Below are 102,286 nucleotides of genomic sequence, written 5' to 3'. Positions count from 1 at the left end.
AAGGCAAAAAAGGAAAAGATGGAAATAAAGTTACTCTAATTAAAATATACAAAGCCAGTTATGTAAAAAATGATTGGACCAATATAATAGAATTACCCTTTAATAGTGACAACTACAGTACGGCTCATCCCGCTCTTAGCGCCGATGAAAAAACGTTGTATTTTGTATCGAATATGCCAGGCTCATTGGGAGAATCGGATATTTTTAAGGTGAGTATCAATAGCGACGGCAGTTATGGCACCCCCGTGAATTTGGGCAAAACCATAAATACACCCGGCAAGGAAACCTTCCCGTTTGTTACCGATGACAATGAAATTTATTTTGCCTCGGATACCCATTCTGGTCTTGGGGGACTCGATATATTTGTGGCTCAAATCAAGGAAGATGGTACTTTTGGTCAAGTCCAAAACGTAGGTGCCGATGTCAATTCCCAAAAAGATGATTTTGCTTACTTAATAGACACCAAAAGTCGAATTGGCTTTTTTTCCTCCAATAGAGAGAACGGAAAAGGATATGACGATATCTATCAATTCTTAGAAACCAGACCCATAAAATGTAAATACGAATTAAACGGTACCACAACGGACTTATTAACCGCTGAAATACTTTCCAAATCTAAAGTCTCGCTATACGATGACCAGCACAAATTACTCAAAACAACGGAATCCGATGATAAAGGGTATTATTCTTTCGATATAGAAGGCGAAAAAACATATAGTGTGAGAGCCGAAAAAGAAGAGTATACCACAACCGAAAAAACCATTGCAATTGCAGAGAAAGACTGTAAAACCCAACTGAATCTGACTTTTGAAAAAGCATTATGCAAAGTGGCTGTTGGAGATGACTTGGGGAAATGTTTTGGAATCAAATGGATCTATTTTGAATTTGACAAATCAACTATTAAACCAGAAGCGGCATTGGATTTGGCTAAAATACTGGATGTTATGGGGGAATACCCCAACATGAAAATTGACATCCGATCCCATACCGACAGTAGAGGTACCTCTAAATACAATGAAGGATTATCCGATAGAAGAGCTAAATCAACCAGAGAATGGTTAATTCAAAACGGTATCAACCCAAACCGATTGTCCAGCAAAGGATATGGTGAAAATCAATTATACAATAATTGTTCCGATGGCGTAAAATGTACCGAAGATGAACATCAACAAAACAGACGTAGCGAGTTTATTATTACCGCTTTATAAATTAAAACAACTCTTAGATTCCAAAAAGGCTACCCTTATCAGGTAGCCTTTTTGAAATCTATTCAATTGTAATAAAATCTATATTTTCACGAAAATGTTTGTGTAATATTTTTTGCCAGTTGCAGAATTCTCTCTAATTGCAATACCAAAATGAGTATAATTACCCTCTATGTTTTCTCTGTGTCCTTCGCTATTCAACCAAGCATCAAAGACCCCTTTTGCACTATTGTAATTATAAGCTATATTTTCGCTTACATTTTTAGCGCCTAACACTTTCATTATGTTTTCTGAACGGGCTATAAAATCATTATGGTTTACCACATTATTAGCAATCATATAATGATTATGCTCTTCAGATTTGTATGAAATATGGTTTATCTTTTCTAAGGCATTTAAACCAAGACTAACTCTATGATTATTAATCAAAGCCATCGTTTCTAACTCTAAAGGGCTGTATTGATAATCTAAAACAATTGATGGTTGTGATTCTGAAGTTGAACTACTGTCTTCTGTTGAACAAGAATACATAGAACTTAAAATAAAGGCAAAAAAAGCCAAGCGAAAAAATTTTGAATTCATAATAATTATAGTAGTTTAAGCTTAAAGTAGATTGTGGGGCAAACTTCTTTAAAGTTGATGGTTAGGTTAATATTTTACGGTTTTATTATTTTTCAAATAAATACCTTTTATGTTAAACTACCAAACAAAATCGACAAACTACATCATTAAAATTTAAAGATTAATAATTTTCCTAGAATATTATCTATAATATGATGATTGACATTGCTAAGAAAGAATATCCAATCAACATAATAAAAAAAATAGACATCAAAACAATCAACCATTTTAAATAAAAACAATAACAATGAGAACTTATAAAAAAAAGCAACAGCCATTTGTCTACTACTGTCTAAAAATTTTACTTTCTTTTTTATTAACCCAGTCTTATTTTCAAGGATTAGGCGTCTGTCTAGTAAAAACTATATTTTTACGAAAATGTTTGTATAATACTTTCTGCCATTTACAGGATTCTCTCTCACTGCGATACCAAAATGAGTAAAATCACCTTCTATGTTTTCTCTGTGTCCTTCACTTTTCAACCAAGCATCAAAAGCTCCTTTTGCAGTACTGTAATTATAGGCAATATTCTCACTTACTTTTTTAGCTCCTAAAGCTTTAATTATGTTTTCGGAACGGGAGACAAAATCATCATGATTAACCACATTATTAGCAATCATATAATGGTCATGTTCTTCAGATTTGAACGAGACATGGTTTATTTTTTCTAAAGCATTTAAACCAAGACTAACTCTGTAATCGTTAATCAAAGCCATGGTTTCTAATTCTAAAGGACTGTATTCATAGTTTAAAACAACTGGCAATTGTGATTCTGGGGTCGGATCACTGTCTTCGGGAGAACATGAAGCCATAAAACTCAAAATAACGACAAAAAATGTCAACGGAAGTAGTTTCGAATTCATAATAATGTAGTTTAAGTTTAAAGTAGATTGTGGGGCAAACTTCTTTAAGATTAATATTTAGATTAACAACTTAATTCTATATCAAAGTAATGCTTTTTAAGTTAAACAGACAAAAAAAACCGACGAAATGCATAAATAATAAAAACTATAAAGTACTTATCTTACTTTTTTTAACTTTAAAACAACAATTCAAAAAGAAATACAATTGATGATTATAGAAAGAGGTTATTTTTTCGAAATGCTTAGAACTGAGTATTTACTAATTCAGCAAAAACACAGCTGCGATATATCCCATATTATTCCAAATTGCATACTGATTTTCAACCAAATACAACACCAAAAACAAACTAAAACAGAACCATATAAGCACAAAAAAAGCAGTAGTAAACTTTTGTTTACTACTGCTTTTTTAATTGTACTATTCATTTACATCATTCCAGTACCAATCACTCGGAACGAGGCATCAGATCATATATTCTAATAATCCTCATAAAACTTATGCAATCAGTTTATGGAGCTAAACGATTTATCTTCCAAGAATAATCTTCTTGAAAAGTATATCGAATGCGATCATGCAAGCGGTTGGGTCTTCCTTGCCAAAATTCTACTTCTAAGGGGGTTACTAAAAAACCTCCCCAATGTTTGGGTCTTAAAATTTCTTTCCCCTCATACTCTTTCTCTAATTGTTTCAAATTTTCTTCCAGATAATCACGGGAAGGTACAATCTCACTTTGATTGGAGACTATTGCACCTAATTTACTCCCATCTGGTCTTGATTCAAAATAACCATCCGAAATGTTCTCGGGTATTTTCTCGGCTATTCCTTTTATAATCACTTGACGCTCTAAACTATCCCAAAAAAAAGAAAGACAAACTTTCGGATTATTAGCTATAGCCCTACCCTTTTCCGAATTATAATTGGTATAAAAGACAAACCCTTCTTCATTAAATTTTTTCAACAATACCACTCTTGATTTCGGGAAACCATCCAAACCAATTGTAGAGACGGTCATTGCATTGACTTCTCCAGCACCATCAAAATCTTCTACCTCATGAAACCATCTATTAAAAAGATTTATCGGATCTTCTGGAATAGAGGATTCTAACAATTCACTTTTTTCATACGACTTTCTGTAATCACTTAGATCATGCATTTTTATATCTTTTTAATATTCTAATAAATTACTAAAATTCAAAAACTTTGCCATCATCAGTCAGTAAAACTGCTGCAAAAATTGTTTGGGCTTCTTCTTTAAATAAATCAATAGTAGCATATCTGGTAGAATAATGTCCTAGTAATAATTGCTTTACATTGGCTTTTAAAGCTATTTTAGCGGCCTCTTTGGCTGTAGAATGCATTGTTTTTCCTGCCAAAGCTTCTTCTGAATCTAAAAATGTAGATTCATGATATAATACATCTACCTCTTTTATAATAGGAATTATTGACTCATAATATTTGGTATCCGAACAAAAAGCATAACTCATTGGTGCAATGGGATCAAAAGTCAATTTTGCGTTTTCAATAACCCTACCGTCTTCTAAATTAATATCTTTCCCTTTTTTTATATTTTGATAATAACATTTATCAATTTCAAAATTTTGGACGGCTTTGAAGTCTAATAGCCTATCTCCAGTTTTTTCTTGAAACAAAAAACCATTTGTATACACTCGATGTTTTAGTGGAATTGTTTTGACGATTACTTTTTCATCTTCAAAGATTGTTTCACTTTCGTTAGACTCTAATTCGTGAAACAACAATTTATAATTGGTCCAGGAATTCGACAATCTCAATTGCATTTCAATTATTTCTTTTATTCCTTTTGGACCAAAAACATGTAGATCGGTAATGCGTCCTAATAAGGCAAATGTTGAGATTAAACCAATTAATCCAAAAAAATGATCACCATGTAAATGGGAAATAAAGATATGGTTGATTTTTGAGAATTTCAATTTGTTTTTTCGCAACTGTACTTGAGTCCCTTCCCCGCAGTCTATTAAAAAAAGTCTGTTTTTAATATCTAAAACCTGTGAAGTAGGATTTGTAAAAGATCGTGGAGTTGCGGCATAACAGCCAAGAATGGTTAGTTTCATTTTTTAGTATTCTATAGCAGTATTCAGCGCAATGTACAGTTCCAAATAATTGTTTTGAAAAGACTTCCCTTCAGGGGCTGGGGGCTAAAACCCTAAATCTCTTTCAATTTCATCCATTTCGATCATATCATGTGCTTCTAGTTGAGTTGGCACAACAACAATAGATTTGGGAACTTTGTTATAATCTATATCTTCAGCAACTAAAACCAATGATTTTTTTTCTTTTTTATGCTTTTTGGCTAAATCAGAAAAAATGGTAATTGATTTTACATCAACTGATTTGTCATGGGAAATGTCCAAAATAAGATTATGCTTCTTAAAACTATTGTATTGATTATTTATTTTCTCTAAAAACGCTACAATATTTCCTTCGGTATCTTTAATTATAATAGTATGTCCTTTTGTAGTAACTTTCATTATATGAGTTTATTGAATTTTTGAAGCCAAAAGATAGATTACTGCCATTCTAATGGCAACACCGTTTTCTACTTGATTTAAAATTACAGATTGTTGTGAATCTGCTACATCACTTGTTATTTCAACACCGCGATTTATAGGTCCTGGATGCATTATAACGATCTCTTTGTCGAGCGAATCAAGCAAGGCTTTATCTACCCCATACTGTTGTGCATATTCTCTGGTAGATGGAAAAAAATTTACATCCATTCTTTCATTTTGAACGCGTAACATATTAGCTACATCACACCATTCTAAGGCTTTGCGTAGGTTTGGCTCTACTGTTACTCCAAGTGATTCTATATATCTAGGTATAAGCGTTTTTGGACCACAAACCTTAACTTCTGCACCTTGCATCTGCAAAGCGTATATATTGGATAACGCAACTCTTGAATGTAAAATATCTCCAACAATAACTACTTTTTTACCGGCTACATCACCCAATTTTTCTCTAATAGAATAACTGTCTAATAACGCTTGAGTAGGATGTTCATGAGCTCCGTCTCCTGCATTTACAATACTGGCCTTTACATTTTTAGACAAAAAATAAGCAGCTCCAGGGTTTGCATGTCGCATGACAACCATATCTACTTTCATAGAAAGGATGTTATTAACGGTATCAATAAGTGTTTCTCCCTTTTTTACCGATGATTGGGCCGCCGAAAAACTTATCACATCTGCCGATAACCTTTTTTGAGCCAATTCAAATGATAATTTTGTTCTGGTACTATTTTCAAAAAAAATATTAGCAATAGTAATATCTCTCAATGAAGGTACTTTCTTTATCGGTCTATTAATGACTTCTTTAAAATGATCGGCAGTTTCAAAAATTAGGTCAATATCTTTTTTGTTAATGTATTTAATCCCTAATAAATGATTTACACTTAGTTCGCTCATCTTTTTTGCTGTTTGTTATTTATTGTTTCATGTTGTTTAGAAATTATAGATTTCGAGTCAAAAAAGTCTAATTTGTTTCTAAATAAACTCCGTCCTCGCCATCTTGTTCTACCCAACAAACTTTTACTTTCTCACCATTGATTGCGTCTACCTGACGACCTCTATAATCGGGCTGTATGGGTAAATCGCGACTAAAACGGCGATCAATTAATGTTAATAATTCAATCCCAGAAGGTCTTCCAAAGGATTGAATCGCTGTCAATGCCGCACGAATACTACGCCCAGTATATAATACATCATCTATAAAAATGACTTTTTTATTTTCAACTAAAAAATCGATTTGGGTTTTGTTGGCTTCTAAAGACTTGTTCGCTCTTCGAAAATCATCTCTAAAGAAAGTGATGTCCAAATACCCTAAAGCAATGTTTGGAATTTGATACTCATTTTCTAATATTTCTTTCAATCGTTTTGCTAAAAAAGTACCTCTAGGTTGAATCCCTATTAAAATTGTATCTGAAAAATCAAGATGTTTTTCAATCAACTGACAGGCCAAGCGGTTCAAAATAATATTGACTTCTTTAGAATTAAGCAAAACTTTTTGATTCATATGTTGGTTTTTATTGTTTTTTAAAGGCCATATGTAATTCGCATATCAACATTGGTGCTTGCGACCAATTTTAGGTAATGCTCATTTCATATTTTAAGGATTTTCTTTGGTTAAGCAAATATACAAATTCCGATTTAGGATTTATTAAATAGAAGCCGAGAAATATTTCTTTTATTTACAAAGGGAAGAAAAACAATTTATTTTAAAACTGAACCGTTCACTATTACTTAATCTAATATGACTATCCGTAACTAATACCAGGGCAATGACAAGGCTAACGCCTAAAAAAAATAGCCACAGATTCACAGATTAAAATTAGATTATTAACAACTAAATATACACAGATTCCTTATAAAGACTATAAATCAGTGCCGTTTCTAAAAGGTATCAAATTAAAAAAAATCAGTGAATCTGTGGCAAAAAAAATACTTGGTATGTTTTGCGGCAGTCATATTAATCTAATGCACAAAAAACTCCCGCTATATCGAACAACGGGAGTTTTTTTTATAACATAGACAAAATCAAAAATCTGAAATCGTTAATCTGAAATCAAAATTATATTGTATACATTTTTGTTCTTAATTCCTGAACTTTTTCATCATCCAGATAATCATCAAAAGTCATGTAACGGTCAATTGCACCATTTGGCGTCAATTCTATTACTCTGTTACCAACCGTTTGAGCAAATTCATGATCATGAGTGGTAAAAATAACAGAACCTTTGTAATTTTTCAATGAATTATTGAATGCTGTAATCGATTCCAAATCCAAGTGATTTGTAGGTTCATCCAACATTAAAACATTGGCTCTTTCCATCATCATTCGAGACAACATACAACGTACTTTCTCTCCTCCTGATAATACATTACAGGTTTTTAAGGCCTCTTCACCAGAGAAAATCATTTTACCCAAAAAGCTACGAATGTTTACTTCATCTCTTTCTTCTTCGGTTTTTACCCATTGGCGCAACCAATCTACAAGAGAATAATCATTTTCAAAAAACGAATGATTATCTCCCGGTAAATACGCTTGATTGGTAGTAACCCCCCAATCGTAAGTACCAGAATCTGCTTTTTGATTCCCGTTTAAGATTTCATAAAAAGCAGTAGTAGCACGCGAATCTTTAGAGAAAAGAACAATTTTGTCGCCCTTCGCCATATTCAAATCTACTCCTTTAAACAATAATTCTCCATCTACAGAAGCGCTTAAATCCTGAACGTTTAAGATTTGATCTCCTGCTTCACGCTCTTGATCAAAAATAATCGCTGGATAACGACGACTCGATGGCTTAATTTCTGATATATTCAATTTAGAAATCATTTTTTTACGAGAAGTAGCTTGTTTTGATTTGGCAACATTCGCAGAAAAACGACGGATAAATTCTTCTAATTCTTGTTTCTTTTCTTCAGCCTTTTTGTTTTGTTGAGCACGTTGTTTAGCCGCTAATTGACTTGACTCATACCAAAACGTATAATTCCCTGAATAATGGTTTATTTTACTAAAATCAATATCAGAAATATGTGTACAAACTGAATCCAAAAAGTGTCTGTCGTGAGAAACTACAATTACGGTATTCTCATAATTTGCCAAGAAATTTTCTAACCAAGCAATCGTTTCAAAATCTAGATCATTAGTAGGCTCATCCATAATAAGTAAATCTGGATTTCCAAAAAGGGCTTGTGCCAAAAGCACACGAACTTTTATTTTACCTTCCAAATCACCCATTAAAGTATAATGGTTGTCTTCTGTAATTCCAAGATTAGATAACATGGATGCTGCATCTGAATCAGCATTCCATCCATTCATTTCTTCAAACTGAACTTGCAACTCCCCTATTCTATCGGCATTTTTATCATTATAATCAAGATAAAGCGCGTCCATCTCTTTTTTGACAGCATATAAGACTTTATTCCCCATCATAACGGTTTCAAGAACCGTATGTTCGTCAAACATATTGTGGTTTTGATTTAAAACCGACATACGTTTTCCAGGTTCCAAATGAATATGTCCCGAAGTCGGGTCCATATCACCTGCTATTATTTTAAGAAAAGTTGATTTTCCAGCACCATTGGCTCCAATAACTCCATAAATATTTCCGTGTGTGAAGGTAGTATTTACTTCGTCGAACAAGATTCGTTTGCCAAACTGAACTGATAAATTATTGACTGTTAACATGAAGATCTCTTTATTAAAATTTTGTGCAAAAGTATAAAAAATAGTGGAATTTACGAGTCATAATTACACTTAATATATAACTAGCATTATACCTATTAATTTCAAAAAAAAACCTGGTAACGAATTACCAGGTAAAAAAATTTAACTTAAATAAAAATATTATTAAAATACAAATAACCAAACTCAATCCTAACAATAACTATTTTCATCTTTATTTTTTTTACTAAGCTTGAACTAACTTTTTCAAACTATTATATACCGCTAATTCAACATCGGCATGTTCTTTTGTATTACACTTCTCTAGTAAATCATTTAGTATAGAAGGATCTACGTTTTGCTTCTTATCAATTTTCAACAATAGTAATTCAGACAAATCATTTAATTTCTTAGATAGAGGCAAAAGTGGTTGAATAAGTGGTGCATTATTACTTAATTGAATTAGATCCACATTCATCTTAATCCATTTACTTAGATAATTTGTCACTACAATTTGATTTTCAACAGATTTGTTATTTAAATAATTAATCACTGCTAAATCAAATCCTAAAGCATCTGTGGCGTCCGGAGTACAAGCATCTGCAAATAATGTTAGCGGCGAATACATTTGATATTCAGTTCCTCCTTTATTCCTTGAATATTTTTTGATAGGCTCACAAATATTGGATAAATCTTCTAAAGCGACATTCTTTTGATTATTGCTAATATTTCTTAGCAAAGCTTCTTTACTTTTTATGTGAGTCAAACCAAGTTCTTCTAATCTAAAAGAGATCGTTTTTAATCTTTTACGCAAACTATTGATATCCGTTACCGATTTATCGGACCATAATCTTTCCGCTATTGCAGCGGTTCTTGGCCATATTCTAGAATCTAAAGTGCTCGGTGTAACTAATTCTGACCACATAGTGGCTTCGCCACCCAAAATTCTGGCTTTTTCTTCGTCGGTGAGCGTTACATTACTCGGCATTGGATCCACAGTATAATGATCTTCAACACCAAAAACCAAATCAATGTAATATCCGTTAGACAAAACCGTTTTATATCCCCCTTTTACAGCATCTACAAGTGATTTTCCTGCAGGAACACCTTCATTAACACCTTTCCAGGAATGAATAATGGCATCTTTAGACATATTTTTGGTCATAATTTCTTCCCATCCCATCAATTCTTTATTGTGCTTTTTGAGCATCGGAATCAATTGCATCGTAAAATAAGTCTGCAATTCATGGTTGTTCGCTAGATTATGCTTCTTTTTGAACTCTTGTATTTTAGGATTAGAATCCCAATCTTTCCCTTCGTTTTCATCTCCACCTATGTGAAAATACTTCCCTGGAAAAAGCGGACAGACTTCATCAAAAAACTCGTTTAGTAACTGGTATGTTTTAGGGTTTGAAGGATCTAATGTTGGCGAAAAGATACCAGCATTTCTTTCAACACTATACGTTTCTATTTGAGCAGATTGCTTCCCGTTTTCGATAGTGTTAGAATTCATTGTTACAACCTTACTCCCAATTTCTGGATAAGCCGTAAGTATTGCAGATCCGTGACCGGGAACATCTATTTCGGGAACTACCAAAATTCCTCTGTCATCAGCATATTTTACTATACTTTTAATCTCTTCTTGAGTATAATAATTCCCATCCGAAGCCATCTGAATTAATTTCGGGTGTTTTTTCATTTCAATTCTCCACCCTTGATCATCTACTAAATGCCAGTGAAAAACATTCATTTTTACTGCTGCCATTCCATCAATATTTCTCTTTACAACATCTACCGGCATAAAATGTCTTGAAACATCCATCATCAGACCTCTCCAAGTAAATCTTGGAAAATCTGAAATTATTACATTCGGAAAATAATAGGAATTATTGTTGTTTTGCAATAATTGCAACAATGTTTCTAAAGCATGTAAGGCTCCTAAATCTGTAGTAGCGTTAATCGTTATTTTATTTCCGACAATCTTAAGCAAATAACTTTCGTCTTCATATAATTCAATTTTCCCACTTCGAACACAATTTATTTGCAATTGAGCAGTAGGAACTTCGTTGGTATTTGTTATAAAACCTTGATCGAAAAACAGTCCTGTTCTACCATCCAATCTTCTCAAAAAATTAGTAGCACCATTAAATATTCTAGAATTTGGCGCACCAGTAATATTCACTTTAAAACTTTTAGTTAAAGTAAAAGTACCTTCTGTCAAGATTAAATTTTGAGGCCATGGCATAACATCCAGTTGCTCTTTTTTAATTTGAGCAGAAGCGATAAAAGAGGCAAATAAAAAGATTATTAGGTATTTCATTTTTTGTTATTACAGTTTATTGACAATCGAATTAGGTGGGATTAAAAAAAGTACGAACCAAAATCAAAAAATGATTTTAATGAATTTGGTCCGATACTTTCAAAACAAACTCAACTTAATTTTTAATATTCAAAACGTTTAAAAGCTTCGATAGCCTCATATTCGGCTAGCCCTAAATCATCGTATAATTTTGCGGTATTTTTGTTACGATCTTCGGCACGAACCCAAAATTCTCTGGCATCATTTCCTTGAAACATTACTCTGTCTTTTTGAGATTGGTGACATAAAATGGCTTGTCGTTTCGTCATAACTTCATCTGGGCTTAACGGAACAGCCATATCTATTTCATGGATATCCCATTCGTGCCAAGCACCTCTGTATAACCACAACCAACAATCATCCATATATGGCTCTGATTTTAATTCTCCCATTGCCGCAAAAATAGCATTCAAACACACTTCATGTGTCCCGTGTGGGTCAGCAAGATCTCCAGCAGCGAAGACTTGATGTGGTTTTATTGTAGCAATAATATCTTTTACAATAGCGATATCTGCAGGTCCCAAAGGATTTTTTTGTACCACTCCTGTTTCGTAAAACGGTAAATCTAAAAAATGAACATTTTCGTCTTTCAATCCAATATACCTAACTCCGGCATAAGATTCTCTTCTTCTAATTAAGCCTTTCAATTTACGCACCTCCAAAGAGTCCATTTGACCTTGAGTCTTAGCATTTATGGTATCAATAACCGATTGGAAATTAATTCCGGATTTGTTTTCTCCCACAAAATCATTACACACTTCGGCAAACTTTAAGGCTTCATCGTCAGTAACGGCAATATTTCCTGAAGTTTGATACACTACATGTACATCATGACCTTGCTTAATTAATTTGGCAAAAGTTCCTCCCATAGAAATTACATCATCATCTGGGTGTGGGCTAAAAAGAATAACTCTTTTCTTTGCTGGAGTTGAACGTTCCGGTCTATTAGAATCATCCGTGTTTGGTTTCCCTCCTGGCCATCCGGTAATAGTATGTTGTAAGACATTAAACATATTGATATTCAAGTCATACGAAGAACTTCCGGCTGCCAATAAATCTGACATACCGTTGTTGTTATAATCTCTATCCGTTAATTTAAGAATGGATTGTTTTGTTTTTTGGCACAACCAAACAATCGCTTTGCTTTTTAATTCTTGAGTCCAAATACACTCCCCTACTAACCAAGGTGTTTCTAATCTTGTTAATTCTGAGGCAGCACCTTCATCTAATATAAAAGTGGTATTATTATGATTTTGTAAAAAAGTTGCTGGAACCTCAGAACTAATATCTCCTTGGATTGTTCTTTTAATTATAGATGCCTTGTTTTGCCCCCAAGCCATCAATACAATTCTTTTGGATCTAAGGATTGTTGAAACTCCCATCGTAATCGCTCTTTTAGGAACGTTCCCGATACCATTAAAATCTCCGGAAGCATCAACTTTTGTAATATGATCTAATGTAATAATGCGGGTTCCCGAGTTGATATGCGAACCAGGCTCATTGAATCCTACGTGACCTGTACGTCCAATTCCTAACAATTGAAAATCAAGTCCTCCAGCACTTTTAATTTTTATTTCATAATCAACACAAAATTGATTCAAATCTTCGATAGCAATAGTACCATCAGGAATATTTACATTTTCAGGATTGATATCTACATGATTAAAAAGGTGTTGGTGCATAAAGTAATGGTAACTTTGATTACTTTCCTTTGGCATAGGATAATACTCATCTAAGTTGAAAGTCACCACATTTGCAAAACTCAAGCCTTCTTCTTTGTGCATGCGAACCAATTCTTGATACACTTTTATGGGAGAAGAACCAGTTGCCAGTCCTAGTACACACGGTTTATTTCTCTCTTGTTTCGAACGAATTAAATCTGCAATTTCATGAGCCACAACAACTGAAGCTTCTATTGAATTTTTAAAAATGACGTTGTGTATTTTTTCGAAACGGGTTTCTTCAAACTGCCCTGCCGTCTTAAAGCTTATGTCTTTTTTTAAAATTGACGAAGTAATCATAACGTGTAAGTTTTATTATTAATTTTTTATTTTAGTCTGTCTATTATTTTCTTTGAAAGGATAAATGAACTTTATTAATTATCAAATTCATTTTGGTAATTCAATAAAACATTTTAATAATTTATTATAATTTTTATATTAATTAAATTCTCTATTATAAAGCATCAAACCCTTATTTTTAGAAGAATTTCTATTAATACATTTCAAAAGTATACCTATTATCATTCTTATAAAAATAAAAAAAACCAACAGCAATAGTTCTTATACAAACAGCATTATTTAATCAATAATGTGTATTTTCAAGTCAGTAAAAAGGATATCAAATAGCAATTAATTTTAATGCAATCCTTAAAATTAGCCCTATTCGTTATAGTTTTTTACAAAAAACAAGTAATAACCTTATCACTTATTATATTCAAAAAACAATTCTTTTTCTGTTAGCAACGGTATTAAAAATGGTATAAGTAACTTGCATTACTTATACCATTAATTTTAACTAATTCAATTAATCTATAGGACTAGAAGTTACCTGCAGTAGTATCCCACCATAATCTAGTTCCTCCATTGTCAGGCCCACCTAATTTAGCAACCCCTGTTGCAACACCACCAGGGTTACCATCTTTTTCAGACTGTACAAAATTTATTCTACGAGGTCCAAACTCAGTAGTGATTTTTCCACCACTAGTATTGTGTAACGCTCTGAATAATTTAGGATATCCTGTTCTTCTGTATTCAGACCAAGCTTCTTGACCTTCTGGGAAGTTAGCAATCCATTTTTGAGTAATGATTTTTTGAAGAGCTACTTCATTAGAAGCTGCACCATCCCATGCAATAGTCACTTTGTTTACTGCTGCTGCATTATTAGCGGCATCTTTAACATCAACAAAATCTCTTGCCATTTTTACATTATCAGTTATGTAAGAAGCTGCACCAGAAGCACCATGTTGTCCAAATGAAATTGTAATACCTACTTCATATAAACCTTGAGCAGTTCCTCCCATATTCCATCCTCTTAAAGCTCCTTCAGCTCTTAAGAAAAATACTTCAGCAGTAGTCATTAACACTTTTTCATTTGATCCAACAATTGAACCAATTTCAGACATACCAGTACGATCAGATTTAGCAATCATATTAATACCTGTACGAACTCCTCTGTATTGACCAGCAAAATCAGCTGATTCTTTAAAATATTTAGCAAGTCTTGGGTCAGTATACCCATTCATGATAGATTCCATATCTGCAGACATTCTAATATCACCCCATGCAGAAGAGATCGTTAAAATTGGATCAATGTAATTAGGAATAATAACTTTAGCGATATCTGCATTAGTTGTCATTACACCAAATTTATGATTAACCGCTTTTTCAGCTTCTGTTTTAGCCAAAGCCGGTTTAATCTTAACAACTCTCATTGCTAAACGTAAACGCAATGAATTTGCATATTTAACCCATTGTTTGTAATCACCGGCATACCCACTCATGTCTATACTTCCAAAAGTTGATTTTTCACCCGCATCTACTCTTTTAGTTAATTCTGCAACAGCGAAATCAAGTTCAGAAAACATTTTAGTATATACTGCTTCCTGTGAATCATAAGGAATTGTAGTATTTGTAGTTCCAAATTCAGAATATACAATTGGTCCAAATACATCAGTTACCCTATGCATTCCTTCTACTTTTAAGATCAAAGAAACAGCATAAAATTGATCGTATTTTCCTTTGGTTCTTTGCTCAATTTTAAGTGAATTTGCCATTACATCCGTATAAGGCAAGCTCCAGATAAAACCATTCCAACCATCAACATAGTTATAATTTGAGTTGTCTCCTGCAGCCCCTTTAAAAGGAGTTGGGGTAGCCATATAACCTGACCATATATCCGCATTTAGATTTTGTTGCAATTGGTATTTCCAATGCGTAGTATTAAAAATTCCTGTAAAAACAGTACTGAAAGGAACTTTTACATGATTAAAATCTTGCTCAAGTTCTTGAGCAGTAATCCCAGTTGGATTCGTGTTAATTTCGTTGAAATCACTTGTACAACTTACTGCGGCAAGCAATGTAGCACATATAGCAGTTGTTTTTATTTTATTTAGTATCATGATGATATAAGATTAGAAAGTTACATTTAAATTAAGACCGATACTTTTTGTAGAAGGCGCTGCGTAAATATCAATACCTTGTAAACCATTACCTGTACTCAAAGAAATATTTGGATCAAACGGTGCATCTTTGTAGAAGAAGAATAAATTTCTACCTACTAAAGATAAACTAGCTGCTTTGAAAATTTTGCTGTTTTTAATATCAAATGTGTATCCTAAAGCTAATTCTCTCAAACTTACGTTGGTCGCATCATATACATATTCCCCAGTAGCACCTTCTCTACCTCCAACTTGGTTATAGTAGCGCTCTGTATCGTATTTCCCTGCAAAAGCTTGTCCCGCTTTTGTTGTACCAGGAGCATAAACTGCATTAATATCTACACCACCAGCATCTCTAACATTCCCAGTTACTTGAGAAACTCCATATTTATCATTCAAGGCTTCAGTCATACTCATTACATCTCCACCAAAACGTCCGTCAATTGTAAAGTTTAAGAAATAGTTACCATATTTGAATGAGTTAGTCAAACCTAACATATAATCTGGATTTGCATTTCCAACTTCTTCAAAATCAGTTTTTTGAATAGAACCATCTTCATTCAACAATATTCTACCTTGAGCATCTTTCTTAAGGTTAATCCCTTCGATAACTCCAAATGGACGACCATTGATTAATGAATATCTATAACTGTTTACACCTGGTTGAGTCAAAATAACTGTACCTCCTAATTCTTCCGGTAATCCAGAAACTTCATTGTTGTTTTTAGAGTAGTTTACAGTAGCATCCCATTTGAACTTGTCATTATTAATAATTTTAGCATTCAATAATACCTCAAAACCATTATTAGAAATTACACCACCATTGTAAGCATAATTTTGGTATCCTTCTGCATTTGTAGATGGAGCAGGAATTGTAAGCAATTGATCTTTAGTCTCATTATTATAATACGTCAATTCTATACCAAATCTATTGTTAACAAATCTCCACTCAGTACCTAACTCATAAGAAGATTGACTTTCTGGTTTCAAAGTAGTACCTGGTCTTGGACCAACAGTTGGATTGATGTTGTTTGGATTTGCCGCAGTATAAGCAGAAGTTGGAGAAGTGTAAAACGCAGGAACGTCATTACCCACTTGAGCATAAGAAGCACGAACTTTAGCAAATGAAATTGATTCTGGCATTTTAAAAGATTCAGAAATAAGCCAAGTTGTACCTACAGAAGGGTAAAAGAAAGACATATTACCTGTATTAGCCAATGTAGAAGACCAGTCATTACGTCCTGTAATGTCTAAATACAACATGTTTTTGTAACCAAAAGTTGCAGCAGCAAAAACTGATTGTTGCTCTCTCTTGAATCCGTAATTTTGAAAATTACCTGTATTAGAGTTAAAATTATGAAGAGTAAACCAGTTTGTAATACCTAAACCAGAAGGATCTGAGTCTAAAACCGTTTCATCATTAATAGAGCTTTTTGTAAAACTGGTACCTACGTTTGCAAAAAAGGTAAGATTATCATTGATTTTAGTGTTAATTGTAGCAATTAAATCACCATAATTTTGAGTACTTACGTTATTAATGTTAATATATCTACCATTTGGATGAGATAAAGTACCTTGAGTAGTTGCATAAATTTCTTTATCAAATTCAGCAGTAATTCTATCATAATTGTATCTTGATCCAACAGAAAGCCAATTATTTACTTTGTAGTTCAATCCAACAGAACCATTCATATATTGATTAGAATCTTTAGATTGATTACGGTACAATCCCCAGTATGGATTTTGTAAGATATCTTCATTAGTCATCCAGTTTTGAGCCATTAAATTTCTAGCAGGATCAAATACTTCGAAATTATTTTTATAATATTCAAAATCATTTCCTCTTGGCATCAAATAAAGACCTGTAAGCGGGTTAAAATACAAACCACTAGTTGGTCTGTTTGTTACATCTTGAGAAGTATAATTTGCATTAGCATTAACAGTCAATTTATCCCCAAAAAATTTACCCATTTGTCTAAGGCTAAAGTTGTTTTTACTCAAACTGTTTGTTGGTAAAACACCGTTAGCTGTAGTATTGGCATAAGATACATTAGTAGCAGAATTTGCAGAACCAGTAGAGAAACCAAAAGAAGATATTTGAGTTATACCTGTATCAAAAAAGTCTCTAGTATGATCTGGAGTACTTTGAGCAGCTCCCCATGATTCTTTTGCACCTGCTTTAGCAATGTATGAAGTTTGAAATTTAGGCAAATAAGCAGCTGTTTCAACTGTTGTATTAGAAGAAGCTCTGAATGAAGAAACACCTTCTTTTGCTTTTTTAGAAGTCAATAAGATAACCCCTCTTGCACCTTGACTACCATATAAAGCAGTTGCAGAAGCACCTTTAAGCACTGTCATCCCTTCAAAATCATCTGGATTTAATAATCCGATAACATCTCCACCATCACGGTTACCACCTTGAGTAGAACCAAATGCATCATTTGGCTGAATAGAAGAAACATTCAACATTGGTACACCATCAACAACATATAGAGGATTATTGTTTGTAGTAGATGAATTTCCACGAATAGTAACTTTTGTAGAACCTCCAGTACCACCAGCACTTTTAGTCACGGCAACTCCTGCAATTTTACCTGAAATTGTATTCATAAGATTCGCATCTTTAGCTCTAACCAACTCTTCTCCTTTTAATTCTTGTGCAGAATAAGTCAAAGATTTTTTAGATTTTTTTACACCTAATGAAGTAACCACTACTTCCGTTAAAGCTGTAGAACCCGCTTCGGCCAATTGTACATTAACTGTACTTGATTCTCCTACTGTTACACTTTTAGTTTCATATCCTAAATAAGAAATTACCAAAGTTTCACCAGCTTTTGCTTCAATAGTAAAAGAACCATCAAAATTTGTTGATGCACCGTCTTTCGTCCCTTTCACATTAACATTTGCGGCCGGTAGTGGAGTGCCTTTTGCATCTGAAACAACCCCCTTGATTGTTTTTACCTGTGCAAGAGAAACTTGCGCAGTAAAAATAACCATTACGATTAGAAAAATTTTTTTCATTTTTAAATTATTTTTGTTAGTTATGATGTAAATTTATATGGAAGGTGATTTTCAAAAAAATAAATTAAACCAACAACATTGTTTTTTAAACAAACGACAGATATTTAACAACAATGCGTTTTACGAAAACGTTTTCTAAAGTCCATTACGGGATTTTTAATGCTTTTTATATGATATAATTCTATTTTTATTGACAAATTGATTAATGTTGCACTAAATAATACAAATGCTTACCGTTTTTTAGATTTTCAATTGTATTATAATAATCTAAAAGTCCAAAAATGAAAAAATTAAATCTTGACATTAAAGCACAATATCATTTATGGTTTTGGGTAATCTATTTTTTTCTCAACTTTTTGCGCTGGGGAGCCTATTTTAACGATTATGAATATTCCTTAAAGTCAAACATCATCGAATTCTGTTTGCACATTCCTTTAGTATATTTCAATATATATATACTTGTACCAAAATATGTTCTTCAAAATAAATATTACAAGTACACTTTGGTATTATTTTTGAGTCTGATAATTGTATATGTTTTAAAAACAGGATTAACCTACTTTATTATATCAAAGGACATTTGGCCAGAAGCCAATCGAGATTACCACCCCTTCGATATCAATCACATTGTAGCCGTTTGTATTGGAGAATTGTATGTTTTGGCAATTGCCACTTCAATTTATTTCATGTTAACCTGGCTTAAAGAAAGAGAACGAAACAGGACTATAATGGTCAATCAAAATAAAATTAAATTAAAATATTTAAAAAATCAGATTCAGCCTCATTTTTTTTTTAACACCTTAAATAACCTATATGCATTATCATTAGAATCATCTGATAAAGTTCCAGATGTAATTATAAAACTTTCTAATTTGATGGAATATGTCTTATATGACATAGAAGGCTACAAATTTGTGCCATTGATAAAAGAAATAGATTACATTCAAAATTACATTGAAATTGAAAAACTGCGTTTTGAGAATGTAGAAGTACGGATGAATCTTGAATCAAATATAGATTCAATCAAAGTTCCGCCTTTATTATTTATTTCATTAATAGAAAATGCATTTAAACATGGAGGAGTAAACAATGATAAACTCAAAATAAAAATAAATATTAGAGTTACAAAGACTATGCTTGAATTTGAAATATTAAATAATTTTGTAATTTCACAAAATATAAAAAACAAAAAAGGAATTGGGTTAACCAATACCAAAAAAAGATTGAAACTAATTTTTAAGAATAATTTTACCATCACACAAAAAGTGAAATTTAATTTTTATATAATCACATTACAAATACCACTGTACAATGAAGATTAAATGTGTATTGATAGACGACGAACCATTAGCTATAAAAGTATTACTTAATTATTTTGATAATTTTTCAGAATTTGAGGTAATTGGTACATTTAACAATTCATTAGAAGGGCTTGAATTTATAAATACCAATAGTGTTGATGTTGTTTTTTTAGACATCAATATGCCTATGATGACCGGATTTGAACTAATAAGTCTTCTCGAAAAAAAGACCCGTATCATTATAACCACTGCTTTCAGGGAATTTGCTGCAGAAAGTTATGATCTAGAAGTACTTGATTATTTGGTAAAACCTATTCCTTTACCAAGATTCATTAAATCCATTCATAAAATTGAAGCCGATTTTAATTTAAAAAATAATATTAAGGTCGATAACCATCGCATAGAACCCCATATTTTTATTAAAGTCGATAAAAAAATGGTCAAAATAAATATTGATGAAATTCTTTTTATAGAAGGAATGAAAGAATATATTAAAGTGGCAACTACTGATAAAACGTATATTACGCACAAATCATTAACATCCTTGACCGAAGAAATGCCTGCAGATCGATTTATGCGAATTCATAAATCATTCACTATAGCATTAAACAAGGTAAAATCAATTGAAGGGAATCGAATACATATAAACTCTTATACTATTCCTATTGGACGAAATTACAGCAAGGAAGTGAAAATTAGAATATTAGAATAAAAAATCATTTTTTTATTTCCTTGTTTTTTTTAAGAAATTAAAAGCCGAACAAAAACAACCACAACACACTGATAAACTGAGTTTTATATTTACAAACTCACTCTACACCTTAAAAAAAACCTTCTGAGAATTTGATATTTTATTTCTAACTGAATAATACCCGAATATCGAAATGTCAGAAGACTTTTTTTTGGCTGAAACTATAAATTCAAATTCATTTGTGTTTTACTTTTTTACACCATTAAGAATGCAACTATTATTTTTTGAGCCTCTCCTATAAATAAATGCAAATTCAATTTCAGACTTTTCTTTAACCACAAAGAAATTAAAGATTATTTAAGCTCAAAGCTTAATGAATTCTAATGGCTATTATTTTGACTTTAAAATTTCATTCATTTAATTCTATGCAAGTCACTAATTTTAAGATTCTATTTGAAAATAGATAAACTTAGTTTTTTTTAAATCTAAGTAACACGAATTACTTTTTAGACAATAGTACATCCTTTTTCATTCTGACAATCATTAATAATGAATTTTAACGGTCTATTTTTCCCAAAAAAAATCACTTTGTTGAAGAATTTATGTCGTTTATATAAAAGTAAAAAAAATTATCCCCTTTAATTTTTTTTAGAAATTCCTAACAAATATATTTACACTCTTGCAGCATCAAAAAAACAAATTATTAACTAAAAAATTAAATTTTAAATTATGAGTTCAGAAAATTCACAGACCAAATGGGGTCAATTTATCCCTTTAGCCATCGTATTCTTCTTTTGGGGATTTGTAGCTGCAAGTAATGACATTTTAATTCCCGTATTCAAAAAAGCCTTTGATTTATCACAAGGTGAAAGCCAATTAGTGTCATTAGCATTCTATATTGCTTATACCGTTGGTTCCATAATCTATATGCTTGTTTCAGTTTTAATCAAAGAAGATCTAGTTAATAAAATAGGTTATAAAAACGGGTTGTCATTAGGATTAGGTATTTCTGCTCTTGGAACTTTATTGTTCTATCCTGCGGCAAACACTCATTCGTTTCCTTTAATGCTAACTGGTTTATTCATTGTCGCTTTAGGTTTTTCATTGCAACAAACAGTGGCAAACCCTTTAGCAATAGCATTAGGGCCTATTTCTACAGGTTCACAACGTCTTACCATGGCAGGCGGAATTAACAATCTAGGAACTACTATTGGCCCCTTAATTGTAAGTTTTGCTATTTTTGGAACCAATGCCAATGGTACTACAAGCATGAGTATCGAAAGTGTTAAAATTCCTTACTTAATACTTGGATTAGCATTTTTGATAGTAGCGATATTATTAAAATTTTCTTCTCTTCCAGACAAACCAAAATTAATTGATGAAATGGAAAACGAAGGAAAACCAACAAAAAAAACAGCTTTACATTACTCCCAATTGGTTTTAGGGATGATTGCCATTTTCTTATATGTTGGAGTTGAAGTTTCTACAGCAAGTAATTTACCTGCTTATATGGAAACAAAATTAGGATTTAGTCTGCAAGATATTGCTCCTTACATCTCTTTATATTGGGCGAGTTTGATGATTGGTCGTTGGACAGGTGCAGTTGAAGCATTTACAAACGACATGAGTTTACAAAAAATACTTCGTTTTTTAGCCCCTTATTTGGCGTTTGGAGTTTTCTTAGCCGTAAATGCAATAGCGAAACACGATTTAACTCCTTTCTACGTATATGGATTAGTCATTTTAATATTAATTGCTGCCGATATCGCCAGTAAGGGAAATCCAGCCAGAATGTTGCTTATATTTTCTACTCTAGGAATTATAGCCTTACTAATAGGAATGACAACAAGCGGAATGGTTAGTGTTTATGCCATTACAAGTGTTGGTTTATTTTGCAGTACACTTTGGCCATGTATCTTTACTTTAGCTGTTAGCGGTTTAGGGAAACACACTAGTCAAGGAAGTAGCTTCTTAATCATGATGATTATGGGTGGTGGTGTTGTTAGTTGGTTTCAAGGCTTTGTTTCAGAAAGTATCGGTATCCAAAATAGTTATATTGTAGGTGTTCTTTGTTTTGCTTATTTAGTTTTTTATGCATGGAAAGTAAGCGGAATATTAAAAAGTCATGGAATCGATTTTGACAAGAAAATTGCTGGAGGACACTAAGAAGTATTCAGTTTTCAGATTGCAGTATTCAGTAAAACGAGTACAAATAAAAATCCCATTTTACAAATTAGTAAAATGGGATTTTATTTTATTCAAAAGTAGACTAATCACTGATTACTATCCCGCAAGTTTCGGAACTGAAAACTGTAAACTGAAAACTTTTTTCTTACTTGTTTCCTTTCTCGAAATCAGCAACAAACTGAGCCAATCCGATATCTGTCAATGGGTGTTTCAATAAACCATAAATAGCAGATAATGGTCCTGTCATAACATCTGCACCAATTTTTGCACAGTTTACAATATGCATAGTATGACGAACAGAAGCTGCAAGAATTTGAGTTTCGTAACCATAGTTATCATATACTAGACGTATTTCTTCAATAAGTGCTAAACCATCAGTAGAAACATCATCCAAACGACCAATAAATGGAGAAACATAAGTAGCTCCAGCTTTAGCAGCCAATAAAGCTTGCCCAACAGAAAAAACTAAAGTTACATTTGTTTTAATATCTTTATCAGAAAAATATTTAGCAGCCATTACTCCTTCTTTAGTCATTGGCAATTTAACTACGATTTGCTCGTGTAAATCAGCCAATTCCTCACCTTCTTTAATCATTCCATCGTAATCTAGTGCGTTTACTTCGGCACTTACATCACCATCAACCAAATTACAGATATCAACATAATGTTTCAAGATGTTGTTTTTTCCAGTAATTCCTTCTTTAGCCATCAAAGTTGGATTAGTCGTAACTCCGTCTAAAACGCCTAATGCTTGTGCTTCTTTAATTTGAGCTAAATTAGCTGTGTCAATAAAAAATTTCATAATATATTTATATTTAATTGTGTGTTCGAAAAATTAGGTGCAAAATTACGAAATCAATATCAATAACAATTGCAATTTCAATTACAATATCAAAAATCAATTCAAAAAAATCGAATAATCAAATTACTCTTCTAGTATCTTTCATCTATCCGTCTATTATCTATCCGTCTAACCTTACAACTTATAATGATTCATAAGCATTTTTTCATATACTTTATCTGGAAGCACTCTTTTTAATACAATAGAAAACTTTTGCATAAAAGCACCAACTTTATAATGTATTTTCGGATTTGGATTTTGAATTACCGCATAAACTGCTTCTGCCATTTCGTTTGGATTACTACCACTATCTACGTGCTCATCCATGGTTTTTAGGTTATTCCCGTAAGGCACCTCATAAGCTGAACCTTTAATTACTGGAGCATGAAAACGCCCTGCAGCAATATTTGTTGCAAAATCACCTGGAGCAATATTGGCAATTCGTATTCCAAAAGACTTAACCTCCATTCTCAATGCTTCGGTAATTAACTCTAAAGCTCCTTTGGACGCCGAATAAATACTGCGATATGGTAAGCCCATATATCCCGCAATTGAGGTTACATTAATGATCAAACCCGAATGTTGTTCACGCATTTGTGGCAATGCTGCCTTCATTACTTCAATTGGACCAAAAAAATTGGTTTCAAAATTATTTTTAATTTCATTCATCGGAATTTCTTCCAAAGGACCAGTAATACCAACACCAGCATTGTTAATTACTACATCTAGTCTTCCCGAAATTGCTATCACTTTGGCAACAGCCAAATGAATTGAATCTACATTCCTAACATCTAAAGCTATTAAAGGAAAAACCGAATTAAGAATACGTTCCGGATTTCTACTCGTACCATACACCACAAATCCTTTATGATGCAAAAATTCCCCAATAGATTTCCCAATTCCCGAAGATCCTCCTGTAATTAATACTACTTTATTCATTGTTTGGTGTTGTGATTAATAGATGTATTTATAAGCCAATGTACTTTATTTTAGACCGTTTACCAAGTCGAGTACAATCTATACCTAATTAAGAAAGGTCCGAAAATAAAAAAATCCTCCCGAAGGAAGACTACTTTTGTATAATTTAAAAAAAAATGGCAAGCGACCTACATCGCACCGCTCAACCACGTACCCTTGCTATGTTCCCATCCTGGGGGAGTCTGCAGGAGCTGGTCGTGTAGGACTTGCCGGTGCAAATATACAATCTTTTTATATCTTTGCAAGAGCTTTGCACCTTAAAATTATCGTTGTATATTGGCTTTTTAAAATATTAAAACTATGAAAAATTATAACTTCCTATTTATCATTTTATTAGGAATCACTTTAGTAAATTGTGAAGCAACAAAAAAAGGTGAAAATTCTATATTTACCTTCGATAATTCTAATTTTAAGTCACAATACCTGCCCGAAGACGTCCTTTCTTTGGGTGTTTTGAACCCAAATTCTAAAACAATTGACAGTATTATCTATTATGTAAACGATAAAAAAGTAGGTTCGACAAAAGGTTTAGAGCAACTTAAATTTGAATTGAAAGAACAAAAACTGGGCTACCAATACCTAAAAGCTTTAGTTTATTTTGGCGGAGAAAACTCAGAAGCAACGGCAAGAGTCGAATTAGTTTCGAATGTGCAACCCAAATTATTAAAATATAAAATTGTAAATACTTTTCCGCACGACACAAATTCTTTTACAGAAGGATTAGAATTCTATAAAGACACTTTATATGAAAGTACCGGACAAAAAGGGAGTTCTTATTTTAGAAAATACGATTATAAAACAGGTAAGATTTACAAACAAATTGATTTGGATTCCAAGTACTTTGGAGAAGGAATCACCTTTATAAATGGCAAACTATACCAATTGACCTGGGAAGAAAAAACAGGCTTTATATATAATGCTAAAACTTTGAAACTAGAAAAATCATTTACTTATGACAAAGATATTGAAGGTTGGGGAATGACCAATGATGGTACCTACATTTATCAAACAGACGGAACAGAGAAGATTTGGAAAGTAGATCCCAAAACCCTAAAAATGATTGACAATATCAATGTGTATTCCGGAAGTTCGAAAATTAAGGCTGTAAATGAACTGGAATGGATTAATGGTAAAATCTATACTAATGTTTTCCAAAAAGATGCCATTGCAGTGGTAAACCCAAATAACGGAGCTGTGGAAGGAATTTTGGACATGTCTGGTTTGCGTAAATTCCTAAAAGTAACCCCAGAAGATGTATTAAACGGAATTGCTTACAACCCAAAGACAAAAACCATATTTATTACTGGTAAAAATTGGGATAAAATGTTTGAAATAACTGTTTCTGAATAAATAAAAAATAAAATCGCCATGATTCAAATAACATAAATACATGAAGAATGGCGATACCATGTTCCTATAAAAAACAAATATTAGCTTCGCATGACAACACTAATCGTTAACATAAAAGAACTACTACAAGTTAGAGAAGCTTCTGTTTTAAAAGTTTCAGGCGCCGAGATGGCAGTACTACCAACACTAAAAAACGCCTATTTATTGATCAAAGATGATTTGATTGCTGGTTTTGGGTCTATGGATGATTTGCCTAAAATTGCTGTAGATACAACTATCGATGCCACCGGAAAAATAGTTTTGCCTTCTTGGTGCGACAGTCATACTCACATCGTTTATGCAGGCAATCGCGAGCAAGAGTTTGTGGATCGCATTAACGGAATGACCTATGAAGAAATAGCCAATCGTGGTGGTGGGATCTTAAATTCAGCCAAAAAACTCAACGAAACCTCGGAAGAAGAAATCTACAATCAATCTAAAGCGCGTCTCGAAGAAGTAATGTATTTAGGTACTGGAGCCGTCGAAATTAAGTCGGGCTATGGTCTAACAATTGATGGAGAACTCAAAATGCTTCGTGTTATCCAGCAATTATCAAAAAACTACCCTATCACCATAAAAGCAACTTTTCTGGGAGCACACGCCTTTCCACTTGCTTTCAAAGACAATAAAAAAGGATACATTGATTGTATTATCAACGAAATGCTTCCCGAAATTGCCAAAAATAAATTAGCCGATTTTATAGATGTATTTTGTGAAACAGGGTATTTCACTGTTGAAGAGACAGAGCAAATTATGGAAGCGGGGATTCAATTTGGCTTAAAACCAAAAATTCACGTCAATCAATTCAATTCTATTGGCGGAATTCAAGCAGGAGTAAAATACAATGCGCTTTCGGTAGACCATCTCGAAATAATGAAACCGGAAGATATTGAAGCCTTAAAAAACACAGAAACCATGCCAGTGGCTTTACCATCCTGTTCTTATTTTTTGAGTATTCCCTACACTCCAGCTCGAGAGATGATTGCTGCAGGTCTTCCTTTGGCACTTGCAACCGATTACAATCCAGGTTCTACTCCATCCGGGAATATGAATTTTGTCGTGGCTACCGCTTGCATCAAAATGAAAATGACTCCTGAAGAAGCCATAAATGCAGCAACTATAAACGGTGCTTATGCAATGGGTATTTCTAGTACCCATGGAAGTATTACAATAGGAAAAAAAGCAAACCTAATCATTACAAAATCGATTCCCTCTTATTATCAATTGCCTTATGCATTTGGCAGTAATTTAATTGACAGTGTAATGTTAGATGGGAAAATATATTAAAAAAACACAGTAACTAATCAGTCAGTATTAACAAAAGGCAACACGAGTTAATGTCCGAGTATAAATAGGTTCAAATAATGTTTTTACAATAAAGAATTAAACAATTAGTGCTAATTAGTGAAATTCGTGTTTTATTTCATTAAAAAATCAATTTCATATTATAGGTTCTGAATAGTTCAAAAAAACTTAATCATTTGAATTAAAGCAAAAAAAAGCGATACTCAATTGAATATCGCTCTTTTTTTATTATAGTAGCTTACTATTTCAAAGAGAAATTTGTTGAAGACACCAATTGATCTTTATCAAACACATTTACGGTATACATTCCTTTTGCAAAGTCTTTACCCGCTAAATCCTGAGAAACTTGAACTGTTTTGTTTTCATATTTCACACTGGAAATAAAACTGTACATTAATTCCTTAGACCCAAAAGTAATCGTTTTAGCATCGCCCAAAACATTATTTTTACTATCAATCACTTGTACGTAATAATCTTTATCACCAGATTTTGCTATGGAATTTTCAGCAATGGTAAAGCTTATTTTAAGAACATTAGCTCTACTTGCTTTATCTGTTGCAATTTCTTTTCCTGAGCTTTTTAATTTATAAGCAGCAGTTTGCAAGTTTAAAACAGATAATTTAGATCCTTTTTCAACTGTTTTAGCTAGATCTTCATTTTGTCCCACTAACACTTCATTGAATTTTTTGGATTCTCCCAAAACAACAACCGTACTGTCACGTTGAATGGTCAAAGTTGTATTTTGTTTTTTCAGACCTTCATTTTCAGCCATCAAAACTTTCATATTCCCTTGAAGAGTTTGTATTTTATTTTTAAATTTAGATACATCTCCACTTGATTTTTTAAGTTCTTCCATCAAACTTACCACTTTATCTCTTTCCTGAATTAATTCCTCAGACATCGATGTGTTTTCTGCAATTGCTGCGTCATATGTAGCCTTTAAGTCTTGTAAATCTTTCATTACAGACTCTTTTTCAGAACTGGTTTTTGTCATTTCAGTATGTACCGATTCGACTTCCGAAGACATTTTAAAAATATAAACTAAACTTCCTACTAATAAAATAGCTAAAACAGCTATAACAGCTTTTAGACTTGAATTGCTTTTTTGATTTTCCATGTTAAAATATTATTGTTTAAACAAATTTAATAATATATATAACGCAAGTATGTACAATTATATTATTTTTGGGAAATATATTTTTATGGAAAAACTTATCACATTCAGTATTAACGATCTAGCCAAAATCACAAACCACAGAAGTGGGGAAATAAAATTTGGCGAAAAAATGCTTACAATCCCTAAGGATACAGATCCTGTAACCTTCATGAAATCAAGCGACGCTAAATTTGTTTTGTTTGGTATTCCTGAAGACATTGGGGTAAGAGCCAATTTTGGGAGACCAGGAGCGGCATCTGCATGGGAAAGTGCTATAAAAAGCATCGCTAATATTCAGCACAATCGTTTTTCTAAAGGCAATCAAATTATCGTTTTAGGTCAACTAGACGTTAGTCAGGAAATGAAAGAAGTCGAAAATCTAGATTTTAATGACGTAGATGATCGTTCGAAATTAAGTCAATTGGTTGTCAAAATTGATAAAGAAGTCTCCCATATTATATGTAAAATTGTTCAATCCGGAAAAATCCCTATCGTAATAGGTGGAGGTCACAATAATGCCTACGGAAATATCAAAGGATCTGCACTAGCCAAAGGAAAAGCCATAAACGCCATAAATTTTGATGCCCATTCTGATTTTAGGATTCTTGAAGGTCGTCACAGTGGAAATGGTTTCTCGTATGCTTATGAAGAAGGTTTTTTGAAAAAATATTTCATTTTCGGATTACATGAAAATTACACTTCCAAAAGTGTTCTGGATATTATAAAGAAAATTGAAGACCGAGTTCGATACAACACTTACGATAGTGTAAACATCAGAAAAGAAAAAGATTTTAACCAAGAAATGGTTAATGCTTTGGAATTTATTAAAAATGATAGTTACGGAATAGAAATTGATTTGGATGCCATACCAAATATTGCCAGTAGTGCCATGACTTTAAGTGGTTTTTCTATTGAAGAACTTCGTCAATTTGTTTCTTATTTTGCAAAAAACAAAAATGCAACCTATCTGCATATTTGTGAGGGAGCACCCGATTTGGGCGAAGAAAAAAACAACCATTTGATTGGAAAACTTATAGGTTATTTAGTAACCGATTTCATGAAAGCAAACCAACAAATTATTTAACAGTTTAAACGCTTAATCGGTTAAAAAAACAACCGATTAAGCAAATCGATAAATAACACTATCTTTGCAAACTTATCTATGTACATAATACAAGATATTTAATACCCAAAATTTATGTTATTCGAAGATTTATCACTCTCAAAAAGTATACAAAGAGCCGTATATGAAGAAGGCTACACCACTGCAACTCCTATTCAAGAGCAATCTATTCCACTAGTATTAGCCGGAAAAGATTTAATAGGTTGTGCACAAACCGGAACAGGAAAAACGGCAGCTTTTGCTATTCCAATCATACATCAATTACACCGAATAGTCGGTTCAACAAAAAAAGCAAAGGTAATTCGTGCGCTCGTAGTAACCCCAACCAGAGAATTAGCAGTTCAAATTGGACAAAGTTTTGACACTTATGGAAAATACACTAATTTGACACAACTGACTCTTTTTGGAGGAGTTTCTCAAAATCCACAAGTAGATGCACTTAAAAATGGTGTTGATATCCTAATTGCGACACCAGGAAGACTTCTTGACTTGCACAAACAAGGATTTATTGATTTAGACCATTTGCATACTTTAGTTCTTGATGAAGCTGATCAAATGCTTGATATGGGATTTGTAAATGATGTAAAAAAAATCGTAAAGCTTACCCCGAAAAACAGACAAACGCTTTTCTTTTCTGCTACTATGCCAATTGCTATTAGAGAATTGGCCGAAATGTTCCTTACAGATCCAGAAACAGTAACCGTTTCTCCTGTATCATCAACCGCAGAAAATGTGGAACAACGTGTCTATTTTGTTGATAAAACCGAAAAAAGAAACTTGCTATATCATTTGATCAAAAATGATAATCTATCTAACGTACTTGTTTTTTCAAGAACAAAGCACGGAGCAGATAATGTGGTAAAAGCATTGAGGAAAAATAATATCGCAGCCGAAGCCATACACGGTGACAAATCACAAAATGCGAGACAACGAGTACTAGACGCTTTTAAGAACAAAGAAATTGGTGTACTGGTAGCTACAGATATTGCTGCTAGAGGGATTGATATTGACCAATTGCCTTTTGTGATCAATTTTGATTTACCAAATATCCCTGAAACTTATGTTCATAGAATAGGTAGAACTGGTCGTGCAGGAAATGGCGGAATTGCAATTTCATTTTGTAGCAAAGATGAACACGATTATTGGAAAGACATTCAAAAATTAATAAAAGTAAATGTTCAAACCATAAGTGATCATCCTTATCCATGGCACTCAGGAAGCCCAGGAGCAGCCCCAGCCGCTCAAAAAAACTCAAACAGAAGCGGTGGAGCTCATAAATCAAGAAAATCCGATGCCTCAAAACAAAACAAAAAACGTTGGTATTAAGTCATTTTTTGTTTCATTTAAAATGTAAAAAAAACACTTTTTAAACTTGAGTTAAAAAGTGTTTTTTTTATCAACTAAAAAAGCGTCGTTATCAGACCATGCTTTTTGTTTTCTGTATAAGTCGGTTTATAATTTTAAATAATTGTACCGGATCAAAAGGCTTTACAATAATATCGTTCATTCCTGCAGCAATTGCTTCATCAGTAATTTCATTTTTTTCAAAAGCGGTTAATGCAATTATAGGCGTTTCGATACCGTTTTGTCTAATTCTTCTTGAAGTTTCAAAACCATTTATCAATGGCATATTTATATCCATCAAAATAATATCAAATTCTTCTATATCTAAAATCGCTAAAGCTGCATACCCATCATCTACAACGCTACAGGAATAATTATTCCTTTCCAGTATCTTTTTTGTAATGACTTGGTTTATATGATTATCTTCAACAACGAGTACATTGAATACCTGACCAGAAGTTAGATCTATCTGGATATCGTTGATAATTTCGATTGTTTTAACCAAATCGTATTCAAAATCAATCGCGAAGATAAAAGTAGCCCCTTTACCCAGTTCGCTTTCTACAGCAATATCACTTCCAAACAATTCTAATAACCTTTTAACAATAGATAATCCAAGACCTGTACCTTGATAATCTATTTCTTTTCTACCAACTTGAACAAATTTATCAAAAATTTTATCCTTGTCAGCTGAAGAAATACCTATGCCGTTATCTTTTATTCTAAATTCAAGAGTATGTATATTACCCTGTACTTTTACTTGTTTTGCTATAATCTGAACCTCTCCATTTTTTGTGAATTTCAATGCATTACTGACTAAATTCATGAGAATTTGAGCAAACCTTAATTTATCACCAATTAAGCTATCTGGAATTAAGGGATCAATGTCTATAACTATTTTATTATTATGTTTTTGAGCAAAAAAAGAAAGTGAATTTTTGATCATGTTTATTTCATCTGAAATACTGAAAGTTAAATTATCCAAAACAATTTTATTCTCCTCTATTTTATTAATTTGAAGAATGTCATTTACTAATGACAGTAAATACCTAGCCGAAAATTTTAAGGAATTTAAATGGGGACTTGAAGCAAGCTCTTTATGTTCTTCAAGAAGTAGATCAGTAATTCCCACCACTCCATATAAAGGAGTTCTAAGTTCATGGCTTATAGTTGATACAAATTGTGTTTTAAGAAGAGATAACTCTTCGGCTTTTTTATTTGAAATAATCAACTCCTCATTGGCATTCATTAAATCTAAATTTGACTTTATTCTGTATTTATTATTTTTAATTAAAGAATTAAGAAAAAGCAACAATACGAACAACACAATAATAAAAAGCAATACTATTATTCTCGATTTTTTTAAACTTTTATATTGTACATCTTTTTCGTGTTCTATTTTATCTATGGTTCTTTTGTATTCATCCAATTCAAAATTAATCCCTTCTACATTCGCTTTTTCTAATTTTTCTTCGGCATAAATTTCTTCATTTAGTTTAGTGTAATGATCTAGATTTTCATAAGCTCTTTTATATTCTTTCTGTTTTAGTAAAAACTTAGAATATTCCAAATGTGAAAAAGACAAATCTGACTTATTCTTTTGGTCTAACCCTAACTTAATCGCCTCTTCAAAAGAACCTTCAGCCTTGTCTTTTTCATTTTTATAGCTATAATACATGCCATTGAGCATTTTAAGGACTACAACGATAGAACTATCCGAATGTTTATCATGATACTTATTTAAAAATTCTAAATTATTCTCGCCCTCTTCAAAACGACCAACATCAAAATAAGCCCATGTGATATTTAGATTAGTTAATACCATCTGAGAAGAATCGGAAATTTTTTCACTGTACTCTAATGCCTTTTTATAAAATTTAATTCCTTTTTCGTATTTCTTTTTTTCAAAGCAATACATATTGCCCAAATTATTATTTATTCGTTGCTTTATTTTGTCATTATTAGTAAAATTAGCTACGATCAAGGCTTTGTTATAATAAAATATAGCTTTATCAAATTCCGCTAATGCGTTATAATTTGCCGCAATATTATTATAATTTTCAGAAGTGAGTTCGTTATTTTTTATTGATATTGCTTTACGCAATGCAATTCTTGAAATCAATAAAGATTTTTCAAAATTTCCGGACTCGCGTAATTTTGTTGCGCTATGAATTAATTTATCAATCTCTTTTTTAGTTGACAATTGGGTTTGTCCTATTAAAGTATAACCTAAGAAATTAAGCAATAAAGCAATCAGTATGACTATTCTTGTGAAGGGCATAAATAGCGAATGTTTTTTCAAATATACACTTAAAAATAAAAATTAAAAGCTTTTATTTTAAGTATTTTACAGAAAATACATTGGTAATTTATGAAAAAAGGAATTTATGCATAAAAAAAACAGTTACTCTAAAATAGCGTAACTGTTTTTTTTAAATCTTTTTAAACTTATTTTTTTATTCAACGACTAAATTTTCTTTTTCATCTTCCCATTTTCCAACTACCGAAGTCGCTAATGCATTCCCCAAAACATTTGTTGCGCTTCTAAACATATCACAAAAATGGTCAATTGGCAAAATCAATGCTATTCCTTCAATCGGTATATCAAACATACCACAGGTAGCGGCAACAACTACCAAACTTGCTCTAGGTACTCCCGCTATACCTTTACTGGTAAGCATTAAAACAAAAAGCATCGTAAACTGGGTTGGATAATCTAAATGTATCCCATAAGCTTGAGCAATAAAAATACCTGCAAAAGTCATGTACATCATACTTCCGTCCAGATTGAATGAATACCCCAATGGCAACATAAAAGAAACAATCTTATCTTTTACTCCAAAACGCTCTAACTCTTCTGTAAGTTTTGGAAAAACTGCCTCAGAGCTGGTCGTTCCAAAAGCAATAATCAATGGACTCACGATATGTTGCAATAATGTTTTCATTCTTTTGCCCAGAAAAAGATATCCTACAAGAATCAATATTACCCAAAGCGTACTGATTCCCACTAAAAATGAACCAAAGAATTTAAAATATGTTATTGCCAGTTCTTGGAAATCCCTTACCGCAAATACACCTGCAATAGCTCCAAACACACCGATTGGCGCAAATTTCATTACAAAATTCACCATTTTTAAAACGATATGGGATGTTTTATCTAAAAAACTAATTACTGGTTTCACATGATCTCCTATTGATGCAGCCGCTAAACCGAAGAATATAGAAAAGATAACAATCTGCAAAATTTCATTAGTAGCCATCGCTTCAAAAATACTCTTTGGCACAATGTGCTCTATAAAATTTTCAAAAGATAAACTTTGAGTTTTGGCTGTTACATCCGTTGCAGTCGCTAAATCAACATTTGATAAATTTAATCCAACTCCTGGTTCCAATAAATTTACATAAAACATTCCGATCAATAACGAAATGAAAGAAGCCGTAAAAAACCAACCTAAAGCTTTCCCTCCAATTCTACCAACCGCTTTTATATCTCCTAATTTTGCAATTCCAACTACCAAAGTGGTAAATACTAACGGAGAAATAATCATTTGAACTAATCGAATGAAAATAGTCGCTAACATTTTTATTTTGGCGCTAAATTCTAAAGCTCCTTCTGCCGAAACAGTATTGTGAATAGTTACACCTAAAACTGCTCCTAAGAGCATGGCAATTAAAATCTGACCTGTAAGGCCTTTAAAAAATGATGGTTTTGTGTTTGTGGTCGTAGTTGCGGTCATTAAATTAATTTAAAGATTAAATCTCAATATTTAGCTCGTCAAAATATTGTGTATGGGGTTCAACTATAGATACGTTTTGTTTAAAAGATAAAAATCAGCTAAAACAATAGCTGCCATAGCTTCAACAATTGGAACTGCACGAGGTACAACGCATGGATCATGGCGCCCCTTTCCAGTCATTTCAGTAATATTTCCTTTATTGTCTAATGATTCTTGCTTTTGCATAATGGTAGCTACTGGTTTGAAAGCCACTCGGAAATAGATATCCATTCCGTTGCTTATTCCTCCTTGTATCCCTCCTGAAAGATTGGTTCGTGTGGTTCCATCAGGATTGTATAAATCATTATGCTCACTTCCTTTCATTTTAGAACCACAAAATCCGCTTCCAAATTCAAAGCCTTTCACGGCATTGATCGATAACATTGCTTTTCCTAATTCCGCATGTAGTTTATCAAACACCGGTTCTCCCAAACCAATTGGTACATTTTGAATCACACAAGTAACGGTACCTCCCACCGTATCTCCTTGCTTACGGATTTCACGAATGTACTCTTCCATAATCACTGCCGATGCTGAATCTGGGCAACGAACAGGATTGCTCTCTGTTTTTGAAAAGTCTAGTTCTTGGTATGGTTTTTCTAAAAATATTGGTCCAACCGAAGAAACATAGGCATTTATTTTAATTTCCGGTAACATTTGCTTTGCAATAGCACCCGCCACAACTCTGCTGGCTGTTTCACGTGCAGAACTTCTTCCGCCTCCACGATAATCGCGCACACCGTATTTTTTTTCATACACATAATCGGCATGACTTGGTCTGTAATTATCTTTTATATGGGAATAATCGTCTGACTTTTGATTGGTGTTTGGAATGATAAAACCTATTGGTGTTCCTGTCGTTTTACCTTCAAAAATTCCAGATAAAAATTGAACGTCATCTGGTTCTTTTCTTTGGGTTACTATCGCAGACTGACCTGGCTTTCTTCTGGACATTTCAAATTGAATGGCATCCAAATCCAGTTGAATTCCAGAGGGACAACCATCAATGATTCCGCCTAATGCTTCGCCATGTGATTCTCCAAAAGTGGTTACTCTATATAGTGTTCCGTAGTTATTTCCTGCCATTGCTTTTAATTTTAGGCAAATGTAAGTTTTAAGGAGTAAACAAAAAACAATAAATTAGTAATATTTTACAATTTTTATCAATCTATTGGCTTTTTAAAAGACAAGATAATCAATGGTTTTAATTTTATCATTCTATCAACATTGCAGAAAAATTAAAACAATATAAGTCACCTAAGCCCATTTAAGCATGATCCTAATAAAAATCAAATCTGTTATTCTTTACTTATGCATACTTAATGTTTATTCTCAAATGATAACTATTTAGTAGATACTATCCCGATAGCTATCGAAACTAAGACATAAAGTAAAAGCAAAGTAGGATATTTTAATAGGCTTTAAAATTATTGAAGTAAAAACATCAGGACAAATATTCGAGTTTTATCTGATAAAAATCTGAATATCAATCGTTTTATTTTCTTATATTTACATTAAAACATACTCTGGCAATACTACATTTCATTAACTAACAAATATTCTCCGATATGAAAAAGATTAGCTTCAGTTTATTTCTGTTAATAGGATTAATATTTTCAATTCAAGCTCAAGAAAGTATTTCAAAGAACGCAATTGGAATACGATTTGGAAATCATTATGGTTTAGAAGTAGAGATAACCTACCAAAGGATGTTATCCCCAAAAAACCGTCTTGAAATGAATGGCGGTTGGAGCAGTAATGACAATACCGAAGCCTTTAAACTAATTGGAATTTATCAATGGTATTGGAATCTTGAAAAGGGATTATATTGGTATACAGGAGGTGGTGGTGGATTTGGCACTTGGAATACAGATGATAATTATAATAATGAATATGCAGATGACGCCGGTATTTTTATTGTCGTTACTGGAGATATTGGAATTGAATATCATTTTAAAGATGTCCCTATTCAGCTCTCTATTGATGGAAGACCCGGATATGTTTTTAATAATTACGAAAAAAATGATTTTGGTTTTAATGCAGGTTTAGGAGTACGATACAAATTCTAAAAAAAATTCCATCTCGCTACTTACGTTTGAGATGGATTTTTTATATGCTTATTATTTCATTTTTTTCGGAAGTAACTCCCCCGGTTTATCTGTATTTATTAATGGCTTTTAGATACAAATCTTCATATAAAGGCAGAATGTTTTTAATATCGAAATTTTCGGCTACATGTAAAGCATTTCTTTTAAATTCATTCAAAACATTGTCATCTTTTAGTATTTTAAGCGCATTTTTAGCCATTTCATTAACCTCTCCCACATCACTCAAATAACCAGATACTCCGTCAAAATTTACTTCAGGTAATCCCCCCGAATTACTTGATATCACGGGAACTCCGCATGCCATTGCTTCAAGTGCTGCCAATCCAAAACTCTCGGTTTCAGATGGCAATAAAAATAAATCGGTAAGACATAAGATTCGGTCTATTTCATTACTGTTTCCAAAAAATATCACTTTATCTTGAATACCAAATTTTCTACACATTTTTTCGGCCTTTTCTTTTTCAGGTCCATCCCCTACCATCATTAATTTGGCTGGAATCTCTTTTTGAATTTTATAAAATATCTTAATAACATCCGGAATTCTTTTTACTTTTCTAAAATTACTGATATGCGTAATTATCCTTTCATCTTCATTTGCCATCACTGAACGAGGACAAGGAATTGTAGCATCCATTTGAATTTTATTTAATTCAATAAAATTTGGAATTACCTGAATCTCATTTTTTATGTTGAATAACTTCAACGTATCGTCTTTCAAACTTTGGGAAACCGAAGTCACATAATCTGATTTATTGATACTAAAAGTCACCGCTGGTTTATAAAAAGGATGGTTCCCAACTAATGTGATATCGGTTCCGTGAAGTGTTGTTACCATCGGAATATCAATTCCTTCATCTTTCAGCATTTGTTTAGCCATATAGCCCGCATAAGCATGAGGAATGGCATAATGAACATGCAACAATTCAATCTTATATAATTTCACCATATCAACCAACTTACTGGACAATGCCAACTCATACGGTTGAAAATGAAAAAGTGGGTACTCTGGAACAATTACTTCGTGATAATGTACATTGGGATTTAATAATGCCAATCGTACAGGCTGACTGTAAGTAATGAAATGAATTTCGTGACCTCGTCTAGCCAATTCTAGACCCAATTCTGTAGCAACTACGCCACTTCCACCAAATGTTGGATAACAAACTATTGCTATTTTCATGTATATTTTTTAAGTGAAACGAAATTAAGGAGATTCGATGTAGATTATTATAAAAAAAAAGTTAAAATTTAACTATTCTAACTTCATTCTCTGAATCCGAACTGCATTCAAAATAGCCAATAGAGCAACTCCTACATCCGCAAAAACCGCTTCCCACATGGTTGCCAAACCTCCCGCGCCAAGAATTAGAACAGCAGCTTTCACTACAATTGCCATGGTTATATTTTGCCAAACTATTTTTTTAGTTTGTTTTCCAATGTTAATTGCCGTGTAAATCTTTGTAGGCTGATCGTTTTGAATGACAATATCCGCCGTTTCAATAGTCGCATCACTACCTAAACCCCCCATTGCAATTCCGGCATCGGCAAGTGCAATCACTGGCGCATCATTTACTCCATCACCAACAAATGCAACTTTTAGATTTTGTGCTTTTAATGCTTCTACTTGTTCTGCTTTATTTTCGGGTAACAAATCACCATAAGCTAGATCGATACTTAACTCTTTTGCAACAGCATCAACAACCGCTTGTTTATCGCCCGAAAGCATTATGGTTTTGACATTTATTTTATGCAAACTTTGAATGGCTGCTTTTGCGTCTTCTTTAATGGCATCGGCGATTAAAAAATATCCTGCATATTTTTGATTGATTGCAATAACGATACTAGTAAATGGCGTATTGTCAATTTCTGCATCATAACTGATATTGAATATCTTCATTAGTTTTACATTTCCTGCCAAGATTTCGTTTCCATCTACTTTTCCTTTTAGTCCGTGTCCTGCAATTTCTTCTAATTCAGTAACTTTCATTGAATTATCAATCCCTTTTGCGTATTCAACAATCGCAGTCCCAACAGGATGAGTAGATTTCGATTCTAATGCCGATGTGTATCTTATTAAATCTTCTTCTGAAACACCAACAGCCACCATTTTCTGAACCTTAAAAACACCTTTAGTCAGCGTTCCTGTTTTGTCCATGACAACAACTTGAATGGCTGCCATTATATCCAGAAAATTAGATCCTTTGACCAGAATTCCGTTTTTACTCGCAGCTCCAATTCCACCAAAATACCCCAGTGGAATAGAAATCACTAAAGCACAAGGGCAAGAAATCACCAAGAAAACCAATGCCCGATACAACCAATGGCTAAAGACATAATCGGCAACAAAAAACATTGGTAGCAAACAAATTGCCACAGCCAGATAAACTACAATTGGCGTATATAATTTAGCAAATTTTCGAATAAACAATTCCGTTGGCGCTTTTTTGGCAGTTGCCTCTTGTACCATTTCTAAGATCTTAGAAAGTTTACTATCGGTATAAGCGGTTGTAACTTCGACTTCTGCAACTGTATTTAGGTTGATCATACCCGCTAAAACTACATCGTTTTTTTTCTTACTATCTGGTTTACTTTCACCTGTTAAAGCGGCTGTATTAAAAGTGGCCCTTTCAGAAATTAATTTTCCATCTAAAGCTAGTTTTTCACCCGGTTTTAATTGAATGATTGCTCCAATGGCAATTTCGGATGCCTTTTTCAAAACCGTTTTATTTCCTTTCAAAACAGTAGCTGAATCGGGTCTTTGATCCAATAACAGTTTTATGTTTGACTTCGCTCTTTGAACTGCCAATGATTGGAATACTTCTCCTACTGCATAAAATAACATTACTGCTACTCCTTCAGGAAATTCACCAATGGCAAATGCTCCAATGGTTGCAATACCCATTAATAAAAATTCTGAAAATATTTCTCCTTTGCGAATGCTTTCAAAAGCTTCTTTTAGAACTGGAAAACCAACAGGAATATACGCTACACCATACCAAACGATACGTACCCAACCCACAAACCACGTTTGGGGAAAATAATAATCCATCAAGATAGCAATAAGCAATAGACAAAAGGCTAATATTGCGGGCAAGAACATTTGAAGTATCGTTTGATTTACATCTGAATGATTGTGGTCGTGATCGTCATGATCCGAATGATTTTCAGCTTTATGATTGCTATTTCCCTCTACTACGCAACACGGTTCTTTACTACCTTTATTATATGTGTGCTGATGTGCCATGTTCTTTGCTATTTAAGAATTAGCTTTTAGTATTGACTTTATATCCGATGGAATTTCCATTGATTGCAATGGAGGTACATTTGCACCACCAGTATTACCAACTGGAATATGACCAACAAATGATTTTATTCCACCAACAAGCAATCTTGGAATTTGTCCTATAATTTCCTTCTGGCTTTTGATTATAAATCCGAATTGCAGCATTTTCCAATGCACGAATGAATGCTCGAAAGGATATTTTTGTCCTATAATGTGTGCCCTTTCCAAATGATACCAGCAATTTTGAAAGTCACTACTGAGTAAACTCAAATCGGCAGCAGCAATTTCTCTATTATAAAATGGCATCAATACTTTGGGCATTGTAGTATACACTTTCATAATTTCAAACCTTACAACAATTATCTAATTTCTCATATCCTGTAGGATCTGCTTTCACTTCATCTGCATCATAACCCAATTTTGAAATAGCCTCTTTTATAGTTTGCAAATCAGTCTTCTTAGGATTATAATATACTGTAAATGTCATTGCTTTATCATCTAGCTCATACATTCTTACTCCTTTAATTTTTAACATTTCTGTTTTAAATTTTAGTCCACAAGTTTCACATTCCTTGCAATGATCACAATTCAAAACGGTTTTTATAACTGCTTTTCCTTTCATCATTTTTTCTTGCGCGAATGATGAAGTGATTGAAAACAGAATAACTATTAAAGTTACTGCCAATTTAGAATTGAATTTTAGATTTTTCATTTTGAAATAATGTTTATTGTTATTTTTAACTATTTAAATTAATGACCGTGTCCATCATTAATATTTGTTTTTTACATTTCTGCCACAAATTATTGATTAATCAACTGATATTCACCTATTAAATTAATGCTTACTTCTATGTCTTGATCGGATTTATTTTTAAAGTACCAACCGTGTTTTCCTTCGTAAGGTGCTATAAATGAACCCGCCATGTTATTCGAATTTGCTACGGTATAACTTTCAAAATAATCAGTATTGTTGTTTGCATTTTTGACATCACCGTGCAAATCGACGAAAAGTACCCCGTTATTGGTTTTCCATGAATATTTTACTTGTCCGTATTTTAAAAGAGCTATTTTATACTCTAATCCTTTACCGGCAGGAACCATAATTTTTATGCTGTCTTTTCTGCTCTCATATTGCTTTATGGGAGCAGGATTATTGGCTTCAACAGGCTTTTCTACCTCAGGACTGGAACCAACATTATTTAGTGTTAATTCTTTAAAAATTGATATTGCTACTTCTTTTTTGGCCAATTTTTGTTCGACTTCATCATCGTTTTGATGTAATCGAGAAAAGCCTAGTATTTTGCCTAAACCAGTATAATCTTTTCCATATTCAGCTGGCAAAACAGCAACTATTGCTAGAACGAATGAGGTAACTAACGCAATAATAGTTGCTTTAACTATTTGTGAAGAAGTTAGATTGGGTTGTGAATTATTATTTGACATTATTATTTATTTAAGAGTTAAAGTATCCTGTGAATTGAAAAGCCATTAGAACAAAACCTCCAATCATTAGCAAAATATTGGTAACGACTGAAAAGCGTGAAAAAGAATTGTACTTACGCCAAACACTTATCAAAATAAGTACAGCCAAAAGTGCCAAAAACTGCCCTATTTCTACACCGATATTAAAACCGATTAAGTTGGTAAACAAACTTTCTTTATCAAAATTAAATTCTTGCAATTTAGTTGCTAAACCCAAGCCATGAAACAAACCAAAAATAAGGACTGCCATTTTAGTATTGGGTTGGAAATTGAATATTTTTTGAAACCCTCCCAAATTGTCAAACCCTTTATATACAATTGACAAGGCAATTATAGCATCAATTAAATAAGCATTTATTTGAAGATTTAGTAATACACCCAAAAGTAGCGTTATACTATGTCCTATAGTAAAAAAGCTTACATAAATCAATATTTCTTTTGGTTTGTAGAGAAAGAAAATTACCCCAACTAAAAACAACAAATGATCATATCCTGTAATCATGTGTTTGGCACCAACATATAAGAATGGCAAAAATGCAGAACCATTATTATCCATCAAAAAAACTTTTGTATTGTCATCAACACCGTGCGCAAACAAGTTTGTGCAACTCAATAAGGTAAAGATAAAAGCCAAAAAGTAGGGTATTATATTTTTATATAGCATCTATAGTATGTTTTTTAAATGTTTATTAATTGCTGGATACAATTATTTTGCACAATTACATCCAACAGAATTATTTCTAAATAATTATTATTCTAATGTTCGTGTGTTCCACCACCTTTCATTGCAGAAAGCAGATAAAAAGCTCCTTTTACAACTATTTTGGCATTAGCAGGAACTGCTTCAACAAACTTCACTTCTGTGTAACCCAAATCAGTTGTTCCAGGCATTACTTCTATGGCTTTAAAGTGAACTTCGTTATGCTCTTTTGAAGTTTCGGTATGTTTTTCTTCTTTTTCAATATGTGCCAGATCTTGTATAAAGATAAAATATTTATCACCATTTCTAACAATCGCATCTTTTGGCAAAGCAGGAACAGTGGCGTTTGTTATATTAATATTGGCGGAAACATACATTCCTGAAATTAAATCTTTGGCATCGTTTGCATTAATTTTGGCGTGAACCGCTACGGTCTTACTTTCGTTTGAGAATGATTTATTGATACCAAATATTTTTCCTTTAATGGATTTATTACCTTGGTTTGTCAAAATGAAATCTATGGTTTGCCCTATGGAAATGGAACCCAAATCTTTTTCATACACATTCAAATCCAAGTGCATTTGGCTGTTATCCACTACTTCAAAAAGGATTGTTCCTGTTTCGGCAAATGCTCCTTTTGCAATACTGATTTTTCCAACATATCCTGAAATAGGAGAAACTATTGGTACTAAACTAGAACCATTTGTAGTCATATTCAAGGCTTGCAATTTATTTTTTGCCGCTTGAGCTCTAGCTTTTTCAACAGCTAGTTTTGATTTTACTTCCTGAAACGTTTTTCTCGGATTTACATTTTCGTCGCTCAATGTTTTTTGACGGTTGAATTCTAATTGCAAGAATTCTATATTTGCAATAGCCGAATTATAATCCTCCTGCATTTCTACAACTTCCAAGTTTTGAATCGTTGCCAATACTTTTCCTTTGTTTACAAAAGTACCTTCCAAGACCAAAATATCTTTAACAGTTCCGCCAATTAAGGTTGAAATATTTGCCATATTCTGTGGAGGAACTGTAGTGTAACCGTTGGCCTTTATCACTAAATTTAAGTTTCGGTTTTCTACAGAACCAAATTCTATTCCAACCGTTTTAAATTGTGAACCAGTTAATGCTACTTCATTTTCTGATTTTTCTTCCTCGTGGAGTTCTTCTGTTTTCTTTTCTCCACAAGAAGTTAGAAAAAAGAGAATAGAGAATAGAATAAAGAAACTAAAAAACGAAGCCAGATTATAATTTAATTTTAAAAATATATTTTTCATTTTAATTAATTTTAGTTGTTTGAAATGGATGGGAATTGCAATTGAATTGCACTTTGATTGTACGCATTCGTAGCTTCAGCACTTTGTTTTTTAATATCAATGGCCTGATTCAGAAAACTAATGTAAGCCCAGTAACTCATATCCCCATTGGCATAACTTTTTTGGGCGGTTGTGATAATTTGCTCAGCATAGTGCAATCCATCTTTTTGATAATAGTCTAATGCTTTTTGCTGCTTATCAAAATCGTTTTTTAATTCTTGCATTTGCAACTTTAGCGTTAACTTATTTTTGTCTAACTCCAATTCCGACTGCGAGATACTTATTGCGGATGCTTGTGCTCTAGCTGTATTTACACCACCAAGCAATGGAATTTGTAAACCAGCCGTAAATCCCTGATAATAAAATTTAGTGTCAATACTTTGGGCAAAATATCCTAAACCTAACTTTGGTGTTCGCATTGCTTTAAAAGTATTTGCCTCTTTTTGATAGACTGAAATTTGTTGCTGGTAATAATCTGTTACTAAACTTTCAACTTTTGATTTACTTCCAGCTGTTACCATTGAAAACTGCATTGGAGTTGTGCTGTCAGGTATAATATTCTCTTCGGTTTGAACAAAAAACTGTAACTGCTTTTGGTAAATTGCCAAATCAAATTCTAATTGTACTTTTATCATTTCGATTTCCTTAACCTTTGCTTTAGCACTGATTACCTCAATATTACCACTTTCGCCGGTATTGAAACGGAGTTCCGCATTTTTTAAGAATTTGGTATAAATAGCATCCAATTCATTGTTCAATTTCTGAATGGAAACACCATATAAATATTGATAGTAAGCGATGGTTACTGCCTTTTCTATTGCATATTCTGATAATGCTTTTCGTTTTTCGGACAACCGAATCAACTCTTCCTGAAGCTGACGATTGGCTTTGGTAATTTTACCAACCGGAAAATATTGCTGCACCGAAATATTGTGGTCATAATCGACACTATTAAATTGTCCTCCCTGATACTGCACTTGCAAAGGATCTGCCTGAAAAGCCGTTTTTTTGAGAGCGGTTTGCTTTTCAATTTCCTTGTCCGCAATTTTTAAATTGATATTATTGGATTTAGCCATTTCTATTGCTTTTTGCAACGAAACTGATTTTCCGTTTTGAGCGAAAGAAAAGCTACTGATCAATAGGATAAAAATTAACCGCAAAGTTCGCAAAGATTTCTTCGCAAGGTTTGCATGACTTATGATTCTGAAGCTATATTTTATATAATTCATTTTATATTTTTTTTTTGCGCAATTAGCGTTATTTTTCTATGCGCTCTTTGCGGTTAAACCCTTTTTCGAATAATAAATAAAGTATTGGTAGGACAATCAACGTTAGTAATGTTGCTGACAATAATCCACCAATAACTACTGTTGCTAGTGGCTTTTGTACTTCGGCACCACCACTTGTTGATAAAGCCATAGGCATAAAACCTAACGAAGCCACAGCTGCGGTCATTAAAACTGGTCGAAGTCGTATCCTTGTTCCTTTTAAAACACGTTGCAGCGGATCCATTATTCCATCCTCTTTGAGTTGATTAAAACAGGAAATGAGCACGATTCCATTCAGTACTGCTATTCCAAACAAAGCAATAAAACCAATCCCTGCAGAAATACTGAAAGGCATTCCCCGAAGCCACAGGGCAAAAACGCCACCGATAGCCGATAATGGAATAGCTGTAAAAATTAAAATGGACTGTTTCACGCTTTTGAACGTAAAAAATAATAATACCAATATCAAAACTAGTGCCACCGGCAATGCTACCGACAAACGCTTATTGGCTTCCACTAAATTTTCAAATTGACCTCCATACGTAATATAATATCCTGCCGGTAGTTTGAAATCTACATCTAATTTTTGCTGAATTTCTTCCACAACACTTTTTACGTCACGCCCACGTACGTTTAAACCAACAGTAATTCTTCGTTTACCGTTTTCACGACTTACTTGCACAGGACCTTGCTCATACGATACCGTTGCTACTTGCGAAAGAGGTATTTGTTGTCCATTCGGCAACGGAATAAATAAATTGCTCACATCAGTAATATCACTACGATTGTCTTTGTTCATTCTAACAACCACATCAAATCGCTTACTTTCCTCATAAATTTTACCTGCACTTTCTCCTGCAAAAGAAGAACGCAAAATTTTATTTAAATCCGAAATATTCAAACCATACAAAGCAACCTTGTCATGATCATATTTCACTGTAATTTGAGGCAAACCTGTTACTTTGTCGGCTTTTAAATCTCCAATACCTTCAATAGTATTGACTTTAGCAATCAATTCCTTGGCTTTAGTATCTAGAATTTCCAAATCATCTCCAAAAATTTTGATTGCTATATCGCTTCGGCTTCCTGTCATCAATTCATTGAAGCGCATTTGAATGGGTTGTGAAATTTCGATAGTAGCACCAGGGATAGCTTCCATTTCTTCTTTCATTAAGTTAGCTAAATCTTCCCAATTATCTGCAGATGTCCATTCGCTTTTATCTTTTAATACAATAATCAAATCGCCACTTTCAATAGGCATCGGATCAGTCGGAATTTCTCCGCTACCAATTTTGGTAACTATCGTTTTTATTTCTGGAAATTTTTCTTTTAGGATTTTTTCATATTCAGTCGTGGTTTTGACCATTTGCGTCAGCGAACTACCCGTCATAATGGTAGCATTGATCGCTAAATCCCCTTCCTCAATAGTTGGAATAAACTCACCACCCATATTTTGGAACACTATAATTGCCAATACAAATAAACCTATAGCAATACCTAAAACTGCTTTTTTAAATTGTAACGCTGTATCTAAAAATGGTGTGTATATTTTTTCAAACCAAGCCATCATTTTATCGCTAAAATTGGTTTTGTGTTCCGTATTTTTAGATAAAAATAACGCACTCATCATGGGCACATAAGTCAAAGACAAAACAAACGCTCCAATTACTGCAAAGCCAACCGTCATTGCCATTGGTTTAAACATTTTTCCCTCTGTTCCCACTAATGCTAAAATTGGCAAATACACAAATAAAATGATAATCTCTCCAAAAGCGGCACTGTTTCTGATTTTTGAAGCAGAATGAAACACTTCGGAATCCATTTCTAACTGTGTTAAATCTTTTTTTCTTTTGAGTTTTTGCAAATGATGCATCGTGGCTTCTACAATAATTACGGCACCATCGACAATAATTCCAAAATCGATTGCTCCCAAACTCATTAAGTTTCCGCTTACGCCAAAATAGTTCATTAGAATTACTGCAAAAAGCATTGCCAACGGAATTACAGATGCTACAATTAATCCAGCACGAAGATTCCCTAAAAACAATATCAATACAAAAATCACGATTAATGCTCCTTCAAGCAAATTTTTCGCAACAGTACCAATGGCATTGTCTACTAATTTACCTCTGTCAATAAAGGCTTCTGCAACTACGCCTTCGGGTAATGACTTGTTGATTTGAATCATTTTTTCCTTAATTCTATCAACTACAGCGCTAGAGTTTTCCCCTTTTAACATTAATGCTAAACCAGAAACAATTTCGCCTTTTCCGTCTTTGGTGGATGCCCCATAACGCAACGCAATTCCTTCACGGACTTCAGCTACATTTCGAACCAAAATTGGAGTACCATTCCTATTAGTAACCACAACATTTTCCAAATCTTTGATACCAGTTGCCATACCAACACCACGGATAAAATAAGCATACTGATCTTTTTCTATGTAAGCACCTCCTGTATTTTGATTGTTCTTTTCGAGTGCATCAAAAATATCCGTAATAGTTACCCCTAGACTATTCAATTTATTAGGATTCACGGCAACTTCATACTGTTTGAGTTTTCCACCCCAAGCACTTACTTCAGCAACTCCCTCAATTCCTTGCAATTGCGGAATAATAATCCAGTCTTGAATTGTTCTTAACTTGACCGCATCATATTTGTCTTCATAACCTTTTTTAGCATAGACATCATATTGATAAATTTCACCAAGCCCTGTTGTAATTGGGGCTAGCTCTGGAGACCCAGCGTAAGAAGGAATATTATCTTGGGCTTGCTTTAAGCGCTGAAAAATTTGTTCTCTTGCCCAATAAATATCCACATCATCTTTAAAGACTACCGTAACCACTGAAAGTCCAAAACGAGAAATACTTCGTAACTCTATAACTTTCGGAATCGTTTTTACTGCTTGTTCGAGCGGATACGTAATTAATTGTTCTACTTCCTGACTGGCTAATGTAGGAGCTGTAGTAATGATTTGCACCTGATTATTGGTCACGTCAGGCAAAGCATCAAGGGGTAAATTTTTAACAGAATAACTTCCCCAAGCTATAAGCACAAGGGTAAATAAAAGTATAATGAACTTGTTCTTTATACTAAATTGTATGATTTTATCTAACATTTAAATATTATAATGAATGAGAAATTTGGTCAATAAATTGCCCTCTAAATACTGTGGAAAAACCACAACTCTCTAACCCGAATCCCGATAACTATCGGGACGGGCCTCATTATGCTATTTGAGGCGGTTGCCAAATGCTTCCGAAGAAATTGGAAGCAAAAATTGATTTATAAGTCGGTAATGGTACTTTGATAATAGTAGTATCCGCAGAAAAATTAATTGCAGAAACTGGGAAGTAAGTTAACACTTGTGCACTGCAACAATTACACGTACAAAATGGCGAACATAAATCGTTTTGCTTATCGTGCGAATGGTTATCCTGATTGGATGTAAATTCTATTGCCGAATGGGCAGCACTGTTTACTTCCATATCTGCGCAAGGCATACAGGAAAGCAATAGAAAGACAATTGACAATATGATATTTACAAATTTCACAATAACAAAAATAGTATTTTAATTTAAATGTATTCTTACTTTATGAAATTATTATAACCACCTCAAAAAAAAGCACTGATACTAAAAAAGAAAATATGACTGTCCGTAACTCATACCAAGAGTCTAAATGTTGAAAATATACTTTGCGTCTCTGCGCCTTTGCGTGAAATTGGGCTCGCAAAGGCGCAGAGACGCAAAGAACAGAAAGGATACAGTTTGTAAAAAACATTCAACAACTAATTTATTCTGTGAAATGGTACTAGTCACGGATAGTCATAAAAGAAAATTTACTCCCAAAGCTTTTTCTTATGGGGAGCTCGCTTTTTATTAATCCATTTATTCAATTTATAACACAAAAAAGCAGAACCACTACCTACAATCGCTCCTGCCAAAACATCCGTAGGGTAATGTACACCGAGATACATACGAGAATACCCTACTGCACCAGCCCACAAAAAAGTGGGAGCAATAACATACCACTTAGGGTAAGCCATACTCAATGATGTAGCTGTCGCAAAAGCTGATGAAGTATGCGCTGAAGGAAAAGAATAACTGTCTTCTACTGTTACATTATCTATTTCGGGATAAGTCTCGTAGGGTCTGTCTCTTTTGGTAATGCTTTTTAATGCTAAAGAAATAAATACAGAAGCACCTAATGTTTCTCCTATAAAAATTGCTTTTTTCTTAGTAGTGCTGTCTTTTTCAATTAATCCAACCGCATAAATAACAATAGGCGTTCCAATACTGATTGGGATTGTACTATTGGTAATTCCAATCATTGTTGACTCGATACCAGTATTTCTATTTAAATTTATTTTCTTTAAAAGATCAATATCCGAATTTTGGGCATTAGATACAGAAAAGCAAAAAAGCAGTATAAAAAGGGAAGAAATTTTAAACATATTGATTTTATAAATAAGTTTAAAAAAATCGACTATACCAACTATCTATAGCAGGGACTTCCCATGATTCGTTAAACTCTTCAATATTGTTAACCAAATTATTAAAGACAATAGTATTTTCGGTAACGGCTTTGTCTTTTACCATTTTTTTGAAATCAATCAATGTTTTATGTGCAATGTGTTCACCCAATTTAAAGGTTACATTCATTTTATCCAATAAATCTACATTGTATTTTTTTTCTAAACTTTGAATAAATTCTACTGATGAATCTATAGAACAACCCGTTGCTGCTTGAACATCTTGATTTACGGCAATAATAATAAAGCGATTGTATTTCAACAAATATGAGGATTCCAAGCTAGTTCCATGTGCAGCCCATTCGTTAAGAAAAGCTTGCAAATCAGTTTCGATTTCGGAAAACTCGGCATCCGAAAATTTTCTATTCGATTGATAAATCCAAATTCTAGATTCTTCGGGTAAATTTTCAAAAGGAACAAACATAGGATTTAAGATTTTAGATTTTAGATTGCAGATTTTAGATTTAAAAACCTGTAGTTTGCGCCACACTTCTTTGGAGCGGGACTTGGTCTGAGGTTTTACAAATCTTGAGCGTTGGCAATTAATTCGGCAATATCCATTACTTTCACATCGCCTTCTCTCTCCTTGTTTTTAACTCCATCCGTTAACATAGTATTACAAAAAGGACAACCTGCCGCAATAATGTCTGGCTTGGTCTCAAGAGCATCTTCAGTTCTTTCCACATTGATTTCTTTGTCACCTGGCTCAGCGTCTTTAAACATTTGGGCACCACCAGCACCACAACAAAGACCATTTGCTCTGGAACGTTTCATTTCAAGTAATTCAACATCCAATTTCCGAATTAAATCTCTTGGAGCCTCATAAACATTATTGGCTCTTCCTAAATAACAAGGGTCGTGAAAAGTAATTCGTTTTCCTTTAAATTGTCCGCCCTCAATCGTTAATCGACCAGAATCTAATAATGATTTAAGGAATTCCGTATGATGCACTACTTCATAATGACCTCCTAATTCCGGATATTCATTTTTTAAAGTATTAAAACAATGCGGACAGGCAGTAACTATTTTCTTAGCTTCATAGGCATTTAGCACTTCGATATTCATCATGGCTTGCATTTGAAACAAGAATTCATTTCCTGCTCTTTTTGCAGGATCTCCAGTACAACTTTCTTCAGCTCCCAAAACTGCGAAAGAAACATTGGCACGGTTCAATATTCGCACAAATGCTTTTGTTATTTTCTTCGCTCTATCATCAAAACTTCCTGCACAACCTACCCAAAATAAAACTTCTGGTTGTTTTCCCTGGGCTAGCATTTCGGCCATTGTTGGCACTATTAAACTTTCTGACATAACTTTTTATATTTTTTTGCATAAATGCCCAAAAGCATCTGTTTGCAAGTATTTTTTATATTTATTTAAACCAAAATCTATAAGAGACTAATTTTCGTTTTTCCAATTCAATCGATCTTGTTGACTGTATTGCCATGGCGCTCCATTATTTTCAATATTGGTCATCATAGCATTTATAGGCATTGGCGCTGCACTTTGCTCCATAACCAAATAACGTCTCATATCCATGATAATTGATAGCGGACTGATATTTACAGGACATTCCTCAACGCAAGCGTTACACGATGTACAAGCCCACAATTCTTCTGGAGTGATGTAATCATTTAATAATGATTTATTATCGGGGATAAAAACACCTTTGTTGGCATCTATGTTTTTTCCAACTTCTTCAATTCTATCTCTCGTGTCCATCATGATTTTACGAGGAGACAATTTTTTCCCTGTTTGATTGGCTGGACAAGATGAAGTACAACGGCCACATTCAGTACACGTATAAGCGTTTAATAACTGAACCCAATTTAAATCCTGAACATCACTGGCTCCAAATTTACTTGGAACTTCATTTTCTGAAACGGGCGCTGCCGCAAAAGGGTCGGCGTTTGGATCCATCATCAATTTTACTTCGGCAGTTACAGAAGCTAAATTATCAAATAGTCCTTGTGGATTTAAATTAGCGAAGTAAGTATTTGGAAAAGCCAATAAAATATGAAGGTGTTTTGAGAAATACAAGTAGTTCATAAATACCAAGATACCAACTATGTGAATCCACCAGAATCCTTCATTTAATATCATTACTAATTCATTAGACATTCCATTAAAAATAGGTTCTATGAATTGACTAATTGGAAAAGAACCTGCTTTTATAAAATGAGAAAAACCACCAGGAACATTTTGCAAATGCAAATCTGAGGCATTCATTAACAAAAACAAAGTCATTAATGTAATCTCAAAATACAGGATGTAATTAGCATCACTTTTTGGCCATCCTTTTAAATCAGAATGGATAAATCTTTTCAACTTAACGACATTTCTTCTTATCAAAAATACAGTAACGGCAAATAAGACTAAAAAAGCCAATATTTCAAAAGAAGCGATTAAAACATCATAAACAACTCCAATAGATGCAAAAATTCTATGTGTTCCAAATAAACCATCAATGATGATCTCTAATAATTCGATATTGATAATTACGAAACCAACATATACAATAATATGAAGTGCTCCCGCAACGGGTCTTTTAACCATTTTTGACTGCCCAAGCGCAATCATAGCCATATTTCTCCATCTTGCCTTTGCGTTATCTTTACGATTTACAGCGACACCTAGATTAATATTTCTAATTATTTTCTTGACATTTGAATAAAAATATCCAAATCCAATAATCAATACTATGGCAAATAACACATTACTAAGATAACCCATATACTAGTTTTTTATTTTGTTATAGAATCGTTTGGAGTAACATAAGGCTTGTTTTTCTTTCCGAAAACAGAAACATTTACATATCGTGTTGGATTTAATCTAACATCTTGTAAAAGTAATTCTAATTCTTTTGAAGTTTTTTCTAGATTTTTATATAATGCTTCGTCTTTAAGCAATTTACCCATTGTTCCTTTTCCAGAGTCTAAATCTCTCATAAGGCCATCCACTTTACCTAATGCAGCATTCAAATTCCTAACTGTTTTTCCTAAATCGGCTTTATTTAAAGAATCTGATATTTTAGAAAAATCACTTGACACTTTATTGAAATTGGATACAACTCCTTTCAGTTGTCCTTTATTTTCGTCTAAAATGCTGTTGGCATTTACCGAAACTTTATGAAATTGCTCCATAGTTTCGCTTAACTCAGCCAAAGTCTTTTTTAAATTTTCTTGTCCTTTAGTATCCAAAACAGAATTAAGTCCTGCGATCAATTTATCAGCACTGGTCAATACTTTTTCCACCTTAGTTGCGACAGGTGATAATTTTTCACCTAATGAATCCATTAAACTAGCTTGTGAATTACCTACTAGATAATCCCCGTTTTCAGCAATGGTCTTATCCTTAAAATTGGGATGAATCGATACTTGTTTTCCTCCTATAAGACTACCGTCATATAGCGTTGCTGTACTTGTTTTTGAAATAGGAAAATCAGTATTTAATTGCAACTCAACCAACAAAGTTCCTTTATCACCTATTGTTATGGTTTTAACCTTACCAACTACAAGACCGTTTATAGTTACTGCTGCTGAAGGAGCTAATCCCTCTACATTTGAATACTCAACAAAAAATGTTTTATAATTATTAAAAAGGTCTTTGCCTTTTAGAAAACTGTACCCCCAAATGAATAATAAAATTGAAGTAAGTACTAAAATAGCAGTTTTTATTTCTCTTGTAATTTTCAAAATTTATGTCTTTTTTTTGCAAATCTAATATAAAATATTCGAACTTGTAAGTATTATTTAATCGCTTCTTGTATGCTTATTTTTTTTCCATTTTTATAGGCAATTAAAAACGCAGAATCATATCCTTTCGATTTAGCTTCCTTTAATTGATTTTTTGCTTCCAAATAATCTGCCGTTTCACCAAAAAAATATTTATAAATCTGATCTTCATAGATCATTGAAACATTTTTCAATCCTTTAAAATTTTTAGACACTAAAGCAATCTTCTTTTTACTGGCCGACAACTGAACTTTATAAATAACCCCTAAAGTATCTTTTTTTATTATCGGAGTATTAGTTTGGGAAGAATCATTTGCTTTAATTTTATTTTCAATTGTTTTTTGTGAAGGTCTTTCTTCAAAGGTCTCAGTTCCTCCGTCTCCAAAATATTCATTTTTATAACTAATAATTGCATCGGCAATAGCTCTGGCAATTTCATTTTGACCATCCTCTGAATTCAATAATTCACCTTCAACAGGATTAGATATAAAACCTGTTTCAATTAACACTCTAGGCATATATGCTTTATGCAATACCATAAAAGGAGCTTGTTTTACGCCTCCATGTCTCAACTTTTTACCCAATCTTCCAAAAGCCTCTTCCACTTTACTCGCTAATGAAATACTGTTTTCAAGATATTCTTCCTGCATTAAGGTCATGCCAATCATCGTTTCGGGAGAATTTGGATCAAAACCTTCATACTTTTGTTTATAATCTTTTTCTAAAGTAATTACAGAGTTTTCTTTCTTTGCCGCTTCAAGATTTGAAGCAATCTTATTCATACCCATTACATACGTTTCGGTACCATCAGCAGCAGTGTTTTTGTTTGCATTACAATGAATCGATACAAAAATAGAAGCATCTGCCCTATTGGCTATATCGGCTCTCTCTATCAAATCAATGAAGACATCCGTTTTTCGGGTATAGATAACATCTATTTTAGGATAAGATTCTAAAATTTTACCGACTTTTAAGACTATCGCCAAGGCTATATTTTTTTCAACCCGACCACTATAAACAGCACCAAAATCATGAGCACCATGTCCTGCATCTAATGCAACTTTAAAATTATTGGATTGGCTATAGGAATCAATAGACATAATCACTAGTAAAAAAGTGAATGCTATATTTATTTTATTTAACTTATACATCTATATAGTTCGTTTAATTATAAGAGTTGTGTTATAAATTTATCAATTGATTATTTTTGACAAAAATTTATATGTAATTTTGACCCGCGAATACACAAGCCTTCATTTTACAAAAATAGCATTTAAACCTTTGCATACAAACTTATTTAATATCGTTTTACTATCAATTTTCCTATCTTTAGGATCTGGTAATTTATATTCACAAGATATAAAAAAGAAACAAACCACCATACCTTCTAAAAAACAAGAAGTTAAGTCTTCCGACACTAAAAACAGTGTAGATAAATCCGTGGTTGAAGTAAAAACTGACACGGTAAGATTAGATACCGTTAAAGTAAAAAAAGGCGTTCTTGACAGTAAAGTCAAGTACAAAGCCGAAAACTATGTCAAAATAGATCAGAAGAAAAAACACATTACCCTATACGACAAAGCCGAATTATACTATCAAGATGTAGAATTAAAGTCGGGTATTATCGTTATGGATTACGAAAAAAATGAGGTTTATGCCGGAAGAATTAAAGATTCTCTAGGCAATTACACTCAATTTCCAAATTTCAAGCAAGGCAGCAATGTTATAGAGCCGGATTCGATTCGTTTTAATTTTAAAACAAAGAAAGCATTAATCTGGAATTCAAGATCCAATCAAGGGGAATTTAACGTAAAAGCAGCTATCACCAAAAAAGAAAATGATTCTGTATATTTCTTAAAAGGTGCTCGATTTACAACTGCAAAAGACATTGATAATCCGGAATATTATTTTCAAACCAATAAAATTAAATTCACACCCGGAAAAAAAATAGTAACTGGGTTTACCAACATGGTTATTGCAGGAGTCCCTACCCCATTATTTCTCCCGTTTGCTTATTTTCCTCTTTCAAAAGAAACCAGTGTTTCGGGTATTATTCTACCCTCCTATAATGATTCTAACGACAAAGGTTTTTCACTCCAAAATGGAGGATATTATTTTGCCTTGAGCGATTATTACAACTTAACATTAACTGGTGATTATTACACTAATGGAAGTTACGGTATAGCAGCACAATCTTCTTACGGCTACAGATACCATTTTCAAGGGACCTTTAATGTTCGATATGAAAACAACATTACTAGCGAAAGAGGCTATCCTGATTATTCTAAGACCAAAATCTACAACATTCAGTGGTCTCATTCTCAAGATTCTAAAGCAAATCCAAATTCCACGTTTTCAGCTTCGGTAAACCTTGGAAGTAGTGAATATTTTAAACAAACCATCAATCAGATCAATGTTGGTTCCTCGTTAAACAACACTTTGAGTTCATCCATCTCGTATAGCACCGTCTTTAATGGAGTCCCTCAATCCCGAATATCTTTAACAGCGACACATTCCCAAAATACGCAAACCAAAGAAATCAATATGACACTACCTACATTACAGTTTAGTGTAGATCGTATGTATCCCTTTGCATTAAATGATGGAGCGAAAAAAGGCTTTATCAAAAACATCAACTTGCAGTATAATTTAAACGGAAAAAACAGCTTTAAAACAACCGATTCTTTGTTTTTCAAGCCTGAAATGTTTAAAAATGCAGATATTGGTTTTCAACATTCCATTCCATTAAGCACCAATTTTAAGGTGTTTAAACATTTTAGCGTTTCTTCCTCTCTAAATTATGAAGAAGTATGGTACTTTAAAACAATAAATAAAAGATATGACGATCAGCTAAACACTGTTATAACAACAGATGTAAAAGGATTTGATACCTATAGGACCTATTCTACTTCTACAAATTTAGGAACAACTATATACGGTACCTTTAATTTGGGTTCGGATAAAAAAATACAATCCATAAGACACGTAATGCGTCCGTCTATTTCGCATAGTTACAGGCCTAGTTTTGAGAAATACTATGATACTTATGCCACAGATGCAAGCGGAACAATGCAAAAAGATTACACCCGATTTGAAGGAGGAATTTACGGTTTCCCTAATAAGAATAGTTCAAATTTTTTAGGCTTAAATCTTAGCAACACATTCGAGGCAAAAGTCAGAGACAAGGACAGCACGAAAACAGAGGCTAAAAAAATTATGTTGCTCAATAATTTAAATTTTGACACGAGTTATAATTTTGATGCTAAAACCCTTAACTGGTCCCCTCTGAGAGTTAGTGGTGGAACCCAATTTTTCGACAATAAATTGTCTGCCAATTTTGGCGCTACTTTAGACCCTTATGCCATAGATAACGGTGGAAATAAAATAGATGTATTTAACATAAACAACGGTGGAAGCTTGTTTAGAATGACCAGTGCGAATCTAACCATGAATTATTCTATTGATAACAAAGGAACCAAAAAGGATAAGAACAGCCAAAGTCTTAGGAATGGAGGAAGAGGCGATGATTTATTTGGTTCGGACATTGATGTAGGGAGTGATCGAAAAAGTCAATTTGGTGATGAGGATGAAGAAGATGAAATATCTGAATTCTTTAGATCAAAATTACCATGGGATATGACTTTTGCCTATTCCCTTACTTACGGAAACAGTAATAGAGAAAACAAAGTAATTGGAAATTCTATTATGGTTTCTGCAAATGCTGACCTTACTGCTAAGTGGAAAGCGGGGATTTCAACTGGTTATGATTTTGTGCAAAATGGAGTCACTTTTACACAGCTTCGATTTGAAAGAGATTTAATGAGTTGGAGAATGGATTTTAACTGGACTCCTTTTGGAGATAATGCCAGTTGGAATTTCTATATCGGAATCAAATCAGGAGTCCTTAGTGATATTAAATGGGAAAAAAGAAATCTTACTAATTAATAAATCTTAAATTAAGCAACCGTGAAAAAAATAATTTACACCGAAAAAGCTCCAGCACCAATTGGACCTTATAATCAAGCCGTTTTAAAAGGAGACACCTTGTATACCTCAGGGCAAATTGCGTTGAATCCTGCAACTATGGAATTAGTAGTAGACAACATTGAAGTAGAAACCAAGCAAGTGATGGAAAACATGAAGGCCGTTCTTGAAGCAGCCGGAATGACATTTGAAAACGTGGTGAAAACAACCATTTTCATTATGAATATGGATGATTTTGGAAGCATCAACACCGTTTACGGATCTTATTTTAATGAAAAAACCGCTCCAGCACGTGAAACGGTTCAAGTGGCCTGTTTGCCAAAAAACGTAAATGTAGAAATATCTATGATCGCAATTTTTTAGTGATCAGTGTTCAGTTTTTTAGTGTTCAGTTTTCAACAGTGTGGTAACTGAACACTAAAAAACTGAACACTGAATACTATTATACTACTACACATTAGCTGCGTGATACGCTATCAAACCATCTATAGGTCTTCTTAAAACATTACCCAACTGTAATTCGTGTTTTTCAAAAATTACGGCTAATTCATCTTTTAAATAAAAAGCAATCGATCCTACAAAATGCACAGGAACTTCTTTACAATTTTCAAATTGCTTGATATAATTTTTTATAAAAGATTTCATCCCTTTAAAAATTATTTTTTTACAAAACTCATGTTCTTTATTTTGAATTAAGAATTTTGCAAAAGTCGCCAAATAAGCATTTGGATTTGACTCCTTGTATAATTTATTTTTAATAAAATCCGGATCTACGTTGTACTCTTTTTCAAAAAGTTCCGCTAATTCTTTTGGCATTTTATTAAAATAATATTTTCTAATTAATTCTTTACCAAAAACATTACCACTACAATCATCCATTACGATATATCCCAAAGATTGCACTTTTTGATGTAATACATGTCCATCAAAATAACTGCAGTTTGAACCAGTCCCTAATATACTGACAATTGCTTTTTCTCCTTTTGGGGTTGTTGCATAAACAGCCGCATAAGTATCTTCCTCAACTACAACTATGGCATTTGGAAAATAGACTTGAAAAAGCTGTGAAAGCATCAATTTCATTCTATCTGTCCCGCAACCAGCACCATAGAAAAACAAATGGGTAGCTGTCTTTTTATTCTGTAAAATATCAAATCGATCATTCAATCGTTCTACGATTTCATCACCGTTAAGAATTTCTGGATTTAAACCTAATGTTTGTGTAGTAAACAAAACTTTTCCTTCATCATCTATAGCAATCCAATCTGCTTTAGTAGAACCACTGTCAACTATTAATTTCATATGCTGATTTTTATTGTTTTTCATCGGTCATATGTAATTCGCATAGCTGAATTGGTGTGTACGACCAATTTACACTTATGCTCATTTCATATGTAGATAATATTTGTTATGAATTTTGTCGCTTTCTCTATAAAATTCAATGCAAATTTGAATACTATAAAAACCGAACAAAAAAAATAAAATCCCATTAATTTTACCTAATGGGATTTTGTAAATATAAAAAAATTATTTCAATGCTGTAATATGAACAGCTAAGTCAATCAATTTACTTGAATAACCATATTCGTTATCATACCAAGAAATGATTTTAAAGAAAGTAGAATTCAAACCAATTCCTGCATTTGCATCAACAATAGATGTTCTTGAATCAGAAACGAAATCTTGAGAAACCACTAAATCTTCTGTATACCCTAAAATACCTTTCATAGTAGTTTCAGAAGCTAATTTAAATGCAGCCATTATTTCTGCATAAGAAGTTTCTTTAGCTACTTTCACAGTTAAATCAACAACAGAAACGTCTGTAGTTGGTACACGCATAGACATACCTGTTAATTTTCCGTTTAATTCCGGAATAACTAGACCTACCGCTTTTGCAGCTCCTGTAGACGATGGAATAATGTTGCAAGAAGCAGCACGTCCACCTCTCCAATCTTTTCTAGATGGCCCATCACAAGTCATTTGAGTAGATGTTGTAGCGTGTACAGTTGTCATCAAAGCTTCAACAATACCAAAATTATCATTAATAACTTTAGCCAATGGAGCTAAACAGTTTGTAGTACAAGAAGCATTAGAAACTACTGTATCTGTAGCCAAAGCTTTAGTATGATTTACACCCATTACAAACATTGGCGCATCAGCTGACGGTGCTGAGATAATTACTTTTTTAGCACCACCTTTAATATGCGCACTAGCAGTTTCTTTAGTTGTAAAAAAACCTGTACACTCTGCAACTACGTCAACATCAACTTCATTCCATTTTAAATTAACTGGCTCTCTTTCTGCAGTAATTCTTATATTTTTGCCATTAACAAATAATTTTCCATCTATTACTTCAACAGTTCCGTTAAAACGTCCGTGTACAGAATCATATTTTAATAAATAAGCTAAATGATCAACATCTAATAAATCGTTTATTGCAACTACCTCTACATTATCTCTATTGAAAGATTCTCTAAAAACAATTCTTCCAATTCTACCAAATCCGTTAATTCCTAATTTTACTTTTGACATTTTGTTTAATTTTTTGTTATTGTTTAACTTAATTAAAGTCTAATTTCCTCACAATAAACTTCACTTTTTTTTATATCGACATAATATCTGAAACCCTCAATAATTCTCTATCAATTTCAGTATGTCCCTTTATAGCTTGCTCCAACGGAGTAAGACCAATTTTATCACATAATATTCCAACCATATAGTTTGATTTTCCTTCTAACAACGACTCTACAGCTTTAACGCCAAGACGACTTGCTAGAACTCTATCAAAACAAGATGGCGCACCACCACGCTGCATGTGTCCCAATACCGAAACACGAACATCATATTCTGGTAAATTTGACTCCACATAATCCTTAAGTTCAAATACTGATTTACCAATTTTATCTCCTTCGGCAATTACAACAATACTAGATGATTTTCCTGCTGCTTTACTTTTTCTTAAAGATTCTAATAATCGATCTAATCCTAAATCTTCCTCAGGAATAAGAATTTCTTCGGCTCCTGCACCTATTCCAGCATTCAAAGCAATGTGTCCGGCATCTCGTCCCATTACTTCAATAAGAAACAATCGATTATGCGAACTCGCAGTATCACGAATTTTATCGATAACTTCTACAACAGTATTCAAAGCGGTATCATATCCAAGTGTATGGCTGGTTCCAAATATATCATTATCGATGGTACCAGGAATTCCTATTACAGGGAAATTATATTCCGTATTAAATAACAATGCTCCGGTAAAAGAACCATCCCCACCTATTACAACTAATGCATCAATTCCAGCTTTTACCAGATTTTGATGTGCTTTTTCACGGCCTTCTGGAGTTTTAAAATCAAGTGATCGAGCTGATTTTAATATAGTTCCTCCTTTGTTTACAATATTATTTACACTTCGAGGTCCCATTTCTTTGAAATCCCCTTCAATCATTCCTTGATATCCTCTATAAATCCCGATACATCCAATATTATGATAAGCACATGTACGAACAACTGATCTAATGGCGGCATTCATACCCGGAGAGTCTCCTCCAGATGTAAGAACACCTATCTTTTTTATTGTTTTTGACATTTTTTTAAGTATTAAAACGTAAAATTAGCAAACAAAACGGACTATAGCAGCTGTTCTTCTAACATTTTAATAAAGCTACGCTAATTCAAACGTTTTCGTTGATAAGTTTTTTTTTAAGCAAGAATAGCCCCCTATTAAACCTATTAAAATTCAAGTATTGTGTTATTTTATAAGGAACTAGAATCCAATAAATCGAGTTTAAAAAAAATCTTATATAAATAAAGTTGGCTTTATAAAGATTCATTTATAAAGTAGAGCATTAATTAAAATAGGGTGTATTATACACCAATATCAATAGAGCTATATTCTAAACAGAGAGTGTTAAATTTTTACCATATTAAGAAATATAAGATCCTTTAGGCAAGGATCTAAAAACGATAACTTATATTTCTACCTTAGTCGTTTTCTGGCAACACGGCATCCTGATTTATTTTAGGCTTATCGGATTTGGGCTCTTTGGGTTTAGAAAAATTAATAAAATCTGGATTTAAGTTAGAATCTGGATTCTCTATGTCTGTTTTTCCTTTAGTAGGCATTGTTATTTTTTTGCTTTTAAACATCTTATCGACCAATTCCCTGAAAGTATCAAAATCGACTTCATAAATAAGTCCACCTCCTTGAGTATATCCAATTTCTTGCCCAACGTAGTTAATATCGTTTTCTCTATTGAATACATGCAAGTTAAAAGAACCATCATCATTAACTCTATACTTAATATCGACATCACCAACAACTGCCGATTCATTAACTCCTCCAAAAGGAACTCCTATCCTTCCGTTGATGGTTATTCGTTCATTCACTTTAGAAGAAACAATAGCTTCAAATCTTCCATCCGTTTCTTTTCCGGGTCTTTTGTCTTGCGTTACAAGATTAAAATTCATTTCAAAAGTTTCATCATTCGACTGTACAATATTCCCTAACATTCCTGAAGCCGTTTCATACAAACTTGACGCACCTATTTGATTAGTTCCATCTTTACTTAAAAAACTACCTGTAGACAATAAATACAAAGCCTGAGTTTGACGCACGTCTTTATCTGCTAATTCCGTTTCAAGTTCAGATTTCAACACACTTGTAACAGTTGGGAAATTAATCATAAAATCCGGTTCTGGCCTAGTTAAATCGCCACGAATACCAATAACAACTTCAACAGGAACTTTTTTATTGATACTCGAACTCTCTAATAGCAATGCCGGATTTGCCGATATCTTATAGACAGCCTCTAAATTCAATTGTGCTTTCAGTGGATTACCTTCCCAAACAATGGATCCTCCTTTTTTTACATTGAATTTCTTGTCAATTATTCCTCCATACTTAAAATTATATGTTCCATCAAAAGGCAAGAAGTCCCCCCACATATTAAACTTACCTAAAGTATTAATTTTAAATAATAAGGTTCCATTTCCTCTTCCTTTCATTCCATGTCCAGAATTTCTATCCAATATCACTTCCACCTCGGCATTTGGGGTTATTTCGAAATCAAACTCTAATTCAAGTCCGTTGTATTTCTTCTTGCTTTCTACAATACCCTTTTGCAAATTGAACTTTTCTTTAGGGGTCACAAAATGAATAAAACTGTTCTCGCTTACACTTTCTGCATTATTGATCGGGATTTTTACAGCAGTTCCTTTTTCTGATTTTGCGTCTACTTTTATGAACAACGCATCGGCAGGTCCTTTAATAGTTGCCCTACCATCAATGAATGCAGTACCAAAATAAGCCGCATCTTCACTATCTTTTGTATCCAAAGCCAAAAACCTTTTTGAATTTACAGTCAAATCCAATTTCCAATCCGAAAAATTATTATGCTCCACAACCCCATTCAATGTTCCTGTGGTTTTATATTTTGTATCGGTTAGGGTATTGTTTCTGAATAAGAATTTCTCCCCTGTCAAATCAATGATAGTTTTGTTATTTAACGCATAATCAACATTTAGATAAGGAATAGATAATCCCCCTTCATTTACATAAAGTCTTCCATTAATTTCCGGTTTTTTCATAGTACCGCCTATGGTTGCATTTCCAGAAACAAATCCTCTAATATTGGATATCACATCGCCACCCAAAGAGCTTAAAGTAGCTAAATTAAATCGGTCAAATTTTAGATTTAAATCAAATACCGTTGCTTCGTTTTCAATTTCAAAACTCCCATCTGCATTAAAAGACTCAAAATTTTCATTTTCAATGGTTGAAAATAAAGTGAATTTTTTTAAATTTTCATCACCTCGTATATCAAAATTCAAAACACCCAACTCGTGATCATTCACTTTCAAATTATCTATTACTATTGAAGCTGTAGGTTCATATTTAAGCTTGTTTTGTTTGTAATTGACATCTCCATTCAAATTACCATATACTAAAAAACTTTGTTGCGCAGATACCCAGTCATTTATATTAACATCTTTAAAATGTGCTTTAAAATCTTTATAATCTTTCCCTATAATATCCCCGCTAAATGTAATTTCCTGTTTTTTATTGGATAAAATAAAATCATCTAAGCGAAATTCTTTTAATTCTTTATCAAAGACAACTCGGTTATTAGATAAATTCAATTCATTTAGAAACCATAAACTATTTTTTATTTTAATTTCCGATTTACTAAAACCAATTACATTTTTATTTTCTTTATTCATAGTATGATATAAATCCAGATTAAAACTGTCTTCCCCTTTTGTACCGCCTTTAAATTCTGTTCGAAAGAATAAGGTATCTTTTGAAGTCACATTTATCAAACTAAAATCACGAATTTTATACATCTCAGTTTTTATGCTGTCTAACTCGATATAGGCATTATACAGTGGATTTTTATTATCGATTGAAATCCTAATATTATCAAAAGTATTTTCGAAAGCTTTAATTACAGGGGAATTAAAATTGAATTTAAAATCATTATTATCCGAGTTAATACTCCCTTTTACAATTGTATTTTCACTAACTTTTATTTCAGGAAAAAAGACTTCAACTATTTTACTGTTAATAGAAAAATTAAATTTTAAAAACTGTCCTTTATTTACTTTTATAGGTTTATAATTTGTATATAGACTTCCCAACGAATTAGAGACTAAACCTTTCAGATCTGAAAATTTATATTTACCCACTACTTCCCCATCTGTAATATCAGGCGAATTCACTTTTATGGTTCGAATCCTTCCTGCATCAAATATTGAATTGATATTAAAATCATTAAACTGATACGTATCTTTAGAATTGGTATAAGTAGCATTATTTACATAAATATTCCCCTGCATGTCATCAATTGAATTCCCTTGTGTCTTAACAATTATATTTCCTCTAAAAAGTGAAATACTATCATTTACAAACTTCAATTTATGCAATTCGGCTCTTTCTATATCAATATTAAAATCATGTTTACTGTCTTTTTTACTAAAGTCAAGCAATCCATCAAAATTCAATTTTAAATTTGGATCGTTAACCTTAACATTTCCTGCATATAAAGGCAATTTGAAATTACCATTTAAAACTATATTACTATATGTATACTTATTATAATCGATTTTCGAGACCGATCCTTTTAACGCTGTATTCAAATATTTTTCTGAAAACCCTTTCCCATCAACATCTAAATTTAAACTTACCTTGTACAAATCTTTATTATCCAAAAGATTTCCAATATTAAAATCATTCAAAACCACATACCCTACATAAGCTGCTTTATCGCTTTGATCCATGTCTTTAATCTTAAAATTAGATTTCACATGTCCCAAAGCGGTAGTCATGGCAAGATTTGCTTTTATGGATGTGGTGGTAATTTGAGCATTCCCAATTATTGAAATATCACCTAGTTTTTTTAAAATAAGAGGTAGCTTCTTTCCTAAAACGTTTGGCAGTATACTTACTACATCATCATAATTAGACTTAAGCTTATCGAATTTCCCATTCATATAAAACTTCTGGTCTTCGGTCCCTAAAAGGTTTTTAAAATTAATGAACCCCTCCAGTTCAGTGCCACGATTGTCTTTTAACTTTAAATCCAGCAATTTTAAATTATTAAGCGGCCCTTTTATTCGAGCTTTGATCTTAAAATATTGATATTTCCCTAATTCATTGTAAAAATGACGAATATCATTTGAAGCCAAAATACCAGACTTAATTTTGACATCAAAATCGACTTTATCTGTAAAATAAGCAAAATCATCAATATCATAATTTAATGCTGCATCTCCTTTTATACTCGATTCTTTGGTTTTAATCGCCAAATTTTCGAGTTTCATTTGCGTTTGGGTAAAACTATAGTTTCCTGTTAGATTTTCTACATACAAACCCCTATGATCTAAAAAAGACATTTTTTTGATGTTCGCGTAGACTTCTGGTCCGTAAATTTTGAAATCAGTAACCAAAATATTTAGTCTTGTAAAATCTACATCTTTAGGGTTTTCTCTATTTTCATCCGTTAAAATAAAACGACCATCGGTTAAATCAATTTTTGTGGCTTTTAGCAAAAAGTGTTTTTTTGAAGGAGGAGCTCCAGTTTCAAAAGCATCAACAAAATAATCAAGATTCGTTTTCTTCTCTTTTTTATAAGTTTTCAAATTAAAGAGCACACCGTTCATCGCTAAATCTCCAAATAACAAATCACCTTCTAAAAGCTGTTTAGCTCCTAGAATCGTTGTATTTATCCTTTTGGTATAAATTAAAGTATCCTTATGGTGATCTATTATTAGAACTTGTTTAAGTTTAACACCACCAAATAAGGTAAGTTGCACTTCATCTATAGCAATATGAATTCCAAAATCTTCATTGATGCTTTTCACGAAGTATTGAGCCACTCTTGTCTGAACACTAGGCAAAGTAAGTGCTATAAAAAGTACTAGTAAAAGTAATATTAGTCCAAGTAGCGTACGGAATATTATTTTTTTAATTTTTTTGATAGGGGTCGTTTTTAATTTATTTCTCCAAAATAACATTTTGCCTATGGAAATGATAATACCTTAAATAAAAAATCTTTAATTTTGGCATCGCTGTAAAAATACTATTTTTATGGTAATTCATCAAATTTAGACCAAAATTCGTCCTTATATATATGCAAAATTCCGAGGTTTTTATTCTTGCCATCGAAAGTTCATGCGATGATACTGCTGCAGCCGTTTTACATAACGACAAAGTACTGTCTAATGTTGTTGCTAATCAGTTAATTCACAACCAATATGGGGGTGTAGTTCCTGAACTTGCTTCTAGGGCACATCAACAAAACATAGTTCCGGTTATAGATGCGGCACTCAAAAAAGCTAACATTCAAAAAGAACAACTGTCTGCAATTGCTTTTACGCAAGGTCCGGGACTTATGGGATCTCTTTTGGTAGGAAGTTCCTTTGCCAAATCATTGGCCCTGGCTCTACAAATTCCACTTATTGCCGTAAATCACATGCACGCCCACATTTTGGCACATTTTATAGACGAAGAGGGATTTGACAAACCAACATTTCCCTTTTTGGCTTTAACCATTAGTGGAGGCCATACCCAGATTGTGAGAGTAAATAGTTTTTTTGACATGACAATCATAGGAGAAACTACAGATGATGCGGTTGGAGAAGCTTTTGACAAGAGTGCAAAGATATTGGGACTTCCCTATCCTGGTGGCCCTTTAGTTGACAAATATGCTCAACTTGGAAATCCGAAAGCATTTCCTTTTACAAAACCAAAAGTACCGGGATTAGATTTTAGTTTCTCTGGATTAAAAACGGCTATTTTATATTTTATCCAAAAGAAAAAAATAGAGAACCCCAATTTTGTCGAAGAGAACTTAAATGATATTTGCGCTTCTATACAATACACTATTATTGAAATTTTGATGGATAAATTAAAAATGGCTGTCAAAGAAACCGGCATCAAACAAATTGCCATTGGCGGTGGAGTTTCTGCCAATTCCGGAATTCGAAACACATTAAAAGAAACCGAAAATAAATACGGTTGGAAAACATTTATCCCTAAATTTGAATACACCACCGATAATGCTGCAATGATTGGAATTGTAGGTTATCAAAAGTTTTTATCTGAAACATTTGAAACGACTGCAGTTGTTTCAAAAGCACGAATACAATTTTAAATTATGCAATTATTTTATAATCCGACTATTACAGAATCTACTGAGACTTTTTCTTTTGACAAAGAAGAAAGCAAACATATTATTAAAGTTTTACGCAAAAAAGACACTGACATCTTATTTGTTACCAATGGTTTAGGTTTTTTATTTAAAACAGAAATCACATTGGCATCCGACAGCAAATGTACGGTTCAAATTTTGTCATTTGAAAAGATAGAGCTTCCTAAATACAAATTGCATTTAGCCGTAGCTCCAACTAAAATGAATGATCGTTACGAATGGTTACTTGAAAAAGCTACCGAAATTGGTATTCACGAAATCACGCCAATTATTTGTGATAGATCCGAAAGAAAAGTCATCAATGCCGAAAGATTTGATAAGATTATTTTATCGGCAATGAAACAATGTAACCAATTGCATCTTCCTATATTAAATCCTGCGGTAACATTCAAAGAATTCGTAAAACAAAAAAACGAAGGTTTACAGTTAATTGCACACTGCGAAGAAACCGATAAAAGAACACTGAAATCAGTTTTAAAACCTAATGAAAACTACACTATTCTAATTGGACCCGAAGGTGATTTTTCTGAAAAAGAAATTGCTTTGGCATTAGAAAATAACTATATCCCTGTTTCGTTAGGCAATACTAGATTAAGAACTGAAACTGCCGCTATTGTTGCCTGTCATAGCGTAGTATTTATAAATGAAGAGTAGATTTTAGTCCCGAAAGCTTTCGGGAGTCGATTTCTGATTTTTGACTGCAGATTTTATATTGTCATTGAAATTGTCATTGATATTGCCATTGCCATTAAAATTACTACATAGTAAATGAAAAAAATATATTTCCTTTTAGTATTCATTTCTGTTGCTTCCTATTCACAGGAAATTGCGCTTGTAAAATACAGTGGTGGTGGTGATTGGTACGCCAATCCAACCTCTTTGCCTAATTTAATAAAATTTTGCAATGCCAATATCAATACCAAAATTAAATCCAAACCAAGAACCGTAGAACCCAGTAGCCCTGACTTGCTTTCGTATCCATTTGTTCATATGACCGGTCATGGGAATGTCGTTTTTAGTGATGTCGATGTTATCAATTTAAGAAATTACTTACTAGGTGGTGGTTTCCTTCACATTGATGATAATTATGGTATGGATCAATACATTCGAAAAGAAATAAGGAAAATTTTCCCAAATAATAACTTAGTTGAAATTCCTGCTAATCACGCACTATTTCAAAAACCGTTTTCCTTTCCTTATGGATTACCCAAAATCCATGAACACGATGGTAAAAGACCACAAGCCTTCGGAATATTTATAGACTCCAAATTAGTTTTATTGTATACTTATGAGTGTGATCTCGGAGATGGATGGGAAGATTCTGAAGTAAATAATGATCCATTTGAAGTTCGTGAGAAAGCCTTAAAAATGGGTGCCAATATTATTAATTACATTTTTACCAATTAATACCGATTGTATTTATTATTTTGACCAATACCGTTATTCCTTTTAAATTAGTCCAATAAAAATTATACTAAACAAAAAATACAACGGCATTATACGAGAAGTTAATGGCCTAAAACATATTGGTCAATTGGAATAACAATATTAACCAAAAAACATCATGGGGAACAAATGATGCTATGAAAAAAAACAAGCTCAGGAGGATTAGCTCCAATATCTCCAACTACGAAACTTAATATGTGGGTTTGTACTATTGGTGGCGGTATACTAGGGTATGTACAATTTCCTGGAGGATCATCTTCTACTGATGGTGTTGCTATCGATTCTAAATATTTTGGTTTATAAGGCTCTGCAAATGCACCTTTCAATCTTGGAAGAACCGCTACACATGAAGTGGGGCACTGGATGAATTTAAGACACATTTGGGGGATGCAACTTGCGGAAGTGATTTAGTATCAGACACTCCAACTCATAAATACTTCTAATTATGGCGTTCCTGCATATCCACATTATAGCACCTGTACTGGTACACCGGTAGAAATGACAATGAATTATATGGATTACACGGACGATAGAGGAATGTACATGTTTTCAACTGGTCAAAAAAGCAGAATGTCTGCCATTTTTCTTTCAGGTGGATCAAGAGCATCTTTTAGACTATATTTTTTTTTATTTTGAAAATAAAACTCACCACATGTTGGTGAGTTTTTTTTTGATTACAATGTCACGCCTTAGAAATAATGCAACACAAAAAAGCATCATAAATATTGATAAACCTTTCATTGCTAATACGCTTTAATTTGTTTTTACAGATTTTTCTTTCTTAAATTAGCATTTTAACGGATAAATCATACCGTTTAACCGTTTTGACTCAAGTAACTTGCAGCTTTTGATTAATTGTTATAAAATTGTGAAATAATTAACTAACCAAACATTTTTATAACAAAAAAACCAATTATTTATGAAAAAATTATTTTTTTCGGCAGCAGCTGTACTATTGTTTTTCTCGTGCCAAAACGATCAAACAGATCTGGCAAACTCAGATACCTCTGCGATTGCAAAAAGAGGTTGTGCTACGCAAGATGTACTTGAAGCTCAAATGAAAGCAGATCCTACATTGGCTATCAGAATGAACCAAATTGAAGCTTTTACTCAAAAAGCAATGCTTACAAAACGTTTAGTAAACGGAAAAGTAGTAATTCCTGTAGTTGTAAACGTTTTATACAGAACAGCAGCAGAAAATATTTCGGATGCACAAATACAATCACAAATTGATGTATTAAACAAAGATTTTACAGCAACAAACCCTGATTTTGCGAATACACCAGCTGAATTTGCAGGAGTTGCCGCTAATGTTGATATCACTTTTGAACTAAAACAAATCATCAGAAAATCGACTACAAAAACTTCATGGGGTACTACTGACACTATGAAAAATGCAAAAAGAGGTGGTATCGCACCTACATCACCAAGTAGCAACCTTAATCTATGGGTTTGTACAATTGGAGGAGGAATCTTAGGTTATGCTCAATTCCCTGGTGGAGCTGCAGCTACTGATGGAGTTGCAATTGATTCAAAATACTTTGGTTTATCAGGTACAGCAAATTACCCATACAACTTAGGAAGAACTGCTAGCCATGAAATAGGTCACTGGATGAACTTACGTCACATTTGGGGTGATGCAAATTGCGGAAGCGATATGGTTGCTGATACACCAACTGCTCAAACTTCAAACTATGGAGTTCCTGCATACCCACACGTAAGTACTTGTCTTCCTGCTCATAATGAAATGACTATGAACTACATGGATTACACTGACGATAGAGGAATGTTTATGTTCTCTAATGGTCAAAAATCAAGAATGTCTGCTTTGTTTGTTTCTGGTGGAGCAAGATCAGGTTTCGGAATATAATTATAACTAAAATTTTAGTTTTCAAAACTCGCTACTTGTTAGCGAGTTTTTTTATCTTTATAACCTAATATAACGATATGATTACATCCAAAATTTTAGCAAATGGAATTTTAAGAGCTATTGGCACTTTAATTTTAGCGGCATTATTACTTTATTTTTTGTACCAAATTCAATACGTCCTAATTTATGTTTTAGTTTCATTAATACTAACCTTAATTGGCATCCCTGTTTTAGAATTTTTCAAAAAAAGACTAAAGTTCAAACACACTATTGCAACAATTACCATTTTAACACTTTATATCTTGATCATTTTGGGTTTTATAATGATGTTTATTCCATTAATTATATCACAGGGTCAAAATTTATCACTTTTAAATACAGTTGAAATTGAAAAAAACAGTTTAGAGCTTATCAAACAAATAAACACATTTTTAGAGCGCCATCATATAGACTCCAAAGCCGTTTTTGATGTAAAAAACTTTAAATCTGTTGTAAATTTCAACCTAATCCCTAACTTTTTAAATATAGTAGTTGGAACAATCAGTAATTTCGGTATGGGGATGGGTGCTGTACTGTTTATTACTTTTTTCTTCCTTAAAGACAGGTCAATGTTTGTAAATGGTGCCAAACTGCTTATCCCCGACTCTCATGAAGAGAAAATTTTAAACTCGATAGAGAAAATAAACGTATTGCTTTCCCGATATTTTATAGGTTTGCTACTTCAACTATTCATAGTTTTTATATTGTACACTATTGTTTTATCTGTTTTTGGAATACCCAATGTGTTTATAATTGCCTTTTTATGTGCCGTTTTGAACATCATCCCTTATCTAGGACCTTTAATTGCTTCGGTTTTAGCAGCTATTTTAACCATGATAAGCCATCTTGGATCTGATTTTCAAACTGAAATTTTACCCACTACTATATATGTATTAATAGGTTTCTGGATTGTTCAAGTGATTGACAATAACCTTTCACAACCCATCATATTTTCTAAAAGCGTAAGTTCCCACCCATTGGAAATATTTCTGGTAATATTGATAGCAGGATTCTCATTTGGAATCTTGGGAATGATAATTGCTGTTCCTATATACACAATTATAAAAGTAATTTGCAAAGAGTTTTTTCCCGACAATGAACTTATTCAACTCATAACTAAAAACATATAAATTGAATTTAGACGTTCTAAATCCTAAAATACAGGAGTTTATCAATTCAAATATTGGGAAAGCTGTATCAAAATTGGCGCTTCAAAAAAACCCGTTTCCTACAGTAGAATGGATTGATATTTTAAATCAAATCGCAGCAAAGACAAAAGCAAAAGAAAAGCTCCCTACCTGGTTTTCGACCCCTAATATTATTTATCCCAGCAAAATTTCAGTAGAACAAACTTCTTCGGAGAAAACGGCATTATACAAAGCTTCTATTGTTTCTGGCGAAAATTTGATTGATTTAACAGGAGGCTTTGGTATTGATGATTACTATTTTTCAAAACAAATGAAAAATGTAGTGCATTGCGAAATCAATTCCGAATTGTCCGATATCGTAAAACACAATTTTAAACAATTAAATACAAAAAACATCACTTGCTACGCTGGTGATAGTTTAGCGACTTTAAACGCTTTAGATTTAAAATGGGATTGGATATACATTGATCCTTCCAGAAGAAGTGATATTAAAGGTAAAGTGTTCATGCTAAAAGACTGCCTCCCCAATGTGCCAGAACATCTAGACCTATACTTTAGTAAATCAGACGCTGTATTGATAAAAACGGCTCCAATACTTGATATTACAGCGGGATTATCCGAATTGCAGCATGTAAAAACGATCCATATTGTAGCAATTGACAATGAAGTAAAAGAATTGCTTTGGGAATTACATAAAGGCCATGTTGGAAATGTTAAAATTAAAACTATTTCCATATCAAAGGAAAAAACAGAAACTTTTGATTTTGTTTTAAACGAATATATAGAAATTCCAACATATAGTTTACCTCTAAAATTTTTATACGAACCCAATAGTTCAATAATGAAATCAGGAGGATTTGATGAAGTTGGATCATTTCATAAATTAAACAAACTCCATAAGCACTCCCATCTATATACCTCAGATGATCTAATTTCTTTTCCGGGAAGAATTTTTAAAATTGAAAATTCCATTGCATACGGTAAAATAGAAATGAAGCAGTTTTTAGAAAATCAGAAAGCAAATGTAACGACAAGAAATTTTCCGGAAACTGTTGAAAATATCCGAAAAAAATGGAAAATTAAAGAAGGTGGAAATCTGTATTGTTTTTTCACAACAGATGAAAATAATAATAAAATTGTCTTAATTTGCAGCAAACTAAAATAAAAAAGAAATCGCCATGATTCAAATTCATAAATCTAAATAAAGAATGGCGATACCTTGTTCCTAATAAAAAACAATATTATCTACATATGAAATACGCTCTGATCTTAACTTTTAGCTTTTTAAGCTTTACTCTATTTGCCCAAAAACCATGCGAATATTCAGCCAATGTCACCGACTCCATTGGTACCTATAAATCGACTCCAGCATATTTAATCAGTGAGAAAGTTTTTGCCGGAAATTCAAATTACATATTTTATTCTTTAGCCTTAACCGATGGTTTACCTACGTTAAATGTACAATTGATTCAAAAAAGCAAAGATTTTTTAAAAGCAAATTGTTTTGATAAAGATTCAAAAATTTATTTACAACTCCAAAATGGAAAAATCATAACTCTTATACATATTGATCAAGAAAGCTGCGGCTCAATGGTAAGAGATGACAAAGGCTTTGATAATAGAGTCAAAACTGGAATTTTCATGTTTATGAAAGACAATTTTCAAGATTTAAAAACATCTCCTATATCCTTAATGCGAATAAAATATTTAACAGACGTTGAAGACTACGTATTCAAAAAAGAATTCACAGCCGAACTAGATGGAAAAATATACCGTCCCGAAACTTATTTTATAGACAATTTACGTTGTATCGAATAAATACAAAACTTAAACTAAAAAAAAATATTTTTAAACGGACAGGCTCCCGTTTAAAAATGTTTTTTTTATGCTGAATAACTATCTCGATTTTCGTTATTCTTTTCTATATACGTCACATAATTTTTCACGTTACGCACTACTAGAGGAACTAGTACACCTACAACAACCACTTCAACAAATGTAATTCCACTTTTATTTTCTGGCCCAATACATTTAAAAAAACTATTTTGCAATATCGTTTTCATCTATCAAATTTATATTCTTTTTCAATTTGATACATGAATTAGAGACACTATTAATTGTATAGATAATATCTTTTGACATTTCTACATTTGTTTTTAAAACAAATAGTAGACATATCTTTTCACTTTGCAACCAAATCAAAAAACTGAATTTAAAAGCAATTTTAAAAGCTACTCTTAATATTCAATATGGGGGTTAAATTTATCTTGCTTACAAACCATTGTTTTTAAATGATTTATAGCGCGAAAATAAAATATAATTCAATTAAACAACAATATAATCGATGAAATGCATATAATAAATGTATTTTCATGTTTTTTCTTACGCATTTTACAACAATCAAGCCTTAAAGTAGTTACGCTTATTAAATTTGAGCAAAAAAAAAGTAGTTTATAAAAAGGGTTTGTAACCACTTAAGGATTAGAAAACAACGAAAAATGACTTTTAAATTATTCGAAGAATGAGAAAAAAAGTAAAAAACTCATTAATTACAGTCCCATTTAAAATTAGAAACCGAATCCTTTGAACCAGTTTTCAAATTGTAATGCCACCATTCTGAATCAAATGAATTAAAATGTTCTTTTTCCATATTTTTTTTCAAAAGCTTCCTATTGTTTTTAATTTCCTTCGAAAAATTTGGATAATCATGACTTGCTTCTATTCCAAAATAATCGAAAGCAGTTCCCATATCCAATTCTTTACCATTCAGATCTACAAGCGTAATATCTACAGCTCCTCCCCTATTATGAATAGAACCATTGCTCGGGTTAGCAACATATATTGGATTTGACACAATAGCCCACATTTTTTTTTGAATGTCCAGTGGTCTATAACAATCGAATAGTTTTATTTTAAAACCTTTTTTCATTAATCTTTCATTGACAAGAATCAATGCTTTAACCGTTTTATAACGCAAATAGCATTTGGCACAATCATATACTTTCGCTTTTAGAAAATTATCCTCTGTGGCATATTTCATATCATACACAAAATCTTGGCTGTACTCTTTAAGATTCACAAAAGTGGTATCATTGATCATTGCTAACGGTTTAGAACTATTTGCTACAGTTTGTGAATTACACTTTACTACATACAAAATAAAAAGGAGAATCAATAAAGGTTTTAAGGTAGAAATCATGTCAAATAAATTTTCATAAAAATAGGGAAAATTTAAAAAGATCAGGAAAGTATTTAAAACAAAAAAAACGATACTATTTCTAGTGTCGTTTTAAGTGAAGGCAGAAGGATTCGAACCTTCGACCGCCTGCTTAGAAGGCAGGTGCTCTATCCAGCTGAGCTATGCCTCCATTATAATCTTTTATTCATTAACCATTGTCCATTCGATTAAAAATCGGTATAGTATGTTATTTTAGTATTTTCCATAAAAAAAAAACCCACTAAAATCAGTGGGTTTTTATGTGAAGGCAGAAGGATTCGAACCTTCGACCGCCTGCTTAGAAGGCAGGTGCTCTATCCAGCTGAGCTATGCCTCCATTATAATCTTTTATTCATTAGACTTCGACCGTCCCGATAAGAATCGGGATGCTCTATCCAGCTGAGCTATGCCTCCATTGCTCTTGAATAATTTGTCGGGGTGGCAGGATTCGAACCTGCGGCCTCCTGCTCCCAAAGCAGGCGCGATAACCGAGCTACGCTACACCCCGAAATTCAATCTTACTTATTAATTTTATGAAAAACACCTTTCGGTATTTGAATCTTGCTAGAAATCTTAACATAAAAGAAATATGCGGAGAGACAGGGACTCGAACCCTGGCACCGATCACTCGATGACAGTTTAGCAAACTGCTCCATTACCACTCTGGCACCTCTCCAAAACTCTTAGGAAACGTGTCCTGTTTTGCGGTTGCAAATTTAAGACATCTTTAGAGTTCTCACAAGTATTTTGAGGTTTTTTTTTAATGTTTTTTTCTATTTTTACAAAATCACTTCACTATCAAATATATAGCAAAAAATAAAAATCAAGCAAATATCCCAAAACTTAATATCGAATCAAAATTTGAATTCATTTAAATAAAGTTTAAATTTGCTACACAAATCAACATATACTAAACATGAACAAAAGAGTTGTTATCGTTTCTGCTGTTAGAACACCTATCGGCAGTTTTATGGGGGGATTATCTACTGTTACTGCTCCAAGACTAGGGGCAATCGCTATAAAAGGCGCTTTAGATAAAATAAATTTAGATCCAAATTTAGTCGACGAAGTATTTATGGGTAATGTGGTTCAAGCTGGCGTAGGTCAAGCTCCAGCACGCCAAGCCGCTATTTATGCTGGACTTTCAAATTCTGTTGCCTGTACAACCGTAAACAAAGTTTGCGCTTCAGGCATGAAATCTGTAATGCTTGGCGCTCAAGCCATACAATGTGGCGATGCCGAAATTGTAATTGCAGGTGGTATGGAAAACATGAGTTTAATTCCACACTATATGCACTTAAGAAATGGCACAAAATTTGGACCAAGCACTATGATTGATGGTCTACAAAAAGACGGACTTACAGATGCCTATGACAATAACGCCATGGGGGTTTGTGCTGACTTATGTGCCACTGAATACAACTTTACCAGAGAGGACCAAGATAATTTCGCAATTCAATCCTATGAGCGTTCTGCAAAAGCTTGGAATGCAGGGAAATTTGATAACGAAATAGTTCCTGTAGCTGTTCCTCAAAGAAAAGGTGATCCTATTATCATTTCAAAGGATGAAGAATATACCAATGTGAGTTTGGATAGAATTCCTTCTTTAAATGCTGTTTTTACAAAAGACGGAACTGTGACTGCCGCCAATGCATCCACAATTAATGATGGAGCCGCAGCAATGGTATTAATGAGTGAAGAAAAAGCAATTTCTTTAGGATTAAAACCACTAGCTTACATAAAAGGATATGCCGATGCAGCCCAAGAACCAAAATGGTTCACTACAAGTCCTGCGAAAGCAATCCCTAAAGCTTTAGAGAAAGCAGGAATATCAATAGACAATGTTGATTATTTCGAATTCAACGAAGCTTTTTCTGTAGTCGGTTTAGCTAATTCAAAAATTCTTGGGTTAGATAACGACAAAGTTAATGTAAACGGAGGTGCCGTTTCTTTAGGACATCCATTGGGTTGCTCAGGAGCAAGAATCATTGTTACTTTATTAAATGTTTTAGAACAAAACAATGCTAAAGTAGGCGCAGCGGCAATTTGCAACGGTGGTGGTGGAGCATCAGCAATTGTTATCGAAAGAATTTAATTAAAACAATGAATAAAAGGTCTAAGATTACTTCCAAATAATTGAAGACCTTTTATTTTTAATTTAAAACAATGTTAAATGTTTGGAATCTGTAATTTAGCCATAATACCCCTTCGAGCTGAAGCTAGTGATAAAAGCGAAATTGTTTCTCAAGTTTTATTTGGAGAACATTTTGAAATTTTAGAACAATTAAAACAATGGTCCCGTATTAAAATGCAGTATGACGATTACGAAGGCTGGATTGACACTAAACAGTTTCAAGAAATTACAGAATCAAATTTTAAGCAACTTTCAAAAGACGCGATAATCCTTAATGCCGATTTGATAGAATACATCACAGCCCCCTCAAATTTACTAATCCCCATTCCACTCGGTTCATCATTATCCTTTTTGAATTACAGTGAAATAAATACTTGCAATTTTGATTTTGAAGGCACAAAAACAAGTGGTATTAAGCCAAAAAATTTTTTATTAAACTCTGCTTTTATGTATTTAAACGCCCCTTATCTTTGGGGAGGAAAAACACCCTTTGGTATTGATTGTTCCGGCTTTACCCAGATGGTTTACAAACTCAATGGTTATAAATTATTGCGAGACGCCTCCCAACAGGCAATGCAAGGAGAAGCTTTAAGTTTTATAGAAGAAAGCGAACCCGGTGATTTAGCTTTTTTTGACAATGAAGAGGGTAACATTATACATGTTGGCATAATCATGGAAAACAACTATATCATTCATGCAAGCGGCAAAGTGAGGATTGACCGTCTAGACCATTTAGGTATCTATAATGCCGACTTAAATAAGCACACCCACAAACTTCGAGTAATAAAAAAAATAATTTAAAAAAAAGGGGGTGAAATTTAATTTCACCCCTTTTTTTTTAAAATAGAAATAACAAAATTAAATCCTCGTTTTCAATTCATCATATTCCGCTGTCATTTCTAATGATCTGTAAACACCCATAAGTGATTTAGCTACATCTTGATTTTTAGGCTCTATTAGCATGGCTTTTTTAAGATATGGAATCACACTACGTACTATATTATCTTTCTTAATCTTTAACTGATCATAAAGCTCCATTTCTTTTGGAGTATTACCCAGATTATTCATCTGATCCACTAAAGCTTTTTTCGAACCCAACTTTACATAAGCAATATTAATATATGCATCTATACAATTAGGATCTAACTCTAAAACTTTATTATAACGCATTTCAGTTTTTTCCGCATCATTCTTTTCTAAGTAAATAAATGCTAAATTTTTATTTATCTCCAATTTTTTAGAAGAGGACACTTCATTTCTAGGTTTTTCATAAGCTCCAGTTTTAATACTTACCTCTCTTACACTAGCTGAAACAAAAGATTCTTCTGTTTTTGTTTTTATATTAACGGCATAAAAAACAGTCCCTTTTCCTGAATAATTAATTTTAATTAACTCTTCATAATATTTCATTGCATTATCATAATTTTTCACTTCCATTGAAGTTGAAGCTGCATTATACAAATGCAAAGTATCTTTTTTATCAAACAAATACACATTATAACTTTTCTCTGAACTTTCATTAAACTTACCTGCTTGAAAATCTGCGGCTGCTTCATTTACTAATTTAAACTTCATCTCTCTAAGCGCTACATTTGCAGGCAATGTATATTTAAATTTACCAGATTCATTTTCTGCTTTGATCAATTCTTGATATGCAGCGGAAGCTGATGATAAATTATTTACCATATCAATGTTTTTTCCCGCCAGAGCTTTCAAAACGTTTCCTTTCAAAAAATAAAACTCAGATTTATCTTCATCTGTAGAATTAAATATAAGATATTCTGAAGACTTCAAAATACCCAATGCATCTTGGTATCTACCACTTTCAAACTCTATTTGAGCACTTTTGATTTGGTCTTTTTGAGCATATATTCCTGCATTTATCAATAATACTATTGACAGCATTACAAATTTTCTTTTCATTTGGTTAGGTTTTATTATTAAATAAGGTTTTGGGGTTCACTTTTGGACTCAATGCAATAAATTAATGCTTTTTCTATTGTATTTCAAACTAAATACTACTATTCAGTAAAGGCAAACTATATAAAATAATTATTTTATATTAATTATAGCCATAGTATTTTAAGCATTATTTACCTCCATTTTATCCGCTTTTATTCAATTTATTTTGAAAATAAGCAGCTCTCGCAGACACGAGACTCGATGTAACAATAAAGTAGTTTTCTTTCATAAATTGGTAGTTTGTTGGTTTAAAAAAATTAAATCCTAAAAAAAGCAATATCTTTAACTATAAACATAAATTTAACAATATTTAAATTACATCGTTTTTTTATCAACTAATATTTTATTAATTAAATATATTTGGCCTAAAAATAGAATTAAAATTTGATTATACAACTGAAAATTAAAGAAAAATTAACCGAAATGTAACCCACTATTTATAATTAGGAAAAGACTTCTTTTTTTAACACTCAAAACCAAATAAGTAATCTTAAAAAAAAATCCCATTCGTACTGAATGGGATTTTCTTTTATTGAAATTGCAAGAACTACATTTTAGCTTTCAAAGCTTTATATTCAGCCGTCATCTCTAACGCACTATAAACATTCAATAATGTTCTAGAAACATCTACGTTTCCTGGCTCTAGTGCTACAGCTTTTTCAAGATAAGGAATAGTACTTCTAAACAAGTCTTCTCTCTTCTTTTTCAAGGCATTATAACGCTTCATATCATCTGCCGAAGTACCTAATTTATTCATCCCATCAATGATTGCTTTTTCATCTTCCAATTTCATAGCAGCCATATTAATATAGGCGTTGATATATTTAGGATCTAATTCTATAACTTTATTATAAAACTTCTCAGCTTCGACATAATTCTTTGCTCCGGCACTTACAACACCCAAATTAAAAATTAAATCTACATCATTTGGATTTTTCTCTAATGCCTCAGCAATTAATTTCTTATAGGTATCCATATCTTTTGCCTCAAGATACAAATTCGCTTCTGTCAAGATCAATGAAGTATCATCTGGATTTGCTTTTCTTGCATCAGAAACCGCTTTTTTAGCTTCAGCAGCTTTTCCTTGCTGAACATAGATTAAAGCAATATTTTTATATATCTCTCCTCTTTTTGATGGTACAGCTTCATTTCTTGGTTTCTCATGAGTTCCCATTTTCACCAATCGATCTCTATCTGCTGCAGTATTAAAAAAGTCCTCCTGATTATTTACTTTATTCACAGCATAATAATAATTAGCTTTTCCTGAATAATTCAAAGTCTTCAACTCTTCATATAATTTAAGTGCACTATCATAATCCTTAGCGCTTACATAGGTAGAGGCCGCATAATACAGATTAATAGTATCCTTTTTCTCCAACAAATAAGCCTCATACAACTTTTTTGCACCTTCTGCATTTTTATTTATTTTTGTGTCAGCAATTGCAGCGTTGATTAATTTGCCTTTTATTTCAATAATAGAAGCTGTTGCCTGAGTAGAATACTTGTTGTTTTCAGATACTTTTTCAGCCTCCATTAATTCTTGATACGCTTTAGCAGCAAGACTTAAATTCTTATCTGTATCTACATTTTTATTTGCTAAATCTAAATATGCATTTCCTTTTACAAATAAAAATTGAGCTTTTTCAGCATCAGGAGCATTGACTATCATATGTTCTACTCCAGCTAAAATAGTAATAGCTTCATCCGACTTTCCTCCCTTTATTGCTTTTTCAGCTAATTTTATTTCATTTTTTTGAGCAAATCCTGCTACTGATAAAAATAATGCTGACGCTATTATTACATACCTACTTTTCATATTAATCTATTTTATATTTATTATTCTATTACTATTTAATTATGCCTCATCATCAGAACCATCTTCGTCTGAGTCATCTTCTTCAACTTCATCCTCTTCATCCTCATCTTCTTCAGTTACACCATCATCTTCAAGAACCTCTAAAACAGGTTTCACTCTTTCGATTTCAACCTCAATTTCATTTCCATCTTCGTCAAGTATCACTTCTTTTTCGTCATCTTTCATCACTTTTGTCACAGCGGCAATAGAATCTTTTCCTTTGATGTTTATTAATTTAACCCCTTGAGTAGCTCTTCCCATTACTCTTAAATCTTCGACAGCCATTCTGATAGTCAAACCTGATTTGTTAATAATCATCAAATCATCTGCATCTGTAACTGCGTTTATAGAAATTAGTTTTCCAGTTTTCTCGGTAATATTAAGTGTTTTTACTCCTTTACCTCCACGATTTGTAATTCTATACTCATCAAGACTTGAACGCTTACCATAACCATTTTCAGCAACCACAAGAATTTCACTGCTCATATCATTCACAGTTACCATTCCAATTACTTCATCGGTATCATCTTTAAGGGTAATTCCACGAACTCCAGAAGCAGTTCTTCCCATCGGACGAGTTTTTGTTTCTTCAAAACGAACTAATTTACCCGATTTAACCGCTAAAATGATTTGGCTTTCACCATTTGTCAATTTAGCTTCCAATAATTCATCGCCTTCCTTAATTGTAATTGCAGCAACACCATTTACTCTAGGTTTAGAATATTTCTCTAAAGAAGTTTTCTTAACCTGACCTTTTTTGGTCACCATAATTAAATTATGACTATTGATATAGTCTTTATCTTTTAAATCTTGGGTACAGATAAAAGCTTTCACTTTATCATCACTTTCAATATTCACAAGATTTTGAATCGCTCTACCTTTGGCTGTTTTACTTCCTTCTGGTATCTCATAAACACGCATCCAGAAACATTTCCCTTTTTGAGTAAAGAACATCATGTATTGGTGATTGGTTGCCACAAACATGTGTTCCAAGAAATCTTGATCTCTAGTACCAGCACTTTTTTGTCCAACTCCTCCTCTATTTTGTGTTTTGTATTCTGTTAGGTTAGTACGTTTAATGTATCCTGCATGAGAAATAGTAATTACCACATTTTCATCTGCAATCAAATCTTCGATACTTACATCCCCTCCAGAATATTCGATTTGAGAACGACGTGCATCCCCATATTTATCGCGAATTTCTGTCAATTCTTCTTTTATCAAAGCTATCCTTAAATTAACATCGGCCAATAAAGCTTTTAAATGCTCAATTAACTTCATAATCTCTTCATATTCAGCTCTCAACTTGTCTTGTTCCAGACCTGTTAATTGACGCAAACGCATTTCTACAATGGCACGAGATTGAATATCTGACAAATTGAATCTTTCGATTAATTTTTCCCTAGCTTCTTCAGTACTTTTTGAAGCTTTGATTAAAGCAATTACTTCGTCAATATTATCAGAAGCAATAATCAAACCTTCTAAAATATGAGCTCTTGCTTCCGCTTTCTTTAATTCAAATTGCGTTCTACGAGTTACCACATCATGACGGTGCTCCACAAAATAATGAATCAGATCTTTCAGATTCAACATTTGCGGACGACCTTTTACAATGGCAATATTGTTTACAGAGAAAGAAGATTGCAATTGTGTAAACTTATAAAGCGTATTCAAAACCACGTTTGGCGTGGCATCACGTTTTAATATATAAACGATACGCATCCCGTTTCTATCCGATTCATCACGGATATTTGCGATACCATCAATTTTCTTTTCATTCACTAAGTCGGCAGTACGTTTAATCATATCTGCCTTATTCACTTGATAAGGGATTTCGGTAACAATGATACATTCACGACCATCCACTTCTTCAAAACCAACTTTGGCACGCATTACTACCCTACCTCTACCAGTTTTAAAAGCTTCTCGAACTCCTTCATAACCATATATTATACCACCAGTTGGAAAATCTGGTGCTTTAATATGATGCATCAACTCATCAATCTCAATATCATTATTATCCATGTAAGCCAACGTACCGTTGATTACTTCGGTTAAATTGTGTGGTGGCATATTAGTTGCCATACCCACTGCAATTCCTGTTGCTCCATTTATTAATAAGGTAGGAACACGAGTTGGCATAACTGTTGGTTCCTCTAGAGTATCATCAAAATTCAATTTAAAATCAACGGTTTCTTTATCTATATCCGCCAAAATCTCTTCCGAAATCTTACGCATTCTTGCCTCTGTATAACGCATTGCTGCAGGACTATCGCCATCTACAGAACCAAAGTTACCTTGACCATCAATTAATAAATAACGTAAACTCCATTCTTGTGCCATACGAACCATGGCATCATAAACAGAGGTATCTCCGTGAGGGTGATATTTTCCTAGAACTTCTCCGACAATTCTTGCGGACTTTTTGTGGGCAGATTTTGAGTTAACTCCCAAATCATGCATTCCATAAAGTACTCTTCGATGTACTGGTTTCAAGCCATCTCTAACATCTGGAAGTGCTCTGGATACAATTACCGACATCGAATAATCGATATAAGCAGTTTTCATTTCATCTTCAATGTTAATAGGAATTAACTTTTCTCCTTCAGACATAATATATACTTAAATTAAAATTATTTTGTTTTAAAAAATCCCGCTAATATAACCTTTCTCGATAAAATCTCACCTATAATGCGATGTAAATTTATTTGATTTATTAACAAATTAATATTGGCTTTTGGTTAATAAATTTAAGTCTTCTTTAACTTAAATTTCATCATTTTTTTGTCAATTAGCAAAAACAGTTATTAAAGGTATGGTTTTTGTTTTTCAATTACTAATTCACTAAATTTACAATACCAATATATAGAAATTATGGATGATAATTTTTCACCAAGAGTAAAAGACGTGATTACCTACAGCAAAGAGGAGGCATTGCGTTTAGGACACGACTTTATAGGTACGGAGCATTTGATGCTTGGTATTTTAAGGGATGGGAATGGAAAAGCAATCCATATTCTCAATAATCTTTCTGTAGATCTAGAACATCTGCGGAGAAAGGTCGAAATCCTTAGTCCTGCAAGCCCTAGCCATGAGGTAAGCATAGAAAAGAAGAACTTACACCTTACCCGCCAAGCAGAACGCGCCTTGAAAACTACTTTTCTTGAAGCTAAAGTATTTCAAAGTTCTTCTATAAGTACGGCACATTTATTACTGTGCATCTTAAGAAACGAAAATGATCCTACAACCAAGCTACTGAATAAACTTAAAATCGATTATGATGTAGCTAAAGAACAATATTTAAATATGACCCCAAACGAAGAAGATTTTTTAGAAAACCTGCCAAAAAACGAATCATACAACGATGATTCCGGACAAGATGACAGCCTTAAAGAAGGGAATTTTAATAACCCCGCCAATAAATCAAATAAAAAATCTAAAACTCCAGTACTTGACAATTTTGGAAGAGATTTAACAGAAATGGCGGAAGAAGGCAAACTAGACCCAGTTGTTGGACGTGAAAAAGAAATAGAACGTGTATCTCAAATTTTGAGTCGTCGTAAAAAAAACAACCCTTTATTAATAGGTGAACCAGGTGTTGGTAAATCTGCTATTGCCGAAGGACTGGCTTTGCGTATCATTCAAAAGAAAGTATCTCGTATTTTATTCAACAAACGAGTAGTAACTCTTGATTTGGCTAGCCTTGTTGCTGGTACAAAATACCGTGGCCAGTTTGAAGAACGTATGAAAGCGGTTATGAATGAGCTTGAAAAAAATGACGACATCATTCTTTTCATTGATGAAATTCACACTATCGTTGGTGCTGGCGGAGCTACAGGCTCGCTTGATGCCTCAAATATGTTCAAACCTGCCTTGTCAAGAGGTGAAATTCAATGTATTGGAGCCACAACATTAGACGAATACCGTCAGTACATAGAAAAAGATGGAGCACTAGAAAGACGTTTCCAAAAAGTAATTGTAGAACCAACTTCGGTTGAAGAAACAATTACTATTTTGAATAATATAAAAGATAAGTACGAAGATCATCATAACGTAACATACACGCCAGAAGCCATTGAAGCTTGTGTTAAACTAACCAATCGTTATATGTCTGAGCGTTTTTTACCGGACAAAGCTATCGATGCATTAGACGAAGCTGGATCACGAGTACACATTACTAACATTGATGTCCCTAAACAAATTTTGGACTTGGAGCGTCAATTAGAAGAAGTGCGTGAGTTGAAAAATTTGGTTGTTAAGAAACAAAAATATGAAGAAGCTGCCAAACTTCGTGATGATGAGAAAAAGATCGAAAAAGATCTAGCTATAGCTCAAGAACAATGGGAAGAAGATTCTAAAAACAATAGAATATTAGTAACCGAAGACAATGTTGCCGATGTTGTATCTATGATGACTGGAATTCCTGTAAATCGTATTGCACAAACAGAAAGCAATAAACTAGCAAAATTACCGGAACTAATTCAAAATAAAGTAATTGGACAAAACGAGGCTGTTTTAAAAATCGCCCGTTCTATCCAAAGAAATCGCGCTGGATTGAAAGACCCAAACCGACCTATTGGTTCTTTTATTTTCCTTGGACAAACCGGTGTTGGTAAAACACAATTAGCCAAAGTACTTGCCAAAGAGTTATTTGATTCTGAGGATGCTTTAGTTCGAATTGACATGAGTGAATACATGGAGAAATTTGCGATTTCAAGATTAGTTGGAGCGCCTCCGGGATATGTAGGATACGAAGAAGGTGGGCAATTAACCGAGAAAGTACGCAGAAAACCATATTGTGTGGTATTACTTGATGAAATCGAGAAAGCACATCCTGATGTTTTCAATATGATGCTTCAAGTTCTTGATGATGGTTATTTAACCGATAGTTTAGGACGCAAAATTGATTTCAAGAATACGATTATCATTATGACCTCTAATGTTGGAGCTCGTCAATTGAAAGATTTCGGACAAGGAGTTGGATTTGGAACTGCTGCCAAAGTAGCCCAAGCTGATGACAATTCGAAAAGCATTATTGAAAACGCTTTGAAAAAAACATTTGCACCTGAATTTTTGAATAGAATTGACGACGTAATTGTCTTTAACACTTTAGAAAAAGAACACATCAATTTGATCATAGAAATTGAATTGAAAAAATTATACGATCGTGTAAAAGAATTAGGATATCAATTGAACCTTTCTGACAAAGCAAAAGCTTTTATTGCTGACAAAGGATTTGATAAACAATTTGGAGCAAGACCGCTGAAAAGAGCGATTCAGAAATATGTAGAAGATGTACTTGCAGAAGAGATTATCACTTCAAAAATAACTAGTGGCGATGAAATTTTCATGGATATAGAAGAAGGTTCACAAGAACTAACGGTTAACATTCATAAAGCGGGAGAGCCTACAAATCAATAAATTTCAATAATTTATTCTATAATAAACCCGTTACGTTTTAATAACATAACGGGTTTGTACTTTATGGAGAATTTTCTTTGTTTTAAAAAACAAATATTTACATTTGATAATTCAAAAATAGACCAAACTAAAATTAATTTATGCTTCAAAATAAAGTTATACTGGGTAGCGAAGAATGGTGCTCTTTTCCGGAATTAGGAATTCCAACCATCAAAGCTCGTGTTGATTCTGGTGCAAAAACATCTGCTTTGCATGCCATCAATATTGCTCCATTTATAAAAAATGATACCAATTGGGTGAAATTTGACATCAATCCTATTCAAAATAACATAAAAACGGTTATTCATTGCGAAGCCCCGTTAGTAGATAAACGTATTGTAAAAAGCTCCAGTGGCTTTAGGGAACATCGCTATGTGATCCAAACCAATCTTGCCATAGGCGATTCAAAATGGCCTATAGAAATGACATTGACCAATAGAGATTCTATGGGTTTCAGAATGCTTTTGGGACGAGAAGCCATGAGCGGAAGAATTCTTGTTGATCCTGAACAAAAATATCTTTTAGGACAACCAACTACAGAAAGCCTTGCGGCATTATACGTAAACTCAGAAAAAGCAAGCTCTGGTTTAAGGATAGGGCTTTTAGCCAGTAATCCCGAATTGTACAGCAACAAAAGAATCATGGAAGCCGGAGAAATGCGAGGACATGAAATGCACTTCTTAAACATTAAGGAATGCTACATGAAACTAGATGCAAAAACTCCTGAAATTCACTATCGTGGCGGAAAAATATTAAATCAATTTGACGCCATCATTCCAAGAATCCGTCCAAGTATTACCTTTTATGGCTGTGCTTTAACCAGACAGTTTGAAGCTTTAAAAGTTTTTTGTTTGAACTCATCGACAGCTATCACGCAATCCAGAGACAAACTATTCTCTTTGCAATTATTACTGAATCATGGTGTTGACATTCCAACAACAGGTTTTGCCAATTCCCCTTTGGATACCGATAATTTGATAAAAATGGTTGGAGGTTCTCCCCTAATTGTAAAATTATTGGAAGGTACACAAGGAAAAGGAGTAGTTTTAGCCGAAACAAAAAAAGCTGCAGAGAGTGTAATTAATGCTTTCAAGAGTTTAAATGCCAACATCCTAGTTCAAGAATTCATCAAAGAAGCCAATGGAAAAGACATTCGTTGTTTTGTGATTGACGGCAAAGTGGTCGCGGCAATCCAAAGAGAAGCGATGCCAGGCGAATTTAGAGCCAACATTCATTTAGGCGGAACAGCTTCTATTATCAAAGTTACATCCGAAGAAAAAAAGATTGCTATAAAAGCCGCGAAAGCAATGGATTTAAAAGTAGCCGGTGTAGACATAATTCGTTCAGCAAAAGGGCCTTTATTGCTTGAGGTTAACTCTTCACCAGGTCTTGAAGGTATTGAAGGAGCAACTAATAAAGATATTGCTGGGGAAATGATTAAGGCAATTGAAAAGAACTTTAAGATAAAGTAGTTTTTTTTTTAGAAAATAGAATACGGAAAATAGAAATCAGATTGCAGAATTTGGAAATCCTATTCAACATCTTCTCTTAAGAGGCATAAAAAAACCATTCAATTACGAATGGTTTTTTTTTATTATATAAATTTTAAAATCTTATCCTACAAATACACTTAAAGTATAATAAATTATAGCAGCTAATAAAGCTGAAATTGGAATGGTTAATACCCAAGCCCAAATTAAACTTACTGTTACACCCCAACGAACAGCAGAAACACGTTTTGTTATACCTACTCCAATGATAGATCCTGTAATAGTATGCGTTGTACTCACTGGAACTTTGAAATGTTCAGTGAAATATAAAGTTAAAGCTCCGGCAGTTTCTGCAACTACACCTTCAAAAGAGGTTACTTTGGTGATTTTTGATCCCATAGTTTTTATAATTTTCCAACCACCACTAAGCGTACCCGCAGCAATGACAGAATAACAAGCTATTGGAATCCAAGCTGGCATTTCTGCTTTTATCCCTTTATCTTCATCAGGAAGCACAACATTTAACCATTCAGGCATAACCTGTCCATGTCCTGTTGTGTGAATATAAACCGCTACAGCAGCAGCGATTATACCCATTACTTTTTGGGAATCGTTACCACCGTGACCTAAACTAAAGGCAGCAGATGATAATAATTGCATTTTCTTAAGAGCTGAATTCGATTGACTCAAATTCAAACTACTAAAAATCAAAGCAAAAATACTGATAGAAAGTATAATAAAAGCAACTATAAACCATTTGATGTTATGTTTTTCAAAAACAAAACTCCAAAAAGGAGAATCAAAACGAGGCTTTTCAATTTCTTCAAAAGGGATTAATTGTCCGGCAACATACCAGATAGTCAAAGCCATTAATGCCAGGGTAAACAATTTTGGATAAATACTTTTCTTAGAAGCATTAAGTAACCAAATAGACATCAAATAAGAAATCAGCGCCCCTAATAAAGGAGCTAAAACGATAAAAGCAACGATAATTAAAACACCTGAAGGCATTCCACCATCTTTTCCTTCTTTATACCATGAAACCACTCCAAAACCAGCATGGGCAATTGCAGCCCCTGCAAAACCACCAATTAGAGTATGAGAAGAACTTGAAGGAATTCCTAACCACCAAGTAGCTAAATTCCAAATAATAGCAGCAATAATACCAGCTAGAATTACAACTAGGTTGATATCCATAGTACTAGCTGTTTTTGCAACTGTATCAGCCACTCCAAAACCAAAGACAAAGTAAGCCAAAAAGTTAAAAAAGGCAGCCCAAATAACAGCTTGTAAAGGGGACAAAACCTTAGTTGCTACAACTGTAGCAATAGCATTGGCAGCGTCATGAAAACCATTAATATAATCAAATATTAAGGCTAGAACAATAATAATTATGAGTAAAGTCATATCTATATCTTAGATTGAATAGAATTAAATTAAGAATGTTTTACTGTAATAGATTCTAAAACACTGGCAACACTCTTACATTTATCCGTTGCTGATTCTAAAACTGACAATACTTCTTTGTATTTAATGATGTTTTTGGCATCGGTTTCATTTTCGAAAATTTCAAAAACGGCTTTATTGTATACCATATCTGATTTATTTTCCAGCTTGTTGATTTTAACACAAGCATTAGTGATGGTTTTCATGTTGCTCAAGTTTTTCAACTCTTTTACAGCGGCATCAATATGCTGACAGGCTTCTAGATTGATTTCTGTCATTTTACGAATCGATTTTGTAATTTTATCCACTTGATACAAACGCATTCTGCTAGCTGCACCATGAAGATAATCGGCTACGTTATCAATTGAGGTAATCAAAGAGTGAATATCCTCTCTATCAAATGGAGTGATGAAATTTCTACTCAATTCCAAATTGGTTTGACGTGTAATATCTTCTCCTTTTTGCTCTAATTCGTCTATTTTTTGAAACAACGCTTCTCTTTCTTTCAAAGGAAGGTTTACAGCTTCGTGCAAATTTGAAGCTAATTCGATTAAATTGCTAGATGCTTCTTCAAAAAGAGGAAAGAATTTTTTGTCCTTTGGGACTAAAAATTGAAAAATACTATTTAATGACATTTGTTTATATTTTAGTGGTGCAAAATTACTTCATTATTTTAAGCCAATGTTAAGCTATTGTTAACAAATCGTCTTCGATTTGAAAACTGTTTAGAAAGGAAACTGTTTTCTCAATGTCGTAATGTAAAATTCTGTCTTCTTTTACCAAAGAAACTTCTTCCCTGTAAGATTTTAAAAACATTTCGATAAAATCACTGGATTGTAAAGGTCTTCTGTATTCAATGGCTTGTGAAGCATTCATCAATTCAATAGCCAAAATACGCTCTAGATTGTCCATTACACGCAAACATTTTGTAGCACCGTTGGCTCCCATACTCACGTGATCTTCTTGACCATTGCTTGAAACAATACTATCTACACTCGATGGCGTTGCCAACTGTTTGTTTTGACTTGCAATACTTGCAGCTGTATATTGTGGAATCATAAATCCTGAATTCAGTCCTGGATTATCTACCAAAAACGCGGGAAGATTACGCAATCCTGAAATCAATTGATACGTTCTGCGCTCAGAAATACTGCCTAGCTCAGCCAAAGCAATTGCCATAAAGTCGAGTGCCAGTGCCAATGGTTGCCCATGAAAATTTCCACCAGAAATAATCTGATCACTTTCTACAAATATATTAGGATTATCGGTAACCGAATTAATTTCGGTTTTGAATACTTTTTTCACGTAATCAAAAGCATCTTTTGACGCTCCGTGCACTTGTGGAATACAACGGAAAGAATATGGATCTTGAACATGCACTTTAGGCTGCTCAATAATTTCGCTGCCCTCCAGAAAATCTTTCACTCTTTTTGCAGTTGCAATTTGACCATTGTGAGGACGTATATAATGGATCAACTCATTAAATGGTTCTATTCTACCGTCAAAACCTTCCAAAGAGATTGTTCCAATTAAATCGGCTAAATAAGAAAACTTATTCGCCTTCATCAAAATATGCGCGCCATATGCACTCATAAACTGAGTTCCGTTTAATAACGCCAATCCTTCTTTCGATTTTAAAACGATAGGTTCCCAACCAAAATGTTTTAAAACTTCGCTAGAATGTACTTTCTTACCTTCAAACCAAACATCACCTTCTCCTAATAAAGGTAAAGATAAATGTGCCAAAGGCGCTAAATCACCAGAAGCCCCAAGAGATCCTTGAGTATATATTATAGGTAGAATATCATTATTGTAAAAATCAACCAATCGTTCTACCGTTTGCAATTGAATACCTGAATGACCATAGCTCAACGATTGTATTTTAAGTAACAACATTAGTTTTACAATGTCATTTGGCACTTCCTCCCCTGTTCCACAAGAGTGTGATTTCACAAGGTTTTCTTGAAGTTTTGATAGGTTTTTATTTGAAATCTTCACGTTACAAAGGGATCCAAAACCCGTATTGATTCCATAAATAGGTTCCGAATGGGAAGCCATTTTAGCATCCAAGTATTCTCTACACTTTTGAATGTTTACTTTAGCTTCTTCAGACAATGAAACTGATTTATTATGAGATATAATCTCTTGCAACGCTTCAAAAGAAAGTAACTCTGTACTTATATAATGTGTATTCTCCATTTTGTTTGATTTTAAGAGTTCAAAATTCTACAAATCAATATTAAAAAGCAATGTTTTTTGAGGATTATTTAAAACAAAGATTCAAAAATAAAGATTCATACTAATACCATTTCTGAGAATAAATCTATTCTCCAATGTTTTTTACAAACTTTTTCCTTTATGTTCTTTGCGTCTTTGCGCCTTTGCGAGCCCATTTTCACGCAAAGGCGCAGAGACGCAAAGTATCTTTTCAATATTTAGACTCATGATATAAGTTAAGGACAGCTAAGTTACGGACAGCCATTTAAAATAATTATAGTAACCCATTAGGTGTAATTCTGTTTAAATAAAAAATAAACCACATAGATACATAGATTTATAACTGATAATTAAAGAAAGAATAGAAAATAGCACTATTTTTCACACAGATTGACTATGTGAAAAGTAAAACATCTATCAAACTCTTTTCAAAAACTAAAAATTCTATGCTTCTATGTGGTAAAAAAAACAATTACACCCAACGAGTTATAGTAATTCTAATTTAAGAAGAAGAAGAAGTTTTACATCTCATATCAGTAATTATTAAAACCCAACCATTAAAATATAAATCCTAAGTCAATTCAACTCCTATTACAACTAAATTAGAGGAAAATAGCACCTATACATCTCTTTGATAAAAGAATAAAAAAAAGAATAATCTCAATAATCAATACGATACATTACGCAATATCGAATTTGAACCACTATTAAATTTAATTATTAAAGTATTCGCAAAAAGAAACTCTAAAGCTTTGATTTTTTATAAAAAACTGTACTTTTGAAAAATCAAAATGAATAAATTTAACAGCACATATCATCCTTCGATAACAACTCAAAACTGGGTTGCACTTGCTGTTACCACTACCTCTATTACTTCTACTACAACTACAACTACCCCTTAGGGGTATACATTTTACATATAGACCATTTTTTGTACTTTTTTCTTAAAGAAAGAAAGTCTTGGGTGCATAGAAAACATTTGCATTTAAAAACAAATAAAAATCGCTAGGATTAAAATACAGCTAATTATAAAAAATAGCGACCCTTAAATTACAAATACAGACATCACATGAAAATATTAAAATTTGGCGGAACTTCGGTAGCCAATGCAGAAAATATAAAATTAGTATTAGACATAGTTATCAATAAAGCGCAGGAAGAAAAACTTGTTGTAGTTGTTTCCGCTTTAAGCAAAGTAACCGATTTATTGCAATTGGCAGCTTCAAAAGCAGCTTCCAATGACGAAAGTTTCAAAGACATTGTTGCCGAAATTGAGAAAAAACATCTAGAAGCGCTTAAGCAACTGATTCCTGTAAGTGAACAAAGTGGTTTGTTAAGCCATATCAAAAGAATCATAAACCACTTAGAGACACTACTTGACGGTTGTTTTCTTTTGGGTGAATTATCCCCTAGAACATCCGATACTATTCTAAGTTTTGGAGAATTATTGTCTTCTTATATTATTGCAGAAGCCTTAAAACAAAAATTAAAAAACAGCAGTTACAAAGACAGCCGTGAGTTGATAAAAACCAACAATCATTTTGGAAAAGCAGCCGTTAACTTTGAAGTTTCAAACCAACTGATCGCTGATTTTTTCGCTTCGAATACTGCGCAAGTAGTCGTAATGCCTGGATTTATAGCTTCTTCGCTTGACGGAATCAACACTACTTTAGGTCGTGGAGGATCGGATTATACTGCTGCCATTATTGCAGGAGCCGTAAACGCAAGCGATTTAGAAATATGGACTGACGTAAATGGAATGTTTACTGCCAATCCAAAAATTGTTAAACAAGCACAACCTATCGCTACCATATCCTATCAAGAAGCAATGGAGTTGTCGCATTTTGGTGCCAAAGTATTGTACCCGCCAACAATCCAACCGGTTTTAAGAAAAAATATTCCAATTTTTATAAAGAATACTTTTGAGCCAACAGCTGAAGGAACTTTAATTTCCAACAACCCTGCATCACATACCAATCCTGTAAAAGGAATTAGCCATATCGACAATATCACTTTGATTACTCTGGAAGGCTCTGGAATGATTGGTGTTGCTGGTTCTTCTAAACGACTATTCGAAGTATTATCAAACGAGAATATCAACGTCATTTTTATTACCCAAGCTTCATCGGAGCATTCTATCTGTATAGGGATTTTAAATTCGGATGCCGAAACTGCCGAGATTGCCATCAATAAAGCGTTTCAACTGGAGATTGCCCAAAACAAAATCGATCCCTGCATCGTAGAGCAAAATCTATGCATTATCGCTTTGGTGGGTGAAAACATGAAAAATCATCAAGGTTTAAGCGGTAGAATGTTTAGTACTTTAGGAAAGAACAATGTCAATATTCGTGCGATTGCCCAAGGCGCTTCCGAAAGAAACATCTCGGTGGTTATTAACGAAAGAGATGTCAAAAAAGCACTGAATACATTACACGAAAACTTCTTTGAAGAAAACACTAAGCAGTTAAACTTATTTGTAATGGGTGTTGGTAATGTGGGTGAGAAATTCATGGAGCAAATTCAGCAACAAAGGAAATTCCTAAAAGAAAACTTGAAAATAAACCTAAGAGTTATTGCCGTTTCGAATTCTAGAAAAATGTATTTTAACGAAGATGGAATTCCACTAAAAGAATGGCAATCGCATTTGGAAAATGGTGAAGTGGCCAACAAAGAACAATTTATTGCCAATATAAAAGCACTCAATTTACGCAATAGTATTTTTGTGGACATCACTGCCAATGAAGAAGTGTCAAAAACCTACGAGCAGTATTTAAAACAAAATGTTGCCGTGGTAACTTGTAACAAAATTGCCTGTTCATCAGCCTATGATAATTATAAAAATCTAAAAAGTCTATCGCGTCAATTCAATGCGCCTTTCCTTTTTGAAACTAATGTTGGAGCCGGATTGCCCATCATAGATACGGTAAAAAACCTAATCGCTTCTGGTGATAAAGTACATAAAATTCAAGCCGTATTGTCAGGCAGTTTAAACTTTATCTTTAACAATTTTGATGAAAACAATGCTTTTCATGAAGTAGTTAAAGAAGCTGGAATACAAGGGTTTACAGAGCCGGACCCAAAGATTGATTTAAGTGGAATTGATGTAGCCAGAAAGATCCTTATTTTGATTCGAGAGAGCGGATACAAAATGGAAATTGACGCTATTGCGAATGAATCTTTCATGCCCGCTGAGTGCCTTGCCACTACAACAAACGAAGCGTTCTTTGAATCATTACAAAAACATGCAGCCCACTTTGAAGCCATTTACAAAGAAGCTTTAAACAGAGATTCCCGTTTGAAATATGTAGCTCAATTTGAAGATGGAAAAGCAAGTGTCGGTTTACAATTCATACCAAAAGACCATCCGTTTTACAATCTGGAAGGAAAAGACAATATCGTTTTATTCTATACGGATCGTTATGTAGATCAGCCGTTGTTGATAAAAGGCGCTGGAGCTGGAGCTGCGGTTACAGCCTCAGGGATTTTTGCAGATGTGATTAGAATAGGAAATATATAATTGTACAGACGCGATTTATCGCGTCTCCTTTTAGAACTGAGACGCGATAAATCGCGTCTGTACAACCAAAAATAAAAATAATGAAAGAAATAAAAATATTTTGCCCTGCCACTATCGCGAATCTTTCGTGTGGATTTGATGTACTCGGATTATGTTTAGCAACTGCTGGCGATGAAATGATCGTTCGCAAATCAGATATAAAGGGTGTTCGTATTACCAAAATAGTCGGTGCCGATTTACCATTAGAAACAGAAAACAATGTGGCAGGAGTTGCTGCTTTGGCGATGCTAGAAGAAATAGAAACCGAATTCGGTTTTGAGATTGAAATCTACAAACACATCAAAGCAGGAAGCGGGATTGGCAGTAGTGCAGCCAGTTCTGCAGGTGCTGTTTTTGGTATCAACGAATTATTGGGACAACCTTTCACAAGAAAAGAATTGGTGAAATTTGCCATGCAAGGCGAGAAATTAGCCAGTGGAAATGCCCATGCCGATAATGTTGCACCCGCCCTTTTGGGTGGTTTTACCTTGGTAAGATGCTCGAATCCTTTGGATATCATCAAAATCGAAAGTCCATCTGAATTGTATGCTACGGTGGTACATCCCCAAATTGAATTGAAAACATCGGATGCGCGTTCGGTATTGAAACAAACCGTTTCCCTAAAAAGCGCTATTACCCAATGGGGAAATGTAGGCGGATTGGTAGCGGGATTGTACACTCAGGATTACGAATTAATCGGTCGCTCTTTGCACGACGAAATCATAGAACCTGTTCGCTCTATGCTGATTCCAGGATTTGATTTAATCAAGCAAACCGCTTATGAAAATGGAGCTTTGGGTTCTGGAATCTCAGGTTCCGGTCCTTCTATTTTTGCTTTAAGCAAAGGAAAGGAAAACGCCGATAAAATTGCCAAAGCGATGAGTGCCGTTTACGAAGAAATGAATTTGCCTTATGAAATTCACGTTTCCAAAGTGAACGACGAAGGGATAACAATAATTTAAGAATTATGATTAACGATTTTTGACCCGAGCGTCAGCGAACTGGCGCAGCATTTTAGATGTAACCCATGTTGCGAAAAAAATCATAAATCACAAATCGTTAATTCTCAATCAAAAATCACAATGAAATATTACAGTTTAAACCATAATGCACCAAACGTTTCTTTCCAGGAAGCAGTAATACAAGGATTGGCAACCGATAAAGGATTGTATTTCCCCGAAACGATTACACCATTAGCACCAAGTTTTTTTGAGACTATCGAAAGTTTATCCCATGAAGAAATCGCTTTTGAAGCGATCAAACAATTTGTGGGAGATGAAATCCCTGCCGAAACTTTAAAAGAAATCATTGCAGAAACGTTGTGTTTTGATTTCCCTTTGGTGGAAGTCGAAAACGGAATCTATTCCCTTGAATTGTTTCATGGTCCAACCATGGCTTTCAAGGATGTTGGGGCGAGATTTATGTCCCGTTGTCTGGCCTATTTCAATAAAGACAACAAAAACAATAAAAATACAGTTCTTGTAGCGACTTCTGGAGATACAGGTGGAGCCGTAGCCAGTGGTTTCCTTGGCGTAAACGGTGTAGATGTTGTAATTCTTTATCCTTCTGGAAAAGTGAGCGACATTCAGGAAAAGCAATTAACGACTTTGGGACAGAATATAAAAGCACTTGAAGTTGATGGTGTTTTTGATGATTGCCAAGACATGGTCAAAAAAGCATTTTTGGATGAAAGCCTGAATCATATTAAGTTAACTTCTGCCAATTCAATCAATATTGCACGTTGGTTGCCACAAATGTTTTACTTTTTCTTTGCTTACAAAGCGTTGAAAAAACAAGGTAAACCACTAGTTTTCTCTTGCCCAAGCGGTAATTTCGGGAATATTTGTGCGGGTATCATCGCCAAGAAAATGGGATTGCCTATCGAACATTTTGTAGCTTCTACCAATGTGAATGATACTGTTCCTAGATTCCTTGCCAACGGAATTTACGACCCAAAACCGTCTATCGCAACGATATCGAATGCCATGGACGTAGGGAATCCAAGTAATTTTATTCGTATTCAAGAGATGTACCAAAATGATTTGACCCAATTCAAAAAAGATTTTAGTTCTTATGCGTTTACCGATGCAGAAACTTTGGTGGCGTTGAAAGCCATTTATAACGAAAAAGGCTATATCGCAGAACCACACGGAGCCGTTGGTTATTTGGGATTGAAAAAGGAATTGCAAAATATACCCAATGCCATTGGTGTTTTCTTGGAAACTGCACATCCTATCAAGTTCTTGGATGTGGTAGAACCAGCTTTGGGAGTTACTTTACCTCTACCATCACAAATAGAAAGCGTAATGAACAAAGAAAAAGTAAGCGTAAAAATTTCGAGTTATGAGGAATTGAAGGCTTTTTTGGGGTGAAAGAAACCAATTCGCACTATTATCAAATAAAACATCAACTGAAAGGTTGGTGTTTTGTTATTTCTAGAAGCACGGATTTTCGTTGTTTAAGCAGTCACACCTCCTTCCTTTTTCCTAAGGAGTTTGCAGCGAAACAACCGACACGCCATAGCCAGCCCAAATGCCAATACCCCCAACGATATTTGATTTCAAACTGGTATTTGCTGGAAAGATAGGATTTACGCCATTCACGATTTCATTTTGGTAATCATTCCAAAAATCAAACGATGCCTTGTCCATTGTTCTTAATTTTACAAATATAAAATCCCCGTCTGTAAAATAAGGTCTAAACTTAGTACTAGAGAACATTAATACGCCTCTATTAATTTGGAAATTAACTACTGGAGACGAAAAATCATCATCATTCAAATTACCATAAAAAGCAGGCACAAAAACAGCTTCTTTTTTATCCACTTTCGTCAAAATCTGGTATTGATTTTTTTCTCCAACAGGATCCTCAAATTTGACAAAAACATAACCCGTGGTATCCGCAGGATTGTCTTTAACATAATTCAATTCTCGAATTGGAACAGACGTTGGAATGGTAGTACTCGATTCTATAACTCTTCCTTCGTATTCTACTTTCAAACTATAGGTTTTTCCAGATTTCCCAACAAGATCTTTCCCTGTATAAACCAATGGTGGAATCCAATTTTTATCAAATCGCAGACTCAACTCTTCCGAATTGGTGCCGTCGGAAACGGTAACTTTAGCAAGCAGAATCAAGTGTTTCAGAATCGACAAACTGTCAACCGTTGATCCAATTGGGATACTCGTGGACAAAATCACATGGGATACATCGCCTTCTTCTATATATCCTTGGACTACAATTTTTGAAACCACCACCACTTCTTCCGTATAATCCACCGTATTACACCCCCATAGAAGCACCAAAACCAGTAAAAAATAGTTCTTTTTCATATGTAGCTAATATTTGTTTTTTTTATGGAATATGGTATCGCCATTCTTCATCCGTGTTTGTGATTTGGAATCATGGCGATTTCATCTTTCTAAAATTTAAATCTCCAACTCAGTGAAGGCAAAATGCCGTATAATTTTTTTTCTTCTTGACTTACAGAAACAGACCGCCCCCCTGCATCTACATTCACATTAAAAACAATATAAACAGGATTTGAGATGTTTAGTGCATTGTAAACGGAAATGCTCAATGCACTTTCTTTTTTTGGCGTTTTCACAAACCAATAATTCACAGACAAATCGGTGCGAAAATAATTGGGCATCACTGCATTATTAAAACTCCCATATTCTTTAACTGGATTATTATTTATAAAATACCAAGTTGTTGGCATGGTAAACCGATTTCCCGAACTAAAAATCTGAGTTACTCCTGCCGACCATTTTGAATTAAAATCATACGTACCAACAAGAGCCAGATTGTGGCGTCTATCATATTTAGAATAAAAAGCACGCCCCTCATTGATTTCATCAAATTGACGTATGGACCAACTCATTGTGCAACTCAACCATCCTTTGAATTTCCCTCTTTCTTTCTTAAACATGAATTCAGCACCATAAGCCTCTCCATCCCCCACAAGTAAATCGTTTTCTAAGGTAGAAATCTCATTGAACTGCGTCACGCCATAAGGATATTCGATCAGATTGTGCATTGTTCTGTAAAAACCATCGAGAGAGGCATTGTATTCTTTGCTAAAAGTTCGATTGTAGCCCCCCGAAAAAGAATTTGACGCTTGCGACGGAATTCCATTGCCACTAGCCACCCAAAAATCGGTTGGAATACCAACGCTGGAAGTGGTTACCAAATTCAAATATTGATTTTGCCGAGTATAGGTCGCAAAAAAAGCATCTTTTGTCGTCGGACTATAGTTTAGAGTAATTCGGGGTTCCAATTGAAAATAATGATTGGGCTTACTTTCGGCACCTGCATAATAATAATTCAATCGCAAACCTATTTCGGCACTAAGCGTCTCCAGCAATTTTGGTTTGGCCATCGCAAATGCCGCGTAATTACTAGAACGAGTGGTAAATGATTTTCCGGTTGTCGCAATCGATTTTATATTTTCAATTTCAATGTTTTGGGGTTGTAATTCATAATAAGCACATTGCAATCCGCTCTCAAAAGGGACTTCCCAAAGGGTATAATTCACTTTACTAGCAAACCCAAATTCTTCTACATACGAAGAAATATCCATCTGAACAGTCTCTTGTCGCATCACTAATGAATTTTCATATCTGGAAAAAAAAACTGAATTAACCATATTTACTTTTTCCGAAAGAATTGATTTCCAAGAAGGTGTTAAAACTACATTACCCCATTTTAATCTTGCATCGAGTCCCAAATTAGAATCCGACATCTTCAATTCGTCTCCGCTAATGAAGGCATCAAAAACGAATCGTTGCGTTCTCGAAACATCCGAAATAAAAGTCAAATTACCATCTGAGAAACCATAATTTAACCCTTTCACATCGTTGTCATTGGTCTTTCTGGGAGTTAAAAGCGGTCCAATTATTTTATCGATATAGGTTTTTCGACCCGAAACAAACAAACCCGTTTTTTTGCTGATCGGGAAAGCCAAAGTGAGCTGTGATGCTAACAAACCAACATTTCCTTCTATCGAAATTTCCTCAGGAATTTCCCGAAAAGGCGTTACATAAACGGTCGAACTCAATCTTCCGCCAAATCTAGCGTTGGAACTCGATTTATCAAATTGAATTTCGTGAATTGGATCGGCATTATAGAAAGGGAAAACGCCCAGTAAATGAGCCATTCCATACACTGGAGCATCGGCATAGAGCATTAAATTGTGTCCAGGGTCACCTCCCCGAACATACAAATACCCATTGGCTTCGCCAGAATTTTGAACTCCTGGTGTTAATTGCAACAGTTTAATAATATCAACCGTTCCTGTCAAATTAGGCACCATACTCAACTTATGAGGATCAAAAGACAATTTCCCACCAGGAACGGTCTTAATCTGCTTTCTACTTACAGCTGAAACAACCACTTCATTCAAAACGGTGTTCTCTTCCTTTGGCAAAAAAGAAAGTAGCGTGTCCTTTTGAATCGTATTTAAAACCTGTTGATGCGGCACCACCCTAACCGACTCTCCTTTGATTTCCTTTGATGTACTTGAGTTTACTACATCACTAAGAGGGACTTTATTTTGAGCAAATAAAGTGACACTTATTAGTGATACTATAAGTAAAATGGGTTTCAATGGAGCGTTATTTTTAACCTTTAATTTACGATTTAATCGTGATAAAATCGCAAAGAACAATCCTTATTTAGTGTTAATTTTAAAGGCTAAATTTAACACAAAACCCATTTTTAAAAATATAAATGATTCTACCATTATATGTGGTTTACTGAAATTCGGCCAAAAAAAACAGGCTAATTTATTATCTAAAAAACAACTTAAATTAGCATAATTATGCCCACTCTTCGACATGCGTTGGCTCTTCGAATCTCCTGACTTTGCACACACGCTGAGCAGACAATACAAATCAATAATCAAAAACCACAAAGTAATAACCTGTTACTTTGTGGTTTTTTCAATATTTGGTTTGGAAATATTCCGTTTACAAAATGAGTCTGGATGCGGAACGAAGAAGTTTTTGAAATTATATGTTTTCTTTAATAAACTTAGTAGTTACAACAGTAGCAAATTCGTCATTTAAACTTGCAAGTGCTGTTTCGTGAATGAGTTCCGCCGAAAAATTTTGTCCGTCTATCCCTTTTTTATTAAATGTTGCGGTTGCATCTGAAACAAGAAATGTTTCATAACCAAAATTCCCAGCCATTCTTGTAGTTGTCGAGACACAATGATCGGTTGTCAAACCGACAATAACAAGTTTACAAATGTTAGCATTGTCAAGTTGTTCTTTTAAGTTTGTCCCAATAAAAGCACTGTTCACGTTCTTTTTTATTATTGGTTCTTCGCCAATTGGTTTAACGATGTCTTTAAATTCGTTTCCTGCATTTGTCTCGTTAAGTAAAGAGGTTGGATTTGATGAACAATGCTTAATGTGAAAAATCGGAAGATTATTGGCTCTCCAAAGTTTTAAAAGTTCACTTGCATGCTGCTCCGCATCTGCATTATTTCTCTGTCCGCCCCAATATTGGATGTTATCAAATCCTTTTTGAATGTCAATAAGAATTAAGGCTGGATTGTCTAATTTTGATATATTCATTTTTCTTTGTTTGTTTAAATGTTTGAGAGTTTCGGTAAAATGACCACTACCGTTTTAGGATTTGCGAAGTAGGAGATTTAGAAATACAAATGTTCAATTTAGCACTTCACCCTCAACTTCAGTTCCTCTTGTTAATTCATTCTGTTTTTTTTATTGACAATTTTGTGCTGTCAACAATCGCTGTATTATAGGACTCAATGCAATTCATTAGCGGTTTATCTGGTCCATTAATCCATTCCTCACTTCCGTAAAATGCGTCTTGACTTTGTTTTCGTTGTTCTATACTTTCGTATGATCTAATTAGGTAGAAACTCTCTTGATCAATTAATGAAAACCCAAAATCAACAACATTTACTTTCCATCGTTTTAGCATAGGTAAACTTTGTTCTGTAAATATTTTTTCAAAGGTTTCGCTCGTGCCTTTTTTGAGTTTGTACGTTCGTAATTCGGTTATCATTTCAGTTTTAGTTTTATATATTGATTGTGAACTATTCTATTCTTGATAGTTCCATTTTCCAATTCCATTCCCATGTTTTTCCATTATCAGTCGAAAACGCTTGTGACCATTTTGGATGTTCCGGATTTGTAGCATCCCATTGATATATCACAAGAATTTCTTTCTCATTAAAAATGTCATTTGTATAAAATTTTCCCAAGCCATTTTCAAATGAACCTGTTACGGGTTTTTCATCCATGGTAGTGCCGTTGCTATCGATCCAATATATTTTCCAAAGTTTTGATGTCTTATTAAAAAGACGAATTGCCATTCCCTCATAAGGTTCACCATTATTGTTTGAATAAAAATTTTCTAAGTTTCCAAATCCGTTTAATGTTTTTTTCATATGCAATTCAGCCTCAAATTCAGTCCATTCGTCACTATTGGTTAATCTTGATTTCAGCTTACGATTGTGAACTTTCCATTTGCCTTGTAAAAAATCAAAATCATTTTCTGAAGATGTCATTGAAGGTTTAATGTCTAAAATTTTCGCTTGTTTGTTTTGTGTCAGTTCCATAGTATTTGTTTTTTGAATTTTGAACGTTTGAAGAAAGCATCATCATTGAAAAAAAGATTAGCAGTAATTGTTTTTTTGTATTTTTCAATATTGATGTTTTAATATGACTGTCCGTAACTCATACCAAGAGTCTAAATATTGAAAATATACTTTGCGTCTCTGCGCCTTTGCGTGAAATTGGGCTCGCAAAGGCGCAGAGACGCAAAGAACAGAAA

General features: G+C 33.3%; 74 protein-coding genes, 4 tRNA genes, 1 other RNA gene and 2 pseudogenes. 26 read left to right on the top strand and 55 right to left on the bottom strand.

The annotated features are described in order from the left end of the window. Positions 1-1,208, top strand: a 1,208-nt coding sequence (locus tag DB891_RS10600) for an OmpA family protein (RefSeq protein ID WP_148666415.1), incomplete at its 5' end; no start/stop codon positions are given. 78 nt (positions 1,209-1,286) lie between these two features. Here DB891_RS10600 and DB891_RS10595 read toward each other — a convergent pair. The 12 genes from DB891_RS10595 to DB891_RS10535 form a co-directional block, all read right to left on the bottom strand. After that, a complete protein-coding gene (locus DB891_RS10595; RefSeq protein WP_394335995.1) occupies positions 1,287-1,787 on the bottom strand; it encodes a CAP domain-containing protein in 501 nt (166 codons plus the stop codon). A 401-nt stretch (positions 1,788-2,188) separates the two neighbouring features. Beyond that, the gene (locus DB891_RS10590; protein WP_116763317.1) at positions 2,189-2,689 is read right to left on the bottom strand and encodes a CAP domain-containing protein; all 501 of its coding nucleotides are present in this window, start codon (positions 2,687-2,689) and stop codon (positions 2,189-2,191) included. Positions 2,690-3,198: 509 nt separating this feature from the next. Then, the gene (gene pdxH, locus DB891_RS10580; protein ID WP_116763313.1) at positions 3,199-3,843 is read right to left on the bottom strand and encodes a pyridoxamine 5'-phosphate oxidase; all 645 of its coding nucleotides are present in this window, start codon (positions 3,841-3,843) and stop codon (positions 3,199-3,201) included. A gap of 31 nt (positions 3,844-3,874) precedes the next feature. After that, positions 3,875-4,780 carry a ribonuclease Z gene (locus DB891_RS10575; RefSeq protein ID WP_116763311.1) on the bottom strand — a complete coding sequence of 302 codons (906 nt, stop codon included), beginning with the start codon at positions 4,778-4,780 and terminating at the stop codon, positions 3,875-3,877. An 84-nt stretch (positions 4,781-4,864) separates the two neighbouring features. Continuing rightward, positions 4,865-5,197 carry a ribonuclease Z gene (locus DB891_RS10570; protein WP_116763309.1) on the bottom strand — a complete coding sequence of 111 codons (333 nt, stop codon included), beginning with the start codon at positions 5,195-5,197 and terminating at the stop codon, positions 4,865-4,867. 9 nt (positions 5,198-5,206) lie between these two features. Continuing rightward, a complete protein-coding gene (locus tag DB891_RS10565; RefSeq protein WP_116763307.1) occupies positions 5,207-6,133 on the bottom strand; it encodes an aspartate carbamoyltransferase catalytic subunit in 927 nt (308 codons plus the stop codon). Between the two features lie 67 nt (positions 6,134-6,200). Beyond that, on the bottom strand, positions 6,201-6,740 hold the full coding sequence (pyrR, locus tag DB891_RS10560; protein ID WP_116763305.1) for a bifunctional pyr operon transcriptional regulator/uracil phosphoribosyltransferase PyrR: 540 nt from the start codon (positions 6,738-6,740) through the stop codon (positions 6,201-6,203). A 555-nt stretch (positions 6,741-7,295) separates the two neighbouring features. Beyond that, positions 7,296-8,915 carry an ABC-F family ATP-binding cassette domain-containing protein gene (locus DB891_RS10555; RefSeq protein ID WP_116763303.1) on the bottom strand — a complete coding sequence of 540 codons (1,620 nt, stop codon included), beginning with the start codon at positions 8,913-8,915 and terminating at the stop codon, positions 7,296-7,298. Between the two features lie 223 nt (positions 8,916-9,138). Further along, entirely contained in the window at positions 9,139-11,211 is a 2,073-nt protein-coding gene (locus DB891_RS10550; RefSeq protein WP_116763301.1) for a beta-N-acetylhexosaminidase, read from the bottom strand. A gap of 122 nt (positions 11,212-11,333) precedes the next feature. Next, positions 11,334-13,271, bottom strand: a complete 1,938-nt coding sequence (nagB, locus tag DB891_RS10545) for a glucosamine-6-phosphate deaminase (protein ID WP_116763299.1) — start codon at positions 13,269-13,271, stop codon at positions 11,334-11,336. A gap of 518 nt (positions 13,272-13,789) precedes the next feature. After that, positions 13,790-15,370: a RagB/SusD family nutrient uptake outer membrane protein gene (locus tag DB891_RS10540; RefSeq protein ID WP_116763297.1), complete on the bottom strand. Its 1,581-nt coding sequence runs from the start codon at positions 15,368-15,370 to the stop codon at positions 13,790-13,792. A 12-nt stretch (positions 15,371-15,382) separates the two neighbouring features. Further along, positions 15,383-18,430, bottom strand: coding sequence for a SusC/RagA family TonB-linked outer membrane protein (locus DB891_RS10535; RefSeq protein ID WP_116763295.1), 3,048 nt, complete (start codon positions 18,428-18,430; stop codon positions 15,383-15,385). Between the two features lie 281 nt (positions 18,431-18,711). On the opposite strand from DB891_RS10535, the gene DB891_RS10530 reads away from it, so the two are divergent. From DB891_RS10530 to DB891_RS10520, 3 genes are all read left to right on the top strand, one after another. Further along, complete coding sequence (locus DB891_RS10530) at positions 18,712-19,752, top strand: sensor histidine kinase (protein WP_116763293.1); 1,041 nt, start codon at positions 18,712-18,714, stop codon at positions 19,750-19,752. Next, positions 19,742-20,443 (top strand): LytR/AlgR family response regulator transcription factor, encoded by a 702-nt coding sequence (locus DB891_RS10525; protein ID WP_116763291.1) that lies wholly within the window; start codon positions 19,742-19,744, stop codon positions 20,441-20,443. The genes DB891_RS10530 and DB891_RS10525 overlap by 11 nt, the downstream gene beginning before the upstream one ends. A gap of 708 nt (positions 20,444-21,151) precedes the next feature. Continuing rightward, entirely contained in the window at positions 21,152-22,588 is a 1,437-nt protein-coding gene (locus tag DB891_RS10520; protein WP_116763289.1) for an MFS transporter, read from the top strand. 166 nt (positions 22,589-22,754) lie between these two features. Here DB891_RS10520 and fsa read toward each other — a convergent pair whose 3' ends face one another. The 3 genes from fsa to ffs all read right to left on the bottom strand — a co-directional run bounded on the left by fsa (position 22,755) and on the right by ffs (position 24,640). Continuing rightward, the gene (gene fsa / locus DB891_RS10515) at positions 22,755-23,411 is read right to left on the bottom strand and encodes a fructose-6-phosphate aldolase (RefSeq protein ID WP_116763287.1); all 657 of its coding nucleotides are present in this window, start codon (positions 23,409-23,411) and stop codon (positions 22,755-22,757) included. Between the two features lie 174 nt (positions 23,412-23,585). Next, entirely contained in the window at positions 23,586-24,389 is an 804-nt protein-coding gene (locus tag DB891_RS10510) for an SDR family oxidoreductase (protein ID WP_116763285.1), read from the bottom strand. Between the two features lie 153 nt (positions 24,390-24,542). Next, an RNA gene (ffs, locus tag DB891_RS10505) (signal recognition particle sRNA small type) lies at positions 24,543-24,640 on the bottom strand. 88 nt (positions 24,641-24,728) lie between these two features. Between ffs and DB891_RS10500 the strand changes: the two genes are divergently transcribed. Both DB891_RS10500 and hutI read left to right on the top strand, forming a co-directional pair. Then, the gene (locus DB891_RS10500) at positions 24,729-25,778 is read left to right on the top strand and encodes a glutaminyl-peptide cyclotransferase (protein WP_116763283.1); all 1,050 of its coding nucleotides are present in this window, start codon (positions 24,729-24,731) and stop codon (positions 25,776-25,778) included. A gap of 90 nt (positions 25,779-25,868) precedes the next feature. Then, complete coding sequence (hutI, locus tag DB891_RS10495; protein WP_116763281.1) at positions 25,869-27,104, top strand: imidazolonepropionase; 1,236 nt, start codon at positions 25,869-25,871, stop codon at positions 27,102-27,104. A 259-nt stretch (positions 27,105-27,363) separates the two neighbouring features. Here hutI and DB891_RS10490 read toward each other — a convergent pair whose 3' ends face one another. Beyond that, entirely contained in the window at positions 27,364-28,239 is an 876-nt protein-coding gene (locus DB891_RS10490; protein WP_116763279.1) for a hypothetical protein, read from the bottom strand. An 85-nt stretch (positions 28,240-28,324) separates the two neighbouring features. Between DB891_RS10490 and DB891_RS10485 the strand changes: the two genes are divergently transcribed. Continuing rightward, positions 28,325-29,362: a formimidoylglutamase gene (locus DB891_RS10485; protein WP_116763327.1), complete on the top strand. Its 1,038-nt coding sequence runs from the start codon at positions 28,325-28,327 to the stop codon at positions 29,360-29,362. A gap of 114 nt (positions 29,363-29,476) precedes the next feature. After that, a complete protein-coding gene (locus tag DB891_RS10480; RefSeq protein WP_116763277.1) occupies positions 29,477-30,727 on the top strand; it encodes a DEAD/DEAH box helicase in 1,251 nt (416 codons plus the stop codon). A gap of 91 nt (positions 30,728-30,818) precedes the next feature. Here DB891_RS10480 and DB891_RS10475 read toward each other — a convergent pair whose 3' ends face one another. From DB891_RS10475 to aroC, 3 genes are all read right to left on the bottom strand, one after another. Further along, the gene (locus DB891_RS10475) at positions 30,819-33,026 is read right to left on the bottom strand and encodes a response regulator (RefSeq protein ID WP_116763275.1); all 2,208 of its coding nucleotides are present in this window, start codon (positions 33,024-33,026) and stop codon (positions 30,819-30,821) included. A gap of 175 nt (positions 33,027-33,201) precedes the next feature. Next, positions 33,202-34,482 (bottom strand): dicarboxylate/amino acid:cation symporter, encoded by a 1,281-nt coding sequence (locus tag DB891_RS10470; protein ID WP_116763273.1) that lies wholly within the window; start codon positions 34,480-34,482, stop codon positions 33,202-33,204. 63 nt (positions 34,483-34,545) lie between these two features. Next, positions 34,546-35,607, bottom strand: coding sequence for a chorismate synthase (aroC, locus tag DB891_RS10465; protein WP_116763271.1), 1,062 nt, complete (start codon positions 35,605-35,607; stop codon positions 34,546-34,548). Between the two features lie 482 nt (positions 35,608-36,089). Here aroC and DB891_RS10460 point away from each other — a divergent pair, with 482 nt between their 5' ends. Further along, a complete protein-coding gene (locus DB891_RS10460; protein ID WP_116763269.1) occupies positions 36,090-36,590 on the top strand; it encodes a hypothetical protein in 501 nt (166 codons plus the stop codon). A gap of 85 nt (positions 36,591-36,675) precedes the next feature. Here the strand turns inward: DB891_RS10460 and bshA are convergent, their stop codons facing one another. The 15 genes and pseudogenes from bshA to DB891_RS10380 form a co-directional block, all read right to left on the bottom strand. Further along, positions 36,676-37,809, bottom strand: a complete 1,134-nt coding sequence (gene bshA / locus DB891_RS10455; RefSeq protein ID WP_116763267.1) for an N-acetyl-alpha-D-glucosaminyl L-malate synthase BshA — start codon at positions 37,807-37,809, stop codon at positions 36,676-36,678. A 72-nt stretch (positions 37,810-37,881) separates the two neighbouring features. Continuing rightward, positions 37,882-39,873 (bottom strand): heavy metal translocating P-type ATPase, encoded by a 1,992-nt coding sequence (locus tag DB891_RS10450; protein ID WP_116763265.1) that lies wholly within the window; start codon positions 39,871-39,873, stop codon positions 37,882-37,884. A 12-nt stretch (positions 39,874-39,885) separates the two neighbouring features. Then, positions 39,886-40,251 (bottom strand): DUF3703 domain-containing protein, encoded by a 366-nt coding sequence (locus DB891_RS10445; protein ID WP_116763263.1) that lies wholly within the window; start codon positions 40,249-40,251, stop codon positions 39,886-39,888. Between the two features lie 4 nt (positions 40,252-40,255). Then, complete coding sequence (locus DB891_RS10440) at positions 40,256-40,624, bottom strand: heavy-metal-associated domain-containing protein (protein WP_189337136.1); 369 nt, start codon at positions 40,622-40,624, stop codon at positions 40,256-40,258. Positions 40,625-40,713: 89 nt separating this feature from the next. Continuing rightward, the gene (locus DB891_RS10435) at positions 40,714-41,355 is read right to left on the bottom strand and encodes a hypothetical protein (protein ID WP_116763261.1); all 642 of its coding nucleotides are present in this window, start codon (positions 41,353-41,355) and stop codon (positions 40,714-40,716) included. A gap of 10 nt (positions 41,356-41,365) precedes the next feature. Beyond that, positions 41,366-42,058, bottom strand: coding sequence for a HupE/UreJ family protein (locus tag DB891_RS10430; protein WP_116763259.1), 693 nt, complete (start codon positions 42,056-42,058; stop codon positions 41,366-41,368). A 92-nt stretch (positions 42,059-42,150) separates the two neighbouring features. Beyond that, the gene (locus tag DB891_RS10425) at positions 42,151-43,368 is read right to left on the bottom strand and encodes an efflux RND transporter periplasmic adaptor subunit (RefSeq protein ID WP_116763257.1); all 1,218 of its coding nucleotides are present in this window, start codon (positions 43,366-43,368) and stop codon (positions 42,151-42,153) included. 11 nt (positions 43,369-43,379) lie between these two features. Beyond that, a pseudogene (locus DB891_RS10415) lies at positions 43,380-47,793 on the bottom strand (CusA/CzcA family heavy metal efflux RND transporter). A gap of 109 nt (positions 47,794-47,902) precedes the next feature. Next, positions 47,903-48,229: a DUF6660 family protein gene (locus DB891_RS10410; RefSeq protein ID WP_317046003.1), complete on the bottom strand. Its 327-nt coding sequence runs from the start codon at positions 48,227-48,229 to the stop codon at positions 47,903-47,905. 287 nt (positions 48,230-48,516) lie between these two features. Continuing rightward, positions 48,517-49,131, bottom strand: a complete 615-nt coding sequence (locus DB891_RS10405) for a phosphatase PAP2 family protein (protein WP_116763250.1) — start codon at positions 49,129-49,131, stop codon at positions 48,517-48,519. A 19-nt stretch (positions 49,132-49,150) separates the two neighbouring features. Continuing rightward, positions 49,151-49,633, bottom strand: coding sequence for an ABC transporter ATPase (locus DB891_RS10400; protein ID WP_116763248.1), 483 nt, complete (start codon positions 49,631-49,633; stop codon positions 49,151-49,153). 95 nt (positions 49,634-49,728) lie between these two features. Beyond that, on the bottom strand, positions 49,729-50,520 hold the full coding sequence (locus DB891_RS10395; protein WP_116763246.1) for a (Fe-S)-binding protein: 792 nt from the start codon (positions 50,518-50,520) through the stop codon (positions 49,729-49,731). An 87-nt stretch (positions 50,521-50,607) separates the two neighbouring features. After that, a complete protein-coding gene (locus DB891_RS10390; protein WP_116763244.1) occupies positions 50,608-51,942 on the bottom strand; it encodes a (Fe-S)-binding protein in 1,335 nt (444 codons plus the stop codon). Between the two features lie 11 nt (positions 51,943-51,953). Continuing rightward, complete coding sequence (locus tag DB891_RS10385; RefSeq protein WP_116763242.1) at positions 51,954-52,904, bottom strand: MlaD family protein; 951 nt, start codon at positions 52,902-52,904, stop codon at positions 51,954-51,956. Positions 52,905-52,957: 53 nt separating this feature from the next. Then, a complete protein-coding gene (locus DB891_RS10380) occupies positions 52,958-54,094 on the bottom strand; it encodes an N-acetylmuramoyl-L-alanine amidase family protein (protein WP_116763240.1) in 1,137 nt (378 codons plus the stop codon). Between the two features lie 130 nt (positions 54,095-54,224). Between DB891_RS10380 and DB891_RS10375 the strand changes: the two genes are divergently transcribed. Beyond that, on the top strand, positions 54,225-56,888 hold the full coding sequence (locus DB891_RS10375) for a putative LPS assembly protein LptD (RefSeq protein ID WP_394335994.1): 2,664 nt from the start codon (positions 54,225-54,227) through the stop codon (positions 56,886-56,888). 21 nt (positions 56,889-56,909) lie between these two features. Further along, entirely contained in the window at positions 56,910-57,290 is a 381-nt protein-coding gene (locus tag DB891_RS10370; RefSeq protein WP_116763238.1) for a RidA family protein, read from the top strand. Positions 57,291-57,377: 87 nt separating this feature from the next. Here DB891_RS10370 and DB891_RS10365 read toward each other — a convergent pair whose 3' ends face one another. From DB891_RS10365 to DB891_RS10350, 4 genes are all read right to left on the bottom strand, one after another. Further along, positions 57,378-58,229: an N-acetylglucosamine kinase gene (locus tag DB891_RS10365; protein ID WP_116763321.1), complete on the bottom strand. Its 852-nt coding sequence runs from the start codon at positions 58,227-58,229 to the stop codon at positions 57,378-57,380. 225 nt (positions 58,230-58,454) lie between these two features. Beyond that, positions 58,455-59,459: a type I glyceraldehyde-3-phosphate dehydrogenase gene (gene gap / locus DB891_RS10360; protein ID WP_116763236.1), complete on the bottom strand. Its 1,005-nt coding sequence runs from the start codon at positions 59,457-59,459 to the stop codon at positions 58,455-58,457. Positions 59,460-59,529: 70 nt separating this feature from the next. Beyond that, positions 59,530-60,516 carry a 6-phosphofructokinase gene (pfkA, locus tag DB891_RS10355; protein WP_116763234.1) on the bottom strand — a complete coding sequence of 329 codons (987 nt, stop codon included), beginning with the start codon at positions 60,514-60,516 and terminating at the stop codon, positions 59,530-59,532. Positions 60,517-60,911: 395 nt separating this feature from the next. Beyond that, entirely contained in the window at positions 60,912-65,324 is a 4,413-nt protein-coding gene (locus DB891_RS10350; RefSeq protein ID WP_317046002.1) for a translocation/assembly module TamB domain-containing protein, read from the bottom strand. Positions 65,325-65,557: 233 nt separating this feature from the next. Here DB891_RS10350 and tsaD point away from each other — a divergent pair, with 233 nt between their 5' ends. The 8 genes and pseudogenes from tsaD to DB891_RS10310 all read left to right on the top strand — a co-directional run bounded on the left by tsaD (position 65,558) and on the right by DB891_RS10310 (position 72,958). Continuing rightward, positions 65,558-66,580 (top strand): tRNA (adenosine(37)-N6)-threonylcarbamoyltransferase complex transferase subunit TsaD, encoded by a 1,023-nt coding sequence (gene tsaD / locus DB891_RS10345; protein WP_116763230.1) that lies wholly within the window; start codon positions 65,558-65,560, stop codon positions 66,578-66,580. 3 nt (positions 66,581-66,583) lie between these two features. Next, positions 66,584-67,291 carry a 16S rRNA (uracil(1498)-N(3))-methyltransferase gene (locus DB891_RS10340; RefSeq protein WP_116763228.1) on the top strand — a complete coding sequence of 236 codons (708 nt, stop codon included), beginning with the start codon at positions 66,584-66,586 and terminating at the stop codon, positions 67,289-67,291. A gap of 114 nt (positions 67,292-67,405) precedes the next feature. Beyond that, positions 67,406-68,044 (top strand): DUF4159 domain-containing protein, encoded by a 639-nt coding sequence (locus tag DB891_RS10335; RefSeq protein WP_116763226.1) that lies wholly within the window; start codon positions 67,406-67,408, stop codon positions 68,042-68,044. Between the two features lie 149 nt (positions 68,045-68,193). Continuing rightward, a pseudogene (locus DB891_RS10330) lies at positions 68,194-68,719 on the top strand (M43 family zinc metalloprotease); the annotation flags it as partial. 283 nt (positions 68,720-69,002) lie between these two features. Next, a complete protein-coding gene (locus tag DB891_RS10325; protein ID WP_116763224.1) occupies positions 69,003-69,953 on the top strand; it encodes a zinc metalloprotease in 951 nt (316 codons plus the stop codon). A gap of 77 nt (positions 69,954-70,030) precedes the next feature. Next, a complete protein-coding gene (locus DB891_RS10320; protein WP_116763222.1) occupies positions 70,031-71,122 on the top strand; it encodes an AI-2E family transporter in 1,092 nt (363 codons plus the stop codon). Position 71,123: 1 nt separating this feature from the next. Beyond that, positions 71,124-72,305, top strand: coding sequence for a class I SAM-dependent methyltransferase (locus DB891_RS10315; RefSeq protein WP_116763220.1), 1,182 nt, complete (start codon positions 71,124-71,126; stop codon positions 72,303-72,305). Between the two features lie 86 nt (positions 72,306-72,391). Beyond that, the gene (locus DB891_RS10310; protein ID WP_116763218.1) at positions 72,392-72,958 is read left to right on the top strand and encodes a hypothetical protein; all 567 of its coding nucleotides are present in this window, start codon (positions 72,392-72,394) and stop codon (positions 72,956-72,958) included. A 65-nt stretch (positions 72,959-73,023) separates the two neighbouring features. Here the strand turns inward: DB891_RS10310 and DB891_RS10305 are convergent, their stop codons facing one another. The 6 genes from DB891_RS10305 to DB891_RS10280 form a co-directional block, all read right to left on the bottom strand. Further along, entirely contained in the window at positions 73,024-73,203 is a 180-nt protein-coding gene (locus DB891_RS10305; RefSeq protein WP_116763216.1) for a hypothetical protein, read from the bottom strand. A 482-nt stretch (positions 73,204-73,685) separates the two neighbouring features. Next, positions 73,686-74,339 (bottom strand): M15 family metallopeptidase, encoded by a 654-nt coding sequence (locus DB891_RS10300; protein WP_116763214.1) that lies wholly within the window; start codon positions 74,337-74,339, stop codon positions 73,686-73,688. A gap of 95 nt (positions 74,340-74,434) precedes the next feature. Continuing rightward, positions 74,435-74,508, bottom strand: a tRNA-Arg gene (locus DB891_RS10295). Positions 74,509-74,620: 112 nt separating this feature from the next. Beyond that, positions 74,621-74,694, bottom strand: a tRNA-Arg gene (locus tag DB891_RS10290). A 96-nt stretch (positions 74,695-74,790) separates the two neighbouring features. Then, positions 74,791-74,865 (bottom strand) — tRNA-Pro (locus tag DB891_RS10285). Positions 74,866-74,949: 84 nt separating this feature from the next. Further along, positions 74,950-75,033, bottom strand: a tRNA-Ser gene (locus DB891_RS10280). A gap of 240 nt (positions 75,034-75,273) precedes the next feature. Here DB891_RS10280 and DB891_RS10275 point away from each other — a divergent pair. After that, complete coding sequence (locus tag DB891_RS10275) at positions 75,274-76,452, top strand: acetyl-CoA C-acyltransferase (protein ID WP_116763212.1); 1,179 nt, start codon at positions 75,274-75,276, stop codon at positions 76,450-76,452. Between the two features lie 78 nt (positions 76,453-76,530). Continuing rightward, positions 76,531-77,292, top strand: a complete 762-nt coding sequence (locus tag DB891_RS10270; protein ID WP_116763210.1) for a C40 family peptidase — start codon at positions 76,531-76,533, stop codon at positions 77,290-77,292. Positions 77,293-77,349: 57 nt separating this feature from the next. Here the strand turns inward: DB891_RS10270 and DB891_RS10265 are convergent, their stop codons facing one another. The 3 genes from DB891_RS10265 to gyrA all read right to left on the bottom strand — a co-directional run bounded on the left by DB891_RS10265 (position 77,350) and on the right by gyrA (position 82,921). After that, entirely contained in the window at positions 77,350-78,414 is a 1,065-nt protein-coding gene (locus tag DB891_RS10265; RefSeq protein ID WP_189337135.1) for a tetratricopeptide repeat protein, read from the bottom strand. 586 nt (positions 78,415-79,000) lie between these two features. Next, positions 79,001-80,269 (bottom strand): tetratricopeptide repeat protein, encoded by a 1,269-nt coding sequence (locus tag DB891_RS10260; protein ID WP_116763208.1) that lies wholly within the window; start codon positions 80,267-80,269, stop codon positions 79,001-79,003. Positions 80,270-80,308: 39 nt separating this feature from the next. After that, positions 80,309-82,921 carry a DNA gyrase subunit A gene (gene gyrA / locus DB891_RS10255; protein WP_116763206.1) on the bottom strand — a complete coding sequence of 871 codons (2,613 nt, stop codon included), beginning with the start codon at positions 82,919-82,921 and terminating at the stop codon, positions 80,309-80,311. Positions 82,922-83,182: 261 nt separating this feature from the next. Here gyrA and DB891_RS10250 point away from each other — a divergent pair, with 261 nt between their 5' ends. Together DB891_RS10250 and rimK are read left to right on the top strand one after the other, a co-directional pair. Beyond that, positions 83,183-85,729 carry an ATP-dependent Clp protease ATP-binding subunit gene (locus DB891_RS10250; protein ID WP_116763204.1) on the top strand — a complete coding sequence of 849 codons (2,547 nt, stop codon included), beginning with the start codon at positions 83,183-83,185 and terminating at the stop codon, positions 85,727-85,729. A 140-nt stretch (positions 85,730-85,869) separates the two neighbouring features. Next, entirely contained in the window at positions 85,870-87,240 is a 1,371-nt protein-coding gene (rimK, locus tag DB891_RS10245; RefSeq protein ID WP_116763201.1) for a 30S ribosomal protein S6--L-glutamate ligase, read from the top strand. A gap of 141 nt (positions 87,241-87,381) precedes the next feature. Here rimK and DB891_RS10240 read toward each other — a convergent pair whose 3' ends face one another. The 3 genes from DB891_RS10240 to hutH are packed head-to-tail and all read right to left on the bottom strand — an operon-like array spanning position 87,382 to position 90,903. Continuing rightward, a complete protein-coding gene (locus DB891_RS10240) occupies positions 87,382-88,665 on the bottom strand; it encodes an inorganic phosphate transporter (RefSeq protein ID WP_116763199.1) in 1,284 nt (427 codons plus the stop codon). 29 nt (positions 88,666-88,694) lie between these two features. Beyond that, entirely contained in the window at positions 88,695-89,339 is a 645-nt protein-coding gene (locus DB891_RS10235; protein ID WP_116763197.1) for a DUF47 domain-containing protein, read from the bottom strand. A gap of 49 nt (positions 89,340-89,388) precedes the next feature. Next, a complete protein-coding gene (hutH, locus tag DB891_RS10230; RefSeq protein WP_116763195.1) occupies positions 89,389-90,903 on the bottom strand; it encodes a histidine ammonia-lyase in 1,515 nt (504 codons plus the stop codon). 1,087 nt (positions 90,904-91,990) lie between these two features. On the opposite strand from hutH, the gene thrA reads away from it, so the two are divergent. The 3 genes from thrA to thrC all read left to right on the top strand — a co-directional run bounded on the left by thrA (position 91,991) and on the right by thrC (position 96,849). Beyond that, on the top strand, positions 91,991-94,438 hold the full coding sequence (gene thrA, locus DB891_RS10225; RefSeq protein ID WP_116763193.1) for a bifunctional aspartate kinase/homoserine dehydrogenase I: 2,448 nt from the start codon (positions 91,991-91,993) through the stop codon (positions 94,436-94,438). Positions 94,439-94,518: 80 nt separating this feature from the next. Continuing rightward, the gene (locus DB891_RS10220; protein ID WP_116763191.1) at positions 94,519-95,439 is read left to right on the top strand and encodes a homoserine kinase; all 921 of its coding nucleotides are present in this window, start codon (positions 94,519-94,521) and stop codon (positions 95,437-95,439) included. A 120-nt stretch (positions 95,440-95,559) separates the two neighbouring features. After that, a complete protein-coding gene (thrC, locus tag DB891_RS10215) occupies positions 95,560-96,849 on the top strand; it encodes a threonine synthase (RefSeq protein WP_116763189.1) in 1,290 nt (429 codons plus the stop codon). A gap of 114 nt (positions 96,850-96,963) precedes the next feature. Here thrC and DB891_RS10210 read toward each other — a convergent pair whose 3' ends face one another. The 5 genes from DB891_RS10210 to DB891_RS10185 all read right to left on the bottom strand — a co-directional run bounded on the left by DB891_RS10210 (position 96,964) and on the right by DB891_RS10185 (position 102,071). Then, positions 96,964-97,809, bottom strand: a complete 846-nt coding sequence (locus DB891_RS10210; RefSeq protein ID WP_116763187.1) for a DUF4249 family protein — start codon at positions 97,807-97,809, stop codon at positions 96,964-96,966. Positions 97,810-97,898: 89 nt separating this feature from the next. Continuing rightward, positions 97,899-100,085, bottom strand: a complete 2,187-nt coding sequence (locus tag DB891_RS10205; protein ID WP_116763185.1) for a TonB-dependent receptor plug domain-containing protein — start codon at positions 100,083-100,085, stop codon at positions 97,899-97,901. A 403-nt stretch (positions 100,086-100,488) separates the two neighbouring features. Continuing rightward, complete coding sequence (locus DB891_RS10195) at positions 100,489-101,058, bottom strand: cysteine hydrolase family protein (RefSeq protein WP_116763180.1); 570 nt, start codon at positions 101,056-101,058, stop codon at positions 100,489-100,491. Between the two features lie 136 nt (positions 101,059-101,194). Continuing rightward, positions 101,195-101,515, bottom strand: coding sequence for an NIPSNAP family protein (locus DB891_RS10190; protein ID WP_116763178.1), 321 nt, complete (start codon positions 101,513-101,515; stop codon positions 101,195-101,197). 31 nt (positions 101,516-101,546) lie between these two features. Further along, the gene (locus tag DB891_RS10185) at positions 101,547-102,071 is read right to left on the bottom strand and encodes a hypothetical protein (RefSeq protein WP_116763176.1); all 525 of its coding nucleotides are present in this window, start codon (positions 102,069-102,071) and stop codon (positions 101,547-101,549) included. Positions 102,072-102,286 lie beyond the last annotated feature (215 nt).

It is taken from the genome of Flavobacterium laiguense (genome assembly GCF_003097655.1).
Lineage (GTDB): Bacteria > Bacteroidota > Bacteroidia > Flavobacteriales > Flavobacteriaceae > Flavobacterium > Flavobacterium laiguense.
The sequence above is the reverse complement of the archived record's forward strand: the minus strand, read 5'-3'. Positions and strand labels throughout refer to the sequence as shown.

What these genes read in the sequence shown, in the direction of transcription:
- DB891_RS10405 (WP_116763250.1), bottom strand. Translation starts at nt 49,131, where the DNA reads ATGTTTAAAATTTCTTCCCTTTTTATACTGCTTTTTTGCTTTTCTGTA.
- DB891_RS10435 (WP_116763261.1), bottom strand. Translation starts at nt 41,355, where the DNA reads ATGTCAAATAATAATTCACAACCCAATCTAACTTCTTCACAAATAGTT.
- gap (WP_116763236.1), bottom strand. Translation starts at nt 59,459, where the DNA reads ATGTCAAAAGTAAAATTAGGAATTAACGGATTTGGTAGAATTGGAAGA.
- DB891_RS10555 (WP_116763303.1), bottom strand. Translation starts at nt 8,915, where the DNA reads ATGTTAACAGTCAATAATTTATCAGTTCAGTTTGGCAAACGAATCTTG.
- DB891_RS10570 (WP_116763309.1), bottom strand. Translation starts at nt 5,197, where the DNA reads ATGAAAGTTACTACAAAAGGACATACTATTATAATTAAAGATACCGAA.
- DB891_RS10525 (WP_116763291.1), top strand. Translation starts at nt 19,742, where the DNA reads ATGAAGATTAAATGTGTATTGATAGACGACGAACCATTAGCTATAAAA.
- DB891_RS10190 (WP_116763178.1), bottom strand. Translation starts at nt 101,515, where the DNA reads ATGATAACCGAATTACGAACGTACAAACTCAAAAAAGGCACGAGCGAA.
- DB891_RS10480 (WP_116763277.1), top strand. Translation starts at nt 29,477, where the DNA reads ATGTTATTCGAAGATTTATCACTCTCAAAAAGTATACAAAGAGCCGTA.
- fsa (WP_116763287.1), bottom strand. Translation starts at nt 23,411, where the DNA reads ATGAAATTTTTTATTGACACAGCTAATTTAGCTCAAATTAAAGAAGCA.
- tsaD (WP_116763230.1), top strand. Translation starts at nt 65,558, where the DNA reads ATGCAAAATTCCGAGGTTTTTATTCTTGCCATCGAAAGTTCATGCGAT.
- aroC (WP_116763271.1), bottom strand. Translation starts at nt 35,607, where the DNA reads ATGGCAGGAAATAACTACGGAACACTATATAGAGTAACCACTTTTGGA.
- hutH (WP_116763195.1), bottom strand. Translation starts at nt 90,903, where the DNA reads ATGGAGAATACACATTATATAAGTACAGAGTTACTTTCTTTTGAAGCG.
- DB891_RS10535 (WP_116763295.1), bottom strand. Translation starts at nt 18,430, where the DNA reads ATGAAAAAAATTTTTCTAATCGTAATGGTTATTTTTACTGCGCAAGTT.
- DB891_RS10440 (WP_189337136.1), bottom strand. Translation starts at nt 40,624, where the DNA reads ATGAAAAATCTAAAATTCAATTCTAAATTGGCAGTAACTTTAATAGTT.
- DB891_RS10265 (WP_189337135.1), bottom strand. Translation starts at nt 78,414, where the DNA reads ATGAAAAGAAAATTTGTAATGCTGTCAATAGTATTATTGATAAATGCA.
- DB891_RS10485 (WP_116763327.1), top strand. Translation starts at nt 28,325, where the DNA reads ATGGAAAAACTTATCACATTCAGTATTAACGATCTAGCCAAAATCACA.
- DB891_RS10320 (WP_116763222.1), top strand. Translation starts at nt 70,031, where the DNA reads ATGATTACATCCAAAATTTTAGCAAATGGAATTTTAAGAGCTATTGGC.
- DB891_RS10300 (WP_116763214.1), bottom strand. Translation starts at nt 74,339, where the DNA reads ATGATTTCTACCTTAAAACCTTTATTGATTCTCCTTTTTATTTTGTAT.
- DB891_RS10210 (WP_116763187.1), bottom strand. Translation starts at nt 97,809, where the DNA reads ATGAAAAAGAACTATTTTTTACTGGTTTTGGTGCTTCTATGGGGGTGT.
- DB891_RS10450 (WP_116763265.1), bottom strand. Translation starts at nt 39,873, where the DNA reads ATGGCACATCAGCACACATATAATAAAGGTAGTAAAGAACCGTGTTGC.
- DB891_RS10470 (WP_116763273.1), bottom strand. Translation starts at nt 34,482, where the DNA reads ATGACCGCAACTACGACCACAAACACAAAACCATCATTTTTTAAAGGC.
- DB891_RS10340 (WP_116763228.1), top strand. Translation starts at nt 66,584, where the DNA reads ATGCAATTATTTTATAATCCGACTATTACAGAATCTACTGAGACTTTT.
- DB891_RS10400 (WP_116763248.1), bottom strand. Translation starts at nt 49,633, where the DNA reads ATGTTTGTTCCTTTTGAAAATTTACCCGAAGAATCTAGAATTTGGATT.
- DB891_RS10510 (WP_116763285.1), bottom strand. Translation starts at nt 24,389, where the DNA reads ATGAATAAAGTAGTATTAATTACAGGAGGATCTTCGGGAATTGGGAAA.
- pyrR (WP_116763305.1), bottom strand. Translation starts at nt 6,740, where the DNA reads ATGAATCAAAAAGTTTTGCTTAATTCTAAAGAAGTCAATATTATTTTG.
- DB891_RS10500 (WP_116763283.1), top strand. Translation starts at nt 24,729, where the DNA reads ATGAAAAATTATAACTTCCTATTTATCATTTTATTAGGAATCACTTTA.
- DB891_RS10240 (WP_116763199.1), bottom strand. Translation starts at nt 88,665, where the DNA reads ATGACTTTACTCATAATTATTATTGTTCTAGCCTTAATATTTGATTAT.
- DB891_RS10550 (WP_116763301.1), bottom strand. Translation starts at nt 11,211, where the DNA reads ATGAAATACCTAATAATCTTTTTATTTGCCTCTTTTATCGCTTCTGCT.
- pfkA (WP_116763234.1), bottom strand. Translation starts at nt 60,516, where the DNA reads ATGTCAAAAACAATAAAAAAGATAGGTGTTCTTACATCTGGAGGAGAC.
- DB891_RS10445 (WP_116763263.1), bottom strand. Translation starts at nt 40,251, where the DNA reads ATGAAAGTGTATACTACAATGCCCAAAGTATTGATGCCATTTTATAAT.
- bshA (WP_116763267.1), bottom strand. Translation starts at nt 37,809, where the DNA reads ATGAAAATAGCAATAGTTTGTTATCCAACATTTGGTGGAAGTGGCGTA.
- DB891_RS10250 (WP_116763204.1), top strand. Translation starts at nt 83,183, where the DNA reads ATGGATGATAATTTTTCACCAAGAGTAAAAGACGTGATTACCTACAGC.
- DB891_RS10520 (WP_116763289.1), top strand. Translation starts at nt 21,152, where the DNA reads ATGAGTTCAGAAAATTCACAGACCAAATGGGGTCAATTTATCCCTTTA.
- DB891_RS10575 (WP_116763311.1), bottom strand. Translation starts at nt 4,780, where the DNA reads ATGAAACTAACCATTCTTGGCTGTTATGCCGCAACTCCACGATCTTTT.
- gyrA (WP_116763206.1), bottom strand. Translation starts at nt 82,921, where the DNA reads ATGTCTGAAGGAGAAAAGTTAATTCCTATTAACATTGAAGATGAAATG.
- DB891_RS10425 (WP_116763257.1), bottom strand. Translation starts at nt 43,368, where the DNA reads ATGAAAAATATATTTTTAAAATTAAATTATAATCTGGCTTCGTTTTTT.
- DB891_RS10310 (WP_116763218.1), top strand. Translation starts at nt 72,392, where the DNA reads ATGAAATACGCTCTGATCTTAACTTTTAGCTTTTTAAGCTTTACTCTA.
- DB891_RS10235 (WP_116763197.1), bottom strand. Translation starts at nt 89,339, where the DNA reads ATGTCATTAAATAGTATTTTTCAATTTTTAGTCCCAAAGGACAAAAAA.
- DB891_RS10460 (WP_116763269.1), top strand. Translation starts at nt 36,090, where the DNA reads ATGAAAAAGATTAGCTTCAGTTTATTTCTGTTAATAGGATTAATATTT.
- DB891_RS10275 (WP_116763212.1), top strand. Translation starts at nt 75,274, where the DNA reads ATGAACAAAAGAGTTGTTATCGTTTCTGCTGTTAGAACACCTATCGGC.
- DB891_RS10540 (WP_116763297.1), bottom strand. Translation starts at nt 15,370, where the DNA reads ATGATACTAAATAAAATAAAAACAACTGCTATATGTGCTACATTGCTT.
- DB891_RS10395 (WP_116763246.1), bottom strand. Translation starts at nt 50,520, where the DNA reads ATGTCAGAAAGTTTAATAGTGCCAACAATGGCCGAAATGCTAGCCCAG.
- pdxH (WP_116763313.1), bottom strand. Translation starts at nt 3,843, where the DNA reads ATGCATGATCTAAGTGATTACAGAAAGTCGTATGAAAAAAGTGAATTG.
- nagB (WP_116763299.1), bottom strand. Translation starts at nt 13,271, where the DNA reads ATGATTACTTCGTCAATTTTAAAAAAAGACATAAGCTTTAAGACGGCA.
- DB891_RS10185 (WP_116763176.1), bottom strand. Translation starts at nt 102,071, where the DNA reads ATGGAACTGACACAAAACAAACAAGCGAAAATTTTAGACATTAAACCT.
- DB891_RS10390 (WP_116763244.1), bottom strand. Translation starts at nt 51,942, where the DNA reads ATGGGTTATCTTAGTAATGTGTTATTTGCCATAGTATTGATTATTGGA.
- DB891_RS10430 (WP_116763259.1), bottom strand. Translation starts at nt 42,058, where the DNA reads ATGCTATATAAAAATATAATACCCTACTTTTTGGCTTTTATCTTTACC.
- thrC (WP_116763189.1), top strand. Translation starts at nt 95,560, where the DNA reads ATGAAATATTACAGTTTAAACCATAATGCACCAAACGTTTCTTTCCAG.
- DB891_RS10595 (WP_394335995.1), bottom strand. Translation starts at nt 1,787, where the DNA reads ATGAATTCAAAATTTTTTCGCTTGGCTTTTTTTGCCTTTATTTTAAGT.
- DB891_RS10530 (WP_116763293.1), top strand. Translation starts at nt 18,712, where the DNA reads ATGAAAAAATTAAATCTTGACATTAAAGCACAATATCATTTATGGTTT.
- DB891_RS10335 (WP_116763226.1), top strand. Translation starts at nt 67,406, where the DNA reads ATGAAAAAAATATATTTCCTTTTAGTATTCATTTCTGTTGCTTCCTAT.
- DB891_RS10565 (WP_116763307.1), bottom strand. Translation starts at nt 6,133, where the DNA reads ATGAGCGAACTAAGTGTAAATCATTTATTAGGGATTAAATACATTAAC.
- DB891_RS10590 (WP_116763317.1), bottom strand. Translation starts at nt 2,689, where the DNA reads ATGAATTCGAAACTACTTCCGTTGACATTTTTTGTCGTTATTTTGAGT.
- DB891_RS10305 (WP_116763216.1), bottom strand. Translation starts at nt 73,203, where the DNA reads ATGAAAACGATATTGCAAAATAGTTTTTTTAAATGTATTGGGCCAGAA.
- DB891_RS10325 (WP_116763224.1), top strand. Translation starts at nt 69,003, where the DNA reads ATGAAAAAATTATTTTTTTCGGCAGCAGCTGTACTATTGTTTTTCTCG.
- DB891_RS10380 (WP_116763240.1), bottom strand. Translation starts at nt 54,094, where the DNA reads ATGTATAAGTTAAATAAAATAAATATAGCATTCACTTTTTTACTAGTG.
- DB891_RS10260 (WP_116763208.1), bottom strand. Translation starts at nt 80,269, where the DNA reads ATGAAAAGTAGGTATGTAATAATAGCGTCAGCATTATTTTTATCAGTA.
- DB891_RS10490 (WP_116763279.1), bottom strand. Translation starts at nt 28,239, where the DNA reads ATGGAAAATCAAAAAAGCAATTCAAGTCTAAAAGCTGTTATAGCTGTT.
- DB891_RS10220 (WP_116763191.1), top strand. Translation starts at nt 94,519, where the DNA reads ATGAAAGAAATAAAAATATTTTGCCCTGCCACTATCGCGAATCTTTCG.
- DB891_RS10475 (WP_116763275.1), bottom strand. Translation starts at nt 33,026, where the DNA reads ATGCCCTTCACAAGAATAGTCATACTGATTGCTTTATTGCTTAATTTC.
- DB891_RS10270 (WP_116763210.1), top strand. Translation starts at nt 76,531, where the DNA reads ATGTTTGGAATCTGTAATTTAGCCATAATACCCCTTCGAGCTGAAGCT.
- DB891_RS10195 (WP_116763180.1), bottom strand. Translation starts at nt 101,058, where the DNA reads ATGAATATATCAAAATTAGACAATCCAGCCTTAATTCTTATTGACATT.
- thrA (WP_116763193.1), top strand. Translation starts at nt 91,991, where the DNA reads ATGAAAATATTAAAATTTGGCGGAACTTCGGTAGCCAATGCAGAAAAT.
- rimK (WP_116763201.1), top strand. Translation starts at nt 85,870, where the DNA reads ATGCTTCAAAATAAAGTTATACTGGGTAGCGAAGAATGGTGCTCTTTT.
- DB891_RS10365 (WP_116763321.1), bottom strand. Translation starts at nt 58,229, where the DNA reads ATGAAATTAATAGTTGACAGTGGTTCTACTAAAGCAGATTGGATTGCT.
- hutI (WP_116763281.1), top strand. Translation starts at nt 25,869, where the DNA reads ATGACAACACTAATCGTTAACATAAAAGAACTACTACAAGTTAGAGAA.